Here is a 115,343-nt window from a genome sequence, read left to right on the forward strand (position 1 = left end):
CCCTATTTCTGTACCGGTCAATATATTAATCCTTGACGCCGGTCGTGTCGCCTCGTTAATTTGTATACCGATCGATACAAAAATAAGAGGCTTCCTTGAATACGACGATTTCGCATCGCTCACAGCACGCCGGGCGCTGGCTGGTGCTGGCGGCGGTTTGCATGGCGGGGCTGGTCCTGCCGCTGTCTTTCACCGGTGCGGCGGTGGCCACGCCGGCCATCGGACGCGCGCTGGGCGGCAGTGCCACGGCGCTCAACTGGGTGGTCAACGGCTTCATGCTGGCCTTCGGCAGTTGCCTGATGGTGGCAGGCGCGATGGCTGATTCGTATGGCCGCAAGCGCGTGTTCGCCTGTGGGATCGCGCTGTTCGTGCTGGCATCGATTGGCGTCGCGCTGGCGCCCAGCGTGAACGCCATCGGATGGCTGCGCGCGCTGCAGGGCGTGGCGGCGGCGATGTCGCTGGCGGGTGGCTCGGCTGCGCTGGCTCAGGAGTTTGATGGGCATGCGCGCATTCGCGCCTTCAGCCTGCTGGGGACGACCTTTGGCGTGGGTTTGGCCTTCGGGCCGTTGATTGCGGGCGCGCTGGTGCAGACGCAGGGCTGGCGCGCCATCTTCGTGCTGTGCGCGGTGGTGGGCGCGCTGGCTTTTGTGTTTGGTGTGCCGCGCATGCGGGAAACGCGCGATCCCGATGCGCGCGGCGTGGATTGGGCCGGCGCCGCAAGCTTTACGGCCACGCTTGTCCTGCTCACGTGGGCGCTGATGGAAGTGCCCGAGCGCGGCTGGGGCGACGGCGTGGTGCTGGCGTTGTTCACTGCGTCGGCGCTTGGGCTGGCCGTGTTCGTCGCCATCGAGCAGCGCGTGGTCAGGCCGATGCTGGATCTGTCGCTCTTCCGCTTCCGTCGTTTTGTCGGCGTGCAGTTCTTGCCGCTCGCCACGGCGTGCTACGTGGCGATGCTGGTGCTGCTGCCCGCGCGCCTCATCGGCATCGAGGGGCAGGGCGAAACCGAGGCAGGCATCACGATGATTGCCTTGTCGCTCCCGTTGCTGGTGGTGCCGCTGCTGGCGGTGCAACTCGCGCATCGGTGGTCTGCGGCGGCGCTGACGTGTGGCGGGCTGCTGGTGGCGGCGATGGGCTTCTGGTGGCTGGGCGATGTCGCGCCAGGCCAGCCGGCCGCCGCGTGGTTTTTGCCGATGCTGCTCACGGGTTTCGGCACCGGTTTCGCGTGGGGGCTGATGGATGGTCTGTCGGTGAGCGTGGTGCCCAAGGAGCGCGCGGGTATGGCCACCGGCATCTTCAGCACCACGCGCGTGGCTGGGGAAGCGATTACGCTGGCCGTGGTGGGCGCGGTGCTGACGGCGCTCATCGTTTCGCAGGCCGGCGCGTCGGGCAGCGCGAACGTAGCGACCTGGATGGAGGCCGCACACCGCACCGCCATGGGCAACGTGCCCGCGGCGTTGACGCTGCTGCCGGCCGGATCGGCGCCGACGCTCATCTCGGCCTACGTTGCTGCGTTTGCACAGATTGCGCATGCGCTGGCCGTCGTATCCGTGGTGTCGGCGGCGGTGGTATGGGGCCTGCTCGGCCGCACGCAGGCGGTGCCGGTGGCAGCAGTTTGATGATCAGAGGCGCTACTTGCTCAACTTCGGTGGCACGGCATGGGCGCCCCGCGTCTCGCGAAACCACAGCGCCAGGCTTTCGTCTTCCAGCGCGTAGGCGCCGCGTGACTCCTTCCAGATCAGGTTCTTGTCGCGCAGCGCGTCAAGCGCGGCTTGTACCGTGGCGGTGGAGAACTCGCTGTGGCCAAGCTTGGCCGCATACGCCTTCATCGAGTCTTCAGAGAACGGCGAATAGCCTTGCCCGCGCTCGATCAGCACCGCCAGCACGGCGCGTTGGACTTCGGTCAGCGCGCTGTAATCGCTCTCGATCTCGCCCCAGATACGATCGCGAAAACCCTGCGCGCCGCGCTTGAGCAACTCGCCCAGGCTGGCGGCTTCACCCAGCTCCAGGGCGATCTCGCTGACGATGCCCTTGAGCATCTCGGGCCGGTGGCCGACCAGCTGGAAGGCGGCAAACATGTCGTCTTCCTTGAACTGGTTGTTCGGCGCCAGGTGTTGATTGACCCACGCCGTGTACGCCGACACATACGGCCGCCCCAGCAGCGGGAAGTTCGTCACGCGCGAGCCGAAAAACGGCTGTGTGCGATTGAGCAGCAGATTGGCGAGCTTGTCGCGGTTCGACCCCGTAAAGACGAGGAAGAGACGGGGTTCGTCCACGCCCTGGTTCATCTGGTCCCGCGCGGCCTTGAGCGCGAACATGGCGTTGGTGCCTGCCTCGGTGGACAGCGCGTGCTGCGCCTCATCGATGATCAGCACGACAGGCCGCTGCACCGCCTTGTAGAGCACATCCAGCGCGTCGGCCAGCGTGATGCCCGGCGGCAGCCCAATCTTGCCGAGGTTGAAGGTGAAGGTGCGCAGCACGTCCACCTTTTCCATGCCGGCCTGCTTGGCCAACTTTGCGATCGGCCCGTCGAACTGTGCCAGCTTCGATTTGATGGCATCGGCGATGAGCAAGCCGGGGTCGCGGGCGCGGTCGGCCCATAAATCCACGTAGATGGCGATCCATTTGCGGCGCTCGACCTCGGGCACCAGGTCTTCGCGCAGGAACGTGCTTTTGCCTGTGCGCCGGGGCGCCGCCAGGAACAGCCCGGAACGCGCATCGGCCAGACCCTTGCCTTCCAGGCTGTCGCACAGCGTGTTGGCAAGGTCCTGGCGGTGGAAGTTGAAGCGGCCGGTGTCGCCGGAGTCGATTCGGGAATCCATGGAAAGCCCTGTTTTAGACCTGATTATGGAAGTCGGTATAAATTATAGTCGATTCAATAATTAAGGCTAATTCCAATCCAAGCGCCAGTCGATCTCCGCCGATTTTCCCGATGCGCGGCACTGTGCCGCAGGCAATTCGGGGAACTGTGTGCAGCGCTATACTCCGCACATTCTGACGTTGTCCATCCATGCTCCATCGCCGTTGGCTCTTCCTCGTCTGGCTTGCGATCGTACTGAACGTACTGTCGCCGGTGCTCGCTTCCGCTCGTGCGGCGGCCACGGGCACGCTTGCCGTCGAGCTGTGCAGCGCAACGGCACCGCATGGCAGCACCGTGCAGGTTGCCATCGATCTGCAAGGCGATGGCTCTGCCGACGATTCGGCCGCCCACCACAGCGTGGCGCACTGTCTGTATTGCCCGGGATTTGCCGCCGGGCTGGCGCTGGCCTCGTTGCCAGCGCTGGATGTTCCTTCCACCCATTTCGTCTATCGCGTGCGGCAGCCGGCCAGCCCGGCGCCCGTGTACGCGCGCAGTGCGCTGCGCGTGGCCGAGTCGCGCGCCCCTCCTGTGTCTCCGTCGTTGTCGATCTGACGCGCCTGCGGGGGTGAACTCCGTGGCGCCTTTGCGTCTGGCCCTTGTTGCGGCCAACGCCATCGCAATCCGGAGATCTTTCCGATGTCATTCCACAAGCGCGCCGGGGCCATCGCCCCTAAGCGCACGCTGGTGTGCCGTGCTGCGCTCGCGCTGAGCGCGGCGGCACCGCTGTCTGCTTTCGCTGCTGAAGACGCGGCCTCCGTGCCCGTGCCTGTCATGCAGGAACTCGCGCCCACCGTGGTGCGGGCCAACGCCAATCCCACTCCATTCGCCCGCAATACGCCCGCAGTCGTGCAAAGCGTGACGGCAGATCAACTGGCCGACCGCAATGTCGTCACCACCGAAGACGCGGTCAAATACCAGCCCAACGTGATGGTGCGCCGCCGCTTCATCGGCGACCGCAACTCCATCTTCGCCGGTCGCGATTTCAACGAGATTCAAAGTGCGCGCGGCCTGCTGTATGCCGACGGCATCCTGCTCTCGAACCTGCTGGGTTCCAGCTACAGCTACCCGCCGCGCTGGTCGATGGTCGGGCCGGACGACCTTGCACGCGTAGATATTTTGTATGGGCCGTTTTCGGCGCTGCTGCCGGGCAATTCGATGGGGACGACCATCGCGATGACCTTGCGCCGCCCGGAAAAATTCGAGGCCGCCGCGCAGACGCAGGTGATGAGCCAGCATTACAGCGATGCATATGGCTTTTCGCGCAACGTCACCGGAAACCACGAAAGCGCATCGCTGGGCGACCGCATCGGCAAGTTCTGGTATGCGCTGTCGGTCGACCGGCTGGAGAACGACAGCCAGCCGATGCAATACGCCACGCCCAACTCCAGGTTCACGGCGGGCGGCACGCCGGTGCCGGTCACGGGTGCGCGGCAGGATCTTGGCCCCAACGGCCAGCCGCGCGTGATTCTCGGGCCGCAGATGCTGGAGCGGACCCAGCAACTGCAAGAGACGCTGCGCCTGGGTTACGTCTTCAGCGACAGCCTGGAGGCGTCGCTTACGCTGGGTCACTGGGAAAACCATTTCAACGATCAGGCGCTCAGCTTCCTGCGCGATGCGGCCGGCAACACCGTCACGGGCGGCAATGTGCTGATCAACGGCACGCCGTACACGATCGCCCCGAACACCTTTGCCCCGCAAAACGGCGATCAGGAAAACTGGCTCTACGGCCTGGGCGTGAAAGGCAAGATCGGTGGCTGGAAGATCGACACCAACGCGTCGGCCTACAACGTTTCGCGCGACATTCTGCGCGCGTCGAACACGGCGGCCGGCAATGGACCCGGCACGGTGTTCTACGGCGACGGCACGGGCTGGTCCAACTTCGATATCAAGGCGACGTCGCCCGCGGTGTCCGGCCATACCTTCACGACCGGATACCACTACGACCAATACCACCTGCGTAACCAGACCTTCAACGCGACCAACTGGTCAACGGAAACGCTGTCGACGCTCAAATCCAGCTACCAGGGCGACACGCAAACGCAGGCCGTCTTCTTGCAGGACGCGTGGGCGTTTGCACCGCGCTGGCTCGCCACGCTGGGCCTGCGCTACGAAAGCTGGCGCGCGTACAACGGTCAACTGGGCAACGGCGCGAGCACGTTGGGCTACGCCAGCCGTACTGAAAACGCGTTCTCGCCCAAGGCGGCCATCCAATGGCAGGCCACGCAAGACACGTTGCTGCGCCTGTCGTACGGCCGTGCGGTGCGTTTTCCGACGGTGGCGGAGTTGTTCCAGGGCACGATCAGCGGCAACACGATCGTCAACAACGATCCGAGTCTCAAGCCTGAACGCGCCAATGATTTCGACTTCACCGTCGAACAGGCCGTGCCCTACGGCGTGCTGCGTACCAGCCTGTTCCAGAGCGACGTGCGCGACAGCATCTACACGCAGACCAACATCACGGTCACGCCCAACGTGACGAACGTACAGAACGTGGACCGCGTGCGCACGCGAGGCATTGAACTGGCGTATTCGGGGCAGGACGTTCTGCAGGAAGCGGGTGTGCGCGGCGTTGACTTAGAGGCCAACGTTGCCTTCACACAATCGAAAACGCTGGCCGACGCCGCCAACCCAACCTACGTCGACAAGACCTGGCCGCGCATGCCGCGCGTGCGTGCAAACCTGTTTGCCAGCTGGCACGCCACGCAGGACTGGACGGTGGGCGCAGGCGTGCGCTATTCGGGGCGGCAATACGGCACGCTCGACAACACCGACGTGCTGCCGAACGTCTATGGTGGCACCAGCAGCTTCTTCACCGTGGACCTCAAGGCCAGCTACCGCATCGACAAGCACATCACGCTGGCGCTGGGCATCGACAACCTGACCGACCGGCGGTACTTCGTGTACCACCCGTATCCGTCACGCACCTTCTATGGACAACTGAAATGGCGTCTGTAATGCAGTCGATTCCTCGATTCCTTGCTGGTGCGCTGCTGGCGCTTGCGGCAACGGTGGCGCTCGCGCACGAAGGCCATGACCACGGCGCCATGGCAGGCAAGGCTGCCGCAAAACCGCAGCTTGCGACGACTGCGGCGTTCGACAAGGCAGGGCGCTTGTGGGTGACGTGGGCGGAAGGGCAGCACGTGGTGGTCGCCTCGTCCGACGATCTCGGCAAGACGCTCTCCAAGCCGCAGCGTATCAATCCGCAACCCGAGCCGATCTACACCGACGGCGAGAACCGCCCGAAAATTATCGCCAGCCCGGACGGTGCGTTGTATGTGAGCTGGTCGCGCCCGCTCGATACGCCGTACACGGGCTTCGTGCGTTTCTCGCGCTCGCTTGACGGCGGCAAGACGTGGAGCGCGCCGGTCACTGTCCACCACGACCGCCAGCCGATCACGCACCGCTTCGATTCGATTGCGGTCGACAGCGCTGGCCATATCTTCGTCACGTGGATCGACAAGCGCGACCTGCTGCGCGCGCAGGCAGCCAAACAGTCGTACGACGGCGCGGCGGTGTATTACACCGTTTCGACCGACCGCGGCGCCACCTTCGCGCCCGAGCGCAAGGTCATCGACCAGACCTGCGAATGCTGCCGCATTGCGCTGGCGCCCGATGCCGACGGCCACATGCTCGCGCTGTGGCGCAACGTGTTTGCGGGGCAGATCCGCGACCACGCATTGGCGACATTACCGATCGATAACACGCCGCTTGCCGTCACGCGCGCGACGTTCTCGGAATGGCGCGTCGATGCGTGCCCGCACCACGGCCCCGCATTGGCCGTCACGGCGGATGGCGTGCGGCACATGGCGTGGTTCTCGGTGCTGCAGGGCAAGCCTGGCCTGTTCTACAGCAGGCTCTCGGCCGACGGCAAGCCGATCGGTGGCGCATGGTCCTTTGCCGGTTCGGCACAAGCAGGCGCGCAGGCATCGCACCCCGCGTTGCTCGCGGCGGACGGCGCACTGTGGCTGGTGTGGAAACAGTTTGCCGAAGACCGCATGCAGATCCTGCTGCGTAAATCCGCCGACGGCGGCGCGCACTGGACAGCGCCGGCCAGCGTGGCAAATACCGATGGCGGTAGCGATCACCCGCAACTGCTCACGCGCGATGGCCGTGTCTACCTGTCGTGGCGCACGCAGGCCGAGGGCTACCGGCTGATTGATATCGGCAATGTCGCTCCGTCCAATCCCTCATTGGAGGCATCGGAATGAAGATTCGATGGAAATTGTTTGCGATGGGCATGGCGCTGACCGCCGTCGCTTTTACGGCGCAAGCCGCCGGCGCGCTGCAGTTTCGGCCGCTGCATGCCCGCGATGTGCCGGCGCTGCTGCAGACGCCACACGCGCGCCCGCTTATCGTCGAAATCTGGTCATTGGAATGCAGCTACTGCCGCGAGAACATCGCCCGTATCGCGCAATGGCGGCGCACCGCCAAGCAAGATGTGGATGTGGTGATGGTGTCGATGGACGGCCCCGACCAGGCCGAGATGCTGAACCGCGCGCTGGCGCCGCTGGCCCGCGACAGGAAGATTGGCATTGCCCATGTGCCGCAATACGCTAATGCCGAAGACATGCCGGAGCGCTTGCGCGCCGCGCTCGACCCTGGCTGGCAGGGCGAGATGCCGCGCACGATCATCCTGCGTTCGGACGGCAAGCGCCACGCATCGAGCGGGTTACTGACGCCGCAGGCGCTGGACACAGCGCTCAGGGATTAATCAGAAAACGACGCGGACCCCCCTCGTTGTTGGGGTATGGCGGGGGGCGCGCACTTTTTATAATGGCCTCGCTTTGTGAATTCCGGCGCATTGCTCGTTCACAAAGCACACCCGACCATCTTTCGTCGTCAAAGGCTGAAGATGTTAAGCCCGCCCGCCCCCCGGCCCGCGGGCTTTTTCTTTGCCCGGTCGATACTGGATTTGTATTGAACGGGCCTGTGCTGCGGGGGGCGGATGATAACGCGCCCTCAGCGCGCTGTCGCGTGCGAAGAAGGGGGGTATGGCTCGGACGCGCGCTCTGCATCATTGGATGCCGCACCCAGGCCCACTGCTGCGGCGGCCAGCAAGACAGCAATACCACGCGCGATGTAGAACACCGCTTGCGCACCGGCCATTTCCGGCTTGTCAGTTGGGGTTTCAGCAAGATGGGCGTGCCAGGTATTGCGCGTGGCCCGATCCCGATAAGGAAGCAGATCACGATACGCGCGTGGCGCGTGCGTGCGGTGTGCGGGATGAGGCTGCATGTGGGGCATGGCGGTTCTCCTCATGCTCAAACGTGTGACCAGGCGCGCCAGAACAGCAGCGCTGTCATCGAAAAGCCGAAGGTGGAAATCAGCGCCCGCACAACCGCCACCGGCAAACGCTTGCCGACGTGCGCGCCCAGATAACCGCCCAGCGCGGCAGCCACCAGCATGACCAGCGTCTGTGGCCACCACACCATCTTCGCCAGGGAAAAACAGACCACGGCTACGAGGTTGGTCGCGCCCACGAGCAGCGTGCGCGAGGCGTTCAATGCTTTGATGTCGTCGTGGCCGAACAGTGCCCAGACGGCCATCATCATGATCCCCACCGCGCCGCCAAAATAGCCGCCATAGATGGCCAGCGCACCTTGCGCGACCAGCAATGTTGTCCGCCCGATCTGCATGCGCTGGCGCAGCCATACACCGGCCTGTTTGCCGAAGGTAAATGCGAGCGAGCCGATCAGCAGCAGCCACGGCACGATGAAATCGAACGCGCGGGACGACGTGTTCATCAGCAGCAGCGCGCCAAGCAGGCCGCCCACCAAGCTGATCGCGACCATGGCGCGCATCGAGACGTGTCCGAACTCGCGATAGTCCGCGCGATACGCCCACGCCGAGGTGGCCGCGCCGGGTAGCAGCGCCACCGTGCTCGACGCATTGGCAAAGACTGATGGCACACCCGCGAACATGAGCGCGGGCAGGGTGACAAACGAGCCGCCGCCCGCCAGCGCATTCATCATGCCGGCGAGCAGGCCCGCGCCAAAAAGCAGCGGCGTGGCGGATTCCATTGGGGGCGAATTTGGGGGGGGTCTGTTTTTGGGATGCCTCAGTTTCCGGCACTGGGAATTGCGCGGCAATCTGCGATACATTGACCCTGCCTCAGTGTGAAACTGAGGCTCATGCCAATTTTGAGATGCATCGTGCGCTTTGATCTGACCGACCTGCGACTCTTCCTCCATACCGCCGAAGCCGGCAGCATCACGGCGGGGGCCGAGCGTGCGCACCTGACATTGGCGTCGGCCAGTGCCCGCATCCGCGGCATGGAAGACACGCTCGGCGTGCCGCTGCTCACGCGCAACCGGCGCGGCGTGGAAACGACCGCTGCTGGCCGCACGCTCGTTCACCACGCTCGCGTTGTCCTGCAGCAGATGGATCGCATGCGCGGCGAGCTTGGCGAATACGCGCGTGGCCTCAAGGGCTACGTGCGGCTGCTTTCCAACACGGCGGCCATGACCGAGTTCTTGCCGGAAACGCTCAGCGCGTTCCTGGCCGCACATCCTGAAGTCGATATCGACCTGGAAGAGCTGGTCAGCCACGAGATTGTCGAAGCGATTGCGCAGGGCCGGGCAGACATCGGCATCGTCAACGACGCGGTCGATTTGTCGGGGCTGGAGACCTTTCCGTTTCGCCACGACCGCCTCGTGCTTGTGACCGCCCGCGATCACCCGCTGGCCGAGCGCCGGGAGCTGGCCTTCGTTGAAACCTTGCAGGAAGATTTTGTCGGCCTGACGGGCGACAACGCATTGCAGGCGTATCTGGCGGGGCATGCCGCGCGCGCCGGCCATCGGCTCAAATACCGTGTGCGGCTGCGCAGCTTCGACGCCGTGTGCCGCATGGTGGAACGCAACGTGGGCGTGGGCGTCATTCCCGAGCATGCGGCAATCCGTCTGCAGCGTTCCATGGGCATCCGCCGTGTCCGCCTGACCGACGCCTGGGCGACGCGCCTGCTGCGCATCTGCGTGCGCCATTTCGATGATCTGCCCGTCTTCGCACGCCAGTTGATCGAGCATTTGCGCGAGGCCTGAGGGCGTTGCGCGTCCGTCATTTGGCGGAGGGATGCTGTTTGAACTCGCGCGGGTGAAAACGCGTCGGTACACTGCAAGCAGTTGCGGGCCGCACAGCGCCACAGACGTGCGGCGGCGCACCAACCCTCCGCTCATGGAGCACATCATGGCGTCTGCCGGTGTTCCCCCTGGTGTTCCGCCGATTGGCCTGCTGCACGCGGCGCGTGCGTTGCGCATCTATCGGCGCCACGAGATCAATGCGCTGGCGTGGATCGCGCTGGGCGTGTGCCTGCGCACTCCGGCGCCCATGGCGGCCATCAGCGTTGCGTTGCTCATCGTATGCGCGTGGTTGCTCACGCGGCACATCCAGTATCTGAAGCCCCTGTATGAACTGCCGGTGTTCAGCCGCCTGCTGGCACACAGCGGCATGGCGTTCGCGGCCATCAATGCGGCGCTGCTCGCGGTGGAACTCGCCACGGGTGCCGGACGCGGCGCATGGTTCGACGCCGACGGCTGGCTTGCGCCCGCCTGGCCGCAGATTCTCCCGGACATGGCCGGCACGATTGAGCTGATGCTGGTCAGCGCCCAGTGGATCGTCGTACTGGGTGTCGTGGTTGCCGCAACGGCCTGGGCGTGGCTAAGCCTGGGTGGCGGCCGTTCGCTGCGTTTCCCGCCGCGCTCGCAATGAGCGCACGGCTCGGGAGAATCCGGGCTGGTCTGGCGGAAGAATTCCTCCTATAAGTGGCGATGTCGGTTGCAGGTGCGTTTCCGTAGCGCCCGGACGAGGCGCGTGCAGTTAGAGCGTGCACAACACGCTCCGAACCCCAGGAGACAGGCATGACATCGCTGGACGCTTTCCTGCGGTGCCGCGACTTTCTGCTCGCGCACCGTGAGGATTACGACACCGCCGTGCGCGATTTTGCGTGGCCCGAGTTGGACCGCTTCAACTGGGCGCTCGATTATTTCGACACCATGGCGCGGGGCAACGACGGTATCGCGCTCTGGGTGGTCGACGATCAGGGCAACGAGACGCGGCTGTCGTTCGCGCAGATGGCCGAGCGCTCGGCGCGCGTGGCCAACCACTTGCGGGCGCTTGGTGTGCAGCGCGGCGATCGCATCCTGCTCATGCTCGGCAACGTGCCCGGGCTCTGGGACGTGATGCTCGCCAGCATCAAGATCGGCGCGGTCATCATCCCGGCCACGACACTGCTCACCGCCGAAGACCTGCGTGAACGCATTGCCATGGGCGAGGTGAGCCACGTGGTGGCGGGCGCGGCGGATTGCGCCAAGCTCGACGTCGTATCTGGCACGTTCACTCGTATTGCAGTCGGTGCGGACAAGGCGCCGCCCGGCTGGCACCGCTTTGAAGATGCCTACGATGCATCCGCCGAATTCACGCCCGATGCACCAACGCAAGCCAACGATCCGTTGCTGCTGTATTTCACTTCCGGTACCACGTCCAAACCCAAACTCGTGATGCATACGCATGCGAGCTATCCGGTCGGGCATTTGTCCACGCTGTACTGGATCGGCTTGCGTCCGGGTGATGTGCACTGGAATATCAGTTCGCCGGGCTGGGCCAAGCACGCGTGGAGCTGCTTTTTCGCGCCGTGGAATGCCGGCGCCACCGTTTTTATCTACAACTACGCGCGCTTCGAGCCCAAGGCGGCGCTCGATGTGCTCTGCCGCGCCAAGGTGACGACGCTGTGCGCGCCGCCCACGGTGTGGCGCATGCTGATCCAGGAAGACTTGGCCGCATGGAAGCCCGCGCTGCGCGAACTCGTGGGCGCGGGCGAGCCGCTCAACCCAGAGGTGATCGAACGCGTGCGCGCTGCGTGGGGCATCACCATCCGCGACGGCTACGGCCAGACCGAAACCACCTGCCAGATCGGCAACAGCCCCGGGCAACCGGTCAAGGCGGGCTCGATGGGCCGGCCGCTGCCGGGCTACCGCATCACGCTGCGCGACCCCGACGGGCGCGAGGCGGAAGAGGGCGAGATCTGCATCGAATTGAGTTCACGCCCGACCGGCCTGATGGAGGGTTACGCCGGCAATGCGGACAAAACCGCCGAGGCCATGCGCGGCGGCGTGTATCACACCTCCGACATTGCCGCGCGCGATGCCAGCGGCTACCTGACCTACGTCGGCCGCGCCGATGACGTGTTCAAGGCATCGGATTACCGTGTCAGCCCATTCGAGCTGGAGAGCGTGCTGATCGAACACCCGGCCATCGCCGAAGCCGCCGTCGTGCCAAGCCCCGACCCGTTGCGCCTGGCCGTGCCGAAAGCGTTCCTGGTCCTGCGTGCGGGGCACGAGGCCGGCCCGGAGCTGGCGCGCGACATCCTCCGGTTTTGCCGCAGCCGATTGGCTTCCTACAAGCGCGTGCGTCGCATCGAATTTGCCGATCTGCCCAAAACCATCTCCGGCAAAATCCGGCGCGTCGAATTGCGCATGCGTGAAGCCGCGCGCAGCGAAAGCGCCGCGGGCGTACGCAACCTGCAGGAATATTGGGAAGAGGATTTCCCGGCCGATTAATCCGTGCGTTGTGCTTTGGCACCTGCGGAACGTGCGGCCCCCCGACCGCACGTTCCGCTGCGCCAGCGCGGGCTGATATCAGCGCGACGAGCGAGGGACCAGGCGCAGTTGACGCGCGCGATCCAGATCGTAGGCCGGCACGCCACCGTGCGGCAGCGATGCGCGTGAAGCGGCCAGGTCACGGCCGCGCACGATGACCGGGGCGAGCGAGCCAGCGCGGATCAGGTCCGACGCCGCCAGTTCGATCCAGTCCCGGTAATTGCGATAGACCTCTTCGGCCGTGATCTTCTGATGCGCGCAATCGCAGAGCGATAGCGCTTCAGACGTGACGAAACAACTCACGACCTTGCCGTCGACAATGGCTTGGAAGAACAGGTCGCCTACGGACCTGAAGGTCTTGCCGGTGAATGAAATGTTCATGATGCTCCCCCATTGATCAGGCGTGCCGTTTGAGCGGCGTGCCCCACATGCCGCTTTCGCGGCGCAGTGGCCACATGCAGGAGCGTTATTTCCGAATGGAGGGATGACGATGCTCCAGATGTTGAATCCATCCGGATGCGATTGACCCAGTGAAGCGGGTCGGACTATCCCTCGGTGCCGTTCTACGGTCTGTCAATTCGGTAGTTGACTGCGGGTTCGCTCTCGCGCTGCGACCTTCCCCGTACAAAATTCCGTTATGTTTTTTTGGTTACCACAATTGGTGCATCAGCCCGACACCGACGGTAATCGAAATGGCCAGAACCCAAAGCAAAACGGTGGAGGCGCGCGTCGCCGGAAGGCGTGTTTGAAAAAGGCGCCGACGCGTAGGAATTACCTGCCAATTAGCAGGGTGTCGTTCCCACCCCAGGCGAGCACTCAAGCTCGCTGTTCCCCGTTTGATTGTTCCCATGGCCCGCTCCCGAAAGCTCGCCGCTGCCGCGTATTTAGTTTTATTTAAATCTACTATTCTTCGGTTGCATTCTAGAACACTCTCTGCAGACCGCTAGCGAACCTTGGCATGATTCTTATCCTCCATTTGGCTCATAAACGGGAGGTTTAGGACATATTGGGGGTTCAAATATGAAGCGATTTTCATCACCTGCCAAGATGATTAATCGATGCGCAAACGCTTACGTTTGAAACGCACGCCGATCTTGCCTCGCAACCTGCCTGCAAGGTACCGCCGATACAGTCATGCGCGTCCGGGTCCCATGTTGCAAGACTGCACAGCAACAGGCGCCCCAGCGTAAAACAACGAAATGCCACGCGCGCTGCGGTACAGTGCCGCCGGGCTGGCTAGGCATCGGAAAACGAGCAGGACATCGACATGACGCAAGCAAGACGCGCCCGAAATAGCAGGGCGTTCGCAGGATTCGGGCGAGGGGGGAGCGCCGCTTTGATGGCATTGGCAACGTTGGTGGCAACGGCCGCCGCGCACGCTGCCGCGCCGAGCCTGGCAACGCGCCGTGCTGCCGTGGAATCCACACTCGCGAATGCCGGCAGTTGTCAGCGTCTGGGCGATTACTACTGGGAAATCGGTGACGCCCATGGCGAACTGATGCACGGGCAGCGGGGCCAGCGGATCGGCCCGAACAAGACGGTGCGGCTGGCATCGGCATCCAAATGGGTGTTTGGCGCCTACGTGGTGGAGCGTGCGCAAGGCAAGCCCACACCTGCCGAAATCGACGCCCTCACCATGCGCTCTGGCTACGACGGGCTCAATCCGTTGCTGTGCAATCGCAACGACACCGTGCAAAGCTGCTTTGAGCGAGGGCGCAACGCGACTTTCACGCCTGGGCACGTTGGCCGTTTCAGCTACAACGGCGGCCATGATCAGAAGCTGCTGATGGATCTCGGTCTGGGCCGGGCCGATGCCGAGGCGCTCAACAATGACCTCGACCGCCAGCTTGCCAATGCACCGGGCCTGCGCGATGCCGGTCAGCCGCTCGGCATTCGTTACCTCGCACCCGAACCGGCCGGTGGAATGATCTCCACGCCGGCGGCTTATGGCCAGTTCCTGCGTCGCCTCATTCGCGGCGAATACCAGCTCGGCAAGATGCTCGGCCAGCATGCCGTTTGCACCGAGCCGGGCACGTGCTCGACCGCTGTCAGCACCCCGGCCGCACTGCCGTGGCATTACGCGCTCAACTACTGGATCGAGGACCAGCCCGGCGGCGACGGTGCGTTCAGCTCTGCCGGCGCATTCGGTTTCTATCCGTGGATCACCGCTGACAAGCGCCATTACGGCATGCTCGTGCGCGAGACCCTGGCCCCCCGGGCCTATGTGCGCAGCGCGGCATGCGGCGCACTGATCCGCCGTGCCTTTGCCGAGGGCAAGCCGCAGCATGCAGCAGCAGAAGGTGCCGGCAGCCCCGATTTCACCGACTGACGAACGCTGTAGATCAAGCGGGCAAGCCATCGCCTAACGTGGTTGGAGGTGGCGCCGCATCCTGTCGGCACCCTCCGTACCTCGGCACGCCGGTTGCGACGCACAGGCCACCTACCTACATGGAGATGGCCCATGGTCCGGCACCCCCTGCGCGGCAGCGAGCGCACCATTCCTGAAGACGCGCGCATCCTTGGCGATGCGCATCCGGCAGAGCAGATCCGGGCGCTCGTGCAATTGCGCCGCCCTAACGAGGCTGAGCTCGATGCGCGCCTGTCCGGATTTGTCCACGCGCATGGCGCCGGAACGCCACCGCCCACACCCCTGAGCCGCGAAGAGTGGGCCGCCCAGTTTGGCGCTGCCACGGACGACATTGACGCCGTTCGCACGTTTGCCCGCGAACATGGCCTGCAAGTGGCCGAAGTGAACGTGGCCGCCGCTACCGTCATGCTCGAAGGCTCCGTCGAACAGTTCTGCCGGGCGTTCGATACGCACCTGCACCGCGTGGAACATGGTGGCAGCGAATACCGCGGACGTTCCGGCCCGCTGCGATTGCCGGACGCATTGCAGGACGTGGTAGTCGCCGTGTTGGGGCTCGACTCGCGCCCACAGGCGGCGCCGCACTTTCGCTTTGTGCCGTTGCCCACCGGATCGGTCGAGCCTGGAGGCATCCGGCCCGCCCGTGCGGCGCCCACCGCGTCGTACACGCCGGTGCAACTCGCGCAGCTCTACGGCTTTCCGCAGGGCGACGGCGCAGGCCAGTGCATTGCGTTTGTTGAGCTTGGCGGTGGCTATCGGGAAGACGATCTGCGTGCGTACTTCCAGGAGGTGGGCGTGCCGATGCCGACAGTGACGGCCATACCGGTCGGGCAGGGCGCCAACCGACCAACGGGCGACCCGAGCGGGCCCGACGGCGAAGTCATGCTCGACCTGGAAGTGGCAGGCGCCGCAGCGCCGGGCGCCACGCTGGCCGTGTACTTCACCGTCAATACCGACGCCGGTTTTGTGCAAGCCATCAACGCCGCCATCCATGACACCAAGCTGCGGCCCTCGGTGGTTTCCATCAGTTGGGGCGCGCCCGAAAGTGCCTGGACGCCGCAGGCCATGCAGGCCGTCAACGCCGCGCTGCAGAGCGCCGCAACGATGGGCGTGACGGTGTGTGCGGCCTCGGGCGACAGCGGCTCCAGCGACGGCCAGCCTGATCGTGTGGATCACGTCGATTTTCCCGCCTCTAGCCCGTACGTGCTGGCATGCGGTGGCACCAGCGTGCGCGCCAGCGGAAACCGCATCGCAGAGGAAACCGTCTGGAACGACGGCGCGCGAGGTGGCGCGGGCGGCGGCGGGGTGAGCACGGTTTTCGCGTTGCCGAGTTGGCAGCAGGGCCTGGCCGCGCAGCAAACCGGCGGGGACAGCGTGCCGCTGGCGCGGCGCGGCGTGCCCGATGTCTCCGCCGATGCCGACCCGCTGACCGGCTATGTCGTCCGCGTGGATGGCGAGTCTGGCGTGGTGGGCGGTACCAGCGCCGCAGCGCCGTTGTGGGCCGCGCTCATTGCGCGCATCAACGCTATCAAGGGGCGGCCGGTGGGTTATCTGCATGCGCGGCTGTATCAGAACCCCGCCGCGTTCAACGACATCAAGCAGGGCAACAACGGCACCTTTGCCGCCGCGCCTGGTTGGGACGCCTGCACAGGCCTGGGCAGCCCCAAGGGCGACGCGATCGCGAATCTTTTCTAGCAGCGAGGCACGCATGACCACCACCGACCAGCCGTTCTTCGATCCCACCGCTTACGGCAACGGCCCCGACGACAGCGTGACCGACACCAGCGAGGGCATGGCGATTACGCACCACACCGTGCGCATTGGCGGACGCGATATCGCCTACACCGCGCATGCTGGCCACCTCGTCACGGTAGACCCGAGCAGCTCGCAGCCCGTGGCCAAGATGTTCCACGTGGCCTTTGTGGCGGACACGCCAGCGGGTGGCGCGCAGGCGCGGCCGGTGACGTTCTTCTATAACGGCGGGCCGGGGTCGTCGGCGGTGTTTGTGCTGCTTGGGTCGTTTGCACCGCGCCGCATCGTGACGTCGATGCCGTCGTTTACGCCGCCCGCGCCGTATCGCATGGAAGACAATCCAGACAGCCTGCTTGATCGCTCCGATCTTGTTTTCATCAACCCGGTCGGCACCGGCTATTCGACGGCCATTGCGCCCAAGCGCAACCTCGATTTCTGGGGCGTTGACCAGGACGCACGCAGCATCGCGCAGTTCATCAAGCGCTGGCTGACTGCCAATGATCGATGGAATTCGCCCAAGTTTCTGTTTGGGGAGTCTTACGGCACGGCGCGTTCCTGCGTGCTTTCGTACGTGCTGCATGAAGACGGGGTGGACTTGAACGGCATCACGCTGCAGTCATCCATCCTCGACTACACGCAGGCGGGCAACCCGGTCGGGCTCTTGCCTACATGCGCGGCGGATGCGTGGTTCCATAAGCGTGCAACTTCACCCAAAGGCGGGCCGCTGCCCGCGGACGTGGGCGACTTTGCCGAAGCTGCCGCCGTATTTGCCAGCACCGATTACGAAAAAGCGCTCGCCAAACCCACGCATGCCGATCCGGCCGTGCTGAAAACGTTGTCTGCCTACACCGGCATCGATGCGGCGACGCTGCAGGGCTGGCGGCTGGATGTGGCAGCGTCTGACGGCGCCGGCACGTCGCTGTTCCTGACCACGCTGCTGGCGGACAAGGGCTTGTCGCTGGGTGCGTACGATGGCCGCGTCACGGGCATCCACACCGGCATTGCGGCCAGTGTGGATCCGAACTCCGGCGGCAACGATCCGACCATGACGGCGGTGTCCGGTGTCTACACTGCCATGTGGAATACCTACCTGAACGACGACCTGAAGTTCACCTCCAACTCTGCCTTCACGGACTTGAACGACCAAGCCTTCCGCCATTGGGACTTCCGCCACACCGACCCGACCGGCGCGCAGAAGGGGCTTGATGCCAACGGCAATGTCGCGCTCTACACCGCCGGCGACCTGGCGGCAACGATGAGCTTGAACGTGGATCTGAAAGTGTTCTCCGCCAACGGCTATTACGACTTCGTCACGCCGTTCTACCAGACCATGCTGGACCTGAAGGCGATGCCGTTGCTGGATGCGGGCGTGCGCAAGAACCTCTCAGCGGGGTTCTATCCGTCGGGGCACATGGTGTATCTGGACGGTGGTTCGCGCACGGCATTGAAGGCCGACCTGGCGCGCCTTTACGACGCCGCCACGACCGACCATCAGGCCGTCGCGCGCATCCGCATGCTGCAGGCGCGCAAGGCCTGAGCGGCGAGCATGCAGGCCGTGCCGCGCACTGCGAGGATCAATAGCCGCGGTAGTACGGGCGGTAGTAATGCGGGCGGTCGTAATAGCCGCCTGCCGGCACCACCACGCATGCGCTCAGCGCAGAGGTAGCGGCAGCAGCAAGGATGAGCAGGGCGATGGTGCGTTTCATGGTGAGGCTCCGTGGTGATCGTTGGACTTGGCCTCACTGTATGGAAACGGCCCGCAACCGCGCTTTACCGTTTGTAAGCAAAACTGTGACGCCCAGGCCGGTAATTCACCGTCTGCCCCAGGGTTGGCAACGCTTGCACCGCGGCCGCCGTAATTTGCCGTTACCTTTGCGATCAGACTGTGGAGCAGATCGGGGTGTTCCGGCACTGTCAGCGCAGCGCCACAATGTTCAACGAACTTACCTCCACTCTATTGACAGATCGTCGAGATCGGCGGGAAATACAACAAACGGCAAACGTTGGGCTTCAAGTTTGAACGCACAGCGCCGATAGCCGTCCATATAGATGTCAGGGCGTCTCGGCCCAGTCGAGACAGCAAAGCCCTGCGGGGACTATGCGATGCGCGCCGCCCAACCGTGCGCATCGGCAACACATCGGGGGACGCATCATGACGAATTTTCTGGAATCCACCATCGCCTGGGCAGTACCGTGCCTGATCGCTACCGCGATCGTCGTGCCGGTCATGTGGAACAAGCTGCGTACGCGCCGTCTGCTCGAAGCCATGCACCAGGCACGCGAACACCGCGACGAGTGATTTGCCGATCGGCCATCTGCGCCGATCCAACCTTCTTGCCACGCCAGTAAAAACGAAAACGGGCGCCGCATTGCTGCTGGCGCCCGTTTGGCATTCTGCGAGGCTGAGTGCGGCGCGTCCCGTTGCGCCGCAACCGCGTTCGCTCAGGCTGCCACGGCCTGGCTCACCACGTCGCGCATGGCGGCGTGTGCTGCTTCCAAGGCTTGCGTGCGCGCGTCCGGGCCCATCGCCAGGCGTTCTGCGCGTACGAACTGCACATCGGTGATGCCGAAGAAGCCGAACACCGTCTTCAGATACGCCTCTTGGAAATCCATGGCGGCTGCCGGGCCGGCGGAGTACATGCCCCCGCGCGTCGACGCAACGATCACCTTCTTGCCACCGGCCAAGCCAACCGGGCCGTTTTCCGTGTACTTGAACGTGCGGCCGGCTTGCGCCACGCGGTCGATCCAGGCTTTGAGCTGGCTGGGCACCGAGAAGTTGTACATCGGTGCGCCGACCACGATCACATCGCTGGCGAGCAGTTCGTTCACGAGCGTTTCCGAGCGGGCATGCTCGGCACGGGTGGCGTCGTCAAAATCATCGGCGCCCGTGGCGCGAAAGCCGGCGGCAATGGCGCCGTCCAGGTGCGGAATGGCTTCGACCGACAGGTCACGGTGGACAACGGTGGCGCTGGGGTTTTCGCGGCGCAGCTCTTCAACAATGGCGGCGCTCAGGATGCGCGAGGCCGAGGCGTCACCGAGGATGCTGGAATCAATGTGAAGGACTTGCATGGTGTCTCTCCAAGAAAAGGTGGGTTGCTGGAAAGATAGTGCGATGCAGCAGGTTCCAGTAGTGGGTTGAATCGACACACATCGTTCTACGAGTGGGACAATGCGCCCGTGCTTTGGAGAACGGCCATGGAAGACCTGAACGACCTCGTCCTGTTTGCCAGTGTGGTGACGCACGGCAGTTTTTCCGGCGCCGCGCGGGCGCTGGGGATTCCCAAATCGCGCGTGAGCCGCCGCGTGGCCGATCTCGAAACGCGTCTGGGTGTGCGGCTGCTGCAGCGCTCAACGCGGGCGGTGCATGTGACGGACGTGGGCTCGGCATTCTTTACGCATTGCGAATCGATGACCCAGGCGGCTCGCGCTGCCTTCGAGGTGGCCGAGCACGCCGGCGAAAAACCTTCCGGCCGTCTGCGCGTGAGCTGTCCGGTGGGCGTGGCGCACGTGTTCATCGCGCCGGTGCTGTCGAAATTCCTGCGCGCGCAGCCCGATGTGCGGCTGGAGTTGGACGTGACGAACCGCCGTGTCGACGTGATCGGCGACGGCTACGACGTGGCGCTGCGCGTGCGCTCGACACTGGACGATTCCAACCTTGTCGTGCGCAGCTTTGGCGTGAGCGATCAGGTGCTTGTGGCCAGCCCGTCATTTGTTGCCGAGCATGGCCCGTTCGAGACACCGGAATCGATGCGCGGCGCGATCGGCGTGGGCTTTGACGGTGCGGGCGGCGAGCGTACGCGCTGGCGCCTGACCGCCCCGGAAGGCAGCGCAGTCGACATCGAATACACCCCCGCGCTGGTAACCGACGACTTGTACCTGATGGGGCAGACCGCGCTGGCAGGCATTGGTGTTGCACAACTGCCGTTCAACCTGTGCGCCGAGCCGGTTCGCGATGGCCGGCTGGTCGTGCTGCTGCCGGAATACCGCTTGCCGGTGCACCAGTTTCATGCGGTGTTTCCGTCACGCCGCGGGCTGGTGCCGGCCGTGCGTGCGTTCATCGAATTCCTCGCAGAAGAGTTGCCCGGCATGACGGCAAATGTCAGCCGTTGTTATGAGGACATCGTCCGGCAACCCGATCGTTGACTCTGCAACGAATAGGAATCGGCAGTATCATCAACGGCTTCGCTTCTCCCATTGGCGCGGGTGCCTTGAGCGGCATTCGCGCACATTCCCATGTCCTCCCGCCCGAGCATCGAACCGCCCAAGCCAGACACGCCTACCGCGCCCATCGCGGCGGTATCCAGCCCGCTGGATACCCCACCGGTGGCTGAAATTCCGGTGATGGCAGTGATGGGCGGGCTGATGCTCGCCATCTTGCTGGGCGCGCTGGAGCAAACCATTGTTGCGGTGGCGTTGCCCGTGATCGCAGGCGAATTCAACGGCTTTGCGCTGATGGCGTGGTTGGTGTCGGCGTATCTGGTGGCGTCTACCGTGGTGACGCCCATCTACGGCAAGTTGAGTGATCTCTATGGCCGCCGCGCCATGCTGACGACGGCCATCGTCCTGTTCGTGCTGGCCTCCGTGGCGTGCGCGTTGGCAACCAGCATGCCGATGCTGCTGTTCGCGCGCGTGCTGCAGGGGCTGGGCGGCGGCGGGCTGATTTCGGTATCGCAGGCCACGATTGCCGATGTGGTGCCGCTGCGCGAGCGGGGCCGCTACCAGGGCTACGTGAGCGGCATGTGGGCGATGGCCAGCCTTGCCGGCCCGGTGATCGGCGGCTATCTCACGCATTACCTGTCGTGGCGCTGGATTTTCTGGATCAACCTGCCGCTGGGCATCGTCGCGCTGCTGGTCGTGCGCCGCACGCTGCGGCATCTGCCGGTGGCGCATCAGCGTCGCCCCATCGACGTGCCAGGCGTGGTGCTGTTTGCCGGCGGGCTGACCGCGCTGTTGTTGATGATTACCCGTGTGGGGCAGGGCACGCCGCTCACGCAGCCCGAAAACCTTGGCCTGCTGGCAGGTGCCGTGGTGTTGCTGGGCACGTTTGTCTGGCAAGAGAACCGTGCCGTCGAGCCGATCATTCCGCTGTCGATGTTCCGGGTGCGCACGGTCACGATCTGCTGCCTGGCGCTGTTCCTCTGCTTCTTCCAACTGATTGCCACGTCGGTGCTGATGCCGCTGCGCTTCCAGATGGTGGCGGGCGCCAGCCCCGATGCTGCGGCATTGCGCCTCGTGCCGCTCACCTTGTCAATTCCGCTTGGCGCCTTCATTGCCGGCAAGTGGATGACGCACAGCGGCCGCTACAAGCCGCTCATGCTGGGTGGCGCATGCGTGGTGCCGTTTGCCGTGGCTTCGCTGGGTTTGCTGGACCCGCACAGCGTATTGGCGCTGACCCTGGCGATGATCGTGCTCGGCCTGGCGATTGGCGTGCAGTTTCCGACCGGCTTGGTCGCCACGCAAAATGCGGTGCCGCCGCAGACGGTGGGCCTGGCTACGGCGCTGACGGCCTTCTCGCGCCTGCTGGGTGGCGCGGTGGGCGTAGCGGTGCTGACTTCCGTGCTGATTGCGCTGCTGCGCCAGGCTGCGCCTGAAGCGCATGTGGCGGCCGGCGGCGATGTGTTGATGGACCTTTTCCACGCCGCGCTTGCCAGCAGCGGCGCCGATGCCGAGGCCTTGCAGCGCGCGGGCGAAAGCGCCTTCAGGCATCTGTTCTTCTTTGCGGCTGCCGTGTCGGTGGTCTCGCCGCTGCTGATCATCCGGCTGGAAGAGAAGGCGCTGCGCGGCAAGGTGTCGCTTGCCGAAGCCATCGAGTAACGCGCGGACGCACTATGTCGTTGCGGGCGCCAGTGCGCGGTGTCTGGCCCGGCGCGCCACGCTTCCCTCGTATAGCGCCCAGCGCAGCGTGGGCGCCACGGTGCGCATGGCTGCCGACGCAAACGCTGCCTGCAGCGGCGGCCGTTTGAGATCGAGCATTTGTATCGCCCACGGCGGCAGCAACTGGATGCCCGCATCCAGGAAGAGGCGTACCGCCGGGCGCAACCCCGGGCGCGGCGCCTGCCACGTCGTCAACACCTCCACCACCGTGCGCGTGCGATCGCTGGCCACCAGCTCGGCGCGCATCGCATTCAGATAGGTCTGCACCGCCGCCCGCGATTTCGGCACGTCGCGCGCCCCGAGCATCTCGGCCACCAGCGAGGTCTCTTCAAAATAACGATCCTGCTGGGTGACACTCAGGTTGCCATCCACGTAACGCAGATAGCCTGCCAGGAAGCTCGACATCTCGGCCACATGGACCCAGGTGAGCAGGTCTGGGTCGTTGGCCGAATACGGCCGGCCATCGGGCGCGATGCCTCGCACTCGGTCGTGGATGGTCTTCACGCGCTCGATGAGCGCCAGCGCATCATGCCGGCTGCCGTACGTGGTGCCGGCCACGAACTGGGCGGTGCGGCCCAGGCGCCCTTGCAGGTCTTCACGAAAGTTCGAGTGGTCCCACACGCCGGCCAGCGCACGCGGGTGCAGCGCCTGGAGCAACAGCGCGCTGATGCCACCGGCCATCATCGCCGGAAAATCGGCATGCACCTTCCAGCAGACTGCGTCGGGGCCGAACAGGCCCGGGTCGCCTGGCGGCGAGGCAATGTCGAGAGTGAGGCTGCCGGTGGCGCGCGTAAGGCCGCGGACCTGGTTGGCGATGCGTTCGCGAATGGCGACGAGGGGCGAGGGCATGGTGCCGGAAGTGCTGGGAAGCACGAGGCGAAGAAGCGATCATTTTACCGAGCCGCATCGGAGCACGCCTTGGCTGTCGTGATGACAGAACGCCGCATGGCCGATGTGCCTTCGCAGGACCATTTGTTGCGAGACTGTGGGCGTTAGCGCCTTCTAGAATGAAGACCAATTCCACAAAAACGCCGTTTATGACCTTGCACCGACACTCCGCCTGGCTGCGCCTGATTGCCCTGCTTGCGCTGGTGGCCGGCCTATGCCTGAGCCCCGCCTCGCGCGCGGCAGACAATGCGCAGGGCCTGCGCGACAAATATCAGAGCGTGGCGTCCCAGTTGGCTGACAACCCGTTCCACCGCCCGCTGGCGTTGGAATCCACCGAGACGCCCACCATGCTCCAGGGCGACATTTACAGCGTGGTCGATTACCCGTTCGCTACGGTGAGTGGTGCGTTGAGTGACGCGACGCAAGGCCCCGGCAACTGGTGCGACGTGCTGATCCTGCACCTGAACATCAAGTATTGCCGCGCCGGGTCCGGGCCCCGTGGCACCGTGCTCGACGTGAATTTGGGTCGCAAGGTTGAGCAGAGCTTGTCGGCCAGCTATCGGCTGGAATTCAACTACCGCCCCGTTGCAAGCAGCGCAGATTACTTTCGCGTGGAACTGAATGCCGAGTCCGGCCCGTTCAGCACGAAGGATTACCGCATCATGCTGGAGGCCATTCCGGCCCCGGCCGGCGGCAATCGCACCTTTCTGCATCTGACGTACTCGTACGGTTATGGCACCGCAGGGCGGCTGGCCATGCGCACGTATCTGGGCACGGTCGGCAGCGACAAGGTGGGTTTTACAAAGACGGCAGAATCCTCAGCCACCGCACCTGAATATGTGGGCGGTGTGCGAGGCTTGCTTGAGCGCAACACCATGCGCTACTACCTCGCCATCGATGCCTATCTGAAGGCGTTGTCGGCGCCGCCCGACAAGCGCCTGCAGCAGCGGCTGAACACGTGGTTCAACGCGACCGAGCAATACCCGCGCCAGTTGCATGAAGTCGAGCGCCAGGACTACCTGCAGATGAAGCGCCACGAAGTCGAGCGCCAGCAGACGGCGCAGTAACGCTTCAGGCGGGCCGGTAGACCTTGGCAAAGCGCTGCGCCTGCACGACCCCGTAGTCGCCCGGGGCGTATTGGAGCACCCAGTCACCGGCCTGGCCGTGCAGCACATCGCCGGCTTCGGAGCGTGCCATCGAGAACGCTTCGCTCATCTGCCTGGCAAGCACCACGCTCGGGCGGTTGCGATAAGCGCCGGCCTGCCCATGTGCGAGCGCCGCATCGGCGGGAACGTACTTCGCATCGAAACGTTCGCGCGAGACCACCCAGCGGTCGCCCGTTGAACCGGTGATCAGCGCATCGCCGGGAGCATAGCGGTTGGGGCCTTCGAGGCTCATCAGCTCGCCGGCTTCGGCGGCAAAGTCGACGTGGACGGTCTCGTCCTTGACGAAGGGGCGGGCGGCGGGGTCCGTGCGTAGGTCGACGTGTTGCAGCGTGGGCATGAGGTGACGCAAAGGCGATGAAAGCGAGGTGGGGCGGAAGGCCGTAAGCGTAGCGCAAATGGCACCGCTACAGCGTGGTGGGATTGCCGTTGCGGCTGCTTTACAGCATCTTGTGGCGTGTCGGTAGTCCGATCGTGCGCGATTTTGCCCAGACAGCATTCGCTGAATGACACCGGCTTCTTTCGTCGATGTCTCACACCAAGGATTCCATCGTGAACGCACGTGAACCCCACAAGCCATCCCAACTGACCGATCTCGATATGGCACTGTTGCGCCAGGCGATTGTGGTGGCCGACGACGCACGCAAGCGCGGCCGTCATCCGTTCGGCGCACTGGTGGCCGATGAACACGGCAACGTGATCGCCAGCGCGGGCAACAACTCGATGCCGCCCGAAGGCGACCCCACGCAGCATGCCGAGCTGGCGGCCGCGGCGGCAGCGGCCAGGATCCTGTCGCCCGAGCAGCTTGCGCGTTGCACGCTGTACACCAGTGCCGAGCCTTGCTGCATGTGCTCGGGCGCCATCTACTGGTGCAACATCGGCCGCGTGGTCTATGCGTTGTCGGAGCACCGTCTGCTGACGCTTACGGGCGACCACCCAGAAAACCCGACGTTCTCGCTGCCATGCCGCGAGGTGTTTGTACGCGGCCAGCGCCAAATCGACGTGCACGGCCCGCTCATCGAAGACGAAGCCGCGCAATCGCACATCGGCTTCTGGGGGTGAGCGCCATGAACGTTCAAGATCGTCATGCTTTGTAGGGGCGTGTAAGCAACGGCGATAGAGCGATGGGCCGATCGCGCGCACAAGACCGCAGCTCAATTTTGCGGGGTGCGCATGCTCATCGATCGGTCCGTCATCGCTACGTACAAGCCCGACGCGCTGCAAGACACGATCGTCGACATGGAAGGCTGGGCGATGCCGCTTGACGCTGACCCGTCAGTCGAGACCGGCCAGATTCTGGGCGGCAACTACCGGCGCGTGTTCGAGGCGACGGTGGGTTGACCGGGGCCCGTGCTCTTTCTCACGGGCCAACGCGTGGTACGCAAGCGCTATAGGGCAGAAGCGATGGCGCCCATAGAGTGGTCTCGCCCTCTGCGGTTTGCTGTCTGTCGGGGGCATTTCTTTCACTCTTTGCGGAGCCCACCATGCCCCAAGCATTGCGCATCTATCAACTGGAATTCACCCAGAACAACGTCTCGGCCGGCAGCCTGCATACCAATCTGCAGACGTACGCTGCGCCCATCGCCCTGAGTGATCAGCGTTTCATCGTCGGTATTCGGCTGAACGAGCGCGGACTCCGCGATCTGCTCGGACACTTCTACTCCAATGGCCCCGCCATCATGCGTGTCGAGCACACCGACCGAGATGACTACGACCGCGCCGTCTGGACGCAGATCAACAACATCGTGAACAACGCCACCAATGCCAACATTGAGGTCGATTGGTAGGCTTGGAACCGGGCAGCGGTGCCCGGCCGATGATGGCGCGGACGTAGTAGAAGATCGTGGCGCGTGCATGCGGGTGGGTGAGCGCGCCAGCCTAGACGTCCGCCCGCCGTCCGGTCAATGCCGCATGCGCGCGCGGTAGCGGACATTGGCGGTGTGATTGGCGTGTGGCCCAATACGGCGGATCTTCCCAATCTCGATGCCATGGCGATGGGCATCAAGCGCATGGCCGATGTGGTGGGCGTGGCGCACGTGGGGCTGGGCACCGACATGCTCGGTTTTATCCGACCGCCGGTGTTCACCGGTTACGCGCAGTTGCCGACGCTGGCCCCGGCGCTGCTGAAAGCGGGGCTCACTTCAGTGGAAACGGGCCAGATTCTGGGTGGCAATTACCGGCGCGTGTTCGAGGCGACGGTGGGTTGATCGTGGCCCGCAGGGCGCCAGGCAATGACGCCTTGCGGGCCCGATCACCGCACTTCCCCGTGTGTGCCCTGCGTTGCTGCGTTCCTGCGTATTAGCGGTCGTACTCGACCGACGTGGTGAAGTTCAGATCCAGCGGGTCTGCCCACGACATGTTGGTGAACGACATGTCTTGCGCGCCAGACCAACCCGTCACGGCGGGGAAGGCCACCCCCTGATCACCCGCCACATTCACGGTAAGCGTGGTCCCGGGCGCTGCCGGTGCGGCGCGGCCCACACCGTTCACGAACACCGTCGACTGGCCCGACATCGTGGAACGGATCTGCACGTTGACGCGCTTCACGAATGGCACGCCCGCCTTGGTCGTCCACGTGACGGGCAAGGTGGCGCCGCCAGCAAACGTTGATGCCGTGCCCGGGGTGAGGATGTCGCGCGTGGTCTGCGAGATGTCTTGCCACGTGTATTGACGCAGCGCATCGGGCGAGGGCGACGGCGTGCGCAGCCGCACCGTGTACGTCTTGGACGGCTGGCTCGTAACACCGCCCTGATAGATGGCGATCGTGTAAGCGCTGAACGGCGTGATGGTCGCCAGCTCCGATGCCGTCAGTTGCGGTTTGGCCCAGGCCGTGTTGTTGCGCGGTGCATCGCCGGGCCACGTGAAGCTGCCCTGGTTGGCCGGGTCCTGTGCCACGCCTGCCAGGCGGAAGTTATTGCGGCAGGAGCTTTGCTTGGCAAGCAGAGCGAGTTGCGCCGGGGTCTGGCTCGCGCCAACCTGCGCACGGATATTCAGCGTGTCGCACGTGCCCGAAGACGGCTGCAGGAACACGCCATTGCGCAGGCCGGGCCCCGTAACAATCGCAAAGTCGACCGGCGTGCCGGCCGCATCCGCGATGCCCACCTGCATGTTGATCGAATCGACAAACGCGTTGGTGCCCGTCATTGCGGTGGCGCTGTTCAGCCAGTCCCACTTCTGCGCGTTGGCGTTGACTTTCGTGAACACGGCGCGCTGGTTGCCGACGATGCGCCAGCCGTTGTCGCCGCTGGCGCGTGAGGCAGGTTGTACCGCCACTTGCACGTGCTGCTGCATGCCGTCGCGAAGGCCATCGGCGCGGGTCCAGGCGAGCTTGACCCACAACGTGTCACCGCTGCTGGATGCTATGCGGATGATCTCCGGCAGGCTGAAGCTTGCGTTGTTCATCGCGTCGTCGGCAAACAGGCCCGGATTGCCCCCGCCCGATGCCGGGCCGAACTCCTGGTCAGCCGTCATGCCGTTGTTCAGGTAGGCCGACGGCACGCCGTTGATGAGCGCGCCATTGGCCACGTCATCCACGAAGATCTGGCCGCAAACGGGCACGCTGCCGCCCGTGCGCGCCGCACCCGTCGAACCGGCAAAGCACTGGTTCAGCGCAGTTTGCAGCGCAGCAAGGTCCGAGGCGGTCGGCAGGTTGGCGACGGGGTTGCCATTGATGGTCGCCACGCTGGGCAGGCTCGCCTTGTCGCTAGGCTGGGGCGCTACACCCGGCGCGAGCTGCAATTGCGCTGGCGTATCGCTCGACGCGCCTGCCACGGAGCTGATCTGCACGCTGCCGTCCGGCAGCACGTTTACCTTCAGCTGGTCTAGCAGGCGGTCGAGACCCGGTGCGCCGGCCGTCAACGGGCCGGAGATCAGATCCACCCCGGTGTTGCCGGTGGCGGCCAGCAGGTCGGCCAGGGCGGCGGCATAGGCGGCCACCGTGCTCGAGACGGTTTGCGCAGTCACCTTGCTCTGCAGCAGGCCCGTGTTGCCCAGGAGCTTGCTCGGGTTGTCGCCCACGATGGTGGCGGCAATGGCATTGGTGATGGGCGTGATGTTGATTGTCTGGCTGCCGGCACTGGCGGACAGCGCGATCAGCGTGGCTTGCGAGTCGGCCACGTTGCCGGCCGCCGACAGCACGAACGGCGCGGTAAGGCCCGTGACCGTGCACTGGAAAGCCCCCGTGGTGGCATTGGCCGGGCAGTCGACCGACTTGCCGGCTGCATCCATCAGCGTGACCGTCGCGCCCTGCATGGCCGCGCCCGTGGCGGCAACGCCGCTGACGGTCTGTGCTGCCGGAACGTTGGTGCCGGGCGATGTGCTGGCGCTGCTGCCGGAATCGCTGCCGCCGCAGCCCGACAGGGCAAGCGTGGCCAGTGCGATTGCAATGGGGGTGAGTTTCATGGAGTCCTCCGCTGGATCGTGGGTGCGCCGTGCATGCGACGCCGTTATTCGGCACGGAGATTCTCAAGTCGGCACTATGCGCCCGCATCATTCATTTGGAGGAAAGCGTCGCCAAATGAATGATGTTGAGCACCGCACGCGCGTGCTAAGTTATGTGCCCATAACATCACCGCAGCCACTTGGTTTTCACAGAGTGAGCATGGCGGGCGCCAAGGCCAGACAGCCATCCTTCGGGGGAGGGACGCGTGCTCAAAGACCAGCTTATTGGTGATCTGTACGAAGCTGCGGTAACGCAGGAAGGGTTTCTGGACGTGTTCCAGGGCGTGACCGAATCGCTTGGTGCCGACCTGTTCCACATGTTCAGTTGGGACGCCGTGCGCAATGCACCTCAGCTTTCGGTTTACTCCCCGAAGCAGGGGCTGGACGACACCATCGGGCTGTACGACAGGTACTACGGCGCACTGGACCCCCGGCGCGGTTTTGTCGAACGTGCGAGCGTGCGCGAGTTTGCCTTCTGCCAGGATTACCTGTCCGATGCGTATGTTGAGCGCAGCGAATTCTTCCAGGACTATCAAATCCCTGCGGGTTTCCGTTACCTGATGGGCGTGCGCCTGGAGCGCCCCGGCAGCAGCGACATCCTGCTCGGCATGTTGCGCGCACACGGCCGGACGCCCTTTTCCGACGAGGATCGTTTCAACGCTGCCGGCATGACCGACCACCTGCAGCGCACGATCAACCTCTGGCGGGATACACGCGTGCTGCATCGCGATGCAGCGCTCGGCGCCGAACTGATGGAGCAGCTTGGCCTGGCCGTATTCGCGCTCGGGCGGGACCAGCGCGTGCTGTTTGCCAATGCGCAAGCCGAAGCGTTGCTGCGCGCATCAACTTGCCTGCGGCTGGAGCACGGTCGGCTGATAGCCGCGTTTGCTGCCGACAACGATGGCCTGCAAGCCGCGCTGGCGCGGGTGGCAAAGTCACGCAAGGGCGAGAGCTTTGCTGTGCGGCCGGCGCTTGGGGCGCCACACGAGATCTTTCTCGGCATCTCGCAATTGCCCGCCAATGCCGCGCATGCCGCGTTTGGCGATGCCGCCATGCTGGTCACGGCCCGGCGCAAGGGCGATGCCGCTCCGGTGACAGCCATGCAGCTGCGCCAGGCGTTCGGTCTGTCAGCGGCAGAGGCAGCGGTGGGCGAAGCACTGATCGCCGGCAAGACACCCGACGAATATGCGGCCGACGCCAATGTCGCCATGTCGACCGTGCGCTCGCAACTGCGGGCCATCTTCGAGAAGACCTGCACGCGCTCCCAGGCAGAAGCCGTGGGAACGATGCTTTGGGTGCTGTCGCAGCGCAGGCCGCAAGGCTAGGCGAGCGTCAAGAAAGCACCGGGCGGAAGAAGCTGCGCTCGTAGCTGACGATGCAGCCGGTTTCTTCGGCGTACTGGATGGCCGCCATGCAATCGGGGTCGGCCTTGGCGCGCTCGCGATAGACCTCGTAGGTCGCCAGACTCGGGAACGAGAATAAGGCCAGCGCGACGTTGTTCGCCCCTTCCGATGGGAGAAAGTAGCCGTGGTGCTGGCCGCCGAATTTCTCGACGAGCGGAATCCACATCTTTCCGTAGGCTTCGAATTCGACAAGCCGTGCCGGGTTGATGATGTAGCGGAGGTAGCAGGTGATCATGGCGCGTGTGGTGAGGTCGGGAGCGCGCCAGCCTAAACGCCCGCCCGCGGTCCGGTCAATGCCATATGCGGGCGGCGTGCTCAGTAGTACCGCAGTTCTGTCGCCTTGCCGTGGAACACCTTGTACGAATAGATCGTGTAGCCGACGATGGTTGGCAGCACAATCGCCACGCCCACCAGCATGAACTCCAGCGATTCCGGCGCACTGGCGGCCTGCCAGATGTCGAGCCTGTCCACCACGAGATACGGAAAGAGGCTGTAGGCCAGGCCATTGAAGGCCAGCAGGAAGATGGCGCCGGTGCCGACAAACGGCGCCCAGATCAGGTGTTCGTCACCCTTGGCAATCTGCTGTGGCAGGCGGCGCAGTACCCAGTCGATCAGCAGGAACAGCACGATCGTCACCAGCGGCACGGGCGCCAGCAGGATGATGTTCGGCAGCGCAAACCACTTGTCGAACACGCGTGTGCTGACCCACGGCGTTGCCAGCGACACGGCGGCCACGCCCAGCGCGGTGAACCACAGGCTGCCGCGAGCCCACTGCACCGCGCGCAATTGCAGCGCACCTTCGGTCTTCATGATGAGCCACGTGGCGCCCAGCAGCAGGTAGCCGGCAATCAGGCCGCCCGCCGTGCAGATCGCAAAGATGACGTTGGCTGCGTCGTACTGGAAGCCTGTGATGTACAGCCCGAGCATCAGACCCTGCGCTGCGGTGGCGATGACCGAGCCGGCATAGAACGCGCGGTTCCACCACGGCTTGTGGTGCGCGCGCGCCTTGACGCGAAAGTCGAATGCCACGCCACGCAGGATGAGGCCGAACAGCATCAGTGCCACCGGCAAATACAACGCGCCCAGGATCTCGCCATGTGCAGCCGGAAACGCCACCAGCAGCAGCCCGACCCCGAGCACGAGCCAGGTTTCGTTGGCGTCCCAGAACGGGCCGATGGAGGCGATCATCGTGTCTTTTTCGGCGTCGTCGGCGCGGCGCAGCAGGATGCCGACGCCCAGGTCGTACCCGTCGAGCACAACATAGGCGAGCACGGCAATGCCCATCAGGGCCATGAAGACCATCGGCAGCCAGCCGGCGGGTTGGGTGAGGTCAGGGATGGTGCTCATGCGTGGCTCGCGAGGGGCGAAGAAAGTTGAGAGGTGTGCTTGGCTGGGATATCGGCATCCGTCGGATCGATGGCACCGCCGGCCTTCCGGGCCAGATAGAAGACCACGCCGATGTAGGAGGCGATGAGGAACGCGTACAGCGCGAGATACATCGCCAGCGTGCTGCCGATCATCCGCGCGGGCACGGACGACGCAGCTTGCGCGGTGGTCAGCAAGCCGTAGACGAGCCACGGTTGCCGGCCGATCTCGGTAACGTACCAGCCGGCCACCACGGCCACCCAGCCTGAGAACGTCATGGCGACGAGGGCGCGTGCCAGCCAGTTCGGTAGTTCACCATTGCGGCGGAGGCGCCAGGCGCTGGTCCACGACACCGCCAGCATTAGCAGCCCGACGCCCACCATCAGGCGGAAGGCGAAGAACACCGGCAGCACGGGCGGGTGCTGGTCGAACTGGTCGAGCCCCCGCACCTCGCCGTCGAGCGAATGCGTGAGATACAGCGACGCCAACTTCGGCACCGCAATCTCGTAGCGGTTGCTGTGCGAAGCCGCATCGGGAATGCCGAACAGCACGGCGGGCACGCCACGTTCGGTTTGCCAGATGCCTTCCATCGCGGCCAGCTTGGCCGGTTGATGCTCCAGCGTGTTGAGACCGTGCGCGTCGCCGGCGGCAATCTGCAGCGGGATCAGCATCGCCGCGAGCACCACGCCTGTCTTGAGCGCCGCACGCACATCGCCACCGCGGTCATTGCGCAGCCAGCGGTAGGCCGATACCCCCGCCAGCAGGAATGACACCGTCAGCCCCGAGGCCAGCAGCATGTGCGTGAACCGATACGGGAACGACGGGTTGAAGATGATCGCCAGCCAGCTTTGCGGATGTGCGCGGCCGTCGATCATCACGTAGCCGGCGGGTGTCTGCATCCACGAGTTGAGCGCGATGATCCAGAACACCGAGATGGTCGTGCCCAGCGCAACCAGGAACGTCGCGAATGTATGGATGCGCGGGCTCACGCGGCCTGTGCCGAACAGCATGATCCCGAGAAAGCTGGCCTCCAGAAAGAACGCGGTCAGCACTTCATACGCCAGCAGCGGCCCGGCGATGTTGCCGACGGTATTCATATAGCCGGGCCAGTTTGTGCCGAACTGAAAGCTCATCGTCACGCCGGACACCACGCCCAGCGCGAACGTCAATGCAAAGACCTTTACCCAAAGGCGATATGCGGCCATCCAGGCTTCGTTGCCGGTCTTGCGATAGCGCAGCTTGAAGAACAGCAGCACCCACGCAAGCGCGATGCTGATGGTGGGAAAGAGGATGTGGAACGTGATGTTGGCGCCAAACTGGATGCGCGCAAGGACAACGGGATCGAGCGACATGGTTTTTCTTGATACGGGGCTACTTCGATTTGCCGCCAACGACAACGGCAAGCTTGTTCTTCATCTCCAGCAGCTTGTGCACCTTGGAGCCCATCTTCATGAGTTGCTGCAACGAGTCGGCGTCGAGTTTCTGCACGTCGTCAAACCAGTTGGTCATGAGCGTGATGAGCTGGTACATCTCCTTCATGCGCGCCTGGGCGTGGCGGTCATCCGGATCGGTCGGGGATTCGAGCATCACGTCGCGCAGCAGCGAGAGCGTGGGATCGATCTCGCGCTTGCGGCGCTCCTCGGCCAGCGTGCGGAAGATGGTCCAGATGTCGTCCGGGGCGGAGAAATATTCGCGCCGGTCGCCCGGCTTGTGCGACAGCCGCACGAGCTTCCAAGACTCCAGCTCCTTCAGCCCGATGCTCACGTTCGAGCGAGAGAAGCCCAGCGCCTCGGCGATCTCGTCCGCGTTGATCGGCTCGCGCGCGGCGTAGAGCAGCGCGTAGATCTGCCCGACGGTGCGGTTGATGCCCCAGCGGCTGCCCATCTCGCCGAAATGCAGGACGAAGCGCTGTTTCAAGGGGGAGAGTTGCATTGTTTTGATCTTTCTCAATTTTTAGGAATTTCTGAAAGTTTAGCCCCCGTTGCCGCCCTTGGGATGCGACGCGCTGTCGCGGCGCGCGTGGGACGCTGCCCGCGGCCGAAGGCGCTCCAAGTGTGAGATTGGTTCACAAGAAAACGTGTGGCGCTTCAATATCGTGCTTTGTATCTTATTTTTCCGTCAACATTTAACGCAAATAAGGTATTACCGGACTCGGCGTGCAGAAGTCATCCGTGTCGCCTGCTGGCGGAAGCGAGGAACAAGGCGGGTAAAGCAGATAAGAATCATTTTCAAGAATGCAGTATCTGCTCGGGCAGGTGAATGGGTGTTGGCTGCAAAACTAGGTTATCGGGTCTTAATAAATCCAGTTATGTGCCGATAATCCGTTGCGAAGTAAATCATCAAAGGAGATCCCCCCATGCGTGTCAACGAACCTGTCACCCAGCGCGAATACGAGTTCCCGGACAACGCCACGCTCATGTCGACCACCGACACCCAAAGCTACATCGCCTATGCGAATGCAGCGTTTGTGGAGGTGAGCGGTTTTTCCCGCGAAGAAATTGAAGGCCAGCCACATAACATCGTGCGCCACCCCGATATGCCAACCGAGGCATTTGCCGATATGTGGGCCACGCTCAAAGCGGGGCAGCCATGGACGGCGCTGGTCAAGAACCGCCGCAAAGATGGCGACCATTATTGGGTGCGTGCCAACGCCACGCCCGTGGTGCGTAACGGACGGGCGAGCGGCTATATGTCGGTGCGCACCAAGCCCACGCGCGAGGAAATCGCCGCGGCCGAAGCGCTCTACAAGGATTTCCGCACCGGTCAGGCGGGCAGCCGCAAGTTTCACAAGGGCCTGATCGTGCGAACGGGCTTGATGGCCTGGCGTTCGGTGTTCCAACTGATGCCGGTGCGCTGGCGCATCCGGCTCACCTTCCTCACATTGCTGCCCGCGTTGCTGGCGGCGGCGTGGGCATTTGGTCTCTCCGGCGCGGCGCTCGGCGGTTTTGCCGGCGCGTTGCTCGTGGCGCTGGCGCTGGCCTCATGGTCATTGAAGGTGCAGATCGCCACGCCGCTTGAAAAGCTGCAGGAACTTGCGCTGAGCGTGGCCTCTGGCGAGAGCCGGAAAGTCGCCATCGCAGACCGCGTGGACGAGATCGGCATGACGTTGCGCACGATCAGCCAGCTCGGGCTGATGTTCCGCTGGTTGATCGACGATGTGGCCGAGCAGGTTGTCAACGTGCAGTCGGCCAGCCAGGAGATCGCCAAGGGCAACGGCGACATCAACACCCGCACCGAGCAGGCCGCCGCGAGCCTGGAAGAAACCTCCAGCTCCATGACGCAAATGACCGCCACGGTGGCCAGCAATGCAGAGACGGCGGGGCAGGCGAATACGCTGTCGGGCGCGGCCACGCAGGCGGCGGTCAACGGCGGCCGTGCCATGGAGCAGGTGGTGGCCACCATGGGCGCCATCACGCAGAGTGCCAAGCAGATTGCCGACATCATCGGCGTGATCGACAGCATTGCCTTCCAGACCAACATCCTGGCACTCAATGCCGCCGTGGAGGCCGCGCGTGCTGGCGAACAAGGTCGGGGTTTTGCCGTCGTGGCGGGCGAGGTGCGCGCGCTTGCGCAGCGCAGCGCGGGTGCAGCCAAGGAAATCAAGGAGCTGATCGGCACCAGCGTTGACAAGGTCGAATCGGGCGCGCGGCTGGTGGACGACGCCGGCAAGACCATGGACGACATCGTCGAGCAGGTCAAAAAGGTCTCCGCCATGATCGCCGACATCAGTCTGGCGACGGCGCAGCAGACCGACGGCATCACGCAGGTCAGCCAGGCGGTCAACCATCTGGATCAGGTCACGCAGGAGAACGCCACGCTGGTCGGCCAGAGCGCGGCGGCGGCCGAGGGCTTGCGCATTCAGGCCACGCGCCTGGTGGAGGCGGTGAACGTGTTCCGTTGAGCACGATGCAATTGCAAAAACCGTGTGAGCGCCACATCGCGATTGTGCTGTCTTCGCCTACTATGCCTGTGCGGTAACGTCCCTCAAAACGCACATTCTTTGGAGCGCGAACATGGCCTCACACGGTTTGATTGCCTGGTTGATCATTGGCGCGGTGGCGGGCTGGCTGGCCGGCATCCTGGTCAAGGGTGGCGGTTTCGGCATCTTCGTCGACATCGTGGTCGGCATCGTCGGTGCCTTCATCGGCGGATGGCTGGCTGGGGTGCTGGGCATCTCGCTGGGCGGCGGGTGGATCGGCTCGATCATCACGGCGGTGATCGGTGCGGTGATCCTGCTGTTCATCATTCGGCTGATCAAGCGCGCATAGCGCAAGGAAGCACCAGTCCCAAGAACGGCGGTGGATGGCAGTGTCATCCAACCGCCGGATTTCAACACGCACCCCATCACCTAGACTGGTTGAACCAAGGGCAGCCGCGCCGCGCCACAAGCGCCGGCACGGCCGGTACACGCTAACCCAGCGAGGCCACCATGTCTGACCAGCTCACCACCGCACCGCAAGAACTCTACGAAGGGTTCGAGATTCACGTTGTGCCAAGCCCGACGCGGGCAAACTCCACGCGCTACACCTACACCGGCTACGTGTGCCACCCGGGCGCCGATCCTCAGTTGCCCGGTCACGTCGTGCCCTTTCATGCTGACGGGGACGACACCTTCCGCAGCCCAGAAGAGGCCATGGAGGAAGCCGTGCACGTGGCGCGCAGCATTGTCGACGGCACGCATCCGGATCTGTCGGTGCTGTCGATCGTGACGCACGGCTACTGACGCCGATACCTACCGACATCTGGTCCGGCGGCTCCCTCAAATCGGTCCTGCACGTGATGCACCGGTCGCCATTGGCGGCCGCCGACGCATTTGCTGTGCCGCACCATCCCGAATCGCATCTGCACCGAAACCGTGCGATGCAGTGCTCGCGCATGAGGCACGCACCCCGGCCGATTTCGAGCTCATTTCCTGCAAACCGCGATAGCACAAGGCTTTGCGCGCCTGGCATACCTGTTGCATAGCAACATTGCGCGGGTCAAAGGCGATTCGTGCTCTTCGTGGTGAAGGCCCTGGTGCTCAGGGCTAATTGGACAACGGCGTCCCAGAACTCGGCTCTTGCAGCCCTGTTCTCGGACGCCTTTCTTTTTTTTGGCCCCTGATTGGGATTCAACATGACCGGCAAAGCCACCCGAATCGACCTGTTCAGCCTGCGTACGCCGCAGATGCGCGCCTTCCACCTGACGTGGCTCGCGTTCTTCGTGTGTTTCTACGCATGGTTTGCCTGCGCGCCGCTCATGCCGGTGCTCAAGGGCGAGTTCCACCTCACGCCCGGCCAGATCGCCAACATCAACATCGCCGCAGTGGCGGTGACGATCCTGGTGCGGTTGCTTGTCGGCCCGCTGTGCGATCGCTTTGGCCCGCGCAAGACCTATACCGGTTTGCTGCTGCTGGGGGCCATTCCGGTGCTGGGCGTGGCGCTCGCGCAAAGCTACGAAACCTTCCTCTTCTTCCGCCTGGCGATCGGCGCGATTGGCGCGAGCTTCGTCATCACGCAATACCACACGTCGGTCATGTTCGCGCCCAACGTGGTGGGCACGGCCAACGCGGCGGCGGCAGGTTGGGGCAATGCGGGCGGCGGTGTGGCACAAGGCACGATGCCGCTGCTGCTGACCGCCATCGTGATGATGGGCGTGACGCAGAGCATGGGCTGGCGCCTTGCCATGGTGGTGCCGGGCGTGGCGATGCTGATCGTCGCGGCGCTCTACTGGCGCTATACGCAGGACTGCCCGGAAGGCAACTACAGCGCGCTGCGCGCCGCCGGCAAGACCATCGAAGGCGGCAAGAAGGGCGGCTGGGGCAGCTTCGTGGCAGCCGCTGGCAACTATCGCGTGTGGCTGCTGTTCATCACCTACGGCGCGTGCTTTGGCGTGGAGATCTTCATCCACAACATCGCCGCCACCTATTACGTCGACCACTTTGGCCTGTCGCTGGCGGGCGCAGGCATGGCTGCGGCGAGCTTCGGTCTGCTGGCGCTGTTTGCACGCGCGCTGGGCGGCATCGTGTCGGACCGCGTGGCAGCCAAGCGTGGCCTGGATGCGCGTACTCAACTGCTGTGCTTGCTGATGGTGGGCGAGGGCCTGGGCCTGTTCGGTTTCGCCCATGCAGGAAGCGTGACGGTGGCGGTGCTCGCGATGCTCGGTTTCGGCCTGTTCACGCACATGGCGTGCGGCGCCACGTATGCGCTGGTGCCGTTCATTGACCGCCGCGCGCTGGGTGGCGTGGCCGGCATCATCGGCGCGGGCGGCAACGCCGGCGCGGTGGCGGCGGGCTTCCTGCTCAAGGGTATGGCCGACACGCAAGCCACGTTGTCGGTGCTCGGCGTGTTTGTGGCGCTGTCTGCCATCTGCGCGATTGCCGTGCGCTTCTCGCCGGAGCACAAGGCGCGCGAGCAAGCGCTGTACGACAACACGCTGGCCGCCGCCGCCAACGCCTAACGCAGTCAAGGAGACATCACCATGACCATGAAGATCGTCGTCATTGGCCACGGAATGGTGGGCCATAAGTTTCTGGAAAGCCTTCTGCACACACCGGGCCATCACCTTCAGGTGACGGTGCTGTGCGAAGAGCCGCGCCCCGCATACGACCGCGTGCACTTGTCGGAATTCTTTACGGGCAAGACGGCGGAAGATCTCTCGCTCGTGGCCCCGGGCTTCTTTGACCGCGATGACGTGGTGCTCAAGCTCAACGCTCGCGCCACGGCCATCGACACCATTGCCAAAACGGTAACGGCCTCCACCGGCGAGGTGCTGTCGTATGACAAGCTGGTCATCGCTTCGGGCTCGTCGCCGTTTGTGCCGCCGGTGCCGGGCAAGGACCGCAAGGACTGCTTCGTCTATCGCACCATCGAAGACCTCGAAGCGATGGCCGAATGTGGCCAGCGTGCCAAGACGGGCGTCGTCATTGGTGGCGGCCTGCTGGGGCTCGAATGTGCCAAGGCGCTGCGTGACATGAACCTGCAAACGCACGTGGTCGAGTTTGCCGGCCGCCTGATGGCGATGCAGGTCGACGACGGCGGCGGCCGCATGCTGCGCAGGAAGATCGAAGACCTGGGCGTGACCGTTCACACGCAGAAGAACACCTCGGAGATCATCGACGGCGAAACGGCGACGCATCGCCTGAACTTTGCCGACGGCACGCATCTGGAAGCCGACATGGTCGTCTTCTCGGCCGGCATCCGCCCGCGTGATGAGCTGGCGCGCGCCTGCGGGCTGGAAGTGGGCGAACGCGGCGGCATCGTGATCGACTCCGAGTGCCGTACCTCGGCGCCGGACGTGTACGCGATTGGCGAATGCGCGCTGTGGGGCGGCAAGGTCTACGGCCTGGTCGCGCCGGGCTACGAGATGGCGCGCATCACCGCCAAGCAGATCCTGGCCGCCGACGAGGTGGCAGAGTTCAGCGGCGCCGACATGAGCACCAAGCTCAAGCTGATGGGCGTAGACGTCGCCAGCCTGGGCGATGCGCAAGGCATCACGCCGGGCAGCCGCAGCGTGCAGTTCACCGACGAGCGCAAGCAGATCTACAAGAAGCTGGTGGTGTCGGAAGACGGCAAGTACCTGCTGGGCGGCGTGCTTGTGGGCGATGCGGCTGAATACGGCACGCTGCTGCAGATGATGCTCAACCGCATTGAGCTGCCCGAGGCGCCGGAATTCCTGATCCTGCCGCAGGCCGATGGCAATGCGCGCCCCGCATTGGGCGTGGATGCGTTGCCCGATAGCGCGCAGATCTGCTCGTGCAACGATGTATCGAAGGGCGCGCTGTGCCAGGCGGTGTGCGCCGGCGCCACCACCGTGGGTGCGCTCAAGGACGCGACCAAGGCCGGCACTTCGTGCGGCGGCTGCGTGCCGCTCATGACGCAGGTGATGAAGGCCGAGATGAAGAAGCAAGGTCTGGCCGTCAACAACCACATCTGCGAGCACTTTCCGTATTCGCGCCAGGAGCTGTATCACCTGGTGCGCGTGGGCCGCATCCAGTCGTTCGAAGCATTGCTGGAAGCGCACGGCAGCGGTATGGGATGCGACATCTGCAAGCCGGCCGTCGCGAGCATCCTCGCCTCGTGCTGGAACGACTTCGTGCTCAAGAAAGAGCACGCCGGCCTGCAGGATTCCAACGACTACTTCCTCGCCAACATCCAGAAGGATGGGACGTACTCGGTGGTGCCGCGCATGGCGGGCGGCGAAGTGACGGCAGATGGCCTGATCGCCGTGGGGCAGGTCGCCAAGAAATACGGCCTGTACACCAAGATCACCGGCGGCCAGCGTGTCGACCTGTTCGGCGCGCGTCTGGAGCAGTTGCCGCTGATCTGGGAAGAGCTGATTGCGGCCGGCTTCGAGTCGGGCCATGCCTATGGCAAGTCGCTGCGCACGGTGAAGTCGTGCGTGGGCTCCACATGGTGCCGGTATGGCGTGGGCGATTCGGTTGGCTTTGCGGTGGCGTTGGAGAACCGCTACAAGGGGTTGCGCTCGCCGCACAAGCTGAAGTTTGGCGTGTCGGGCTGCACGCGCGAATGTGCCGAAGCGCAAGGCAAAGACGTCGGCATCATCGCTACCGAAAAAGGCTGGAACCTGTATGTGTGCGGCAACGGCGGCATGAAACCCCGTCATGCCGAACTGCTGGCGGCAGACCTCGACCAGGAAACGCTCATCAAGTATGTCGACCGCTTCCTGATGTTCTACGTGCGCACGGCCGACCGCCTGCAACGCACCAGCACGTGGCGCGACAACCTGGAAGGCGGCCTGGATTACCTCAAGGACGTGGTCATCAACGACAAGCTGGGCATCGTGGCGGAACTCGAAGCCGACATGCAGCACGTGGTCGATACCTATCAGGACGAATGGAAGACGGCCGTGACCAACCCCGAAGTGCGCAAGCGCTTCCGTCACTTCGTCAACAGCGAAGCGAAGGATGCGAATGTCGTCTTTGTCGAGGAGCGCGGCCAGATCCGCCCTGCCACGGTGGAAGAGCGTGCCAAGACGCGGCCCGTGCGCATTCCTGTTGTTGCCGAAGCTGCTTGAGCCTGATAGAGGAAGAGGAGGACGTCATGCAAGCATCCCGTTGGACCCCGATCTGTGCCCTGGACGACATCGTTCCCAACACCGGCGTCTGCGCGTTGGTGGAAGGTGACCAGGTTGCCGTGTTCCGCGTGGGCGGCAACACACCGCAAAGCGTGTACGCCATCGGCAACTACGACCCGAACTCCGCCGCCGCCGTGCTCTCGCGCGGGCTGGTCGGCAACCTGGGCGAGCGCATTGTCGTCGCCTCGCCCATCTACAAGCAGCATTTCGACCTGACCACGGGCGAGTGTCTGGAAGCGCCGGCCAACTCCGTGCATGCCTACGCAACCAAGGTGGAAGACGGCAAGGTCTGGGTAGCGGCATGAGCCGCAAGCCGTAAGCCGCGGCCATGGCCGCCGGCACTGAGTGAATCAAATGACCGACAACCTTCAGGAGAAGGCAGCATGAACGCCAAGACCGTACGCCCCAAGCTGGTCGTCATCGGCAACGGCATGGCCGGCATGCGCACGGTCGAAGAGTTGCTCAAGCTGGCGCCGGACCTGTATGACGTCACCGTGTTCGGCGAAGAGCCGCACGGCAACTACAACCGCATCCTGCTGTCGCCCGTGCTGGCGGGCGAGAAGCAGGTTGACGACATCATGCTCAACACGCGTGAGTGGTACGACGAGAACCACATCACGCTGCACGCGGGCGACCCGGTGGTCGCCATCGACCGCCCGCGCCGCACGCTGCGCTCGCGCGACGGCGTGGAGGTGCGCTACGACCGCCTGCTGATCGCCACCGGCTCGCGGCCGTTCATCCTGCCGGTGCCGGGGCACCTGCTTCCGGGCGTGATCGCCTTCCGCGACATTCAAGACGTGGAGACGATGCTGGAGGCGGCCCGCAACCACCGGCATGCGGTCGTCATCGGCGGTGGCCTGCTTGGGCTGGAAGCCGCCAACGGCCTGATGCGTCAGGGCATGGACGTGACCGTGGTGCACCTGCCCGACAGCCTGATGGAGCGCCAGCTCGACAAGCCGGCCGCCAAGCTGTTGCAGAAGGCGCTGGAGGCCAAGGGCCTGCGCTTCTTGTTGGGTGCGCACACGGCAGAGCTACTTGGCACCGACCGCGTGACTGCCGTCCGCTTCAAGGACGGCACCCAAATTCCCGCCGACCTCGTCGTCATGACTGCCGGCGTACGCCCGAACATTGAACTTGCAAAGGCCGCCGGCCTGCACTGCGAGCGCGCCATCATCGTCGACGACACGCTGCAAACCTACGACCCGCGCATCTACGCCGTCGGCGAATGCGTGCAGCACCGCAGCGCAACGTTCGGTCTGGTTGCACCCATCTGGGACCAGGCCCGTGTGTGTGCCGCGCACCTGGCCGGTGCCGGACACCGCCGCTATATCCAGCAGGCCACGGCGACCAAGCTGAAGGTCACGGGCGTGGACTTGTATTCCGCTGGCGATTTCATTGGCGGCGACGGCACCGAAGACATCGTGCTGCGCGACCCGCGCCGTGGCGTCTACAAGCGCCTTGTGCTGAAGGAAGACCGCATCGTCGGCGCGGTGCTGTACGGCGATGTGGCTGATGGCCCGTGGTATTTCGACATGATCCAGCGCCAGACCCCGATCACACCGATTCGCCAGCGCCTGTTGTTTGGCCGTGCGCTGTGCGAAGCAGAAGCCGCCTGATCTCTGATCTGCCTGACACCCAAGGCCATCTCATGACGATGACGACCATCCCCATCCACCCGGCAGTCGAGACCGCCGCCAACACAGTGCGTACCACCTGCCCGTACTGCGGCGTGGGCTGCGGCGTGCTGGCGACCCCGCAGGCGGATGGCAGCGTCGGCATTGCCGGGGATCCGGCGCATCCGTCCAACGCTGGGCGCCTGTGCGTGAAAGGCTCGGCGCTGGGCGAGACCGTCAGCCTGGACGGCCGGCTGCTATATCCGGCCATGCGCGAGCGCTCGCATGACGCGGACGCTGCGCAGCTCACCAAGCCGGCGCCATTGCAACGCGTCTCGTGGGAGACCGCGCTCGATGCCGTCGCGCAAGGTTTTCGCCGCATCGCTGAAGAGCACGGCCCGGATTCCGTGGCGCTCTACGTCTCAGGCCAGTTGCTGACCGAGGATTACTACGTTGCCAACAAGCTGATGAAGGGCTTCATCGGCACGGCCAACATCGATACCAATTCGCGGCTGTGCATGTCGTCGGCCGTGGCCGGGCACAAGCGCGCGTTTGGCGAAGACCTCGTGCCCGTCTGCTATGACGATCTGGAAACGGCAGACCTCGTCGTGCTGGTGGGCTCCAACACGGCGTGGTGCCACCCGATCCTGTTCCAGCGCATCGTGCGTGCCAAGGAAGCGCGGCCGGAGATGAAGGTGGTGGTGGTTGACCCGCGCCACACGGCCACGTGCGAGCTGGCCGATCTGCATCTGCCCATCAAGCCCGGCACCGATGTGTGGCTGTTCAATGGCCTGCTGTCGTTTCTCTCGCGGCGCGGTGTGGTGGACCGGAACTTCGTCACGCTGCACACCAACGGCCCGGACGCCGCCCTGGAAGCCGCAGGCACCGAGAGCCACGACGTCGAAGCCATCGCCAAGGCCTGCAAGCTCAAGCTCGACGATCTGCTGACGTTCTACAACTGGTTTGCCGAGACTGAACGCACCATCACAGCGTTTTCGATGGGCGTCAACCAATCGACAGCGGGCACGGACAAGGTCAACAGCATCATCAACTGCCACCTGCTCACGGGCCGCATCGGTCGCGCCGGCATGGGGCCGTTTTCGATTACCGGCCAGCCGAATGCGATGGGCGGGCGCGAAGTGGGCGGTCTGGCCAACATGTTGGCGGCGCACATGGAACTGAACGAGCCGTCGCATCGCGATCTCGTGCAGACGTTCTGGGGCGCACCGCGTATGGCCGACAAGGTGGGCCTCAAGGCGGTGGACCTCTTCAACGCCATTGAGGACGGGCGCATCAAGGCCGTGTGGATCATGGGCACCAACCCCGTGGTCAGCTTGCCCGATGCGGACCAGGCGCGCCGTGCGCTGGCCAAGTGCGAGCTCGTCGTTGCTTCCGACATTGTTGAAGCCACCGACACCACCGTTCTGGCCGACATCCTGCTGCCCGCGCTGGGCTGGGGCGAGAAAGACGGCACCGTGACGAACTCCGAGCGCCGCATCTCGCGCCAGCGCGCCTTTCTGCCGGCACCCGGCGAGGCGCGCGCCGACTGGGACATCATCGCCGACGTGGGCCGCCGCATGGGTTACGACGGCTTCGACTTCAAGAGCCCGGGCGATGTGTTTGATGAACACGCACGCCTGTCGGCCTACGCCAACGATGCGAGCGGCACGCGTCGTGCCTTCCATCTGGGCGGCCTGACGGGGCTTGATGCCGACGCATACAACGGTATGTTGCCGGTGCAATGGCCCATCGCAACGTCAGGCAACAGCGAAGCGCGCCTCTTCAACGATGGCCGTTTCGCTCACTCCGATGGCCGCGCGCGTTTCGTGCCGACGCCTGCCCGTGCGCCCGCGCATGCGGCAGATGGCGAATATCCGCTCATCCTCAACACCGGCCGTGTGCGCGACCAGTGGCACACCATGACGCGCACTGGCCGCGCGCCCAAGCTGGCGGACCACGTGCCCGAACCGTTTGTCGATCTGCACCCGCACGATGCGCTGCTGGCCGGCGTGCGCGAAGGCAACCTGGCGCGCGTGTCGTCGCGCTGGGGCAGTGTGGTGGCGCGCGTGCGCATGACGGGCGGCATCGCGCGCGGCAGCGTGTTCGTGCCGATCCACTGGAACGGCCAGTTTGCTTCCGATGCGCGTGTGGGCGCGGTCGTCAATCCGGTGGTCGACCCGGTGTCGGGCGAGCCAGAGTTCAAGCACACGCCGGTGATGGTTGAGCCGTTCGATGTGGCGTGGCACGGCTTCGTCCTCTCGCGCAGCGCACTCGACACCGACGATGCAACCTGGTGGACGCGCATTCAAGGCAAGCAGTTCGTGCGCTATGAGCTGGCCGGCCGGCAACAGCTGGGCTCCGTACACGATTGGGCGCGCACGCTGCTGGGCGTGACCGACCCACATGCCGATTGGCTCGAATATGAAGACACCACCGCGCGTGTCTACCGCGCCGTGCACGTGGTGGATGACCGCATCGAAGCCTGCGTGTTTTTGTCACCCCGTCCGGACCTGCCGTCGCGCAACTGGCTCGCGGGCCTGTTCGCGCAAGAGCGCCTGGAAGACGTCGATCGCGCGGGCGTGCTGCTCGGCCAGCCGATCGAAGCGGGCGTCGATGTGGGGCCAACCGTCTGCTCCTGCTTTGGCGTGGGCCGCAATACCATCTGCGATGCCATCCGCACCAAGGGTCTGCAATCGACCGGCGAGATCACGGCTTGCCTGAAGGCGGGCGGCAATTGCGGGTCGTGCGTGCCGGAACTCAAACGGCTGCTGGTGGAGGCGCGCGTGCAGCAGGCCGCATGACCTCTGCGTCACGTTACGCGCCAGACCGCTTTTATGCCCGGGTAATATTGACATCAAATTAAACCCGGGTAGAATTCGTTCCTGTTGAAACTTCAGCAGGAGCGCTTCTCATGGATGCCGCAGCAATCCCCGCGTGCACGGCGTTTGCCGGCACCCAACGCCTGGCCGGCGGTCCCGTCCGCGATGTCGCACGGGCCGTCAAGACGCACCTCGATGCGCATCCCGATTCGCAGGTGCTGGTGTTCGACAACACCAGCGCACAGCCCGTGGAGTTCGACTTGCGCGGCACGGTTGAAGACGTGGTTGCGCGCATCGATCAACCCGCACCATCTGCCGCTGAACCCGCCGAATCTGAAAGCCGCCCGCGTGGCCCTGGCCGCCCCAAGCTGGGCGTGATTGCCCGCGAGGTGACCTTGCTGCCGCGCCATTGGGATTGGCTGGCCGCGCAGCCGGGCGGGGCGTCGGTTACGCTGCGCAAGCTGGTGGAAGACGCGCGCCGTGCCGCCGAAGGCGCAGACCGTCGCCGCGTTGCGCAAGAGGCGGCGTACCGCTTCATGTCCGCCATGGCCGGCAACGCCGCAGGCTTTGAAGATGCCACACGCGCCTTGTTTGCCGCGGATGCCATGGCGTTCGAATCCCTTACCCAATCCTGGCCCGCCGACGTGCGCGACTTTGCGCGCGAACTGGCGAGTCAGGCATTCAATCCTCAACAGGAGGCTGCATGACAGCGCCTGCTGCTCGCCCGTTGTGGCGAACATTCATTGCATTCCTCGGCCCGCTGATCCTGGCCAACATCCTGCAATCGTTGTCGGGCACGCTCAACAACGTCTATGTCGGACACATGCTGGGCGTGAAGGCGCTTGCCGCGGTGTCGGCATTCTTCCCGATCCTGTTTTTCTTCATCGCCTTCATCATCGGGCTGGGCTCCGGGGCGGCGGTGTTGATCGGGCAGGCTTGGGGCGCCAAGAAGCCCGAGGCGGTCAAGACCGTTGCGGGTACCACGCTGTCGGTGGGCTTTATCGTCGGGCTGGCGGTGGCGCTGCTGGGCGGGCCGTTTGCAAACGCGTTGCTGGGGTGGCTCGGCACGCCGGCCGACATCCTGCAGGACGCCACGCTTTACGCCAGCGTCATGCTCTATGCCATGCCGGGCCTGTTCGTCTACTTGCTTGCCACGGCGATGATGCGTGGCGTGGGCGACACGCGCACGCCGTTGCGCACGCTCGCGCTGTCGACGTCGATCGGACTGGTGCTGACGCCCACCTTCATCCGCGGCTGGTTTGGCTTGCCGCAGCTGGGTGTGGCAAGCGGCGCCGTGGCCACCATCATCTCGTTCACGGTGGCGCTGGTGTGGCTCGCCTTCTTCCTGCGCCGGCGCAATCATCCGCTTGCGCCTGATGCCGTGTTTGCGCGCCACCTGTGGGTCGATTTCGGGGTGCTCAAAACCGTGCTGAAGATCGGCGTGCCGACGGGCGTGCAGCTTGTGGTGATCTCGATTGCCGAGCTGGCGCTGCTGTCATTCGTCAACGGTTTCGGCTCCGACGCGACGGCCGCTTACGGCGCCGGTACGCAGATCATCAGCTACGTGCAGTTTCCTGCCATGTCGATTGCGATTACGGCGTCCATCCTCGGCGCGCAGGCCATCGGCTCGGGCAATACGGAGCGGCTCGACGCCATCATGCGCACCGGGCTGTGGCTCAACGTGGCCATTACCGGCGTGCTGGTGGTGATGGCGTTGCTGTTCTCGCGTGCCGTCATCGGCTGGTTCACCACGAACACGGAAGTGATGAGCCTTGCCCAGAGCCTGCTGCATATCTCACTGTGGAGCTCGGTCATCTTTGGCATGGCGAGCGTCTTCTCGGGCGTGATGCGCTCTAGCGGCACGGTGATGGCGCCCACGGCCATTTCCATCCTGGCCATTGCGGCGGTGGAAGTGCCGGTGGCCTGGGTGCTGAGCCGGCATATCGGCACTGACGGCATCTGGGCTGCATACCCGGCCGCCTTCCTTGCCATGTTCGTGATGCAGGGGCTGTATTACGCGCTCGTGTGGCGCCGCCGCGCGCAGCGGTTCGGCATCCGCCGCATGGTTTGACGCACCGCCGCCGGCTGCCACAGGTGCGGCCGGCGGCGGAGCGCGTGTGGCTTACGCCACGTTCTCGCGCAAGGCCTTCTTGTTGATCTTGCCAACGCTCGTCTTCGGAATCTCCGCCACGAAGGCGATACGGTCCAGTTCCGGCACGGCGTACTTGCTGATGCGTTTGGCTTCAGCGTGTGCCAGCAGGCAGTCGCGGATGGCCTCAGCCTTCAGGCGCCCACCGGGCTTGCCGACGACAAACGCCATCGGCCGTTCGCCCCACTTCGCGTCGCGCACACCGATCACTGCGCTTTCCTGCACGCCCGGCACCTGGGCAATCAGGCTTTCCACCTCAATGGACGACACCCACTCGCCGCCGGTCTTGATCACGTCCTTGATGCGGTCGACGATCTGCACAAATCCATCGGGCGTCATGACGGCGATGTCTTGCGTGTGCAGGTAGCCGCCCGCCCACAGCTCTTCCGATGCGGCCGGCTTGTTGAAGTAACCCTGCGTGAGGTACGGCGTACGCAGCACGATCTCGCCCTGATGCTTGCCGTCGTGCGGTACATCGCGCAGATGCTCGTCGACGATGCGCAGTTCGGCCAGCGGCACCGGGCGCCCTGTGGCGCAGCGCATGCGGATTTCTTCCTGCCGGTCTGCGGGCTTGCGGCCCGGCGGCAGTTGCGCCAGCGCCACCACGGGGCCGGTTTCCGACATGCCATAACCGGCAAACACATCAATGCCTCGCGCGAGCGCCGCCTCGCACAGCGCCGGAGACAACGCCGAGCCGCCAATGAGGACCTTCCATCCCGACAGATCGTGCATGCCGCCTTCCGCCGCCTGCAGCAGCATCTGCAGGAGCGTCGGCACGCAATGCGAGAAGGTGACCCGCTCCGTGTCGTGCAGCTTGAGGAGAAGATCGGCCGCGTAGCGCCCCGGCAGAACGACCTTCAGGCCCAGCATGACGGCGATGTACGGCATGCCCCACGCCAGGACGTGGAACATCGGCGTGATCGGCATGTACACGTCTTCGCGGTGCAGGCGCTGGCCATCGCGCGGTGCGCAGAGCGTCGTGGCAGTGGCCATGGTGTGCAGCACGATATCGCGGTGGCTGTAGCTCACGCCCTTGGGGTCACCGGTCGTGCCCGTCGTGTAGAAGGTTGCGGCCCGCGTGTGTTCGTCGAAATCGGCAAATGCAAAATCGGGCGATGCATGGGCGAGCAGCGCCTCGTACTCGCCTGCCACCGGCAGCGTGGTGTGCGGCATGGGGGCGTTGTCGGCCAGCACCACAACGTGGCGCACGCTCGTCAGTTCGTTCCAGATCTCTTCCATCAGCGGCACGAAGTCGGCGTGTACCAGCACGACCTCGGCCTGTGCATCGTTGAGCGTGTAGAGAATCTGCTGGGCTGAGAGTCGCACGTTCACGGTGAACAGCGTTGCGCCCATCATCGGCACGCCAAAGTAGCACTCGAGGTAGCGGTGGCTGTCCCAGTCCATGACGGCCACGGTCGAACCGTGTTGGACTTCCAGCGCGCTCAGTGCCGATGCGAGCCTACCGATGCGTTCACGAAACGTGCGATAGCTGTAGCGCAGCGCACCGCGATAGGTGATTTCCTGCTCGCCGTAGAGGCATTGCGCATTGGTCAGCAAGTGCTTGACGAGCAGCGGATACGTATACGCCGAAGGTGTCGGGGTGATGAGGTTCGCATGCATGTTGAATGGTCTCGTTCAGTGTGCGGGTTCGTATCGCGCGTGGCGAATCAGCTGGCGTCTTCCAGCTGGATAACGACGTGGCCGTCGGTCTCCTGAACGGGGTAGGTTTTCAGGCACAGGCCGCCGGGCCCAGGCATGCAACCGGTGGCGAGATCGAAGCGCAGGCCGTGTGCTGGACACTGCAATACGCTGCCGTTCAGACGCCCGCCCGCCAGCGATGCGCCGTTGTGCGGGCAACTGTTGTCGATGGCATGAAGCTGGCCTTCAACGTTGAACAGGACGATGCTGCGGCCGTTGACGAAGACGAGCTTGCGTTCTCCGGCGCTCAGTTCGCCGGCCGAGGCCACGGTGACATTGCACGCCATGGTGTTCACTGCGCGTCCTCTTGCGATTGCGGTGGCGATAGCGACAGCGCGTTCTGCATGGCGCGCACCAGCGTGCTTGCCGGATGCGCACCGGAAATCACCACGTCCGAGTTGAAGATGAAATGCGGCACCCCGGAAACGGTCACGCCGCGGCCCACTGGCTTGCAGACGCTGGGTGGGCACGCGCCGGGCGCCATCGCGTGGGCGATGTCATGCTCGAACTCCAGGCGCTGCAGCACGCCTTCGTTGCCGATGTCGGCGCCTTCCAAAAAATAGGCACTGAAGATGCGCTCGATGAGCTGGGCTGGCTTTCCACCCGCGTCGACCCGGCGATATTTCCGAACCACACCGTGCGCGCGCTCGGTATTGGGCAGGACATTGATGCGTGTGAAATCGAAGTCGATGCCGGCCGCTTGCCCGGCGCGCTGCACCTGAGCACGTCGCATCGACACAGCAGTGGGGCTGCCCAGGCGGCTGAGATAGAACGCCTGATAGGGCAATCCCTCAGCCGGCGTGTCCGGTAGCAGCGGATACGGGCGCCACCGCACCTTCGTCTTCACCTCCGGATGCAGCGTCGCTAACGTGCGCAGGGCGCTGGCCAGGTGGCGCGTACCTATCCAGCACCACGGACAGATGAAGTCGAAGAAGACATCGACGGTGAGCTTGGTGCGTGGGTGGATTGCGCCGCGCGGACTTGCCTGCATGGGCCGCTCAATCGAGTTCATGGATCAGGGCTTCCGCCATGGGCCACGGGCCGAAGCCGGCGGCAGGGTTCAAATGACCGACGTCTCCCAGATCGACCAGACGGCTGCCCCAGTCGGCCGCCATGCCGGCCACGCGCCCGAACGATGCCAACGGATCGTTCCGACTGGCGGCGACGATGCTTGGAAACGGCAGCGGACGCCGGGGGCAGGGCAGCCAGCCATTTTTCTGCAGCACGTCCTGCGTGGGGTAGCCCGACGGCAACTGTGTGTCGAGATCGGCCGGGGTGGCCAGCAGGGCGCCGTGAATCTTGCGCGCGTGCCGCTTGGCCCAATGCACGGTGATCATCACGCCTGCGCTATGCGCCACCAGGATCACCGGGCCGTCGATGGCGCTGACGGCTTTGTCCAAGGCCACTATCCGTGCCGCGCAGCTCAATTTGTCGGCTTCCAGCGGCGGGACCGACGAGGCCTTGTGGCCTGCCGCTCGGAGTTTGCCCTCGAGCAACGTCTGCCAGTGTTCGGCCACGTGGTCGCGCAGGCCGGGCACCATGAGGATGGTGGGAGAAGTGTTGGACAACGTCATGATGAAACGCCATGAAGAAAAAACGAGGAGGTCACCCTCCTCGAATGCCGACCGGGGAGACGGCGGAGTCCGCCTCCCGTGGTGTGGGCCGCTCAGAACTTGTGGCGAATACCGACGGCCGCGCCGAGCATGCTGGTCTTGCCGGCACCCAGGCCGTAGCCGGTGGCGTTGAGGTCCACCGTGGCCTGGTCGAGCGCCAGGCCCGCGTTGCGCGCATAGGCCGTGGTCAGGTACAGATCGGTGCGCTTGGAAAGGGTGTAGTCGGCAATGAACGCGACCTGCCACGGGTTGGCCTGCGTGGACGGCGCGCTGTTGATGGTCTTGATCTTCTGGTACGAGTATTCGAGCGAGAGCATCACAGCGTTTGTCGCCTGATAGTTCACGCCGGCCCAGAAGTAGTCGTCGCGCAGCGCCACGCTGCCGTTGGCGTTCTTGTTCTGGCCCCAGCGGTAGCCGCCCATGACCTTGAACACGTCGCCAACGAGGTAGCTGCCCGCCAGCGCCGCCTTGCGCACGGTGCCGGAGCTGAACGCGCCACCGCCCAGCGGGGCGCTGGGGTTGTACTGGTCATATGCGAGCGTGGCACCCAGCGGGCCAGCCGAGTACGCCACCCCGGCGCCATAGCCGCTGTCGCGCCGGGCTTGGCCGGGCACCTCGCCGTTGCCGCCGCCGGCGGGGTTGGCGCTCGGGGCGCCGGTGCCGAACGACCAATGCGCCTGCGCAGTCACCGGGCCGAAGTTGCCCGTGTACATGGCGGTGTTGTCGGACCGGAAATTCACGCCGGTCTGCACGGCGGCCGGTTCGTACTGCGTGGAATACGCCATCGGCTCGAAGTTGGCCAGCAACTGGAAGAGCGTCGTGTACTGGCGGCCGAAAGTGAATTGCCCGATCGTGCTGCTCTTGAGCCCAACGTAGGCCTGGCGCCCGAACAGCCGGCCGCCTTGCTGCGATTGGCCCGTGTCGCTTGCAAATCCGCTTTCGAGCACGAACAGCGCGCTCAGGCCGCCGCCAAGGTCTTCCACGCCACGCAAGCCCCAGCGCGAGCCTGACAGGCCGCCGCTTTGCATCGACACGCGGTTGCCCGAGCTGCCCGGTGTGGCGCCCGCCAGATTGGTCGCATATTCGATGTTGGTATCCACCACGCCGTACAGCGTGACGCCGGATTGTGCGCAGGCCGCGCCGGCGCAGGCCAGCAGTGCAGCGGGGGCGATGTGCTTCGTCTTCATGTTGCAGGGTCTCCTCTTGGTGTTATCGCCGACGGGTCCGATGTGTCCCGACGATCGTTAGAACGGCTTGCCGCCGATGATGCCGGCGCGTTCCATCTTGCGATGGCACGGCGCGTAATCCATGACCGCGTAGTGCTGCGTGGCGGTGTTGTCCCAGATGGCCACGCTGTTGGGTTTCCAGCGCCAGCGCACCTGGTATTCAGGAATGTAGGCCTGGCTGATCAGGTAGCGCAGCAGCTCCGATGCACCTGTCGTGGCGTCCTGCCCGTAGCGCACGCGCCCAGGGGTGTGGTAGTTCGTGAAGTGGGTCGTGAAGCCGTTCACGTACAGCACCTTCTCGTCCGTTTCGGGGTGCGTGCGCACCACGGGGTGTTCCGGATCGGGGTACTGCGCCTTGAGTGCGAGACGCTTTTCGATGGGCATGGCGGCACCAAAGCTGGCCTCGATGCTGTGGCGGGCGCGCAGGTTTGCAATGTCGCGCTTGACGTCTTCCGGCAGCTTCTCGTACGCCAGCGCCATGTTGGCCCACATGGTGTCGCCGCCCACGGGCGGGCATTCCACGCAGCGCAGCACGGCGCCAAACTGCGGCGCCTCGCGCCAGGTGGTGTCGGCGTGCCAACAGTTTTCGTAGCGGTCGTTCGGGTGGTCGGGCGTCTTGTAGATGCGCACCAGGCCCGGGTGTTCCGGGTCGCTACCGGCCACGGGGTGGTCTTCCAGATCGCCAAAGCGGCGGGCAAACGCGACATGCTGCGCGCGGCTTAACTCTTGATCGCGCAGGAAGATCACGCGGTGCTTGAGCAGCGCGGTGCGGATTTCGCTGAACAGGCCTTTGTCTTCGATCGCGTCACTCAGTTGCACGCCGGTCAGTTCGGCACCCAGGGCGTTGGTCAGTTGTTCGATACGCATGGCGGCCCCTCAGATGACGAAGACGGACGAACCCGTCGTCTTGCGCGATTCCAGATCGCGGTGTGCCTGCACGGCGTCTTCCAATGCATAGCGTTGGTGGATCTCGATCTTGATGCGACCGGCGGCCACGTGATCGAACAGCTCGCCGGCAAGCTCGGCTTTCTCGGCCGGATCAGCGATGTAATCGGCCAGGGCCGGGCGGGTGAGGTAAAGCGATCCCTTCATCGCCAGCAGTTGCGGGTTGAACGGTGGGATCGGGCCAGATGCCGTGCCCACGCACACCATCAGGCCGCGTCGCTTGAGCGAATCGAGCGAGGCATCGAAGGTGGCCTTGCCCACGCTGTCGAACACCACGTTCACGCCCACGCCGTCGGTCAGTTCGCGCACGCGTTTTGCAACGTCTTCGTGCGCGTAGTTGATGACGTGGTCGCAGCCGTGCGCGCGGGCGATGTCGGCCTTGGCTTCGCTCGATACCGTGCCGATCACGGTCAGCCCAAGCAGCTTGGCCCACTGCGAAACGATGAGCCCCACGCCGCCGGCGGCCGCATGCAGAAGGATCGTGTTGCCCTTCGCAAACGGGTAGATGCGGCGCAGCAGGTAGGCCGACGTCAGGCCGCGCATGGTCATGGCGGCGGCGGTTTCGCAGGCAATGGCGGCGGGCAGCTTGATGAGTGGTGCGGCCGGAATGAGCCGTTCGGTGCTGTACGCACCCAGCGTGTTGATGAAGCCGGTGTAGGTCACGCGATCGCCCACGGCGACATTGCTCACGCCATCGCCCACGGCTTCAACGATGCCTGCTGCTTCCACGCCCATGCCGGCGGGGCGGGGTACGGGATAGAGGCCCGAGCGGAAGTAGGTGTCGGCAAAGTTCAGGCCAACGGCTTCGTGGCGCAGACGGACCTGCCCCGGGCCCGGTTGGCCCACTTCGACGGTCTCGCAGCGTAAGACCTCGGGGCCGCCGGTTTCATGAAAGCGGACTGCGGTTGCCATGGATGTCTCCTGGATTCTTTTTCAGATGTTTGGGGTGCGCGCCGCCCGCGCGGCTCGCTTGGCGAGACGCGGTCAAGGCGGGAGAGGGGAGATGCCTTGTGGCGGCGCGCGGTTAGCGGAGTCAGGCCGTCATGCGGAAGCCACGGCGGCTGGTGCAGCGGTGGGCGCTGCGTCGATCGACACGTTGGCCACGCGCTTGAGTTCAGCTTCGTAGCTGCGTGCGGCCAGCAAGAAGCAGCCTGCTGCAACCACGCCGAAGATCGGCATCACTGCCAGGGCGGTCTGCAGGCCCCATGCATCGGACATGGCACCGCCCACAAACGGCCCGATGGCCAGGCCGAACAGGTTCTGGAACAGCGAGAGCACCGCAGCTCCGGTTGAGCGCACGCCGGGGTGCACCACGTCGAACACCACGCTGGAAGCCGGGGCCACCGTGCACGTCATCAAGAAGCCGCCGAAGGCGATCAGGAGGAACTGCTGGTTGGCCGGCATGGCGGTACCAAAGGCCGTCATGAACACGAGCAGCGTGACCACCGCCAGCACAGCCACCGCAATCAGCCGGTTGCGCTGGCGGCGCGCTGCAACCACATCGGCCACGACACCCCACACGAAGGCGCCCAGCGCACCGCACAGCACCACCAGTGCGGCTTGCATGGCAGCGCGGTCCGGCGGTGTCCCGTGATAGCGATTCAGGTAGCTCGGCAGCCACGCCCAGATGGTCGACACGACGATCAACTGGAAGGCTGCGCCCAGGCACGTCCACCATAGCGTGCGCGAGCTGGTGAGCGCGCCCGCAACGCGTTGCAGGAGCGTGCCAGCGGGTTGCCGCACTTGCGTGCCACCAGCCGCCATCGCCACCGTTTTGTAGTCCGGCACGAACATATAGAGCAGCGCCAGCACCAGCCCCGGTACGCCCACCACGCCAAATGCCGCCTGCCAGCCCCAGCGCGCTGCAATCACGCCACCGAGCAACACGCCCAATACCGAACCGACAGATGCCGCGGCAAAGAAGGCGCCCATCAACGTGGCGCGCAGGCGCTTGGGAAACAGGCTGGCGATGAGCGCCGCGCCCACCGAGCCGTAGCCGGTCTCACCCACGCCCACGATGGCACGCGCGGTGAAGAGCTGTCCGTAATTGCGCGTGAACATGCACGAGATCGTTGCCAGGCTCCATACGGTGGCCATCACGACGATGCTCTTGACGCGGCTGTAGCGGTCGGCCAACAGCGCCACCGGCAGGCCACCCACCGCCACCACGATCGAGATGACCGAGACGAGCGCGCCAAGTTGCTTGTCGGACAGCGCCCAGGCTGTCTTCAGATGCGGGAAAAGCGACACGATGACTTGCCGGTCGATGTAATCGAACAGCATCAGTGCAAAGGTCATTGCAAACGCAAACCACGCCTGGGGTCGGCCGACGAGGTAGCCGTCGTGGTGGTCTGCGCGCGGGTCGGCGGCATGCAGATTCATGGTTGTCTCCGAGTGGCGGCGCTTGCGTTGAGCGCCGCCTGTGTTGGCCCGGTGATACTGCGGCTTCTAGTTTAGGCCGCGCGCAGCGGCAGGTTTTTCACGTTCGGGGCACGGTTGGGGGACATGCCGTTCCTCGCCAGCGTTTCTTCCACGCTGTCATATTGCACGCCGATGCGGTAGATGGCGCGAGCCTCCTTGCCGCTGGCAATCTCACGGCCCAGTTCATGCGCCACGCGCACGCACTGCTCGATCTGCTGCACGGACGTCATGCGGTTGCCGTGCTGGTCGATGATCGTGTCTTCAATGCCGCAGCGCGGGTGCAGGCCCATTGCCATGGCCATCATGTTGAAGGGCAGCACGTTCTTGAGCAGCGACTCGGCCGTCAGCGTGCAACCATCCGGCGCGCGGTGGATGAAGTTGAAGAAGTTGAACGGGTTGGGGCCGTCGAAGCCGCCGCCAATGCCGATCCACGTCAGGTTGAGCGGGCCCTTGTAGACGCCCTTGCGGACCACGCGCTCCAGCGTTTCCAGCGCGTGGATGCCGGTCAACTGGAAGTGCGGTTGCACACCGGAGGCCTGCAGACGGCGCAGGTGCTCCTCCAGCCAGGCGGGGCCGGCGGGCACGGTCATTTCTGCGTAGGCCGCAGCCAGCGCCGGATTGGCCAGCGATGTGCCTTCCAGATACGCCGGATACAGCAGCTCCATGATGTTCATCTGCGTGGTGTTGACCGCCACGGTCACCTGGTCCGGCGCCGGGGTCAGGTCGGCCAGCATGTGGCGCGTGTCGTCCGACAGCCACTTGGCGGCTTGCCCCTCGTCTTCCGGCGCAAAAGAAATCGAGCCGCCTACCTGGATGATCATGTCGGGCACCGCCGCACGCACGCCGGCAATCAGCTCGTTGAATTTCGAGAGCCGCTTGGAGCCCTTGCCGTCCAGTTCACGCACGTGCAGGTGCAGCACGGTCGCACCAGCGTTGTAGCAATCGACGGCCTTCTGCACCTGTTCTTCCATCGTGACCGGAATATCTTCGGGAAAATCTTCCGGCATCCATTCCGGGCCGTACGGCGCAACGGTAATGACGACTTTGTCCTGGTTTTCCGGGTGCAGCGAATCATCGAGGAATTGCATGTTTGGGGCTCCTGTAGGGGATGTCTCGGCTGGACTTCACTATAGGGAAGCGGTAGCTTTGAATTTCTCAATTGGCGCCAAATTTTTCTCTTTGGGTGCCATTCCGTGTAAACACCAAGACGGCTCGAAGCCCACTGAAACCTATGGAAACGATGGTGCGTGCCCGCTCGCTCAACGGCTACTTCCAGGTCGTGCGGCGGCTCGGTTTCAACCCGCAGGAGGCGCTGCGGCAGGTGGGTCTGGACCCCGCCAGACTGACCGATCCAGAGCAGCTTGTCTCGGTCGTGGCGACGTGCCAGTTGATGGAGATCACCGCCGCCAACGCCCCGTGCCCGACGCTCGGGCTGCAGATGGCCGAGGCGCGCCAGGAACTGGATTTCGGTGTGCTCGGGTTGTTGCTCGCCCACAAGCGCACGCTGCGCGAGGCGCTGCAGGCCATCATCCAGTACCGCCACCTGCTGAACGAGGCGCTGGCGATCTACCTGGAATCCGACGGCGACATGGTCGTCATTCGCGAAGAGGTGATCACCGAGACGCCGGTGCCGCTGCGGCAGGCCAACGAGCTGGCCGTCGGCGTGCTGGCCCGGACGTGCAGCGCGCTGCTCGGGGTTCACTGGAAGCCGCGCAGCGTCCATTTCACCCATGGCGCTCCCACCGACGTCAGCCTGCACCGGCGCGTGTTTGGTTGCCCCATCGTGTTCGGCAGCGACTTCAACGGCATCGTCTGCGCGGCTGCCGATCTGGAGACGCCCAACCCCGCAGCCGACCCGGCACTCGTGCGTTATGCGGAAAGCCTTGCCGAGCCGCTCAATGTGTCGGCGCAAGAGGCGGTGGTGCAGGACGTGCGTCGCGCGATCTACCTGCTGCTGCCGCTGGAGCGTGCGTCTGTCGAGCAGGTGGCAGACCACCTCCACCTGAGCGTGCGGACCTTGCAACGCCAGTTGGAATCGGCCGGCATGACGTTCTCTGACCTGGTGGAGGAGGTCCGGCACAACCTCGCCGTTCGCTACATGGCGAACCCGAGCTACCGGATCGGGCGGGTAGCTGCGTTGCTCGGCTACACGCGGCAGGCGTCGTTCACGCGCTGGTTCATCGCCCACTTTGGCATGACGCCGCGCGCCTGGCGCGATCTGCAGCGCGGCGACCGCGGTGCCGACGCGGCTCAAGCAGGTTCGAGCCCGGCCGATGTATCGTCCGCACGCGGCTGACGCGCCAGCCGCACCGCGGGCGATTGCAGGATGCACAGCAACTGCAGCGCAAAGCCCGCCACCGCCATCAGCAGGCACGCCCCCGCACCGGCGTGTGCGGCGAGCCACGCGGCCATTGCCGCGCCGATCGGCCGAGCGCCATACGACATCACATTCACTGCGGATACACGCGCCAGCAACGCGGGCGGCGTTACCGTTTGCCGCAGCGTGGTGGTGCTCACCACCCACAGAATCGGCCCGCAACCCAGCAGAAAGAAGCCGGCCTGTGCCAGCGCCGGCCACGGCTGCCAAAGGGTGGCCGCAAGCAGAACACCGCCCGCCAGTCCGCACACCGGGCCAGTTGCCACCACATGACCGAAGCGCCAGCGCGCCAGAATGCGCGCGGCCAGCAGCGCGCCAATCACCATGCCCGCACCGTACATGCCTAGCGTCAGCCCAATCGCTTGTGCAGAGAGGTTCAACCGATGCGCCGCGTACGGAACGAAGATGGCAAACACCATGAAGAACGCCATGGTGAAGACGCACTGCGTGATGAACACCGGCCGCAGCAGTGGATGGTGGAACACGAAGCGCGCGCCCTCGGCAATGTCGCGCAGCGGGTGCGCCGCGTGCCGCGCCACGGGCTCCGGAGCCGTCACACCTGCCAGCAGCGCCGCAGCCATGGCGGACAACGCCGCCGCCAGCGCGAATGCTGTCATCGAGCCGGTCCAGCCGATCAACGCACCGCCGATAGCCGGCCCGCACGCAAATGCAATCGTGCGCGCCAGCTCGATGCGGCCGTTTGCGCGCGCAAGCATCGCTGCCGGCACGAGCGAAGGCACCAGCGCTGGCGCCGCCACGCTGAACACCACCGTGCCGCACACCGCAATAAAGCCCAGCACGCCCAGCGTTGCCAGGTTCAGCCGCCCCGCCACCAGCAGGCACGCCACAACAAACAACGCCAGCGCGCGCACCGCCTCTGCGCCGGCCATCAATGCGCGTTTGGGCCAACGGTCCGCCAGCATGCCCACAGGAATGGCAAACAGCACAAACGGCAGCGTGAGGACCACCTGCAGCCAGCTCGCTGTGCTGGCGTCGGCACGCAGGGTAAGCACCGCAACCATTGGCATGGCGGCCAGCGCAATCTGTTCGGCCGACTGCGCGGCCAGGTTCGAGGCCGCCAGCCGGTTGAAGCCCGGCGGCAGGCGGTCGACAGCAGAGTCATGGGGATCGGACATCGCACACTCCTGAAAATGTTCACTTCAGGGTAGGGACAGCGATGCCTGGAAGCGCTCCGCTTCTTGCGGGCGAACTCGGAACTCGGAGCGTGATTACAAGATGGGGGCGAACAGCTTGGCCACGTGCATGATCACGCGGCGCAGCGGGTGTGCACGTTCGTATTCGTCGCGGCCAACGCGAGCGGCTTCGGCGAAATCGACTTCGAGCATCTGTGCGACGTCATTGGCGAAGCGCGGGTCGGCGGTCATGATCATCAGCTCGAAGTTCAGGCGGAACGAGCGGTTGTCGAGGTTGGCGCTACCCACGGCGGCGGCCTCGTCGTCGATCAGCACGACCTTCTGGTGCAGGAAGCCTGGCAGGTAGCGGTAGATTTTCACGCCTGCGCGGATCGCCTGATATGCATACAGCGTGGAGGCCAGGAACACCATGTGATGGTCTGGCCGTGACGGGATCAGGATGCGCACGTCCACCCCGCGCAGCACGGCCAGGCGAAGCGCGGCAAACACAGCTTCGTCTGGTATGAAGTACGGCGACGTAATCCACAGCCGCTTGCGCGCCGATTGAATGGCTTCCATGAAGAACAGCGAGCAGGTTTCCTGCTTGTCTGCCGGGCCGCTAGCCACCACCTGACAGACCATGTCTTCCTCAGGCCGCAGTTCGGGCACGATCAACTGCGGCACTTCGCGGGCGGCCCAATACCAGTCTTCGGCAAAGGTCAGCTGCAAGTCCATCACCGCCGCACCGACGATCTCGATATGCGTGTCGCGCCACGGTGCGAGCGGCGGCTTTTCACCCATGTATTCGTTGCCGACGTTGTGGCCACCAACGTAAGCGCGCTCGCCATCCACCACCACGAGCTTGCGGTGGTTGCGGAAGTTGAGCTGGAAACGGTTGACGAACCCGGCGTGTGTGGAGAACGGCTTGGCCTGCACGCCGCCTTCAATCAGGCGCTGCACATAGCGGCGGGGCAGCGCGTGGCAGCCGATGCTGTCGAAGAGAAAGTACACCCGCACCCCGGCACGTGCGCGCTCGAGCAGCAGTTCGGCCAGGCGGCGGCCGAGCGTGTCGTCATGCACGATGAAGAACTGGACGATCAGCACGCGCCGCGCCTGTGCAATCGCCGCAAAGACGGCATCGAAGGTTTCCGCGCCGTTGACGAGCAGACGCACGCGATTCCGGGCCAGGCACGGTGTGCCGGTCAGGCGCGGCAAGGCCTGCATGCAGGTGTGCTGCGGCGCAACGACGCTGGATTCATGGTCGCGCAGGCGGCGCCAGTCGTCGGAGAGGGTGATTTCGCGCAGGCGGGCGTTGTGAAAGCGTCGCGCATCCACATAGCCGGCAAAGGTGCTTCGCCCGAAGATCAGATAGGGGATCAGCGTGAACTCCGGCAGCGTGACGAGCGAAATGGCCCACGCGATGGCACCCTGTGACGTGCGCACGGTCAGCACGGCATGCATGGCCGCGAGCACGCCCACGCAGTGCACGAAAAAGAGGAACGTGGCAAATGCCGTGGTGTTGGTCAGCATTGAAGGCAACGGGGGGAAACAGCACACCGTTGGTCATTTTGACACGCTCGGGGTGGCGTCGGATAAACACGGATATTGCCCCGGCTGATATCTCGCGTAGTCTGGCCGTGGCGTCGGTTCAGGCACGCCACATGCTGGTGTGAAGTAGACGTCCTCTCGACCTGCCGTACCCAACACAACATCGAACATGCAAGGGCACCCGAGGAACCTCCCGATCGCGTATCTGCGCGCCTGGTTTGCGTGTCTGGCCATCGCGCTGGTGACGGGTTGCGCAAGCTTGCCGGAACACGTCGATCGCCCCGTGACGACGGCGCTGCCCAATGCCGAGTCGGCCACCTCGCTCGGGCGCCTCGCACAGTCGAATGCGCCCTCGGCAGATGTGTCCGGCTTCCGGCTGATCCCGTCGGGCGAAGAAGCCTATGCCACGTTGCTCACGCTGGCCGACCGGGCCGAGCGCACGCTGGACTTGCAGTACTTCATCATTGCGAGCGACAACAGCGTGCGCGAACTGATGCGCCATGTGCGGGCCGCTGCCGACCGCGGGGTACGCGTACGCATGCTGGTCGACGATCTGCACAGCGATGGGCGCGATCTGGCATTTCTCAAATTCTCGTCGCACAAGAACATCGACGTGCGGCTGTTCAACCCGTTTCCGGGCGGGCGGATGTCGAACGTCACACGGTACCTGAGCGGTGCCGCCGAGTTCCGCCGCGTCAATCGGCGCATGCACAACAAGGCGTTCATTGCTGACAACGCCTTGGCCGTGACGGGCGGGCGCAATCTGGGCGCTGAATATTTCACGCAGAACCAGACCACCAACTTCGTCGATCTGGACGTGCTGGCCGCGGGGCCGGCGGTGCGCCAGTTGTCGTCGGCGTTCGATGCGTACTGGAATAGCGAGTTTGCCTATCCGGTGCAGGCACTGGCGCCCGAGCCGAGCAAGGCGCATCCGCCCGAGCCGAGAGAGGGCAACTATCCGCCGCCGGTGACGATGCCCAACCGGCCGGAAGGGCCGCCGCAGCATATCGATGTGCCGACCCGGCCGATCGACATGGGCTCCGGTTCGGCCAAGCCGGCGTCCGATCAGACGATCTCGCAGCTCGAGCAACGCCGCAACCAGACCGATCTCGCCAGCCCCGCGCCGGAGCAGCCCTTGCCGCTCAAGCCCGCCCCGCGCGATTGGTTCCTGGCTGATCAGATCGCCCGTGGCCGCCTGAGCCTGGAATGGGCGCCCGCGCAGGTGATCGTCGATCGTCCAGCCAAGGTGTCGGGTGACGAGGTCGAGCCTGGCGGCGAGCGCCTCGCCCAGACGCTTCTGCGTCTGGTTGACGAGGCCAAGCGCGAGGTGGTGCTGATCTCGCCGTACTTCGTGCCGGGCAAGCGCGGTGTCGAGGTAGCCAAGCGCCTGCAGGATCGGGGCGTGCGGCTGCGTGTGCTGACCAACTCACTGGCAGCGACCGACGCGCCCATCGTGCATGTGGGTTACGCGAAATATCGCGGCGCGCTGATCGACGACGGTGTCGAACTGTACGAACTGCGCCCGACGCTGGGCGATCGCCCGAAGATGTTCGGCACGTTCCGTTCGTCGCAGGCAAGCCTGCATGTGAAATCGATCGTGGTGGACCGCAGCACGCTGTTTGTCGGCTCGATGAACATCGACCCGCGCTCCATCGGGCTGAATACGGAAACGGGGTTGATCATCCGCAGCCCGGTGCTGTCGGATGCGGTAGCCAAGCTGTTTGACGACTCGGTGCGCGACAGCGCCTACCGGGTGACCAAGGACGACGGCCACTTGCGCTGGACCACGCATGAGAACGGCAAGGAGGTCGTCGTCGATCACGAGCCGGAAGTGGGCCTGGGCCGCAGGACGTGGATCCAGATGTTGGCGCCGTTTACCCCGGAAGAGCTCCTGTAGCGGCGCTAAAAAAAAACGCCGCAAACTTGCGGCGTTTCTCATCTCAAGCCAGGGACTCCCCGGCCGTCCTTCATTACATCTTCTGCTTGGTGTTGTCAGCAGCGTTTTCCAGCTTCTGGCCGCCCGTCTGAATGTCCTTGCCCATGCCGGCCATCGTATTGCAGCCTGCCAGGACGACGCAGCCCAGGGCCAGCAGCGCGATCAGTTTCTTCATCTCGATCCCCTAGTGAGCCGTGCGGTATCCCGCACGATGTTTGCGTAATTGCCACCCCAACGGTGGCGCAACCCGCATTTTAGTGCCACCTCGCGCACGCGGGTGCGTCGGCCGCATCTTTTTTACTTCTTGCATATCACTTGCGGCGCATTCCGGACATTCGCGGTGATGCCCTCTATTTCCGCCGTCGCCTGCCGTTAGCACCTTTGGGAGTGAACAGGGTGCCTGGAGAGGGGCGCGGGAAGACGATCTCTGCGCCGCACGGCCCAATCATGCGGGGGAAAACAATATGTGGAAGTGGATGGATACGAGCATTCGCACGCGGCTGACGTTCCTGGTCGCGGTATTTGCAGTCATGATTGCCGTGGTGGGTTTCGCCGGTATCACGACCGGCCGGGCGACCAACGATGATTTGCGCGCGGTGTATCTGGAAGATGCCAAGGGCCTGGACCTGCTGGCAAAAGACACCATCAACCTGCTGTGGGCGCGCATTCACCTGACCAATTTCGATGCAGTCTCGTCGCCTGAAGAGCTCAAGAAGCTGCTGTCCGATGCGCACACGATGGTCAACACAGCCAACGATGCCTGGGCCCAGTTCATGAAGCTGCCGATTGCAGATGCGGATCGCGCCCAACTGCAAGCCGCCGACGCGGCGCGCACCAAGTTCGTCAAGACCGCGCTGGAGCCGGCCATCGCCGCACTGGAACGCAGTGACCTCACCACGTACCGCGAACTGAACACGAACCTGGTGCCGAAGCTGTTTGTGGATTACGACTCGGCGCTCGGGCCCCTGGTCGGGGCGCGCTTCAAGTACGGCCAGCAACGCTTTGACCATTCCCAGTCGCGCTATGCGATGAGCATCTGGATCTCTGGTGGCTTGCTGGCCGCCGCGCTGGTGCTGTCGGTGGTGGCGCGTGGCGTGCTTGGCCGCACTGTGGTGCGTCCGCTTGAGCGCGCCATTCAGGTGTTCGAACGCATGGCAGCGGGCGACCTCGCCGCACGCATGGAAGGCCAGACCGCTGCGGGGCGCCGCGACGAAACCGCACGCCTGATGCATGCGGTGTCGTCCATGCAAACGAGCCTGCAGCAGATCATCGGCCAGGTGCGCACGGGCTCGGATTCGATCGCCAGTGCCACCAAGCAGATCGCCGCGGGCAATGCCGACCTGTCGCAGCGCACGGAGCAGCAGGCATCGTCGCTGGAAGAAACGGCGTCGAGCATGGAAGAGCTGACGAGCATCGTGAAGCAGAACGCCGACAACGCGCGTCAGGCAAGCACGCTGGCCGTCAATGCATCGGATATTGCCGTCAAGGGCGGGGAAGTCGTGGGCCGCGTGGTGGACACGATGGCTGGCATCAACGAAAGCAGCCGAAAGATTGCCGACATCATCGGCGTGATTGAAGGCATTGCGTTCCAGACCAACATCCTCGCGTTGAATGCCGCGGTGGAAGCCGCACGCGCGGGCGAGCAGGGCCGCGGCTTTGCTGTTGTTGCCGGTGAAGTGCGCAGCCTCGCACAGCGCAGCGCCACGGCTGCCAAAGAGATCAAGGAACTGATTGGCGATTCGGTGGGCCGCGTGCAGAACGGTACGACCCTCGTGGCCGAAGCTGGCACGGTGATCGACGAGGTGGTGGTGGCCGTGCGCCGCGTGACCGACATCATGGGCGAGATCAGCGCTGCGTCGGAAGAGCAGAGCAGCGGCATCGAACAGGTCAACCAGGCCGTCACGCAGATGGATCAGGTGACGCAACAGAATGCAGCGCTGGTCGAACAGGCTGCGGCTGCGGCGGAATCGCTGGAAGAGCAGGCGGAGGCGCTGCGTAGCGCCGTGGCGGTCTTCCGCGTCGAGCACGCGTAAGCAGCACGCGCGCAAGCCCCAATGCCCTTCCGCCGTGCAAGCGGGAGGGCATTTTCTTTTACGGCATCAGATCGCGTGCGCGCTCGGCAATCACGTCTTGTGTGTCGTCGATCCAGCGAGCAGGGAAGGGCTGCGAAAGCAGGTAGCCCTGGATCACGTCGCACCGGCAGGCGCGCAATGCGTGGAGCTGCGCGGCGGTTTCCACGCGCGTGGCGGTGACGGGCACGCCCGCGCCATGCGCGGCAGTCACCAGGCGTTGCAGCACCGCATGATCGCTCGCGTTGGTCACCGCGTTGACGATGGCCTGATCGAGCTTGACCTGATCGGGGCGGAACGTTGCCAGGCAATCAAGGCTGTGCGCGGTGGCGCCAAAATCTTCCACTGCCACGCGTGCGCCGCAGGCGTGCAGAGCTTCCACGGCTTTCTGCGCCGAACCGTTGGCACGGTGCAGCGTGTGTTCCGATATTTCGAAGACGAGGCGTGTGGCCGGAACCGCGTGGCGCGCCGCAATCTCGAGCACCACGTCGCTCAATTGCGGATCAAGCAGCTGCGCAACCGACAAATTGACGGCTGCATGCACGCCTGGCTGGTGCCGGCTGTTGCGTCCCGCGCGCTGGGATTCCTCGCGCAGCAGCCCGGCCAGCATCTGGGCGGCGTTGTCGAGCACCCAGTGGCCCACCTCGCGAATGTCGCCCGTCTGCTCCAGGATCGGCAGAAAATCGGCAGGCGCCACGACTCCCAGTTCCGGTGAAATCCAGCGCAGCAAAAATTCGTAGCCGACGATCCGGCCGTCGGTCAGGCTCAGTTGCGGCTGCAGGTTCAGGCTGAACTGACGGCGCGCAAGCGCATGGCGCAGCCGGGCGGCCAGGCGTGGATGCTCGGCGGCGGCGTCGTATCCATCAATGGCGGCGGTGTTCCCGCCCGAGATCGGAGGCATGGCCGCCGGGGCATACAGCGCCGGGCTTTGTTCGGCACCGTGCTGGACCCCGTAGAGCGCCCGGTCGGCCTGTTCAATCAGCCGAGCTGCATCGGAAGGCATGGTTTCAAAAAGCGTCATGCCGATGCTGCACGAGCAGACCAGTTCGTAACCATGCGTGATGAAAGGTCGCGTGAGTGCCGCGGAGATCCGCCGCGCGAGGTCGTGCACGTCTTGTGCCGAGACGAAATCTGCGCAGGCAACGGCAAAGGTTTCAGGGCCGACGCGCCCGACGATGGGTGCGATGCCATTCGCTGGCGGCACGCTCAACGCTTCAAGCCGCGATGCACATTCGACGATGACCTCTCGCGCGGCCAGCGGCCCGAGCGTGTTGGTGGCCTCGGCAAAATGGTCGAAGCCGATCAGCAGCAGTGCGCCGATTGCATCCTGGCGTGCGGGTTGCGGCATGGCAGCCAGCAGCTGGACGAATCGTTCGCGGTCCGGCAATCCGGAGATTGGGTCCAGACTCGCTGGCGCGGCAGACCTTGCGCGGCTCATAAATGGGGATCGTCCTGCAAATGCCTTTAAAACGGAAATACGTGCACTCGGCGCACTTTCAATTGTATAGCTTTGTCACAAGCTCGCCTTCGGCATCATAAGCTGAAAACCGGCCATGGAGGCCGCTTCCGGGCATGTTTTCGGATGCGTCCGGCAGGCGGTTTTAACGTTTAACAGCAATTAAGTCTGATCAAAAAAAATCGAATATCAGGTCTGTCTGCACGTTACACCATACGCTGGCCGCCCCAAAGCAGCTGTTCATAGATAAAGCACTGCAGCAGCATTTTTTGAGCAGCGACCAATTCGATGAATTCCACGCCGTATTGGTAAACGTTGGGCAGGTCGGCCGGCTTCTCACTTCGCACGAGGGCCGCGGCCACCAGTTCGGAGTGGTAGTCGCGCGTCTTCACGCGAAAGCGCAGACGCGCCGGCGCGCCGCTCACTTCCAGCCGATGCGCGGAGCGGAATGACGCGCCCGTGGTGCTGATGTCGGAGATATGGATCATGCGCGGCGGGTCGCCGCTCACCAGCATCTTGCCGACCACGTTGGCACGCACGCGCAGCGATTTGCGCAACATGCGGTTCTTGATCCGCCGCGGTGGTGACAACACGACGTATTCGAACGGGATGCGGCACACCCCCATCACCGTGCATTCGAAACTGGCAATGCCCTCGCCCGAGAAGGCGTGGATTTCCACCAGCTCGTCCTTGACCGGCATGACCGTGCGGCCGTTGTCGGTTGGCATGGTGATGAGCAGATGGCGCTGCGGGCTGTAGCCCATCACGCGCGCGGCTCCCTTGGTCTGGCCGGCGCCTGCGGTCAGGCGCACGGTCAGCATGCCGCCGGGGCGCAAGCCCAGCAGCTCCAAGGCGATCGTGCGTTCGCCGTCAGGGTCGTCGCCCATGTCGGGGAACATCGTGTTCGGGAACTGCGTATTTGCAAACGCGGGTGCAGGCGCGGGCGTGCCGTCCGCCAGACGGTGCGGGCGGTGCAGCGTGCACAGCAAGTCGACCTCCTCCGGAGAGTGGATGACGTCGCCCTTCGGGACGAGCAGCTGCCCGTCGGCGTCAAGCATCGGCCACGGCAGGGGGATCGCAAGCGGAATGTCGAGAGGTTGAAGTTCGAGCATGGCAATAGGGGAGCCAACAGCCGCGCACGGCTCCACCGGTTTTATACGGCCAAATGTTGCATAACTTTAAGCGCACTTATTGTGCGGGGTGCGTGGCACGCCCGTTGCGACCCCGCAGCCATGATCGAGCACAATGTCGGTTCCAAAGTGGATGGGGTGGACACGCGCATGGCGTCTCGGCGGCATTTCTGGGCGGCGGTGGAGCAGTTTGCGCGCTATGTCGTCATCGGCGGGGGCGCGACGCTGGCGCATTATGTGGTGCTGTTCGGGCTGGTGCAGGTGGGCGTCTCGCCCTGGCGGGCGTCGGTGGCGGGCAGCGTGATCGGGGCCACGCTCAACTACTTCATCAGCCGGCAGGCCGTCTTCAACAGCACGCGCGGGCACGTCGGCGCGATGGTGCGGTTCGGCCTGGTGGCCTTTCTTGCGCTCGGTTGTAACGCGACCATCATGGCCATCGGTCTGGGGATTGGCCTGTATTACCTGATCGCGCAGGTGTTCGCCTCGGCCATCACGGCCATCTTCAACTTCCTGGTGCACCGGTACTGGACGTTTCGTGACGCCGACGCAGTCGGCGCGCCAACTGAGCCGCAGCCGACCATCGTGCCGGAGCGGCCCACGCATCACGGGCCCTGAGAGGCCCTGCCCGGATTAATGTCGGCTTGCCACGCTGTGCAGGCCGGCCGTGGTTTCCGTAACAAACGTCACTTCGCCGATGCCGTCAGCAGGCGGCGTGGGGGCATCGTCACGCAGGCGCTCCACCACGAGGTGTACATCGATTACATCGGCCACACCGGATGCCTCCAGCGACACAAGTGCGGCCAGCTGCGCAATCGCAAACGTATCCGCGAGCAGCGGCGTGTCGTCGTGGAGATCGCCGGCAACGCGTGCAGGTGAGGTGTTGCCGGTAGCGCGCGTGCGGTGCTGTGCCGTCTCACGGGCGCGATAGGCGAAGTAGGCGTCGGCAAAGTGCACGCGGTGCGCGTCGAATACGCGCACGGCGGCGGTAAGGGCATCGTCCACCCAGGCTGGATCGACTGGTGCCGTGCCGGGCTCCGTCCCTTCGGGTAGGCCCGCAAGCTTGAGTGCATACCGATGCGTCTGCGTGCCGGGGGCGACAAAACTCAATTCCATACAACCTCCCACAACCGCGTGCGCTTGTGCCGCGGCTCGCCGTGTTTGAATTCGCCCCCCCGAGCGATATTGAAGAATAGTAACGGAGCGGGCCGTTTGCGCGTTTCGTCCTTCCGGATGAGATTGAGCGGCCTTGTCTTAACCTTAAGACATTCACAATGTGGAGATTGGGTGGCACCCACGTGGCAAACGGTTGCGTGCCGGCAGCGTCTGTGCGACCTAACCGAACGGCTAACTGCTTCGCCCAGGGGGCCGGTGTACAGTTATCGGGTGTCTGGCGACGCCGGGCAGCTGTCGACAATCGACGTCGACAAACGCAGACGGGAATGACGCGGGGCGCGTTTCCTTCGCGTCATCTCGCGCACATGGGGACCCAAAGCGGGCACGCGGTCCATGTCCCCTCGCGGGAAGGGATTGCCCCGTTAACTCGCGGCTTCTATAGTCCGCCTCGATTCGTGCGCTTGCAACGCACCTAGGTCTGCCATTACCCGCCGCCAACTGGGCCACGCAGACCACGAGACCGGTTACGGGGATCACGCCAACTGCCGCCGCGCGCCTAACGCAACGATTGCGTCATGGGGCACCGACGGTGCGATGGCCATCATATCAACCACACCCCGGGACTGCCGCATTCGCGAAACAGCATCGCCATGCTTGAGGACCACCACTTGTACAAGGCTGCGATCGAACATTCGCCGATAGGAATCGGCCTGTGCGCGCCGGAGGGTCGCTTCCTCGACGTGAACCGAGCACTGTGCGCGCTGACCGGCCACGAAGCGCAGGCGCTGCGCGCGCGCGATCTGTTTGACCTGTGCCACCCCGACCACACTGAACGCACACGACATGGTGTCGAGTCGCTGCTCGCCGGTCGGCGCGACACGCTGTCGATGGAAACGCGCCTGGTCCGCCAGGACGGCACCACGGTCTGGGTGCAGACCGACGTGGCGGTGGCGCGCGACGACGGCAACGAGCACCTTGTCGTGCAGATGCAGGACGTGACCGCGCGGCGCCTGGCGCTGGAATCGCTGCGCGCGTCGGAGCAACGGCTGGCCTATGTGCTGGACGGCGCGGGGCTGGGTACGTTTGACTGGTCCACGCGTGCACGGCATGTGTCGTTCAACCGTCGGACGGCCGACATGCTCGGCTACGAGCCAACGGATCTGTCCAACGATCCGGATGCCTGGTTCGCCATGGTGCATCCGCAAGACGCGGCCTTGAGCGCGCGACGCATCTATCGCCACATGCGCGGCGATGCCGACAGCTTTGAAGTTGAACAGCGCATGCGCGCGCGCCATGGTCAATGGATCTGGGTGGCGGCGCGCGGCCGCGTGACCGAGCGCGATGCCCGCGGCACGGCCACGCGCGTGAGCGGCACGCTGCTCGACGTGACACAGCGGCGCACGGCGCTGGACCGGGCGCACCACCTCGCGCTGCACGATCCGCTGACGGACTTGCCCAATGCACGTTTGTTGCGCGATCGCCTGTTCGTCGCCATTCAGGCGGCACGTCGCGCGCGCGGCCAGGTTGCGGTCGTGTTGATCGATCTCGATCGCTTCAAGCCCGTCAACGATGAGTACGGCCACGGGGTTGGCGATCTCGTCCTGAAGGCTACGGCCATGCGGTTGCGCAGCGGGCTGCGTGCCTCGGACACGGTGGCGCGCCTGGGCGGCGATGAGTTTGTCGCCGTCCTCACGCACTGCGCCACGCGCGACGATGTGACGCAAACCGTTGAACGCCTGATCGAAGAATTGCAGACGCCGTTCCGTGTGGAAGGCCATGTGCTGTCGATGGGCGTGAGCGCCGGCGTGGCGCTGTATCCGACCGACGGGCATGACGCGCAGACGCTCATCCGCAATGCCGACGCAGCGATGTATGAAGTCAAACGCGCCGGCGGCAACGGCGTGGGCTTCCATGCCTCGCTCAATTACGAGCGGCTGATGGGCATGCGATCGCGTGATCGCGACCTCGACGGCGACGCGCGTTGATTCACCGCCGCACGCAAAAACAAAACGGCCCGCCGCAGGGCAGGCCGTCTTTCTTCAAGCGTTGCAAACGCTCAAATCTTAGAACGTGTAACGCAAGTAAAGCTCGTTCAGGTCCGTGCCCGGATTCGGGCGCTTGATCGACGCGTTCGACAGGTGTTCGAAGCGGTAGCCCATTTGGAATTGTTGCTTGCTGCCAAAGGCCACGCCCACGCCGATCATGTCGGAGAACTGGAAGGCCGTGCTGAAATAGTGCTCGTTGGACGTGCTGACGTGCGACAGCAAGCGCGGGCCGACACCAGCCTCGATGAACGGTACCCACGAGCCGCCGCGCTTTTCAAGCCGGAACAGCGGCGTCACGCCGAATTCGGTGATGTTTTGGCGGTTGGTGCCCTTGGTCGAGCGCCACTGGCCCAGCGCGACTTCCCAATCCAGATTCACGAACCAGCCTTCCGGGTTGCCCCAATGGAAGCCCGAGTCGAAGTCGAGGTCGACGCCGTATTTCTCGATGCCGTGCTTGTTGTCTTTGCCATAGATGACGCGCACGGACGGGTCAGCCTGAGCGGGCAGGGCGGCAAACAGCGTGGCGGCGCCCAGGGCGGCAGCCAGCAGCTTGGCGGAACGGGGAAGCGCGGATCGGATCATCAGAGAGAGCAGAGTCAGTTGAGCGGCGCGCGTGAATCGGGGCAACTGCGTCGGCAACCACGCGCGCGGCGGACATGGTGGCTGGCAAACAGACGGCCTGGATAGGACCGGGGCGGCTTGCAAGGCATCGGGCGACGCAATTTGCGCGCCCGATGCTGCATCAGCCGGCCCGGATGGTCGGGGCGGTCTGAAATAAAGTCCGTCGATTATAGGGGGAACTATCCGACTGCGTGCGGGCTTACGCACAAGGGGACATTGCCGGTGGCGAAATGTTGTCGGCCACCGGCAACAACAGAAGGGTTATTGCGCGGCAGGAGCGGATGCCGGTTGCAGTGCCGCCTGGCCAACCACCGGCACTTCGCCGTGCCACCCGCCGCCCAGCGCCTTGACCAGCAGGACGGCTGCCGAATATTGCTTGCCCTGCAGCGTGAGCAGCGTGCGCTCGGCATTGTAGGCCGTGGCCTGTGCGGTGATGACTTCCAGGAAGCTCACCGTGCCCGCGCGATAGCGGTTCAGATTGAGTTGCGCGGCTTCCTGCGCGGCCTTGACGGCATCGGCCTGCACGCCAAATTCCTGCGTCTGCCAGCGAAGCGCGGCGAGGTTGTCTTCGACATCCTGAAACGCGCCCAGCACCGTCTGGCGATATGTTGCGACCGACGCATCGTAAGCAGCGCCGGCCTTGTCGACGGCGGCTGCACGCGCGCCGCCATCGAACAGCGTGGCGGCCAGCGTCGGGCCGATCGACCAGACGCGGCTCGGCAGCGTTGCCAGGCGCGTGAGCGTGTTGGCTGCCAAACCTGCCGATGCGCCCAGCGTGAGCGTCGGGAAGTATGCAGCCTTGGCCACGCCGATCTGCGCGTTGGCAGCGGCCATGCGGCGCTCGGCGGCGGCGACGTCAGGGCGGCGTTCCAGCACGGCCGATGGCACTTCGAGCGGAATGGCGGGCAGGGCAGGCAAGTCGGCCGCGCTGGCAGCGGTGGCCGGGGCCAGCGAGAATTCCGCCGGCGGTTTGCCGATCAGCACCGCAATGGCGTGCTCAAGCTGCGCACGGGTGACTTCGGTATCCAGCAGCAGCGCCTGCGACTGCTTGAGCTGCGTCTGCGCGGTCAGCACATCCGATCGCTGCGCCACGCCCACCGCATACTGGTTTTGCGTGAGCTTCAGGAAGCGCTCGTAGTCTGCAACCGTGCGTTGCAAGACAGCCTTTTGAGTATCCGTGACACGCAATTGAAAATAGTTCTGCGCAAGCGTTGCCTGCGCGGACAGCAAAGCGGATGACAAATCACCGGCGCTGGCTTGCGCGCTGGCCTTGTTCGACTCCACCGATCGGCGGATGCGGCCCCACAGGTCCAGTTCCCAACTGGCGTTGAGCGAAAGGCTTTGCGAGTTGAGCAGGCTCGGGTTGCCGGTCGACAGGCTGCCGTCCGGGTTGACCGAGGTGCGCACTGAACGGCTGCGTGTGGCCGAGGCATTGGCGCCCAGCGTGGGGAAGAACGAAGCCTGCGCCGATTGCACCAGCGCCTGGGCTTGCCGGTATTGCGCCTCGGCCACCAGGATGTTCTGGTTGGCGGCGGCCACCTGTTCTTCAAGCGCGTTCAGTTGCGGGTCGTTGAAGATCTCCCACCACTTGCCGCGGGCAATGGCGTCGCTCGGGTTGGCGACTTTCCAGTCGCCGGCTTCCTTGTATTGCTGCGGCACTTCGGCGTCGGGGCGCTTGTAATCGGGCCCGACCGCGCAGGCCGAGACGAGCGCGCACGCGGCCAGCGCGAGCAACGAGGTACGAAGGGCTTGAGTGCCTCTTGTCATGTTCAGCTTCCTTGCGAATCCAATGCGGGCAGCGGTGCGTCCTTGCTGCGGCCGGCGCGACGCAGGCGCAGCCGGTCGAGCGCCAGGTAGACCACCGGCGTGGTGTAAAGCGTGAGGATCTGGCTGACCAGCAGCCCGCCAACGATGGAGATGCCCAGCGGCGTGCGCAGCTCCGCGCCGTCGCCATGGCCGAGCGCCAGGGGCAGGGCGCCCAGCAGCGCGGCCATCGTCGTCATCAAGATCGGCCGGAAGCGCAGCACGCACGCGTGGAAGATCGCATCCGCGGGGCTCATGCCCTGGCTGCGCTCGGCCTCCAGCGCGAAGTCAATCATCATGATCGCGTTCTTCTTGACGATGCCGATGAGCAGAATCACGCCGATCAGCGCGATGATCGAAAAGTCCGTGTCTGTAATGATGAGGGCCAGCAGCGCCCCGACACCGGCTGAGGGCAGCGTCGACAGAATCGTGATGGGGTGGACGTAGCTCTCGTACAGCACGCCCAGCACGATGTAGATGGTGATGAGCGCAAACAGGATCAGCACGGGCTGGCTGGAGAGCGAATCCTGGAAAGCCTTGGCGGTGCCCTGGAAGCTGCCATGCACGGAGGACGGTACGCCGATGCGGTTCATCGCGTCCTGGATGTCCTGCGTGGCACCCGACAGCGAAGCCCCTGGCGCCAAGTTGAACGAGATCGTGCTCGCCGCGAATTGCCCCTGGTGGTTGACCGCCAGCGCCGTGTTGGTCGGCTCGTAGTGCGAGAAGGTCGACAGCGGCACCTGCGCACCTGCCGACGTGATGAGGTAAATGTCCCGCAGGCCGTCGGGGTTCTGCCAGTACTGCGGCGCGGCTTCCATCACCACACGGTACTGGTTGAGCGGGTTGTAGATCGTCGACACCTGGCGCTGTCCGAACGCGTTGTTCAGCGCGTTATCGACATCGCTCGGGTTGATGCCCAGCGACTTCGCCTTGTCGCGGTCAATGACGAGGGAGGTCTGCAAGCCCTTGTCCTGCGTATCGGTGTTCACGTCTGTCAGCGATTTCACCTGCGTGAGTGCCTGCTTGATTTTCGGATCCCACGCGCGCAGCTCGTTCAAGTCATCGGCCTGCAACGTGTATTGGTACTGCGCGTTGCTCGCCCGGCCCCCCACGCGGATGTCCTGTACGGATTGCAGGAACAGGCTCGCTCCTGGCTCGCGCGCCAGCTTGCCCCGCAGGCGATTGATCACCTGATCGGCAGAGAGTTTTCGGTCGGCCAATGGCTTGAGCTGGATGAACATGAAGCCGCTGTTACGCTGGCTGCCTCCCGTGAAGCCGACGACGTTTTCAACTGCAGGGTCTTGCTGAATGATGTGGATGAAATCGGTCACCTTCGTGCGCATGGCCTGGAACGAGATGGCCTGGTCTGCCTGGATGTTGCCGATCACCCGGCCGGTGTCCTGCTGCGGGAAGAACCCCTTGGGCACGATGATGTACAGATAGACGTTCAGGCAGATCGTTGCCAACAGGATCAGCAGCGTGAGCCAGCTGTGCCGCAGCGCCCACGCCAGCGAGTTGCGGTAGATGTCGAGCAGGAAGGTGAAGAAGCCTTCGGTCTTGCGGTGGAACCAGCCGTGTTCTTCCTCGGCGGCGGGCTTGAGCAAGCGCGCGCACATCATCGGCGTGGTGGTGAGCGACACCACCAGCGACACCAGGATGGCGACCGACAGCGTCACTGCAAACTCACGGAACAGCCGCCCCACGATGCCGCCCATCATCAGCAGCGGGATGAACACCGCAATCAGCGACAGGCTCATCGACACCACGGTAAAGCCGACCTCGCGCGCGCCCTTGAGCGCCGCCTGCATGGGCCGCATGCCGTTCTCGATGTGCCGCGAGACGTTCTCGAGCACCACGATCGCGTCGTCCACGACAAAGCCTGTCGCCACGGTCAATGCCATCAGCGAAAGGTTGTCGAGGCTGTAGCCGCACAGGTACATCACCCCGAATGTGCCGATGAGCGAGACCGGCACCGCCACGCTCGGAATGAGCGTCGCCCGCACGTTGCGCAGGAACAGGAACACCACCATGATCACCAGCGCAATCGACAGCACCAGCGTGCGCTCCACATCCCTGAGCGAGGCGCGAATGGTGGGCGTGCGGTCCATCATCACATCGAGGTTGATCTGCGCGGGAATGGTGTTACGCAGGTACGGCAGGATGTCGTTGATGCGGTCGACCGTGTCGATGATGTTGGCGCCCGGTTGCCGGCTGATGATGAGCAGCACCGACGGTTTGCCATTGGCCGAGCCATAGTTGCGGATGTCCTGCACGCTGTCACTGACGTCTGCCACGTCAGCCAGCCGCACCGGCGAGCCATTGCGCCACGCGACGATGAGCGACTGGTATTCGGCAGCCTTCTTGGCCTGGTCGTTGGCGTAGATGGTCCAGACGCGTTCGCCGGATTCCATCATGCCCTTGGGCTTGTTGGCGTTAGTGCTGGCGATGACGGTGCGCACGGTCTCCATCGAGATGCCGTACTTGTTCAGTGCCATCGGGTTCAGCTCCACCCGCACCGCCGGCAGCGACGCACCGCCGATGGTGACCTGGCCCACGCCGTTCACTTGCGACAGCTTCTGCGCAAGGATGGTCGAGGCCGCGTCGTACAGCTCGCCGCGCGACTTGGTGTCGGACGTCAGCCCCACGATCATGATGGGCGCATCTGCCGGATTGACCTTCCGATACGTCGGGTTACTGGGCAAGCCCGAAGGCAGCAGGCTGCGCGACGCATTGATGGCCGCCTGCACGTCGCGCGCAGCGCCGTCGATGTCGCGCGACAGGTCAAACTGCAGCGTGATCCGTGACGAACCGAGCGAGCTGGACGAAGTCATCTCGGTAATGCCCGCGATGCGGCCGAGTGATCGCTCCAGTGGAGTCGCCACAGTGGCTGCCATGGTCTCAGGGCTGGCGCCCGGCAGCGACGCGTTGACCGAGATGGTCGGAAAGTCCACCTGCGGCAGCGGCGATACCGGCAGCAGGCGGAACGCCGCGATACCGGCCAACGCCACGCCGATGGTCAGCAGCGCCGTGGCAACAGGCCGGGCGATGAAGGTCGCGGACAGATTCATCGCGGTCCGCCAGACTGATTGGTGCCCGCAGCGCCGTGGCGTCGGGCAGCACGGCGCGCGCGCCAGTCACGCAAGCGTTCGCCCAAGTTGTCGAAGGCCAGATAGATGACTGGCGTGGTGAACAGCGTCAGCACCTGGCTGACCAGCAGGCCGCCCACCATCGTGATCCCCAGCGGCTGACGCAGCTCGGAGCCCACGCCGGTGCCCAGCATCAGCGGCAGGGCACCCAGCAGGGCGGCCATGGTCGTCATCAGAATCGGACGGAAGCGCAGCAGACACGCTTGGTAGATAGCGTCGCGCGGGGTCATGCCCTGCTCGCGCTCGGCTTCCAGCGCGAAGTCGATCATCATGATCGCGTTCTTCTTGACGATACCGATCAGCAGGATGATCCCAATGATCGCGATGATGCCCATGTCCTTGCCGGAGACCAGCAGCGACAGCAGGGCACCCACGCCGGCCGACGGAAGCGTCGACAGGATCGTCACCGGGTGGATCGTGCTTTCGTACAACACGCCCAGCACGATATACATCGTGATGACGGCTGCGAGGATCAGCCACAACTGATTCGACAGCGACGCACGGAACGCCAGCGCCGCACCCTGGAAACTGGTTTGCATGCTGGCCGGCAAGCCGATTTCCTGTTCGACGGCATTGATCGTGTCGACCGCCGCACCTAATGAGGCACGCGGCGCCAGGTTGAACGAAATGGTCGCGGCCGGGAATTGCCCCTGGTGGTTCACCACCAGCGAGCCCGGTTGTTCCACCACCGTGGCAAACGCGCCCAACGGAATCTGTTGGCCACTGCTAGAGGCCACGTGCAGGTCGTACAGCGATTGCGGCCCAAGCTGCATCTTCGGGTCCGTTTCGAGCACTACGCGGTATTGGTTCGATTGGGTGAAGATGGTCGAAATCAGGCGCTGGCCGTAAGCGCTGTACAGCACGCTATCCACCGCTGCCATCGTGATGCCGTACACCGCCGCCTTATCGCGGTCGACCTGCACGTAGGCGCGCAAGCCGTTGTCCTGCAAGTCGCTCGCCACGTCGCGCAGCTCGTTGGTCTGCTGCAGGCGTTCAACGAGTTTCGGCACCCACTTGGAGAGGTTGTTCGGGTCCGGGTCTTCGACAGTGAACTGGTACTGCGTGCGGCTCACGCGGTCTTCAATCGTCAGATCCTGCACCGGCTGCATGTACAGCGAGATACCCGCCACCTTGGCCAATTCGGGTTGCAGGCGCTGAATGATCTCGGTGGCGTCGGCGTCGCGTTTATCTTTCGGCTTGAGGTTGATCAGCATGCGGCCGCTGTTGAGCGTGGTGTTCACGCCATCCACGCCGATGAACGACGACAGGCTCTCGACCGCAGGGTCTTTTAGCACCACCTCGGCCAGCTTCTGCTGCCGCTCGGCCATGGCCGAGAACGAAATCGACTGCGACGCATCCGAAATGCCCTGGATCACGCCGGTGTCCTGCACCGGGAAGAATCCCTTGGGTACCACCACATACAGCAGGCCCGTCAGCACCAGCGTGCCTATGGCCACCAGCAGCGTGGTCTTCTGCCGGTCAAGCACCCATTGCAGCATGCGGCCGTACCGCGCGATGACGTTGTCGAAGAACGCGCCCGCAGCGTGATAGAAGCGCGATTGCTCGGCTTCGGGAATGTGCTTGAGCAAGCGTGCGCACATCATCGGCGTGAGCGTGAGCGACACCACGGCCGAGATCAGGATCGATACCGCCAGCGTGATTGCAAACTCGCGGAACAGCCGCCCGACCACGTCGCCCATGAACAGCAGCGGAATCAGCACGGCGATGAGCGAGAACGTGAGCGAGATGATGGTGAAGCCGATCTGCTTGGAACCCTTGAGTGCGGCTTCCATGGGCGGGTCGCCCTCTTCAATGTAGCGGGCGATGTTTTCGATCATGACGATGGCATCGTCGACCACGAAGCCGGTGGCAATCGTGAGCGCCATCAGCGTGAGGTTGTTGATCGAAAACCCGGCCAGGTACATCACGCCGAACGTACCGACCAGCGACAGCGGCACCGCCACCGCCGGAATGACCGTGGCTGGCACGTTACGCAGGAACAGGAAGATCACCATCACGACCAGCGCCACGGCAAGCATCAGTTCGAACTGCACGTCTGATACCGAAGCGCGGATCGTTGTGGTGCGGTCGGTCAGTAGCGCTACCTCTACGTTGCCGGGCAGTGTTTCTTTCAACTGTGGCAGCAGCGCTTTGGCACGGTTGACCACCTCGATCACGTTGGCGCCAGGCTGGCGCTGCACGTTCAGGATGATGGCGGGGGTGGTGTTGGACCACGCGGCCAGCTTGCTGTTTTCGGCGCCGTCAACGATCTGCGCCACGTCGGTCAGGCGGATGGGCGCGCCGTTCTTGTAGGCGACGATCATCTTGCCGTACTCGGCGGCCGACTTGAGTTGATCGTTGGCGTCGATGGTGGAGGCGCGCATCGGGCCGTCGAAGCTGCCCTTGGCGCCGTTCACGTTGGCGGTGCCGATGGCGGTGCGGATGTCATCGATCGACAGCCCGAGCGCCGCCAGCGCCGACGTGTTCGCCTGGATGCGGACGGCCGGACGCTGCCCGCCGCTGATGCTGACCAGGCCAATGCCCGGCAACTGCGACAGCTTTTGCGCGATGCGCGTGTCGACCAAGTCTTCCAGCTTGGGCAACGGCATCGTGTTGGAGGTGATCGCCAGCGTGAGGATCGGCGCGTCGGCCGGGTTCACCTTGCTGTAGATCGGCGGCATCGGCAGGTCGTTCGGCAGCAGGTTGCCGGCCGCGTTGATGGCCGCCTGCACCTCCTGCTCGGCAATATCGAGCGAAAGCGACAGGTCAAACTGCAGCGTGATGACGGAGGCGCCGCCCGAGCTGGACGACGTCATCTGTTTCAGGCCCGGCATCTGCCCGAACTGCCGCTCCAGCGGTGCGGTGATGGACGACGTCATCACGTCGGGGCTGGCACCCGGGTACAGCGTTGTTACCTGGATGGTCGGGTAATCGACCTCGGGCAGCGCAGAGAGCGGCAGCATCCGGTACGCCACCAGGCCCGAGAGCAGGATGGCGACCATCAACAGCGTGGTCGCCACGGGCCGGAGGATGAAGATTCGGGAGGGATTCATGCCAGCTCGGAACAGAAGACTTCGTCAGGCGAGTGCAAGCAATGCACGACTCAGGGCTTACGGCTTGGCAGCCGGGGCACTCGCGGCGGGTGCCGAAGCGCCGCCCTGGCCACGGCGATGACGCCCGCCCTGGTGGGCTTGGCCGGCGGCGGGTGCGCTTGCGGCGGCGGCACCGGGCTGAATCACCTCCACCGGCGAGCCATCGCGCAGCTTGTCAGCTCCGTCGATCACCACACGATCGCCGGGCTGCAGACCTTGCGCAACCGACACGCGTTCCCCTTCGGTCACGCCCAGCTTGACCACGCGCAGCGCCACCTTGTTGTCTTCGCCGACCACATAGACGAAGGTGCCCTGTGTGCCGCGCTGGATAGCCGCGCCCGGCACGATCACCACGTCGCGTAGCGTATCCACGCGCATGCGCACGTTCACGAACTGATTCGGGAACAGCATGGCGTTCTGGTTCGGAAACTGCGCACGCAGCTTGACCGTACCGGTGGTGTTGTCGATGGTGTTGTCCACCGTCATGAGCACGCCGCGCGCGAGCTGCGTGGTCTGGCCGCGGTCCCAGGCTTCCACCGGCAGTTTGTCGCCGGACTGCAGGCGCGGCATGACCTTGGGCAGGTTGTCTTCAGGAATGGAATAGATGACGGTGATCGGATCAATCTGCGTGATGACCACGATGCCGTTGGTGTCCGAGGCGTGCACGATGTTGCCCGGGTCCACCTGGCGCAGGCCAACCCGGCCAGACACCGGCGCGGTGATGCGCGTATAGGAAAGCTGCACGCGGGCGTTGTCGACGTTGCCCTGGTCCAGCTTGACCGTGCCGTCGTACTGGCGCACCAACGCGGCCTGCGTATCCACCTGTTGCTTGGAGATCGAATCCTGCGAGAGCAGCGTCTGATAGCGCTGCAGGTCGAGCTTCGCGTTTTGCAGCAGCGCCTGATCGCGCGCAAGCTGACCTTCCGCCTGGGCAAGCTGTGCCTGATAGGTGCGCGGGTCAACCTCGGCCAGCAGGTCTCCGGCCTTGACGGTCTGCCCCTCCGTAAACGCCAAGCGCACGAGTTGGCCATCTACACGTGTCTTGACCGTCACGTTGTTGACTGGCGTGACATTGCCCAGCGCCGACAGCACCACGTTGATGTCGCCTTTGACGGCCGTGCCGACCATCACAGGCATCGGCTTGCCGGCCATGGCAGCGCCGCGCCCACCGGGGCCACCTCGCCCACCGGGGCCGCCCGCGTTGCGGTACTTCGCGTGATAGACCGCGTAGCCGATCAGCACCAGGATAATGATCACCACCCAGATGCCCCAGCGGCGGCGCTTGCCACCCTCTCGCGGGGGCGGCAGCAGCGTTGGAGATACCTCGTTGGGCGTCTCCTTCCCGTCGCGCGTACGGCGGCCGGCGTCGTCAAACTGGCCGGGCTTCTGGTCCTTGGGATCGGACATGTTGGCGTTCCTGTTCTTAGCAATATGGGGACGAGCGCACATGATAGCTGGCGCCCATGCCAGTCAGACCGCAGCTTAAAGGCAACGTCTTTGCGAAGAATTAGTCGCGCAGCGGGTTCTATTACGGCAGATTACAAACCCATCGCGGTGTTACCGGGCGAAACAATATGGTGAAAGTGCGCGCGATTCGTGGTGGCCACAATCGCTATCATGAGCACACCTTCCTGCGCATACCAGACACTCCACCAGACAGATGAGCGGCACCAAGATCCTGGTCGTCGATGACGACGTCGAACTGCGCGACCTTCTGCGCGAATACCTGACCCAGCAGGGGTTTGCCGTTTCCGTGCTGCATGACGGCGATGGGCTGGGCGCCCGGCTCGAACGGGAGCGCCCGGCCCTTGTCGTGCTCGACCTGATGATGCCCAAGGTGGACGGCCTGTCGGCCCTGCGCGACCTGCGTGCCCGCAACGACGACGTGCCCGTCATCCTGCTCACGGCCCGCAGCGATGAGATCGATCGCATCATCGGCCTGGAAATCGGTGCCGACGACTATCTCGGCAAGCCGTTCTCGCCTCGCGAGCTGCTCGCCCGTATCAACGCGGTGCTGCGCCGGCGCCTTTCCGTGCCGGCCTCCGCACCAGAAGACCGCGACAGCTTCAGCTTCGGCCCCTTCAAGCTCAACTTCCGCATGCGCACGCTGTTTCGCGGCGACAGCGCACTGTCCATCAGCGATACCGAATTCGCGCTGCTCAAGCTGCTGATCGGGCATGCGATGCAAGTGCTCACGCGTGAGCACATCGTCGAGCTGATGTACGGGCCGGGCAGCGGTGTGTCCGACCGGGGCATCGACGTACAGATCTGGCGCCTGCGCCGCGTGCTGGAAGAAGACGCCCAGCGCCCGCGATACATCCAGACCGTGCGCGGCCGCGGCTACACCTTTGTGCCGGACGAGCGGGAAGAGGCCAATGAAGTTCAAGGCTAGATTCGACACGCTGTTCGGCCGGCTGGCGGTGCTGATCGTGGTGGTGCTCGTGCTGAGCCACTTCTCGTGGCTGGGCGTGCTGCGCGCGGAGCGCCGCGAGCGGCAGTTCCAGGCGTCGGTAGATCAGATGGCGTTCCAGTTGCAGGCCTTCCAGGCGGCGATGGACGGCCATCTGCATGTGAAACTGCCCGATCTCGTGACCGAAACTGATGAGCCGCCCTCGGGCGACGCGTCTTCGGCATCGGACAAGTCTGCGGAGTTGGTGCGACAGCTTGCGCGCCGTTTGCCATCCGACACGCAGTTGCGGCTCGAAGTGGGCCCCACGCCCCGTGTGTTCGTGCGCTTTTCGCAGCGCAACAAGTGGATTGCCATGCCCCTGGTGTGGGTGCATGCGCCGCCCACCATTTCGGCCGTGGTGCCGGGCGTGATGGTGGTGTTGGCGATTGCCATTGCGTTCTCGCTGTTTGCGGCGTGGCAGATCCAGCGCCCCGTGCGCGAGCTGGCCGATGCTGCCGGGGCGTTAGCCCGGCGCCGCTACGTGGCGCCGCTCAAGGAGCGCGGCCCGTACGAACTCCGGCAACTGACTGACCAGTTCAACCATATGGCGACTGACTTGTCGGCCGCTGACGAAGAGCGCAACACCATGCTGGCCGGCATTGCGCACGACCTGAAGACGCCGCTGTCACGCCTGCGCCTGCGCGCCGAAATGCTGGCCGACCAGAAAGCCGGTGCCGGTATCGAACGCGACGTCGAATCCATGTCGGCCATCGTCGAACAGTTTCTCGCCTATGCGCAAAGCGGCGACAGCGAGGCGCGCGAGGTGTCGGTCGATCGCCATCTGCGCGGCCTGGTGCAGCCCTTTGCAGAGCACGGCAAACATGTCGCGCTGGATCTGCATGCGGGAGACCGCTTCCGCCTCAAGCCGACGCATCTGGAGCGCATCGTCGTCAACCTGCTCGACAACGCGTTCGCGTATGGCGCGGAGCCGGTGAACGTGCGCACCGCGGCGGACGAAACCGGGTATACGCTGACGGTGGAAGACCACGGCGCTGGCATCCCCGTTGCCGACTTTGACCGCGTCATGCGGCCCTTTGTGCGCCTGGACCCGGCGCGCGGCGGCAATGCGCATTGCGGGCTTGGGCTGGCAATCGTCGATCGGCTGGTGCGCCACCTGGGCGGGGATCTCGCGGTTGGGCCGGCGGATGCGGACGCGCCGTCGCCGGGGTTTCGCGTCACCATGCGGTTTCCGGCCTCAACAGCGGCGGCTTGATCGCCCGATCGCTCGACTGATTGCCCGACTGACACATGGGCAAGCGATTGCGTGAGCTATCCTAGGCGAGGCAAGCACGCTTGTTGCGTGCGTTCACCAGAACTCCGGGAGGAAAACGCATGAATCGCGCTGTCTGTCTCGTCAAGGATGCCGGCCAAGCCCGCATAACCGCCGCCGTTGCCGCGTGTGTGCTGGCGATGGGCCTGGCGGCCTGCTCGTCGCCGATGCCTCCGTGGCAGCCGCCGCGCATGACCATCCAGCCTGCGCCGCCGCCCGCACCGGCACCTGCGCCGGTGACCACGCTGCCGCCGTCACCGGCCATGCAGCCGGCGCCGTCTCAGCCGCCGGCCTACGCTCCACCGCCTGCCGCAGACACCGAACCCCCGCGCGCAACGCCGGGCATGGCGAATCCGGCATCCACGTATTGCCTGCAGCGCGGCGGTCAACTTGAGTTTTCCACGCGTGCCAACGGCGCTGACGTAGGAACCTGCGTCAGCCCCGGCGGCGATGAATGCGAGGAATGGGCGTTCCTGCGCGGCAGTTGCACGTGGTAAGTCGCGGCAGTTGCCGCAGGCAATAAGAAAGGGCCGCAGATATTGCGGCCCTTTTTGTTTGGAGGAGGCGAATGGTTTGGAGATGCGCTTACCGCCGCGCCACCACCACCTTGTCTGCAGATTCGGCCACCAGGCGCATCGGCACACCGGCGTCTTGGAGTTTCTGCCACGTGGTGCGGCGCATGAATGCGTAGGCGGGCGGCCCGTCGGTCCAGCGCTTGATCCATTCGTCTGTGGTGGCGACAACCTTGCTCGGCTCCAGGCCAGCGCCCATTTCCAGTTCGTCAAAGCCCGAGACCAGCGTCATCGGGCGACCGAGGTAGTAGATGGCGGTCTGGTCCAGCCATTCGACCGAGTAGAACGGCGTCTCGGCCGGAATCGGGCCCGTCGCGCTCAGCGTCTTTTCGATGACGTCGCGGGCAGACAGTGCGTTGCGGAAGATCTCGCTGGCATTGAGGACGCGGTCCCAGCAGACCAGGGCGGAGATGGATAGCACGATCACGGCCACGGTGCGCTTCTGCCAGCGCAGCGCCAAGAGTGCGGCCAGCGTACCGACGGCCAGCATGGCCATCACCTGACGCAACGCAGGCATGGCCAGCGCAACCTGTTCGGCGGGCATCTTGGCGCCGGCCTTGGCGCCGATCATCGGCACCGCAAACCACAAGCCGATGGCGATCAGCAGATTGACGCCCAGCGACCACGCAACGGCGCGCGTGGGCATCTTCTCCAGCGCCAGCGCCAGCGCAATCGCCAGTGCAGGGAAGGCCGGCACGATGTAGCCCGGCAGCTTCGAGTTGGATATCGAGAAGAACAGGAAAATCATCCCCGCCCACGCAATCGACCAGCGCATCAGGTCAAACTGTCGCGTGCCAACGAAGAGATCGGCCACGCGACCCATGCGCCGGCCGATGGCCGCAAACAGCAGCGGCGTCCACGGCAGCAGCCCAGCCAGGCCCACCGCGATGAAGTACCACCACTTGCCGCTGCGATGGTGCTCGTTGGTCAGGAAGCGCTCGAAATGCTCGTGGATGAAGAAGAAATGGAAGAACTCGGGGTTGCGCTCCTGCACCATGACGAACCACGGCACCGTGGCGATCAGGTAGAGCGCAAGGCCAGGTAGCCAATGCATGCGGCGGATCAGTGCCCAGTCGCGCGTCATCAGCAGGTAGGCCATGCCGATCAAGCCCGGGACGACCAGCCCGATCAAGCCCTTGGTGAGCGTCGCGCCCGCCAGCGCCAGCCAGACCACCAGCATCCACGCGAGCTGCCCGCGACGCGATGCACCGCGCCGCTGGGCCAGCGCGAAGCCGCACGCGCCGACCGTCAGGAAAAAACCCACGCCCATGTCCAGCGTGATGACCTGCCCGAACAGCAGATACAGCAGCGACGAGGCGAGAATCGCCGCGCCGGTTGCCGCCGTGCGCCCACCGCGATAGACCGCCAGCGTCCAGGCTGTCATCAGGATCCCGCCCAGGCCGAACAGCACTGGCCACAGGCGCGCACCCCAGGCATTGACGCCGAATGCCTGGAACGTGGCGGCCGTCGTCCAGTACTGCAGGGGCGGCTTCTCGAAATATTTGAGATCGTTCAGGCGTGGCGTCACCCAGTCACCGGAAGCCACCATCTCGCGCGGGATCTCCGCATAGCGGCCTTCATCTGGTCGGAAGAGGGTGGAACGCTGGAACAGGTCGTCCGTCCACAGCGCGAGGAACACGGCGATGAGCGCGACGACAAGCAACGCCATCCATGGCGAGCGGCGGGAGGAGACTGGGCGGGATTCCATGCTGGGGTGAACTTCGCGGGCACGGTCGGAAAGGGTAGGATTCTAGTCGATGCCGGATTAGCGGATGGTTAGCCTGGCCAAATGTCTTTGACCTCACCTGTAAGACGCATGAGCAAGGCCAAGCTCGACACCTACCTCAACGACCGCCTCGACTGGAACCTGCTCCGCACGTTTCTCGCCATTGCGCGGGAACGCAGCATCAGCCGCGCCGCCACGCGCCTGCACCTGACGCAGCCGGCGGTGAGCCAGGCGCTCAAGCGTCTTGAAGACCAGCTCGGCCTGCAATTGATCGACCGCCAGGCCAATCCGATTGAGATCACGCGCGCGGGCGAAGAGGTTCGCCTGATTGCCGAGGAGGTCTACGGCACCATTTCGCGCCTGTCGCAGGCCAGCGGCGAAGGCGGGCACGAGATTGCCGGCATGGTGCGCGTGGCCATCGTCAGCGGGCTGGATTTTCCAGAGTACGACGCGTTTCTCGGCCGTTTCCATCGCGATTACCCGCGCATCGAACTCGAATGCCAGGAAATGCGCAGCGCCGACGTGGTGCGCAGTCTGGAATTGCGCACGGCCACGCTCGGCCTATCACCCAAACGGGCGCTGCCCAGGAAGATCGAGCACCGTTTGTTCCTGCGCCAGCGCTACGCCCTGTTCTGTGGGCAATATCACCCGCTCTTCGGCAACGCCGATGTGCAGATCGCCGACCTAGCGGGCGAAAAGTTTGTCTCGTTCACCGGCGACAAGATCGGCGATCCGCTCTCGATGCTCACGTTCTTTCGCGATGAGATGGGCCTGACCGGGCCGGTGGTAGGCTCGTCGTCGAGCATGTGGGAAGTGCGGCGGCTGATCGTGGCGGGCTTTGGCATCGGTTGCCTGCCCGAGCATGTGGCGCAGGACGACGTGGAGCAGGGCCGTTTGCAGCGCCTGCCGCCCGAAGGCGGCGTGGCCGATGTCGACATGCACCTGCTGTGGATGGCCGACCGCAAGTTCAGCGCGGCGGAAGCGGCGTTTCTGGAAGCGCTGCACCGTTTTATTGATGTGCGCTATCCCGAAACCGCTTTGCGGGCGATGGGCGGTCAGTAACCCCGCTTGATATCCACCACATTTGCGAGCGCCTCGCCATTGAGCAGGCGCCGCACGTTCTGCGCGACTTGCAAGCCGATGGTATCGGGGCTGGCGACCGATGCCATGTGCGGTGTAACGATCAGGTTGGGTGCTCGCCAAAGCGGGTCGCTTGCGGGCAGCGGCTCGTGGGGGAATACATCGATGATTGCGCCTCCGAGCTGTCCATCTTCCAGTGCTTCGAGCAGATCGGGCGCGACGAGGTGTTCGCCGCGCCCGACGTGAATCAGCTTGGCGCCGGGCTTGAGCTGCGCGAACGTGCCTGCGTTGAGCAAGCCGCGTGTGGCTTCGGTCAGCGGCAACAGGCAGATCAGGATATCGGTGCCGTCAAGGAACATCGGCAAGCCTGCCTGGCCGCAGTACACGCCGATGCCGGGCAGGTCGCGCGATTGGCGCGCCCAGCCGCGTACGGTGAAGCCGAGTCGATGCAGTTCTTCGGCCACGTGCGAACCGATTTCTCCCAGGCCCATCACGCCCACGGTGCAGGTCGACGGATGTTGCTGTGCCGGCCGCAACCATGTTGCGTAGCGCTGGTTTGCCAGCACACGGTCCAGCTGCCGATGGAAATGCAGCACGCCCCAGGTGACGAATTCCGCCATGCCGCGTGCATGCTGCGGGTCGACCACGCGGCACAGTGGGACGGCAGGCAGCGTGGGGTCGACGAGGATGTTGTCGACGCCGGCCGCGATGCTGTGCACAAGGCGCACGCGCGGCATTGCGGCGATGGCGCCTTCAGGCGGATTCCAGCAAACAGCGATTTCCGCGTCCTGCGCGGCAGGTTCCCCGTACATGCGTACATCGAACTCTGGCGCCGCGCGCAAGATGGACGGCACCAGGTGCGACATGTCGTAGTCGCGACTGACGAGGGCAAGGGTCGTCATGCGCGTCAGCTCCGGTAATCGGAGCGGGAGGTGTCGATCAAGCGCAGCGCCGCAAGCCATGCACGGCGCGCAATGACGGGGGACTCTTCCCGATTGAACTGGGCAGCCGTGCGCTGACGCACTTCTTCAGGTGGAAAGCGCAGCTGCGTGCCGCCGGCCAGCGCCTGCACCTGTGCCTGGCAAGCGCGTTCAAGAAAGTAGATCTCGTGGAACGCGTCCGCTGCCGTGGTGCCGCCGGCCAGCAAGCCGTGGTTGCGCAGGATCATCGCCTTGTGCTGGCCGAAGTCGTGCAGGAGGCGTTCGCGCTCGCCCAGGTCCAGCGCGATGCCTTCGTAGTCGTGATACGCGAGCTTGCCGTAGAACTTGAGCGCATGTTGGCTGATCGGCAGCAGACCATGCTCTTGGGCCGATACCGCAATGCCCGCGGCCGTATGCGTGTGTACCACGAAGTGCAAGTCGTCGCGCGCTGCGTGAATGGCCGAGTGGATCGTGAAACCGGCTGCGTTGACGGCGTAGTGCTCCGGGTCCGCATCGGCGCGTTCGTCGATGACATTGCCGTCCAGATCGATCTTGACGAGGTCCGACGCGCGCATCTCGCCGAACAGCACGCCGTAGCGGTTGATGAGGAACGTCGGGCTGCCGTTCTCATCCGGCAGGCGCGCGGTGATGTGTGTGTCGATCATGTCCGTCATGCGGAAATGGTCGACGAGCCGGTACAGCGCGGCCAGATCGGTACGGACCTGCCATTCGATTTCAGAGAACGCCGCAGGGCGTGGCGTGTGCAGCGAAACGTGTTGAGCTTCCATGGGAATGCGGATGGAGGTGGACATCAATTCGTGGCGAGCGCCGCCGATTCTTCAGGCTGCCTGCCGTCGCGATACCGACCCAGGCCGATGATGCCGATGAGCGAGATCGCGGAGAGCCCCGTAAAGAACAGCGCCAGCGGCAGCCATTCGCCCTTGTAGCGTTCAGCCAGCATCGTGCCGATGAGCGGGGTGGTGCCGCCCGCGATCATGGTGCAGACCTGATAGGCGATCGAGATGCCGGAGTAGCGCACGCGCGTGGGGAAAGCAGGCGTCATGAACCCGGCGATGACGGCATACACGGCAGACAGCGTGACCACCGCCAGCGTGATGCCTGCCACCATCGCCACGGGGTTTTGCGTGCTCACCAGCAGGAACATCGGATATGGCGTGAACATCGAGATGAACGCGGCCCAGGTCAGGAAACGTGTGTCGCCGTAGCGTTGCGCCAGCAATGCCGACACCGGCTGCGACGCCAACTGCAGGATCGTCACGATGAACAGGCAATCGAGAATCAGCGCCTTCGACATGCTCAGGTACGTCGTGACGTACGAAATCATGAACGTGTTGGTGAAGAAGAACCCTGCGGAGCCGATGGTGGTGGCCATGGCTGCCAGCACGATGGGGCGCCACGCCGTGCGCAGCACTTCGCCCACCGGGTTCTTGAGCACTTCGTTGTTCTTCTTCATACGCTCGAACTCGGGCGATTCCTTCACCCCCATGCGGATCGCCACGCCCACGAGCAGCAGCACGAAACTCGCCAGGAACGGCAGGCGCCAGCCCCACGTGATGAAGCTCTCATGATCGAGCGACGACACCAGGCGGAACGACAGCAACGAGAGGATCAACCCAACGGGGCTACCCATCTGCGGGAACGACGCGAAGAACACACGCTTGGCTTTCGGTGCGTGCTCGCTTGCCATCAGCACCGCGCCGCCCCATTCGCCGCCCACCGCAATGCCTTGAAGCACGCGCAGCAGCACCAGCAGGATCGGCGCCCAGACGCCGATGGTCACGTAGCCGGGCAGCAAGCCGATGCCGGTGGTGGCAATGCCCATCAGGAACATCGTCACGAGCAGCATCTTCTTGCGGCCGATGCGGTCACCCAGGTGGCCGAACACGGCGCCCGAGAGCGGTCGCGCGATAAAGCCCACGAAGAACGTCGCGAACGACGCCATCGTGCTCAGGAAATGGTTGCTGCTCGGAAAGAACACCTCACCCAGGACGAGCGCGGCGGCCGTGGCGTAGGTGTAGTAGTCATAGAACTCGACGGCGGTGCCGATGAAGGCGGCGGTGGCCGCACGCACGGGTTGGTGCGTCGCGGTGGATGGTTGCGGCGTTGACATGGGGCGTCCTCCTCTTTTGGGCGTGGTCCCGCTGCCGCGCCGCCGATGTTCGAACATCGGTCTGTGCCGTGGAAGCGGGATGTCGGTCGTCAGCCGACGCCGCCATTTATGCGCATCGATGTGGGCGGCGGCAAATTCGCATTTTTGATTCCCCGTATTAGCCGGGCTTATGCCCACGGATGGGGCGTTCACGGCGCGCTCTTGCGTCATCGAGGTGCGGAGGCGCTATCGGGTCATCACTGCATGCACGCTTCGCGCCAGTGGTATTTGCTGGATTTATAGCCCGAATAAAGATTCGCAATTTGACGCGCATTTTGCGATTGCCAGATAAAGACGGCTGAATGCGCCGAGCTGGTCGGCGTGCATGCAAAGGAATGGAGACATGTTGAAGGTCAACGGGGCGCGGCTGTGGTCGAGCCTGATGGAAATGGCAGCGGTTGGCGGCACGTCCAAGGGCGGCGTGCGGCGCTTGGCGTTGACAGAAGAGGACGCCGCTGGCCGCGCGCTGTTCACGCGCTGGTGCAAGGACGCGGGCATGACGCTCAGCACCGACCGCGTCGGCAATCTGTTCGCACACCGCGCCGGCAAGTCCGCCGAAGCTCGCCCTGTGGCGAGCGGCAGCCATCTCGACACGCAGCCCGAAGGCGGGCGCTTTGACGGCGTCTACGGCGTGCTGGCCGCGCTGGAAGTCGTGCGCACGCTCAACGACGCGGGTATCGAAACCGATAAACCCATCGAGATTGTTGTGTGGACCAACGAGGAGGGCGCGCGCTTCACGCCCGCCATGTTGGGTTCTGCTGCATTTGCGGGCGTGATGCCGCTGGAACAGGCACTGGCCTCGCGCGATGCGCAGGGCGTCTCGGTGGCCGATGCGCTGGCGGCGACGGGCTACGCGGGCGAACGTGCCGTCCCCGGGGCACCGTTCGACGCGTATTTCGAGGCGCATATCGAGCAAGGCCCGATCCTGGAAGAGAACGGCGTGCCGATTGGCGTCGTCACGGGCGGGCAGGCGATCCGCTGGCTCGATGTGCGTGTGCGGGGCCAGGCGGCACATGCGGGCACCACGCCAATGCGCTTTCGGCGCGATGCGATGTTCGCAGCCGCCGAGATGGCTGCCTCGCTGGAAACGCTGGTCGAGATGTTTGCCCCGTACGGCCTCGTGACCATTGGCGAGATCGGTATCCGCAATGCCTCACGCAACACCATCGCCGCCGATCTGACCTTCACGGTGGACTTGCGCCACCACGAAGACGCTCGCATCGCCGAGATGGAAACCGCGCTGCGAGAGCGCTTTGCCGACATTGCCGAGCGCCGTGGCCTGGCTGTGCAGATCGACCAGCACTGGGTGAGCCCGGCCACGCCATTTGACGCGACCTGCGTGAATGCGGTGGCCGATGCTGTGGAAGCACTCGACTACCCGCACCAGCGCATCGTGAGCGGCGCGGGACACGACGCCATCCACATTGCCAAGCGTTGCCCGACGGCGATGATCTTCATCCCGTGCGTCAACGGCCTGAGCCACAACGCAGCCGAAGATGCGCTACCCGAAGATGTGACGCGCGGCGCCGATGTGCTGCTGCACGCCATGTTGGCCCGGGCGCAGTGAACGAGATAGCGGGATAGCACTTTGCCCGACCCGTCAGTAGGGTCGAATCGTTGCAACTTGTTGCGGTAGCATGACGCCTGCCGGCAATCCTGCCGGTTCAGTACGTCTTCAGGGCGGGGTGGAATTCCCCACCGGCGGTATGCGGACCTTGCGTCCGTGAGCCCGCGAGCGCCTTGCATGCGCCTGCATGCAAGGGTCAGCAGATCCGGTGAGAGGCCGGGGCCGACGGTCAGAGTCCGGATGGAAGAAGATGTGCGGAACAACACGCTCGGGCTACAGGAGCGCGCCTGGCTTTGCGCCGGGCTGCGCCGCTGCATGGCTCGCGCGTGTTTGTCTGCTTGCCCTGGAACGTCTTGTCGCCAATCTTGCGAGGAGCGTTTCCATGTTGTCCACTCAGCAATCCCCTGCAGTTCACCCGCCCGCATTGCCTGCCAGCAATGTGATGCTTGACGCCATCGAGGCCCGCTTCGACCCGGCCGACATGCCCGCGCGCATGGCCGCCGCGCTCGATGCGGTGCGGCTGGGCGTGCCCGTTGTCGTGCTCGACGATGCCGACCGCGAGAACGAGGCCGACCTCATCGTCGCTGCAGACAAGCTCACGCAGGCCAGCATGGCCATGCTCATTCGCGAGTGCAGCGGCATCGTCTGCCTGTGCCTGACGGCCGAGAAGAGCGCATCGCTCGGCTTGCGGCCGATGGTGGAAGACAACCGCAGCCAGTACGGCACGGCGTTCACGGTGTCGATCGAGGCACGCACGGGCGTGAGCACCGGCGTATCTGCGGCGGACCGCATCACGACCATCCGCGCAGCCATCGCGGCAGATGCCGATACGCAATCGGTCGTCAGCCCCGGGCACGTGTTTCCGCTGGTGGCAAAGGAGGGTGGGGTGCTGGCGCGGCGCGGTCATACCGAGGGCTCGGTCGACCTGGCACGTCTGGCGGGCTTGCCGCCGGCTGCCGTGCTATGCGAACTGATGCTGCCCGATGGCACCATGGCGCGGCGGGACGACGCGGTGCGTTTCGCTGATCAGCACAACCTGCCGGTGCTGACCATTGAAGACATCGTTCAATATCGGGAGCAGATGGAGCGCGCGGTCAGCTTCGTCTAAAGCCGAAGCCGGCCGCGCGAAAGAGGTAACGCCGATTTACCGCTTGAGCGCGGCCGCTTCCTTGGCGAGCGCCGTGATGCCTGCCCAGTCGCCGGCAGCGACCTTGTCCTTGGGCACCATCCACGAGCCACCTACGCACACCACGTTGGGCAGCGCGAGGTAGTCGGGCGCGCTCTGCGGCGTGATGCCGCCGGTCGGGCAGAAACGCACGTCGCCGAACGGTCCATAGATCGACTTGAGCATCGGGATGCCGCCCGCCGCTTCAGCCGGGAAGAACTTGAGCGTGTTCAGGCCGAACTCCAGCGCCAGGATCAGCTCGGACGGAGTGGCGATGCCCGGCAGCCAGTCGAGTTCTGTCTTGGCCTGCGCCACGGCCAGCATGGGCGTAATGCCCGGCGACACCGCAAACACCGCGCCGGCATCCTTCGCCTGCTGGAAATGCTCTGGCCGCGTGAGCGTGCCGGCACCGACGATGGCATCGCTGCCCAGGTCATTCACCACCGCACGGATCACATCCAGCGCCACCGGCGTGCGCATCGTGATCTCGAACGTGCGGATACCGCCCTCGTACAGCGCGCGGCACACCTTGACGCCTTCATCGACAGATTGGAACTGCAGCACGGGGATGACCGGGCCGGCCTTGACGACGGAATCGATACCCACAACGTTCTCCTAGATCAACTTCAACAGAACAAGCTTAAACGACGGTCGCCAGCGCAAGCGTGAGCAGCAGCGCGACGATCGAGATGATGGTTTCCAGCACCGTCCACGTCTTGAAGGTCTGGGGCACGGTCAGGTTGAAGTACTCCTTCACCAGCCAGAAGCCGCCATCGTTCACGTGCGACAGGATCAGCGAACCGGCGCCGGTGGCCAGAACCATCAGCTCCGGCTTGACGGCGGCGCCCGATGCTGCGGCGATCGGGGCGACGATGCCGCAGGCGGTCGTCATGGCCACCGTGGCCGAACCCGTGGCGATACGGATCAGCACGGCCACCACCCAGCCCAGCAGTAGCGGCGACAGATGTGCATCGGTGGCGACAGCCACGATGGCCTTCGACACGCCCGAATCACGCAGGATCTGGCCGAAGCCGCCGCCTGCGCCCACCACCAGCGTGATCGTGGCGATCGGTGCCAGGCACTCGTTGGTGAACTTGAGGATGGTCTCGCGGTTGAAGCCGCGCGCCTTGCCAAACGTGTAGAAGCTCACGATGGCGGCAATCAGCAGGGCCATCACCGAGTTGCCGGCCAGCTTGAGAATGTCGTTCGCCAGTGTCTTGGGCGCGGCGATCAGGTCGGCCCAGCTGCCGATCAGCATCAGCACCACCGGCAGCAGGATCGTGAACAGCGTCACGCCAAAGCCCGGCAGTTCGCGCTTCTGGTCGGCTTCAACAAATTGCGCGGCCAGCGGGTTGTTCTCGTCCGGCTTGACGTAGCGCGAGACCAGCATTGCCCACAGCGGACCGGCCAGGATGGCCGTCGGCAGGCCGACGATCAGCGCATACATGATGGTCTTGCCGATGTCGGCCTGGTAAGCCGTCACCGCCAGCAGCGCGGCCGGGTGCGGGGGGATCAGACCATGCACCACCGACAGGCCGGCCACCATCGGCAGGCCGACCATCAGGATCGGCGTGCCCGTGCGTTTGGCCACGTTGAAGGCAATCGGGATCAACAGCACGAAACCGACTTCAAAGAACACCGGCAAACCGATGATGAACGCCACGACCATCATGGCCCAGTGCGCGTTCTTCTCGCCAAAGGCGCTGATGAGCGTTTTGGCGATGCGCTCGGCACCCCCGGATTCCGCCATCATCTTGCCGAGCATCGTCCCCAGGCCCACCACCAGCGCAATGTGGCCGAGCGTGCCGCCCACACCGGTTTCGAATGCCTTGACGATATTGCCCATCGGCATGCCGACCACCACGCCCAGCGCAAGCGAGACGACGATCAACGTGACGAACGGGTTCAGTTTCTGGACAGCAATCAGGTAGATTAGCGCGACCACCGCCAGCGCGGCGGTCAGCAATAGCGAGTTGCCTTGCATCGGGACCATCGGGTTTCCTCCTCAGGGATATTCACGGCTCTTGTTGTCGTGAGCGCTCCGTCGTGCGGGGCGCCCGTTTTGAATTGCACTTGTATTGCGCGTTACGGCTTCTTGTAGGCCACGCAATCGACTTCAACCTTGCAGTCGATCACCATGCTCGACACCACGCAGGCGCGCGCGGGCGGGTTGGCGCCGAAGTACTCCTTGAACACCTTGTTGAACGACTGGAAGTCGCGCGGATCATCCAGCCACACGCCGCATCGCACGACGTGTTCGGGGCCGTAGCCCGCTTCAGCCAGGATGGCGAGCAGGTTCTTGATGGTCTGGTGCGATTGCTCGACGATGCCGTTGCCGACCACCTCGCCGTTCACCATGGGCGTCTGGCCCGAGACAAACAGCCAGCCGTCTGCGCCGGCCGCGCGGGCAAAGGGCAGGTGCTGGCCACCGGTGCCGGTGCCGCCTTCAACGCCAATTCGGGTAATCGTCATCGCTACGTTCCTTCTTTCAAAACTCTCAAACAAACTTGGATTTCAGTGGACTTCCGCGGCCGCAACGGCTTGCGCACGTGGCCCGCGCTTAAGGAAGCGCCCGGCACGATGCGGCTGCACGGCGCCATCCTGATACGACAGACGGCCGTTGACCCACACCGCCGCAATCCCCGCAGCGGGTTGCTGCGGATCGGTAAAGGTGGCGACATCGCGCACCGTTTCGGGGTCGAACAGCACGAGATCGGCCCAGTAGCCTTCGCGCACCAGGCCGCGTTCGGTCAGGCCGAAGCGCTCGGCGGACTGGCCCGTCATCTTGCGGATGGCGGCCGAAAGCGAGAGCAACTTGCGCTCGCGGCTGTAATACCCGAGCACGCGCGGGAAGGCGCCCCACAGGCGCGGATGCGGTTTCGGGTCGTTGGGCAGGCCGTCGGAGCCGATTACCGTGGCAGGGTGGGTGATGATGCGGTCCAGATCCTGCGCCGACATGTTGTGGTACACGGCGCCGGCCGGCTGCAGGCGGCGCGCGGCGTCCGTCAGGTCGGTGCCCCACGCGGCGGCGATCTCCTTGAGCGTCTGCCCGGCCATGCCCGGCTCCGGCTCCGACCAGGTAATGAAGATGTCGAACTCGTCCGTCACCTGCTTGAGGTCCAGCGTGGACGAGCTTGCGGTGTACGGATAGCAGTCGCACCCCACCGGCTGATAGCGCTGCGCACCTTCGATGGATTCCAGCACTTCGCCCGCGCGGCCCCAGTTGGCCGCACCTGCGCACTTCAGGTGCGAGATCACGATGGGCACGCGCGCATGCTTGCCGATGCGATAAGCCTCGGCCATCGCATCCAGAATGGCGGCAAATTCGGTACGCAGATGCGTCGTGTAGATGGCGCCGGCCTCGGCCAGCGGCTCGGCCAGGCCCATCACTTCCTCGGTGGTCGACGCAAAGGCATTGGCGTAAGCCAGTCCGGTCGACAGGCCCAGCGCGCCGTGATCGAGCGCCTCGCGCAACTGTGCGCGCATGCCTTCGACTTCATCGGCGGTGGCAGGGCGGTCGAGGCGGTCCAGGTGGTTGTTGCGCAGCGCCGTGTGGCCGACCAGCGCCGCCACATTGACGGCCGGCTTGGCGAGCTCCACCGCATCGACATAGGCGGCGAAGGTCGGGTATGCAAACGCGCTGGCTGGCCCGAGCAGGTTCATCGGGTCGGGCGGTTCACCCTTGAGCGAGGCGGGCGAGGCGCTGATGCCGCAGTTCCCGACGATCACCGTCGTAATGCCCTGCGACACCTTGCACAGCATGTCGGGCGTGCGGATCACGTTGGTGTCGTCGTGCGTGTGCACGTCGATGAAGCCCGGGGCGAGGACGCGGCCCTCGCCGGCGATTTCCTCATCCCCCAGCCAAGCGGTGGAGTCCGATGTGGCGATAGCGGCGATGCGGCCGTCGGTGATGGCCACGTCGAACAGCGTGGCCTCGGGTTCGTGGCCGCTACCGTCCACAATGCGGACCTGACGGATGACGGTGTCGTACTGCTGCATGTGCTGCTCCTGCTCAATCTCCGAGCGGCTGACGATTGCCGCCGCCGCGATGCGCATCGAGCACGTACTTGATGCGCCGTAAGAGCTCCTTGCTGCGATCGGCCTGCTGCAGTGCGACCTCGGTGGCCAGCAGGTCGATCATCATCATCATGGCGTAGCGCGATGACGACGGCTTGAAGATGAAATCGGTTTCCATGGCCTGGATCGGCAGCAAGACATCGGCCAGCGCCGCCAGCGGCGAGCCGATGGCCGTGATGGCGACGATCTTGGCGCCGTATTCGCGCGCGATGGTCACGCTGTCGATCACCTCCGGCACGTGCCCGGTGACGGAGAACACGACCACCACGTCGTCCGGGCTGAGCGTGGCTGCGACCATCCGCTGCAGCATCGAATCATGATAGGTGGTGACCGGCCGTCCCAAGCGGGCAAGGCGGTAGCGCATTTCGTCGGCCATGGTGGTCGAGCCGCCACCCATGCCGAATACGGCAATCATGCGCGCCGCCACCAGCGCCACTGCCGCGGCGCGGAACGCCTCGGGCTGCACCAGCGCGCGGTTGGCTTCCAGCACATTGCTGATGTCGGCCAGGATGCCGTCGGCGCTCGAAGGTGGGCGGTCTGCGCCGCCATCCAGAAAGCGCTGGCCGACTGCGGCTGCCTGCGCTAGCTTGAGCTTGAGTTCACGCACGTCGCGGCAGCCCATCGCTTTGGCAAAACGGGTGACGCTGGCCTCACTCACACCAGCGCGCTCGGCCAGCGTCTGGATGCTGCCGGCGGCGGCCTCGGCAATGTCGCTCAAGACCGTCTGCGCGACCTTCTGCTCGGCGGGGCGCAGTTCAGCGGCACGCTGGGAGAGTCGGGTCACGATGTCCATCGGTTCACGCATGAGGTCGGGCTTAGGGTCTCGCATTCTGGCCCCGGTAGTCGTCCGGATAGCGGCTTGGAGAGTGCTTTGGTACTTTGTAACAGGCTGGCCGGGAGAATAATTTCGCCGCTATTATTGTGTCAACCCGATGTTTACCCCCAAAGGAACGCGAGTCGATTCCCATGAGTGATACAAAGTACCAAGGAGACGCCAACGCCGTCGTCAACCCGCTCGACAAGGGCTTGGGTGCGTTGGAAACCGCATGCACACCGGAACAGATTGCTGCCCAGCGCTGGAATGTGTTGAACGAAGACCTGAACCTGCCCGCGGCGGTGCTCTCGCAATCGCGTGTGGAGCACAACCTGGCGTGGATGCAGCGCTTCGTGAGCGAATACGGTGCCAAGCTCGCGCCGCACGGCAAGACGACGATGGCCCCGCGCCTGTTCCAGCGCCAACTGGCAGGCGGTGCATGGGGCATTACGTTGGCCACGGCGCACCAGACGCGCGTTGCCTATGCCCACGGCGTGCGTCGCGTGCTGATGGCCAACCAATTGGTCGGCAAGCGCAACATGGCCATCCTGGCTGAGTTGCTGGCCGACCCGACGTTCGAGTTCTTCTGCCTGGTGGATGCGGCGGATCAGGTTGATCAGCTTGCAGCCTTCTTCGGCAAGGTCGGCCGTCCGATCCAGGTTCTGATCGAACTGGGCGTGCAGGGCGGCCGCACCGGCGTGCGCGACGACGCGCAATTGCAATCGGTGCTCGACGCGCTCACGCGTGCCAATGGCGCGGTCAAGCTGGCGGGCGTTGAAGTCTATGAGGGCGTGATCAAGGAAGAGGCGGATATCCGCGCGTTCCTGCAGCGCGCCGTGAAGGTGATGGAGGATCTGGCCAAGGCGGGTCGCCTGCAGCGCACGCCGGCCGTGCTGACCGGCGCCGGGTCGGCCTGGTACGACGTGGTGGCGGAAGAGTTCGCCAAGGCCAATATCGGCCAGCCGCTGGATGTCGTGCTGCGCCCGGGCTGCTACCTGACGCACGACGTGGGCATCTACCGCGCGGCGCAGGCCCGTATCGACGCCAACAACCCGATCGCGCACAAGATGCGTTCGAGCCTGCTGCCGGCGCTCCAGCTTTGGGCCTATGTGCAATCGGTGCCTGAGGCTGAGCGCGCCATCATCGCAATGGGCAAGCGTGATGCCGCATTCGACGCCGGCCTGCCGCTGCCGGTGCTGCATTTCCGCCCGGGCGACAAGACGCCCTCAGCCACGCCCGCGCACTGGGAAGTCACCGGCATGATGGATCAGCATGCCTACCTGAAGATCGCCCCCGGCGACGACATCAAGGTTGGCGACATGATCGCCTTTGATATCTCCCACCCGTGCCTGACGTTCGACAAGTGGCGCCAGATTTCGGTGGTTGACGATGCGTACAACGTGGTCGACGTTGTGCAGACCTACTTCTGAGCGAGAGCGCCCATGGCAGACATCCTCGCCTATGGCGAAGCGCTGATCGAGTTCAACCAGGCGGATCCCGGCAGCACGTCGTGGAATTTCGGCTTCGGCGGTGATACGTCGAACTTCTGCATTGCCGCGGCACGGCAGGGCGCACGCACCGGCTATATCAGCGCGGTGGGCGCCGATCGATTCGGTCAGGCGCTGCGCGCGCTATGGCAGGACGAAGGCGTCGATCACACCTATGTGCATACCGATACGCAGGCGCCCACAGGCCTGTACTTCGTTTCGCACGATGCGCGTGGCCACCACTTCGACTACCTGCGCGCGGGCTCGGCAGCCAGCCGCTTTCAGACGACGCAACTGCCGTTGCAGGCGATTGCGGCGGCCAAGGCGTTTCACCTGTCGGGCATCAGCCTGGCGATCAGCGATACCGCGTGCGACGCGGGTTTGGCGGCGATGGCGCATGCGCGGGCGTCGGGTGTGCTCGTCTCGTTCGACACCAACCTGCGCTTGCGCCTGTGGCCGCTCGCGCGTGCCCGAGCCGTGATGCAGGAAGCGATGCGCACGTGCGATCTGTGCCTGCCGAGCTGGGACGATGTGACGGTGCTGCTCGACTGCCATGACCGTGATGGCATTGTCGATACGCTGCTCGGATGGGGCGTGAAGCTGGTGGCGCTCAAGATGGGCGCGGAAGGCTGCTATGTGGCGACACCGGAGTCCCGTACGCTGGTGCCGCGTCACACCGTCAATGCGATTGACGCGACGGGCGCGGGCGATTGCTTTGGTGGGTCGTTCGTGGCGCGGATCGTGGCGGGGGATTCGCCGGTAGAGGCGGCGCGGTATGCCAATGTGGCGGCTGCGATTTCGACGACGGGGTATAGCGCTGTGGCGCCGATTCCTCGGGCTGAGGTTGTGCGGGCGGCGTTGGCCTCGGCTCAGGCTGCTTGAATGGGCGTTGCGGGTGGGCTTCGTGTTTCATCCCCTGCCGGGGCTGACTCACTTTCTTTGTCTTGCCAAAGAAAGTAAGCAAAGAAAGGCGCGCCCGATGCGGCGAGCCCCTCCTTGAATTTATGTGACCGTGCGGGGAAGGAGGCAAACTCGCTTCGCTCAGACAGGCCTCCTTCCTTTTTCCGCACGCTCACAGAAATTCAAGGCGCCGCATAGGGCAAGGTACGGCCAAACCCTCGTGTGCCTGTGTTCATGCCAGAGTGGGTGCTTATTGGTTAAAAAAAACGCCACCGCATTGTTTGCGGTGGCGTTTCTCTTTTGCGCATCGTGTGCTTACTTCCCCGGCACCAGATGCACGCGCGACTCGGTCGCCGCCTCCACCGCCTTGCGCGAATACAGCAGCGGGAAGTATTCGCCCTTGAGCCACAGCGGTGCCAGGTCGCGGTAGTGCGGACTGTCAGGGTCGCCCGACTGGCCGGGCAGGTTGACGGCGCGCGAGTTGTCCCAGTTGCCGACGTCCACCACCGTGCGGAACGACGGGCCGTTGGTCTGCAGGAAATCGTTCGCGCGATACGTGGATTGGTTTGGCGCGTACGGGCTGCCGCCTTCGGGCGTGGGGCCGACGTTGAGCTTGGCGCGCGTCGCCTCGTCGACGATGGCAGCAAATGGATGGGCGTTCAGGTTGTGGTGCAACTGGCCCCAGTTCCACGCCTGCGGGTTCGGGCCCTGGCGCCTGACCATGTCGCTCCACGCCAGTTTCAGGCTGTTGAGCAACACGGCATCGCGCTTGGCCGCGGCCTGTTGCGGGTCTTCGCCAAACTTGCGGTTGCTGCCTTGCGGGTGTTCCAGCGTGTCGAGCATGACAGCGGTATCGGGCGCGGTCATCGCCTCGGCGCCGGCCTTGGAAAGCACGGCATTCTTGAACGCGCGGCCAAGATGATGCGTGAACCAGACCTCATGCAGCGCGGCCTGCGGAGAATCCGCCAGCATGGTTGCGTTCCAGCCCTTGAACAGATTGAGCGCGGCCTGTGTGTCGGCGTCGTTGGACGATAGCGGCGACAGCAGTGCCATTAGCCTGCGCGCCGGCATCGACACCATGTCGTTCTGCAAGCGCATCGAATCTTCGATCGACACCTTGTCGAGCTTGGCCAGCACTTCGTCGATGCGCGCATGGCGCGAGCCGTTGGTCCACTCAAAGCCCAGTTTCCGCTCGCGGTACGGGTAATCCGGCGGCAGGTTCATCTCGTTGGACGAGGTGAAGTAGCCAGACTTCGGGTTGTAGGCGCTGGGCAGTTGATCGCCGCGCCAGAAGCCGGCCCATTCGTAGCGGCCGTCACCGGGAACGGGCAGCAGGCCGTCCCAGTTCGGGCGGATCGGGGCGAGGCCGCCCGGCACCCAGCCGATGTTGCCCTTTGTGTCCGCATAGACCTGGTTTTCGGTGGGCGCGCCCCAGTTCATCATGGATTGCTTGAACTGCGCGAACGTGCGCGCGCGCATGTAGCCGACCGACCCGAAATACGGCGACATGCCCGGCGACAGCCACGCGGAGCGCACGGCATACGCCCGGTGCTTCTCGGCATCGATGTAGATGACGGGGCCGTGGCGCGTGAAGGTCAGGTCGACGGGGCGGGGCTCACCGCCGCGCACCTTCACGGCTTCGTGCAGCACGGTGAAAGGCTCCCAGCCGCCGTTGTAGCGGTATTCGCTGTTGTTGGCCGGGTTCAGCTCGTAGACGTAGAGGTCTTCCTGATCAATGTTGAAGATGGTCAGTCCGAACGCGACGTGCCCGTTATGCCCGATCGACACGGCCGGCAGCGATGGCTCTCCGGCGCCAATGATGTCGAGCGTGGGTGTGCTGACGTGGGCGATGTAGCGCAGGCTCGGTGCCGAATACGCGCGGTGCGGGTCGTTGGCCATCACGGCGCGGCCGGTGGTGGATTTGCCCGGCGCGATGACCCAGTTGTTGCTGCCCTCCATGGTCTCTTCAAGGTTGGCAGCGGCGGCCACGCGCGTGCTGTCGACATCTACGCCCTTGAGCGATTCAGGCGTGAGGCGCACGCCCTGCGTGGCGAGCGTGATGACCTTCAGCAGATCCTTTGGCAGGCACGGGTCCAGGCCTTCGGGCAACTGGGTTTGCCAGGCAGGCTGCAGGCCGAAGCGGATGGTGTCGTCGGCAAGGCTGGCCTTGCATGCCACGTTGGCGCGCGCAACTTCCGATTGCAGATTGCGCGTCAGCCCGTGGCTGCGGATGCGCACCACGTCTTCCGGCGCCCAGTGCGCGGGCGTGTAGTTCAGCTTGCGGAACTCGAACGGCATCTGCTCCGGATGCTTGGCCAGCCAGTCGACATACGCGTTGATGCCGGCAACGAAGCGCGTGGCAATGCGCTGCGCATCGGGGCTGTAATGATTCCATTCGACCTGCATGTCACCGCGATAGAGGAACAGCCGCGTCGCGCGATCCTGCTCGACATAGGCCGGTCCGAATACTTCTGAGAGTTGCCCCAGGCCTCGGCGACGCCACAAGTCGATCTGGAACAGGCGGTCTCGCGCCGCGTTGAAGCCTTGGGCGAAGAAGCCGTCGTCTTCGCTCTTGGCGTAGATGTGCGGCACGCCCCAGCGGTCGATCAGGATGTCGGCGGGTTTTGACAGGCCGGGTACGGCGATGGTCTGGGTGGCCGCCTTGGGCGCGTCTTTGGCAACGGCCTGCGCAGAAATGCCGAGCGCAACGGCAGACAACAGCATGGGAAGCGAACGGGTAAGCATGGCGATGCAGTCTCCTCTCTGAGCCCGGAATGCCAGCGCAGCCCAGACGGGCAGGGAGGATTCAGGCGTTCTTATGGATACGGCAGACAACCGCGAACGCGGTTCATGGGAAGGGCAAGCTGGCCGATCGAGTGAGCCGGTGCTGGCAACTGCTAGGGGAGAGATGCCCACCGATCGGCACAGACCGATGAGTATGCGGATGCGCCGCCACTTGCGCCAATGACTTTTGTTCGGTCAACCATTCCGTCAAGGCATGGTTGCCGATGTGTCACACCAGCGTCTCAGGCCCGGTCTTGCGATGCACATTGGCGGCCAGAACGTGGCCCAGCTCGCCCGGGAAGATCGGCTTGGTGATGACGGATTGGTAACCGGCTTCCTTCGCTGCCTTCAGGCGGATCGGGTCGGCAAACGCCGTCACGGCGATGGCGGGCATGTCGGTCAAACCGCGTTCGCGCACGGCCCGGACCAGCTGCATGCCGTCCATGCCCGGCATGGCGAGGTCGCTGACCAGCGCATCGAACGGGTAGGCGTTGGCGGCTGCTTGTTCCAGCGCATCGAGCGCGGCAGCCCCACTGGATACGGTGACAACCTCTGCGCCGTAGCGCTCCAGCATCAGCGCGATCACGCCGAGCGATTCTGGGTTGTCATCCACCGCCAGCACGCGAATGCCGTCCAGCGTCGGCATGCCCGTCCCCGCCACCAAGCCCGGCGTTCGGTTGGCCTGTTCGCCCGGTTGCGCGGCATGCAGCGGTAGCGACACGGCCATGGTGGTGCCACGGTCCGCACCGCTGCTGGCCGCGGTGATGCGGCCGTGGTGCAGCTCGACGAGTTGTTTGGCAATCGCCAGCCCCAGGCCGAGTCCGCCGTGTCGGCGCGTGCTCGACAGATCCGCCTGCTGGAAGCGGTCAAAAATATGCGGCAGGAAGGCCGGCTCGATGCCGATGCCGGTATCGCGCACGGTGGCGACCACGCCTTCGGGCGACGGGTGCACCGAGAGCCGGATGTGCCCACCCTCGGGCGTGAACTTGACGGCGTTGGCCAGCAGGTTCCAGAAAACCTGCTTCAGGCGTCCGGCATCGCCTTGCAGCATTGGCACGGGCAGGAATTCGGTATCGATGGTGATGTTCTTCTGGCGCGCCATGGGCTCGATGGTCTCGCGCGCGCGTTCCAGCACGTCGGCCAGGTCCACGGGGCCGACCTCCAGGGGCACCTTGCCCGAGAGGATGGCCGACATGTCGAGCAGATCGTCGATCAGGTGGACTTGCGTACGGGCGCTGCGCTCGATGGCTTCAATGCCGCGCTTGAACATCGCTTCATCGTAGGCGCGCATGTTCAGCAATTGCGCCCAGCCCAGCACCGCGTTGAGCGGCGTGCGCAGCTCGTGGCTGACTGTCGCCAGGAAATCGTCTTTCAGGCGGCTGGCGCGCTCGGCTTCTTCGCGGGCGCGGGATTCGGCTTCGAGCAGCTGCGTGCGGCGGGCCTCGGCCTGGCGGCGCTCGCTGATGTCGATCACGGCGTTGGTCAGACCGATGATCTCGCCCGTGTCGTCTCGCAGCGGCATGACCACCACGTCGTAGACCACGCGCTGCGTATGGCGCCGACGGAACGCGAACTCCACGCGCGTAGGGGTGCCGGTTTCGATGACGTGCTGGCCGGCTTCGGTCAGGCGCGACGCGGCGCGGCGGCCGAACACTTCGCGTACCGTCCGCCCGAGGAGTTGCTCGGGCTGCAGGCCGAACACGGGGTTGTGGACCCACGTGAAGTGCATCGTGTTGTCGACGTCGTAGAGCGAAATGGGCGAGGCCTGCAGTGCGGCCAGCAGGCGCTGCTGCGATAGGCGTTGCTGGGTTTCGGCCCGCGCGCGCCGTTCAGCCCCGGCGCGGGCCCGGCGCAACTGCTCACACAGCGCGCAGATGAGCAGCGCACCCACCCCAAACACCATCATCTGGATTGGCGTGAGCGGAATAGCGGCAGGCCAGCTTTGCAGCGCGGCCAGCCCGATGAAGAGCCCCGCATAACAGACGATGGCCAGCATCCCCGGCCAGAAGCCGCCATACCACGCGGCAATCGTCACCACCGGAAAGGCAAGATAGAACGGCAAATGGATGCCCATCGCCGATTCGAGCAGCACCCGGCCAATCGTGCCGACTGCGGCCGCACCGATCGCCACCAGCCACGCCGATGGACGAATGGCCGGTGCACCGTTGAACCCGCTGGTGCTGAAAGGCCCAGGATCCGGCAGCCGGGCAGCGCCGGCAGCGCGCGCGTCCGACGGGCGGGACGAAGAGGGCAGGATGGACGTCACAGTCAGGCGCAATACCGAGCGTGGAACAAGGCAGCCAAAGGTGACTCAGGATACGAATTGGCCACCGTCGATGCCATCGGGGTTTCGCTGACACGCTTGCAAGACACTGCCCCATTCTTGCTCAAGCCACCAGCGGCGCGGGTCTGCGGGTTTATCCCCCTGAAGAGGGGTGTCCGGTGTGCTTGTGATGCGGATCGCGCATGCGGTCGCGGTGCGTCAGGGCAGGGAACAGCCGCATCCAGGCTGCCACCACCAAGAGCGTGCCCAGGCCACCAATCACCACCGAGGCCACGGGCCCCAGCAGCCCGGCCAACATACCCGATTCGAATTCGCCCAACTGGTTGGACGCGCCTACGAACACTGAATTGACTGCGCTCACGCGCCCGCGCATGGCATCGGGCGTGTCGAGCTGCACCAGCGACGTCCGGATCACCACACTGATCATGTCCGACGCGCCCAGCAACACCAGCGCCAGCATCGACACCGGCAGCCAGCGCGACATCCCGAACACCAGCGTTGCCAGCCCAAACACCGCCACGGCGGCAAACATGACCCGGCCAACGTGCCGATCCAGCGGGCGGTGCGCCAGGAAGAGCGCCATGCCCAGCGCCCCCACCGCCGGCGCCGAGCGCAGCAGCCCCAGACCCCATGCGCCTGTGCCCAGGATGTCGCGCGCGTAGATCGGCAGCAGCGCTGTCGCCCCGCCCAGCAGCACGGCAAACAGGTCTAGCGAGATGGCGCCCAGCACCACCGGCCGCCCCTTGATGAACGCGATACCCGCGAACAGCGATTCGAGGCTCACCGGCGTGCTGACGGGCACCGCGCGCTCCATCCGCACCAGCGCCAGCAGCACGTGCGCCAACATGAACAGCCCGGCTGCCGTGGCATACACCACCGGCGCGCCGGCCACGTACAGAAAGCCACCCAGCGCCGGCCCCAGGATGACGCCGGTCTGCCCGGCCGAGCTGGACAGCGCCACCGCGCGCGGCAATGCCTGCAGTGGCACCAGCGTCGGCAATAGCGCTTGCAGCGTCGGCGTCTCGAACGCGCGCATCGCGCCAATCACCACCACGCACAAGAAGATCGGTTGCACACCGGCGTGCCCGTTGGCCGCCAAGACGGCCAGCGTGAGCGCAACCAGTGCTTCGACGGCCTGGCAGGCGCGTACGACGTATCGCCGGTCGTAGCGGTCCGCAATATGGCCGGAGGCCAGTACCAGCACCACCGACGGCAGGAACTGCGCCAGCCCCACCAGCCCCAGCACATAGGCGCTGCGCGTCAGGTCGTAGATCTGCCAGCCGACGGCCACCCCGAACATCTGATACGCGAAGGTGGTGGACAGCCGGGCGAACCAGAACAGCCTGAAGGCAGGGTAGGAGAACGGCGCATCTGACAGCGTTTGCGCGGATGCAGAAGAGGGGGCGGGAGAAAGACCGGCGTCGCCAGACACGTTGGATGTGCGCCGGAACCCGGCGATCAATGAAGGAGGCGGAAAAGAGGCGTGAAGCGTCCGTCATCGTAACGGAAGTCGCCCCTTTGTAGCCGCCCGCGCGGGTATGCGGCTTGCGGAACTGTCGGTACCTCATTACAGGAGATTTCATCATGGCCATGCACCACGCCCGGTCCAAGCCGGCGCCTGCCAAATCGAAGGCCACACCGAAGCCCCAGCGCTGGTCGCACCATGTGATGGAAACCAGTGACGCGCTGGACATCGAACCAGACATCTTCAAGTCGCGCAGCCCCGCGCGGATTGCCGCGTCGCTCAAGGCTTCGGCCGAGCACAGCCGGCGGCGCAAGGGGACGGCATTCCAGTCGGCCATGTCAATGCTGACGTTCTATATCAATCGGGCTGGGCACAACCTCAGCGCCGGGCGGCGCCAGATTCTCGAGCGTGCCAAGGATGCGCTGCGCGCCGAATTTGGCCGCCCAGCACACAGCGCGGCCAAGGGCCGGCACTGATGAAGGTTTGGAGCCGCTCAGATGGTCAGCATGACGCTGAGCAGTTGACGGGCGACCGCCTTGTAGTCGGCTTCGGCACCCTGCGGCGAATACGTGGACAGTGTCTTGCCCCGGTATTTGACCGTCACGATGCCGTTGCGGGTCGAATAGGTGGCTTCGATGCTCCGGCCGTTGCGCTCGAGATTGAAGGGGATGGTCTCTGCAACCAGTCGCGCGGTTTCCTGTGTCGCCCGCGGCGTGGGCGGCACGGCCGACAACGGCGAGTATGAGGCGGGGGCTTGTTGTTCTGGGTGGCGCATGGCGCCTCCTCTTCGGGGAAACGGGTGTGCACTCCAACGCAGGTTCCGTACCAGCCCCGTCCGGCAAGGACATGCCGTGCGACCGCCCGAAAAATGGCACCTCAACCGCCATCAGGCGTTCGTCATGCGCGCGGGTTTGACGCCACGCGTCGGTCCGCTGACGATATTTGTCAGATTTGTAAACGCAATTAACCGCCAGGATTTTTTGGCCCCGTGCAAATCCGGGCTATCAAGGCGGAGGGACAGGTGCCATTCTGGTAAGTGCAATGGCGCGCGCATCGCATGCCAGCCGCATGCATATCGCGCCTTGCAGACACCCTGCCGACGTTCCAACCATGCCAACAAGGAGGCGATATGGGTTCCCATACCTACAAGATGATCGAGCTGGTCGGTTCTTCACCCGACTCCAGCGATGCAGCCGTCCGCAACGCCATCGCGCGCGCGGGCGAGACCCTCAAGCATCTGGACTGGTTTGAGGTGCTGGAAACACGTGGCCACTTGGTCGACGGCAAAATCGCCCACTGGCAGGTGACGATCAAGGTGGGGATGCGGCTTGAAATGCTGGAGAGCGAAAAGCCCGCTGGCAAGAAGAAGGGCAAATAGCGGTTAAAGAAAAAGGCGGCCAGGATTGCTCCGGGCCGCCTTTTTTCGTGAGGACTGCGCTGCAGCGTTATTGCGCTTGCGTGAAGTCCAGCGCGTTGGTCAGGTCGCCCATCGGCTTGTTGCCGTTGGAGACGAGCGCCGCGTCACGTTGCTTGATACCCGGCAGCGTCGGCAGGTCGAAGCGGTGCGTGATCAGGCGCAGGACCGAAGCCGTGTCGTACTGGGTGTGGTCAACGAAGCCCTTCTTGGCGAACGGCGAGACGATGATCGCCGGGATACGGGTGCCCGGGCCCCAGCGGTCAGCCTTCGGCACCGTGGCGTGGTCGTAGAAGCCGCCGTTTTCGTCATACGTCACGACGATCACCATGTTCTTCCACTGCGGGCTCTTCTGCAGTTGAGCGATCACGTTGGCGATGTGCGCGTCGCCGTCAGCCACGTTGGCATAGCCCGGGTGCTGGTTCAGGTTGCCTTGCGGCTTGTAGAACGTGACAGCGGGCAGCTTGCCAGCGGCTGCGTCTTGCAGGAAGGCGGCGTCGTAGTCGCGCAGGTGGGCCGCACGCTCAGCAGCGCCGGTGGCCGTGGCCGGGTCGAAGCGGCTGAAGTAGTTGAACGGCTGGTGGTGCGGCTGGAACTGGATCGAGCCGCTGTAGATCACGCTGCGCGTGGTGTTCGGGGCGTCAGCAAGGGCTGAGTTCCAGGCACCGGCGTACCAGGCCCAGTCCACGCCACGGGCGGTCAGCAGGTCACCGATGTTGGTGCTCGACTGCTTCGGCAGGGTGGTGGCCTTGGTCGGATCGGCGTAGGCCGCGTTGCCGCTGGCCACGGCATTGCCCGACGGCTGGTACGGCGGCTGCATCGTGTTGACGGCGTACGCGTTGCCGTCCTTGTCGACCGGCGTCAGGTTGCCGTCCTTGGTCGCGTTGCCATCATCGGCGGCGCCGGCGTACGACGTCGGTGCGCCCGCCATCACGGAGCTCGCTGCGGGAATCAGCGTCGGGCTGCCATCTGCATTCGTCTTGACGTTGGCAATGCTGTTGGCCGCCGGCGACGCCTTTGCGTTCGGATAGATCGGTGCGCACGCGCAGATCAGGTATTGGTGGTTCAGGAACGAACCGCCGAAAGCGCCCATGAAGAAGTTGTCGGCCAGCGTGTATTGCTTGGCGATGTTCCACATGGCCATCTTGCTGCCGTCGTAGTAGCCCATGGTCAGGCCGCCGGCATCGGCAAAGGCGGCGAACTTGTCATTCTTGCCGCCGTTGATCTGCATCTGGTTCTGGTAGAAGCGGTGCCAGAGGTCGCGCGTGATGACGTTCTGGCCGACCACCGTGCCCGTGCTGCCGAAGCCCGACGGGCTGTCGATCTGGAACATCTGGTTGGGCATGTTGGCCGTGGAGGCCTGCGTGATCTGCACGCTTTGACCGGCTGCGGTCACGCCACCCCAGGTGGGCGGCAGCGTCGGCAGCACGGAGCCGTCGAAGTCCTTCTGCGCAACGGCAGTGCCCGTCGAACTCTGGTTCACACCGGGAATGCCATTGGCGCCGGGGAACAGGCCGTACAGGTTATCGAAGCCGCGGTTTTCTGCGTAGATCACCACGATCGTCTTGACGTTGCTGGCCAGCGCCATGCGCTTGGCAACGCCGTCGCGCAGGCTCTTGCCGATGTCGCCGCCATTGGCAACGGCGTCGGCAATCAGGGCGATGGCCTGGTCGATTTCAGCCTGCAGCGCAGCCTTGGTGCCAGCGTCGGTTTCCTTGTTGTGGTCTTCCAGCAGCTTGTCGATCGTCACGCCAAGGCGGGCGGCGAGCGCGGTCTTGGCGGCATTGATGTCGCCGCCGTTGCTGTCCATCAGCACTGCCAGTTCGGTCGAGATGGCGCTGACAACGGCATTGGCGCCAGCCGGTGCGCGAAACACCAGCGGCTGCGTGATAGCTGTGTGCGCGCCGGTGTCCGGATCGTTGCGGAAGGCGTCCGTACCGATTTCAACGGTGATGGGGCCCGTGCCCGACAGCGTGTAGGCACCGTTCTTGTCGGTGCGCGTGCTGGTTTCACCGGCATCGCACTTGCCATTGTTGTTGGCGTCGATACAGACCTTGGCATTCTCGAAGTAGCTGCCCGTCACGACGCCCGACGTGGACGCGGAGGCATTGCTGCTCGAATCACTGCCACCACAGGCAGACATGCTGGCCGCAACCAACGCGGTCAGCGGCAAAAGACGAAGCGCTCGGCTCATGATTTCCCTGGATTGTTGTGTGGGGGACGAAAGCGAGCGGGAGTCTGTGCTTCGTGTGTGACAAGTTGATGATGAAAACGCAGGCGTAGCGCCGATTTCGCCCCAGTTCAGCGTGATGACCATCATCAGGATGAGCAGGGGCGCCACCGAACGTTTGAAGACATTTGCCACCATGGGACCTCTCCAAGGGCTGACGTGACACACGTTTGACGACATCAAAGTGTCATGGGAGCCATGCTAACTTGCAAGGCTCCCAAAATTTCGCCTATCGCCAATGCGCCGCCTTCTGCCTGTTGCAACTCATCGCGTGATCGCCGTTTCTGCGCTTGTGCTTGTTGGACTGGCTGCCGGATTGGGCGGTTGCGGCCGCGGCGAAGCAGCGGTGGCCCATGCCGCAACCGTGGGAGCTTCGGCACCGGCAGCGGCGGCTGCTGCGGCAACACCCGCCAAGCCCGCAGCGGCGCCGGCGTATGAAAAAGCCTTCTACACAATGATGGCCACGCGCCGCCCGTCGGTACCCGCAATGACGGCGCTGGGCAAGGCGCTGTTTTTTGATCCTGCCCTGTCTGCTTCGGGCAAGCAGTCCTGCGCAAGCTGCCATAGCCCGACGCATGCTTATGGCCCGTCGAACGATCTGTCAGTGCAACTGGGTGGCGCAGACATGCACAAGACCGGCGTACGTGCCGCGCCGTCATTGCGCTATATCCAGAACGTGCCTGCGTTCACCGAGCATTTCTACGAGAGCGACGGCAACGACTCAGAAGATCAAGGCCCGACCGGCGGCTACACCTGGGACGGCCGCGTGTCTTCCACGCACGATCAGGCACGCATCCCGCTGTTGTCTGCGCACGAGATGGCCAACGGCACGCAGGCCGCCGTGGTGGCCAAGCTGCGCAATGGCCGTCATGCGCAGGCCTTCCGCCAAGTGTTTGGCAACGACATCCTGGACAACGAAGACACAGCCTTCCGTGCGGCGCTGATGGTGCTGGAGGTCTTCCAGCAGACGCCGTCCGAGTTCTATCCGTATGACAGCAAGTACGACGCGTTTTTGCGCAAGCAGGTGAAGCTGTCGCCGCAGGAAATGCGTGGCCTGCAGGCCTTTGCCGATCCGGCCAAGGGTAACTGCGCCTCGTGCCACGTGAGCGCCATCAAGCAGGACGGGGCGTTCCCGGCCTTCACCGATTTCGGCCACATTGCCGTGGGCGTTCCGCGCAACCGCACGCTGGCGGCCAATGCTGACCCGAAGTTCTTCGATCTGGGCCTGTGCGGGCCCGATCGGATCGACCTGAAAGACCGCGCGGACTACTGCGGCCGCTTCCGCACGCCCTCGCTGCGCAACGTGGCACTACGCAAGACGTTCTTCCACAACGGCGCGATCCATTCGCTGGAAGACGCGGTGCGCTTCTACGCCCAGCGCGACACGCAACCGCAGAAGTGGTATCCGCGCAAGGCAGACGGCACGGTCGACAAGTTCGACGACCTGCCGCCCCAATACCGTGCCAATGTCAACATGGAGCCGCCGTTTGGCGGCAAGCCCGGAGGCAAGCCCGTGCTGTCCGAGGCCGATGTGCGCGACATCGTTGCCTTCCTCAAGACGCTCACCGACGGCTACCGCCCCGTGCGGACGACGCAGTCCAGCGCCCAAGGCGGCAGCCGGGTTGCGCAGCGCTGAACTGCCGGCTTCAAGCCCCGCGGCCCGTTTGTTGCAACACCCAACGCGGGATTCGCGCAAGGCCGTGCGTGCGCTGCGGTTATCATCGGCGGATCGTCTTTTTGCAGTCTTCCATTTCCCGCTATGACCTGGCTTGCTGACCCGTCCATCTGGATCGGCCTGTTCACCCTGGTGGTGCTCGAGATTGTTCTCGGCATCGACAACCTCGTTTTCATCGCCATCCTGGTCAACAAGCTGCCGCCAGCGCTGCGCGACCGTGCCCGGGTGATCGGGCTAGGCCTCGCCCTGCTGATGCGCATGGTGCTGCTGGCCGCTATGTCGTGGCTGATCGGGCTCACCAAGCCCCTGCTCACGCTTGGGCCGGTCGATCTGTCGGGCCGGTCAATCATCCTGCTGCTGGGCGGTTTCTTCCTGCTGTTCAAGGCCACGTCCGAGCTGCATGAGCGTCTGGACGGCGAGCCGCAGGACGAAAGCCATGGCACCGGTCACGGCAAGTTCTGGAATGTGATCGCGCAGGTGGTGATTCTCGATGCGGTGTTCTCCATCGACTCCGTCATCACCGCCGTGGGCATGGTCAACGATTTGCCGGTGATGATGACGGCCGTGGTGATTGCCATGGGCGCCATGCTGTTTGCCTCGCGCCCGCTGACGGAGTTCGTCAACGCGCATCGCACGGTGGTGGTGTTGTGCCTGAGCTTCCTGCTGATGATCGGCTTCTCGCTCGTTGCCGAGGGCCTGGGCTTTCATATTCCGAAGGGCTATCTGTATGCGGCGATCGGCTTCTCGATCCTGATCGAGTTCTTCAACCAGGTAGCCCAGCACAATACCGTGCGCTACGATCGCCGCCGCCCGCTGCGCGAGCGCACTGCCGATGCGGTGCTGAGCCTGCTGGGCGACCGCCGTGGCGCGCCGGCAGAGTCCGAATCGCACGAGGCCGCCTCGCACGACGCTGGCCAGCCCGTGCCCGAGACCGTGTTCCGCCCCGAAGAGCGCAGCATGGTCAGCGGCGTGCTGGACCTGGCCGAGCGCTCGGTGCGCTCGATCATGACGCCGCGCCACGATATTTCGTGGGTGGATCTCGATGCCGACGTGTCCATCACGCGCAAGCTGTTGCTGGCTGTGCCGCATAACCAGTTTCCGGTGTGCCGCGGCGGGTTGGATGACCTGGTTGGCGTGGCGCGCGCCAAAGACTTGATGGGCGACCTCGACACGCGCGGTGCCATCGACGTGGAGCGCAGCGTCAAGCCTGCGCTCAAGGTGTCGGACAACGTCGGCATCCTGCGCCTGATGGACAAGCTCAAGCGCGCACGCGGCCGCATGATGTTGGTGACGGATTCGCTGGATGTCGTGCAGGGCGTGGTGACGCCCATTGACGTGCTCGAAGCCATTGCCGGTGAATTCCCCGATGAAGACGAACGGCCGGGCGTGGTGGAAGTCAGCGATGGCTGCTGGGAAGTCGCCGGCGAGGCTGACCTGCGCCGTCTCGAAGATGTGCTGCATGTCGACTGGCTGCTCGACGAAGGCGGCAGCGCCACGAGTCTGGGCGGCTACCTCTTCAATCAATGGGACCGCCTGCCCGAAGTGGGCGACACACTGGTACGCCACGACCTGCGTTTCGTGATCCTTGAAGCCGGCAGCCGCCGCATCGTGCGCGTGCGCATCGAGCGTATGGAAGATGTGACGGCACCCGAGGCGGAAGCCTAAGACGTCGTCGATATTGCTGGCCGTGGCGCACGCGCCAAGCCAAGGCTGAGCACCGCTGCCAGCACGCAAGCAATGCCACCCACCTGGCGCGTGCTGACGGCCTCGCCGAGCAGCGTTGCTGCAAATACCATGGCTGCCACAGGTGCCAGCGCAGTAAACAACGATGCCTCCGCACCGCTCATGCGCGCGGCCCCGGCATACCAGAGCACAAAACCACCCACGGTCGGAGCGATGGCGTAATACGCCACGGCCATCAGCGCGTGCGTTGCCTGCGCCGATGCGTGCAACTGCCACGGCGCTTCCCACAGCGCGGGCAGCAGCGCAGTCAGCAAACCGAATGCACTCATCAATGCCGACAGCGCAAGCGGTGGCACCGGCGTGCGCAACCGCTTGTTGAGCAGGATGAAGAGCCCTTCGCACACCACTGCGCCCATCACCAGCAGATTGCCCAGCAGCGGATGGGTCGCGTCGCCGCGCGGCTGCAGGGCGATGGCCAGCACGCCGGCGGTGGCCAGCCCAATCGCCCCCAGCACCGCGCGCCCGGGCCGTTCGCCCAGCAGCACGATGGCGATCAGCGCCGACATCACTGGCAGCGTGCCGATGATGACCCCCGCATCTGCCGCTGACGTGTGCCGTAGCCCCGAAATGAGCAGCGTCGTATAGCCCACGCTGCCGGCAGCCGCCTGCACGAAAAGCAGGGCCCAATCCCGGCGTGCGAGCACGGGCCAGCGTGTGCGCGTCATGCGCATGATGAACAGGAACAGCGGCAGCGCCATCGCAAAGCGCAACGCTGTCGCCGTAAATGGCGGCAGGCCCGCCGCGATGATCTTGCTGGCCGCAACGGTGCTGCCCACCAGCACCATTGCCAGGGCGAGGTAAAGACAACCTTGGAGTCGTTTGGACATATCGCATCCTGCGTGTGTGGAAGCCGCAGGATGGGCCCGCGCGATGTGCGCGTCTTGAACGAAATTGCAGCGGGGGGAGGGTGGGGGGAGGATGCCGCTAGCGCGCCGCCGCCACCATGCCCGGCGACACGCCGTACTTGCGCACGAACTGCCGCGTCATGTGGCTTTGATCGGCAAAGCCACAAGCGGCGGCCACTTCCGCCAAGGGCTGGCCTTGGGCGATGAGCCGGCGTGCCAGGGCCACGCGACGCTGCACTTGATAGGCGTGGGGCGTGAGACCGGTCACGCGAGTAAAACCGCGCAATACCTGGAAGCGGCTCAGGCCTGTTTCCTGTGCGAGGTCGAGCAGGGAGATGGCCGCCGCGGGGTCGTCATCGATGCGGGTGCGGGCAAGCCGGATGGCGTCCGGGGCGGCGTCGGCGTAGTTGCTGGCGCGGTCGTTGGCGGCGTGCAGCGCGTCTGCCAATACGGACAGCAGCAGCTGTTCGCGCAGCAATGCATCACTTTGTGCGGCGGGCACCGTCATCTGCGCAAACAGCAGGCGCATGCGGGGAGCGAGGTCTGCGTCGTGGATGACCGGGCGGTCAAATTCAGCGTCGCCGCAGTGGCCGGGGTGCAGGTCCGTCGCCAACTCTGCGACCACGCCGGGGTCGAGGTAAAGCATGCGCCATGCGCGGCCGGCATCGCCGATGGGTGTTCCATCGTGCACTTCAAACGGATTGACCGTGATGACGTCGCCTGCGCCGGCTTCTACCGTGCCGCGTCCGCTGAAGGATCTCTGGGCCCCGCGGTCAACGATGCCGATGCCGAACTGGCCATGCGTGTGGCGCGGGAAGGTGTGGCCGGAGTCTGCGGCGACGGCTTCCACGCCGCGCATGGCGCAGCGATGCATCGAAAACGCGAGGTTGGCCGACCGGCTGGGCAAGGGCGGTTCCTTGTGAGGGGACGCGAATCTACGGGTGTGCAGCGTGGCAGCAGCATACGCTTTCTTCGCATTTCGCTCATTTTTTGCCCACAGGCGGTTGGTATGCTGGGGCTTTCTGCGGCAGCGCGCCCGGTAAGATGAGGCCGTGCCTGCTGCCGGGCAGCGCGGCAACCGCTCCCGCCGGCGGCGTCCGGCAGCCCCTGACTGATCCATGCGCCCGTCTTTCGGTATTACCTCGAAGCTGTTCGTTGCGTTGTTCACGCTGAGCATCGTTGTTGCGCTCGCCATGGGCGCGGCGGTGCGCTGGCGCTTTGATGCCAACTTTCTCGACTACGTGAACGCGCGCGAGTCCGAGCGCATGGCCGTGCTCGCGCAGGGCGTGGAAGCCGCCTACACGCAGCACGGCAACTGGGATTTCCTGCGCAACGATCGCATGGCGTGGTTCCGCCTGCTGCGCCGCGAAGGCGCCCGGGCCCGAGCCAATGGCATGGGCGGCGACCGCTTCGACCTCCCGCCGGGCCACCGCTTCGATCCGCTCCCGCCCGGACCGGACCGCGGCATCGACAGAGACATGCCGCCTGGCCCGCCTCCCGCAGGGAGCCTGCCGCCGCACCCACCCGGCGAGCCGCCGATCCCGCACTCACCGATCTGGCTGCTTGATGCGCAGCGCAACGTCATCATTGGCGACGGGCCGCCGCTCGGGCCGAACGCCCGATGGCAGGAGCTGCGCCACAACGGCCAGACCGTTGGTTGGCTGGCCATGCCGCCGCGCGTGCGGGTGCCCGAAGGCGCCGACCAGGCCTTCCAAGCGCAGCAGTTGCGTGCCACGTGGATCATCGCGGGCCTGTCTGTCCTGCTGGCGGCGTTGGTGGCGGTGCTGCTCGCACGCGGCTTGCTGGCCCCGATGCGCCGGCTCACGGATGCCGCACGCCGCATGGCCGATGGGGACTACGCTACCCGTGTCGACGTGCATTCGCGCGATGAACTCGGCGGGCTCGCGGCGGATTTCAACCACCTTGCCGCGTCGCTGGAGGCCAACCAGAAGATGCGGCGTCAGCTCACGGCCGACATCTC

96 protein-coding genes, 1 pseudogene and 1 riboswitch (1 of these 98 running past the window's edge) are annotated in these 115,343 nt (G+C 64.7%); of the genes and pseudogenes, 48 read left to right on the top strand and 49 right to left on the bottom strand.

What is annotated here, in order from left to right; genetic code table 11:
• Positions 1-161 precede the first annotated feature (161 nt).
• Positions 162-1,616 carry an MFS transporter gene (locus tag ACCD03_RS06025; protein WP_413411168.1) on the top strand — a complete coding sequence of 485 codons (1,455 nt, stop codon included), beginning with the start codon at positions 162-164 and terminating at the stop codon, positions 1,614-1,616.
• Between the two features lie 12 nt (positions 1,617-1,628).
• On the opposite strand, the gene ACCD03_RS06030 is transcribed toward ACCD03_RS06025, so the two are convergent.
• Entirely contained in the window at positions 1,629-2,807 is a 1,179-nt protein-coding gene (locus tag ACCD03_RS06030; RefSeq protein WP_394373633.1) for a hypothetical protein, read from the bottom strand.
• Between the two features lie 200 nt (positions 2,808-3,007).
• On the opposite strand from ACCD03_RS06030, the gene ACCD03_RS06035 reads away from it, so the two are divergent.
• The 4 genes from ACCD03_RS06035 (at position 3,008) to ACCD03_RS06050 (ending at position 7,568) form a co-directional block, all read left to right on the top strand.
• Positions 3,008-3,409: a DUF2946 domain-containing protein gene (locus tag ACCD03_RS06035; protein WP_413411087.1), complete on the top strand. Its 402-nt coding sequence runs from the start codon at positions 3,008-3,010 to the stop codon at positions 3,407-3,409.
• A gap of 84 nt (positions 3,410-3,493) precedes the next feature.
• A complete protein-coding gene (locus ACCD03_RS06040; RefSeq protein WP_413411088.1) occupies positions 3,494-5,812 on the top strand; it encodes a TonB-dependent receptor in 2,319 nt (772 codons plus the stop codon).
• Positions 5,812-7,065: a sialidase family protein gene (locus tag ACCD03_RS06045; RefSeq protein ID WP_413411169.1), complete on the top strand. Its 1,254-nt coding sequence runs from the start codon at positions 5,812-5,814 to the stop codon at positions 7,063-7,065. Before ACCD03_RS06040 ends, ACCD03_RS06045 begins: the two co-directional genes overlap by 1 nt.
• Positions 7,062-7,568, top strand: coding sequence for a TlpA family protein disulfide reductase (locus ACCD03_RS06050; RefSeq protein WP_413411089.1), 507 nt, complete (start codon positions 7,062-7,064; stop codon positions 7,566-7,568). Before ACCD03_RS06045 ends, ACCD03_RS06050 begins: the two co-directional genes overlap by 4 nt.
• 248 nt (positions 7,569-7,816) lie before the next feature.
• Here the strand turns inward: ACCD03_RS06050 and ACCD03_RS06055 are convergent, their stop codons facing one another.
• Together ACCD03_RS06055 and ACCD03_RS06060 are read right to left on the bottom strand one after the other, a co-directional pair.
• On the bottom strand, positions 7,817-8,101 hold the full coding sequence (locus ACCD03_RS06055; protein ID WP_413411090.1) for a hypothetical protein: 285 nt from the start codon (positions 8,099-8,101) through the stop codon (positions 7,817-7,819).
• 17 nt (positions 8,102-8,118) lie between these two features.
• A complete protein-coding gene (locus ACCD03_RS06060; RefSeq protein WP_413411092.1) occupies positions 8,119-8,877 on the bottom strand; it encodes a sulfite exporter TauE/SafE family protein in 759 nt (252 codons plus the stop codon).
• A 132-nt stretch (positions 8,878-9,009) separates the two neighbouring features.
• On the opposite strand from ACCD03_RS06060, the gene ACCD03_RS06065 reads away from it, so the two are divergent.
• The 3 genes from ACCD03_RS06065 to ACCD03_RS06075 all read left to right on the top strand — a co-directional run bounded on the left by ACCD03_RS06065 (position 9,010) and on the right by ACCD03_RS06075 (position 12,408).
• Positions 9,010-9,894: a LysR substrate-binding domain-containing protein gene (locus tag ACCD03_RS06065; protein WP_039375943.1), complete on the top strand. Its 885-nt coding sequence runs from the start codon at positions 9,010-9,012 to the stop codon at positions 9,892-9,894.
• 145 nt (positions 9,895-10,039) lie between these two features.
• Positions 10,040-10,561 (top strand): hypothetical protein, encoded by a 522-nt coding sequence (locus tag ACCD03_RS06070; RefSeq protein WP_413411093.1) that lies wholly within the window; start codon positions 10,040-10,042, stop codon positions 10,559-10,561.
• A 149-nt stretch (positions 10,562-10,710) separates the two neighbouring features.
• Positions 10,711-12,408, top strand: a complete 1,698-nt coding sequence (locus ACCD03_RS06075) for an AMP-binding protein (RefSeq protein ID WP_413411094.1) — start codon at positions 10,711-10,713, stop codon at positions 12,406-12,408.
• Positions 12,409-12,486: 78 nt separating this feature from the next.
• On the opposite strand, the gene ACCD03_RS06080 is transcribed toward ACCD03_RS06075, so the two are convergent.
• Positions 12,487-12,828 (bottom strand): DUF1488 family protein, encoded by a 342-nt coding sequence (locus tag ACCD03_RS06080; RefSeq protein ID WP_004627574.1) that lies wholly within the window; start codon positions 12,826-12,828, stop codon positions 12,487-12,489.
• Positions 12,829-13,714: 886 nt separating this feature from the next.
• On the opposite strand from ACCD03_RS06080, the gene ACCD03_RS06085 reads away from it, so the two are divergent.
• The 3 genes and pseudogenes from ACCD03_RS06085 (at position 13,715) to ACCD03_RS06095 (ending at position 18,101) form a co-directional block, all read left to right on the top strand.
• Positions 13,715-14,776, top strand: coding sequence for a hypothetical protein (locus tag ACCD03_RS06085; RefSeq protein ID WP_413411095.1), 1,062 nt, complete (start codon positions 13,715-13,717; stop codon positions 14,774-14,776).
• 132 nt (positions 14,777-14,908) lie between these two features.
• Positions 14,909-16,321, top strand: a pseudogene (locus tag ACCD03_RS06090) (protease pro-enzyme activation domain-containing protein); the annotation flags it as partial.
• Positions 16,322-16,367: 46 nt separating this feature from the next.
• Positions 16,368-18,101, top strand: a complete 1,734-nt coding sequence (locus tag ACCD03_RS06095) for a S10 family peptidase (RefSeq protein WP_413411096.1) — start codon at positions 16,368-16,370, stop codon at positions 18,099-18,101.
• Between the two features lie 37 nt (positions 18,102-18,138).
• Here ACCD03_RS06095 and ACCD03_RS06100 read toward each other — a convergent pair whose 3' ends face one another.
• A complete protein-coding gene (locus tag ACCD03_RS06100) occupies positions 18,139-18,270 on the bottom strand; it encodes a hypothetical protein (RefSeq protein WP_260801500.1) in 132 nt (43 codons plus the stop codon).
• A 446-nt stretch (positions 18,271-18,716) separates the two neighbouring features.
• On the opposite strand from ACCD03_RS06100, the gene ACCD03_RS06105 reads away from it, so the two are divergent.
• Positions 18,717-18,863, top strand: a complete 147-nt coding sequence (locus ACCD03_RS06105; RefSeq protein ID WP_045202226.1) for a hypothetical protein — start codon at positions 18,717-18,719, stop codon at positions 18,861-18,863.
• Between the two features lie 143 nt (positions 18,864-19,006).
• Here the strand turns inward: ACCD03_RS06105 and ACCD03_RS06110 are convergent, their stop codons facing one another.
• Entirely contained in the window at positions 19,007-19,633 is a 627-nt protein-coding gene (locus ACCD03_RS06110; RefSeq protein WP_325652262.1) for an FMN-dependent NADH-azoreductase, read from the bottom strand.
• Between the two features lie 126 nt (positions 19,634-19,759).
• On the opposite strand from ACCD03_RS06110, the gene ACCD03_RS06115 reads away from it, so the two are divergent.
• Positions 19,760-20,707 (top strand): LysR family transcriptional regulator, encoded by a 948-nt coding sequence (locus tag ACCD03_RS06115; protein ID WP_413411097.1) that lies wholly within the window; start codon positions 19,760-19,762, stop codon positions 20,705-20,707.
• Between the two features lie 90 nt (positions 20,708-20,797).
• Positions 20,798-22,378, top strand: coding sequence for an MDR family MFS transporter (locus ACCD03_RS06120; protein ID WP_413411098.1), 1,581 nt, complete (start codon positions 20,798-20,800; stop codon positions 22,376-22,378).
• Between the two features lie 12 nt (positions 22,379-22,390).
• Here the strand turns inward: ACCD03_RS06120 and ACCD03_RS06125 are convergent, their stop codons facing one another.
• Positions 22,391-23,287 (bottom strand): oxygenase MpaB family protein, encoded by an 897-nt coding sequence (locus ACCD03_RS06125; RefSeq protein WP_413411099.1) that lies wholly within the window; start codon positions 23,285-23,287, stop codon positions 22,391-22,393.
• A gap of 188 nt (positions 23,288-23,475) precedes the next feature.
• Here ACCD03_RS06125 and ACCD03_RS06130 point away from each other — a divergent pair, with 188 nt between their 5' ends.
• Complete coding sequence (locus ACCD03_RS06130; protein ID WP_316674801.1) at positions 23,476-24,393, top strand: hypothetical protein; 918 nt, start codon at positions 23,476-23,478, stop codon at positions 24,391-24,393.
• 4 nt (positions 24,394-24,397) lie between these two features.
• On the opposite strand, the gene ACCD03_RS06135 is transcribed toward ACCD03_RS06130, so the two are convergent.
• Entirely contained in the window at positions 24,398-24,829 is a 432-nt protein-coding gene (locus ACCD03_RS06135) for a PGDYG domain-containing protein (protein WP_413411100.1), read from the bottom strand.
• A 260-nt stretch (positions 24,830-25,089) separates the two neighbouring features.
• Here ACCD03_RS06135 and ACCD03_RS06140 point away from each other — a divergent pair, with 260 nt between their 5' ends.
• From ACCD03_RS06140 to ACCD03_RS06155, 4 genes are all read left to right on the top strand, one after another.
• The gene (locus ACCD03_RS06140) at positions 25,090-25,551 is read left to right on the top strand and encodes a deaminase (RefSeq protein WP_413411170.1); all 462 of its coding nucleotides are present in this window, start codon (positions 25,090-25,092) and stop codon (positions 25,549-25,551) included.
• Between the two features lie 111 nt (positions 25,552-25,662).
• On the top strand, positions 25,663-25,830 hold the full coding sequence (locus tag ACCD03_RS06145; RefSeq protein WP_156158324.1) for a hypothetical protein: 168 nt from the start codon (positions 25,663-25,665) through the stop codon (positions 25,828-25,830).
• A 143-nt stretch (positions 25,831-25,973) separates the two neighbouring features.
• A complete protein-coding gene (locus ACCD03_RS06150) occupies positions 25,974-26,276 on the top strand; it encodes a hypothetical protein (RefSeq protein WP_024978550.1) in 303 nt (100 codons plus the stop codon).
• A 117-nt stretch (positions 26,277-26,393) separates the two neighbouring features.
• Positions 26,394-26,696, top strand: a complete 303-nt coding sequence (locus ACCD03_RS06155; RefSeq protein ID WP_316674795.1) for a membrane dipeptidase — start codon at positions 26,394-26,396, stop codon at positions 26,694-26,696.
• 91 nt (positions 26,697-26,787) lie between these two features.
• On the opposite strand, the gene ACCD03_RS06160 is transcribed toward ACCD03_RS06155, so the two are convergent.
• Positions 26,788-28,890 carry a hypothetical protein gene (locus ACCD03_RS06160; RefSeq protein ID WP_413411101.1) on the bottom strand — a complete coding sequence of 701 codons (2,103 nt, stop codon included), beginning with the start codon at positions 28,888-28,890 and terminating at the stop codon, positions 26,788-26,790.
• A gap of 245 nt (positions 28,891-29,135) precedes the next feature.
• On the opposite strand from ACCD03_RS06160, the gene ACCD03_RS06165 reads away from it, so the two are divergent.
• Complete coding sequence (locus tag ACCD03_RS06165; protein WP_413411102.1) at positions 29,136-30,254, top strand: helix-turn-helix transcriptional regulator; 1,119 nt, start codon at positions 29,136-29,138, stop codon at positions 30,252-30,254.
• Positions 30,255-30,261: 7 nt separating this feature from the next.
• On the opposite strand, the gene ACCD03_RS06170 is transcribed toward ACCD03_RS06165, so the two are convergent.
• The 4 genes from ACCD03_RS06170 to ACCD03_RS06185 all read right to left on the bottom strand — a co-directional run bounded on the left by ACCD03_RS06170 (position 30,262) and on the right by ACCD03_RS06185 (position 33,629).
• Complete coding sequence (locus ACCD03_RS06170) at positions 30,262-30,567, bottom strand: NIPSNAP family protein (protein WP_413411103.1); 306 nt, start codon at positions 30,565-30,567, stop codon at positions 30,262-30,264.
• Positions 30,568-30,647: 80 nt separating this feature from the next.
• Positions 30,648-31,679 (bottom strand): cytochrome d ubiquinol oxidase subunit II, encoded by a 1,032-nt coding sequence (locus ACCD03_RS06175; protein ID WP_413411104.1) that lies wholly within the window; start codon positions 31,677-31,679, stop codon positions 30,648-30,650.
• Positions 31,676-33,049, bottom strand: coding sequence for a cytochrome ubiquinol oxidase subunit I (locus ACCD03_RS06180; protein ID WP_413411105.1), 1,374 nt, complete (start codon positions 33,047-33,049; stop codon positions 31,676-31,678). Before ACCD03_RS06180 ends, ACCD03_RS06175 begins: the two co-directional genes overlap by 4 nt.
• A gap of 19 nt (positions 33,050-33,068) precedes the next feature.
• Positions 33,069-33,629: a GbsR/MarR family transcriptional regulator gene (locus ACCD03_RS06185; protein ID WP_253534765.1), complete on the bottom strand. Its 561-nt coding sequence runs from the start codon at positions 33,627-33,629 to the stop codon at positions 33,069-33,071.
• Positions 33,630-34,053: 424 nt separating this feature from the next.
• Between ACCD03_RS06185 and ACCD03_RS06190 the strand changes: the two genes are divergently transcribed.
• From ACCD03_RS06190 to ACCD03_RS06235, 10 genes are all read left to right on the top strand, one after another.
• Positions 34,054-35,598: a methyl-accepting chemotaxis protein gene (locus ACCD03_RS06190; RefSeq protein ID WP_413411106.1), complete on the top strand. Its 1,545-nt coding sequence runs from the start codon at positions 34,054-34,056 to the stop codon at positions 35,596-35,598.
• A 112-nt stretch (positions 35,599-35,710) separates the two neighbouring features.
• Positions 35,711-35,965, top strand: coding sequence for a GlsB/YeaQ/YmgE family stress response membrane protein (locus ACCD03_RS06195; RefSeq protein WP_004627540.1), 255 nt, complete (start codon positions 35,711-35,713; stop codon positions 35,963-35,965).
• Positions 35,966-36,126: 161 nt separating this feature from the next.
• The gene (locus ACCD03_RS06200) at positions 36,127-36,420 is read left to right on the top strand and encodes a hypothetical protein (protein WP_252694309.1); all 294 of its coding nucleotides are present in this window, start codon (positions 36,127-36,129) and stop codon (positions 36,418-36,420) included.
• Between the two features lie 392 nt (positions 36,421-36,812).
• A complete protein-coding gene (locus ACCD03_RS06205) occupies positions 36,813-38,135 on the top strand; it encodes an MFS transporter (protein ID WP_413411107.1) in 1,323 nt (440 codons plus the stop codon).
• 21 nt (positions 38,136-38,156) lie between these two features.
• Entirely contained in the window at positions 38,157-40,712 is a 2,556-nt protein-coding gene (gene nirB, locus ACCD03_RS06210) for a nitrite reductase large subunit NirB (protein ID WP_325652296.1), read from the top strand.
• A 26-nt stretch (positions 40,713-40,738) separates the two neighbouring features.
• Positions 40,739-41,077, top strand: coding sequence for a nitrite reductase small subunit NirD (gene nirD, locus ACCD03_RS06215; RefSeq protein ID WP_413411108.1), 339 nt, complete (start codon positions 40,739-40,741; stop codon positions 41,075-41,077).
• Between the two features lie 78 nt (positions 41,078-41,155).
• Positions 41,156-42,388, top strand: coding sequence for an NAD(P)/FAD-dependent oxidoreductase (locus ACCD03_RS06220; RefSeq protein WP_316674779.1), 1,233 nt, complete (start codon positions 41,156-41,158; stop codon positions 42,386-42,388).
• Positions 42,389-42,420: 32 nt separating this feature from the next.
• The gene (locus tag ACCD03_RS06225; protein ID WP_413411109.1) at positions 42,421-45,186 is read left to right on the top strand and encodes a molybdopterin-dependent oxidoreductase; all 2,766 of its coding nucleotides are present in this window, start codon (positions 42,421-42,423) and stop codon (positions 45,184-45,186) included.
• A gap of 110 nt (positions 45,187-45,296) precedes the next feature.
• The gene (locus tag ACCD03_RS06230) at positions 45,297-45,911 is read left to right on the top strand and encodes a DUF2239 family protein (protein ID WP_413411110.1); all 615 of its coding nucleotides are present in this window, start codon (positions 45,297-45,299) and stop codon (positions 45,909-45,911) included.
• The gene (locus tag ACCD03_RS06235; protein WP_413411111.1) at positions 45,908-47,275 is read left to right on the top strand and encodes an MATE family efflux transporter; all 1,368 of its coding nucleotides are present in this window, start codon (positions 45,908-45,910) and stop codon (positions 47,273-47,275) included. Before ACCD03_RS06230 ends, ACCD03_RS06235 begins: the two co-directional genes overlap by 4 nt.
• A gap of 51 nt (positions 47,276-47,326) precedes the next feature.
• Here the strand turns inward: ACCD03_RS06235 and ACCD03_RS06240 are convergent, their stop codons facing one another.
• The 9 genes from ACCD03_RS06240 to ACCD03_RS06280 form a co-directional block, all read right to left on the bottom strand.
• The gene (locus tag ACCD03_RS06240) at positions 47,327-48,973 is read right to left on the bottom strand and encodes a fatty acid--CoA ligase (protein WP_413411112.1); all 1,647 of its coding nucleotides are present in this window, start codon (positions 48,971-48,973) and stop codon (positions 47,327-47,329) included.
• Positions 48,974-49,020: 47 nt separating this feature from the next.
• Positions 49,021-49,338, bottom strand: coding sequence for a Rieske (2Fe-2S) protein (locus ACCD03_RS06245; RefSeq protein ID WP_413411113.1), 318 nt, complete (start codon positions 49,336-49,338; stop codon positions 49,021-49,023).
• Positions 49,339-49,343: 5 nt separating this feature from the next.
• Positions 49,344-50,042, bottom strand: a complete 699-nt coding sequence (locus tag ACCD03_RS06250; protein WP_413411114.1) for a DsbA family oxidoreductase — start codon at positions 50,040-50,042, stop codon at positions 49,344-49,346.
• Positions 50,043-50,049: 7 nt separating this feature from the next.
• The gene (locus ACCD03_RS06255; RefSeq protein ID WP_413411115.1) at positions 50,050-50,625 is read right to left on the bottom strand and encodes an RBBP9/YdeN family alpha/beta hydrolase; all 576 of its coding nucleotides are present in this window, start codon (positions 50,623-50,625) and stop codon (positions 50,050-50,052) included.
• A 92-nt stretch (positions 50,626-50,717) separates the two neighbouring features.
• Complete coding sequence (locus tag ACCD03_RS06260; RefSeq protein WP_253534742.1) at positions 50,718-51,851, bottom strand: porin; 1,134 nt, start codon at positions 51,849-51,851, stop codon at positions 50,718-50,720.
• A 57-nt stretch (positions 51,852-51,908) separates the two neighbouring features.
• A complete protein-coding gene (locus ACCD03_RS06265; protein ID WP_413411116.1) occupies positions 51,909-52,757 on the bottom strand; it encodes a TauD/TfdA dioxygenase family protein in 849 nt (282 codons plus the stop codon).
• Positions 52,758-52,766: 9 nt separating this feature from the next.
• A complete protein-coding gene (locus ACCD03_RS06270; RefSeq protein WP_253534738.1) occupies positions 52,767-53,747 on the bottom strand; it encodes a quinone oxidoreductase family protein in 981 nt (326 codons plus the stop codon).
• Between the two features lie 129 nt (positions 53,748-53,876).
• On the bottom strand, positions 53,877-55,217 hold the full coding sequence (locus tag ACCD03_RS06275; protein WP_413411117.1) for an MFS transporter: 1,341 nt from the start codon (positions 55,215-55,217) through the stop codon (positions 53,877-53,879).
• Between the two features lie 71 nt (positions 55,218-55,288).
• On the bottom strand, positions 55,289-56,344 hold the full coding sequence (locus tag ACCD03_RS06280) for a 3-keto-5-aminohexanoate cleavage protein (RefSeq protein ID WP_413411118.1): 1,056 nt from the start codon (positions 56,342-56,344) through the stop codon (positions 55,289-55,291).
• Positions 56,345-56,487: 143 nt separating this feature from the next.
• Here ACCD03_RS06280 and ACCD03_RS06285 point away from each other — a divergent pair, with 143 nt between their 5' ends.
• Complete coding sequence (locus tag ACCD03_RS06285) at positions 56,488-57,552, top strand: AraC family transcriptional regulator (protein ID WP_413411120.1); 1,065 nt, start codon at positions 56,488-56,490, stop codon at positions 57,550-57,552.
• On the opposite strand, the gene ACCD03_RS06290 is transcribed toward ACCD03_RS06285, so the two are convergent.
• Both ACCD03_RS06290 and cls read right to left on the bottom strand, forming a co-directional pair.
• Complete coding sequence (locus ACCD03_RS06290; RefSeq protein WP_413411121.1) at positions 57,507-58,769, bottom strand: MFS transporter; 1,263 nt, start codon at positions 58,767-58,769, stop codon at positions 57,507-57,509. The two genes, ACCD03_RS06285 and ACCD03_RS06290, sit on opposite strands and share 46 nt — an antisense overlap.
• 93 nt (positions 58,770-58,862) lie before the next feature.
• Positions 58,863-60,296: a cardiolipin synthase gene (gene cls / locus ACCD03_RS06295; RefSeq protein ID WP_413411123.1), complete on the bottom strand. Its 1,434-nt coding sequence runs from the start codon at positions 60,294-60,296 to the stop codon at positions 58,863-58,865.
• Between the two features lie 187 nt (positions 60,297-60,483).
• Between cls and ACCD03_RS06300 the strand changes: the two genes are divergently transcribed.
• The gene (locus ACCD03_RS06300) at positions 60,484-62,211 is read left to right on the top strand and encodes a phospholipase D-like domain-containing protein (RefSeq protein WP_413411124.1); all 1,728 of its coding nucleotides are present in this window, start codon (positions 60,484-60,486) and stop codon (positions 62,209-62,211) included.
• Between the two features lie 73 nt (positions 62,212-62,284).
• Here ACCD03_RS06300 and ACCD03_RS06305 read toward each other — a convergent pair whose 3' ends face one another.
• Positions 62,285-62,425: an entericidin A/B family lipoprotein gene (locus ACCD03_RS06305; RefSeq protein ID WP_024978581.1), complete on the bottom strand. Its 141-nt coding sequence runs from the start codon at positions 62,423-62,425 to the stop codon at positions 62,285-62,287.
• Between the two features lie 289 nt (positions 62,426-62,714).
• On the opposite strand from ACCD03_RS06305, the gene ACCD03_RS06310 reads away from it, so the two are divergent.
• Positions 62,715-64,283: a methyl-accepting chemotaxis protein gene (locus tag ACCD03_RS06310; RefSeq protein ID WP_413411125.1), complete on the top strand. Its 1,569-nt coding sequence runs from the start codon at positions 62,715-62,717 to the stop codon at positions 64,281-64,283.
• Between the two features lie 58 nt (positions 64,284-64,341).
• Here the strand turns inward: ACCD03_RS06310 and ACCD03_RS06315 are convergent, their stop codons facing one another.
• Together ACCD03_RS06315 and ACCD03_RS06320 are read right to left on the bottom strand one after the other, a co-directional pair.
• Positions 64,342-65,757 carry an EAL domain-containing protein gene (locus ACCD03_RS06315; RefSeq protein WP_413411126.1) on the bottom strand — a complete coding sequence of 472 codons (1,416 nt, stop codon included), beginning with the start codon at positions 65,755-65,757 and terminating at the stop codon, positions 64,342-64,344.
• A gap of 224 nt (positions 65,758-65,981) precedes the next feature.
• Positions 65,982-66,887 carry a flagellar brake protein gene (locus tag ACCD03_RS06320; RefSeq protein ID WP_413411127.1) on the bottom strand — a complete coding sequence of 302 codons (906 nt, stop codon included), beginning with the start codon at positions 66,885-66,887 and terminating at the stop codon, positions 65,982-65,984.
• A 120-nt stretch (positions 66,888-67,007) separates the two neighbouring features.
• Between ACCD03_RS06320 and ACCD03_RS06325 the strand changes: the two genes are divergently transcribed.
• Positions 67,008-67,520, top strand: a complete 513-nt coding sequence (locus tag ACCD03_RS06325; protein ID WP_413411128.1) for a GtrA family protein — start codon at positions 67,008-67,010, stop codon at positions 67,518-67,520.
• A gap of 15 nt (positions 67,521-67,535) precedes the next feature.
• On the opposite strand, the gene ACCD03_RS06330 is transcribed toward ACCD03_RS06325, so the two are convergent.
• Positions 67,536-68,018, bottom strand: a complete 483-nt coding sequence (locus ACCD03_RS06330) for a hypothetical protein (protein WP_413411129.1) — start codon at positions 68,016-68,018, stop codon at positions 67,536-67,538.
• A 650-nt stretch (positions 68,019-68,668) separates the two neighbouring features.
• Between ACCD03_RS06330 and ACCD03_RS06335 the strand changes: the two genes are divergently transcribed.
• A complete protein-coding gene (locus ACCD03_RS06335; protein WP_413411130.1) occupies positions 68,669-70,003 on the top strand; it encodes a diguanylate cyclase domain-containing protein in 1,335 nt (444 codons plus the stop codon).
• A 78-nt stretch (positions 70,004-70,081) separates the two neighbouring features.
• Here ACCD03_RS06335 and ACCD03_RS06340 read toward each other — a convergent pair whose 3' ends face one another.
• The 5 genes from ACCD03_RS06340 to ACCD03_RS06360 all read right to left on the bottom strand — a co-directional run bounded on the left by ACCD03_RS06340 (position 70,082) and on the right by ACCD03_RS06360 (position 80,132).
• A complete protein-coding gene (locus ACCD03_RS06340; protein WP_024978588.1) occupies positions 70,082-70,645 on the bottom strand; it encodes an acyloxyacyl hydrolase in 564 nt (187 codons plus the stop codon).
• 300 nt (positions 70,646-70,945) lie between these two features.
• Complete coding sequence (locus ACCD03_RS06345; protein ID WP_413411131.1) at positions 70,946-72,451, bottom strand: efflux transporter outer membrane subunit; 1,506 nt, start codon at positions 72,449-72,451, stop codon at positions 70,946-70,948.
• A gap of 2 nt (positions 72,452-72,453) precedes the next feature.
• Complete coding sequence (locus tag ACCD03_RS06350; protein WP_413411132.1) at positions 72,454-75,555, bottom strand: multidrug efflux RND transporter permease subunit; 3,102 nt, start codon at positions 75,553-75,555, stop codon at positions 72,454-72,456.
• Positions 75,552-78,686, bottom strand: a complete 3,135-nt coding sequence (locus ACCD03_RS06355) for an MdtB/MuxB family multidrug efflux RND transporter permease subunit (RefSeq protein ID WP_413411133.1) — start codon at positions 78,684-78,686, stop codon at positions 75,552-75,554. The genes ACCD03_RS06350 and ACCD03_RS06355 overlap by 4 nt, the downstream gene beginning before the upstream one ends.
• Positions 78,687-78,743: 57 nt before the next feature.
• Positions 78,744-80,132 carry an MdtA/MuxA family multidrug efflux RND transporter periplasmic adaptor subunit gene (locus tag ACCD03_RS06360; RefSeq protein ID WP_413411134.1) on the bottom strand — a complete coding sequence of 463 codons (1,389 nt, stop codon included), beginning with the start codon at positions 80,130-80,132 and terminating at the stop codon, positions 78,744-78,746.
• A 253-nt stretch (positions 80,133-80,385) separates the two neighbouring features.
• Between ACCD03_RS06360 and ACCD03_RS06365 the strand changes: the two genes are divergently transcribed.
• The 3 genes from ACCD03_RS06365 to ACCD03_RS06375 all read left to right on the top strand — a co-directional run bounded on the left by ACCD03_RS06365 (position 80,386) and on the right by ACCD03_RS06375 (position 82,941).
• Complete coding sequence (locus tag ACCD03_RS06365; RefSeq protein ID WP_253534710.1) at positions 80,386-81,117, top strand: response regulator; 732 nt, start codon at positions 80,386-80,388, stop codon at positions 81,115-81,117.
• The gene (locus ACCD03_RS06370) at positions 81,101-82,387 is read left to right on the top strand and encodes an ATP-binding protein (protein WP_413411135.1); all 1,287 of its coding nucleotides are present in this window, start codon (positions 81,101-81,103) and stop codon (positions 82,385-82,387) included. Before ACCD03_RS06365 ends, ACCD03_RS06370 begins: the two co-directional genes overlap by 17 nt.
• Before the next feature lie 119 nt (positions 82,388-82,506).
• Positions 82,507-82,941: a DUF333 domain-containing protein gene (locus ACCD03_RS06375; RefSeq protein ID WP_413411136.1), complete on the top strand. Its 435-nt coding sequence runs from the start codon at positions 82,507-82,509 to the stop codon at positions 82,939-82,941.
• 88 nt (positions 82,942-83,029) lie between these two features.
• Here the strand turns inward: ACCD03_RS06375 and ACCD03_RS06380 are convergent, their stop codons facing one another.
• Complete coding sequence (locus ACCD03_RS06380; protein WP_413411137.1) at positions 83,030-84,724, bottom strand: glycosyltransferase family 39 protein; 1,695 nt, start codon at positions 84,722-84,724, stop codon at positions 83,030-83,032.
• A gap of 108 nt (positions 84,725-84,832) precedes the next feature.
• Here ACCD03_RS06380 and ACCD03_RS06385 point away from each other — a divergent pair, with 108 nt between their 5' ends.
• Positions 84,833-85,804 (top strand): LysR family transcriptional regulator, encoded by a 972-nt coding sequence (locus ACCD03_RS06385; RefSeq protein WP_253534702.1) that lies wholly within the window; start codon positions 84,833-84,835, stop codon positions 85,802-85,804.
• Here the strand turns inward: ACCD03_RS06385 and ACCD03_RS06390 are convergent.
• From ACCD03_RS06390 to ACCD03_RS06400, 3 genes are read right to left on the bottom strand one after another with little or no spacing between them, the layout of a single operon-like run.
• Positions 85,798-86,724 (bottom strand): 2-hydroxyacid dehydrogenase, encoded by a 927-nt coding sequence (locus tag ACCD03_RS06390; protein WP_413411138.1) that lies wholly within the window; start codon positions 86,722-86,724, stop codon positions 85,798-85,800. The two genes, ACCD03_RS06385 and ACCD03_RS06390, sit on opposite strands and share 7 nt — an antisense overlap.
• A gap of 5 nt (positions 86,725-86,729) precedes the next feature.
• Positions 86,730-87,530: a class II aldolase/adducin family protein gene (locus tag ACCD03_RS06395; protein WP_325648467.1), complete on the bottom strand. Its 801-nt coding sequence runs from the start codon at positions 87,528-87,530 to the stop codon at positions 86,730-86,732.
• A 23-nt stretch (positions 87,531-87,553) separates the two neighbouring features.
• Entirely contained in the window at positions 87,554-88,873 is a 1,320-nt protein-coding gene (locus ACCD03_RS06400; protein WP_413411139.1) for an MFS transporter, read from the bottom strand.
• Between the two features lie 382 nt (positions 88,874-89,255).
• Here ACCD03_RS06400 and ACCD03_RS06405 point away from each other — a divergent pair, with 382 nt between their 5' ends.
• Together ACCD03_RS06405 and ribB are read left to right on the top strand one after the other, a co-directional pair.
• Positions 89,256-90,479, top strand: a complete 1,224-nt coding sequence (locus ACCD03_RS06405) for a Zn-dependent hydrolase (protein WP_413411140.1) — start codon at positions 89,256-89,258, stop codon at positions 90,477-90,479.
• Positions 90,480-90,579: 100 nt separating this feature from the next.
• Positions 90,580-90,735, top strand: a riboswitch (FMN riboswitch).
• 126 nt (positions 90,736-90,861) lie between these two features.
• Positions 90,862-91,587 (top strand): 3,4-dihydroxy-2-butanone-4-phosphate synthase, encoded by a 726-nt coding sequence (ribB, locus tag ACCD03_RS06410; RefSeq protein WP_413411141.1) that lies wholly within the window; start codon positions 90,862-90,864, stop codon positions 91,585-91,587.
• A 36-nt stretch (positions 91,588-91,623) separates the two neighbouring features.
• Here the strand turns inward: ribB and ACCD03_RS06415 are convergent, their stop codons facing one another.
• The 5 genes from ACCD03_RS06415 to ACCD03_RS06435 form a co-directional block, all read right to left on the bottom strand.
• Positions 91,624-92,250 carry a bifunctional 4-hydroxy-2-oxoglutarate aldolase/2-dehydro-3-deoxy-phosphogluconate aldolase gene (locus ACCD03_RS06415; protein WP_024978599.1) on the bottom strand — a complete coding sequence of 209 codons (627 nt, stop codon included), beginning with the start codon at positions 92,248-92,250 and terminating at the stop codon, positions 91,624-91,626.
• A 34-nt stretch (positions 92,251-92,284) separates the two neighbouring features.
• Complete coding sequence (locus tag ACCD03_RS06420; protein ID WP_024978600.1) at positions 92,285-93,637, bottom strand: gluconate:H+ symporter; 1,353 nt, start codon at positions 93,635-93,637, stop codon at positions 92,285-92,287.
• A 92-nt stretch (positions 93,638-93,729) separates the two neighbouring features.
• Positions 93,730-94,116, bottom strand: a complete 387-nt coding sequence (locus tag ACCD03_RS06425; protein WP_065854532.1) for a RidA family protein — start codon at positions 94,114-94,116, stop codon at positions 93,730-93,732.
• A 42-nt stretch (positions 94,117-94,158) separates the two neighbouring features.
• Positions 94,159-95,643, bottom strand: coding sequence for a D-aminoacylase (locus ACCD03_RS06430; protein ID WP_413411142.1), 1,485 nt, complete (start codon positions 95,641-95,643; stop codon positions 94,159-94,161).
• A 13-nt stretch (positions 95,644-95,656) separates the two neighbouring features.
• On the bottom strand, positions 95,657-96,526 hold the full coding sequence (locus ACCD03_RS06435) for a MurR/RpiR family transcriptional regulator (protein WP_024978603.1): 870 nt from the start codon (positions 96,524-96,526) through the stop codon (positions 95,657-95,659).
• A 161-nt stretch (positions 96,527-96,687) separates the two neighbouring features.
• Between ACCD03_RS06435 and ACCD03_RS06440 the strand changes: the two genes are divergently transcribed.
• On the top strand, positions 96,688-97,965 hold the full coding sequence (locus ACCD03_RS06440; RefSeq protein WP_413411143.1) for an amino acid deaminase: 1,278 nt from the start codon (positions 96,688-96,690) through the stop codon (positions 97,963-97,965).
• A 12-nt stretch (positions 97,966-97,977) separates the two neighbouring features.
• Entirely contained in the window at positions 97,978-98,904 is a 927-nt protein-coding gene (locus ACCD03_RS06445) for a sugar kinase (RefSeq protein ID WP_413411144.1), read from the top strand.
• Between the two features lie 333 nt (positions 98,905-99,237).
• Here the strand turns inward: ACCD03_RS06445 and ACCD03_RS06450 are convergent, their stop codons facing one another.
• The 3 genes from ACCD03_RS06450 to ACCD03_RS06460 form a co-directional block, all read right to left on the bottom strand.
• On the bottom strand, positions 99,238-101,667 hold the full coding sequence (locus tag ACCD03_RS06450; protein ID WP_413411145.1) for a penicillin acylase family protein: 2,430 nt from the start codon (positions 101,665-101,667) through the stop codon (positions 99,238-99,240).
• A 268-nt stretch (positions 101,668-101,935) separates the two neighbouring features.
• Complete coding sequence (locus ACCD03_RS06455; protein ID WP_413411146.1) at positions 101,936-103,972, bottom strand: ATP-binding protein; 2,037 nt, start codon at positions 103,970-103,972, stop codon at positions 101,936-101,938.
• A gap of 151 nt (positions 103,973-104,123) precedes the next feature.
• On the bottom strand, positions 104,124-105,422 hold the full coding sequence (locus ACCD03_RS06460) for an MFS transporter (RefSeq protein WP_413411147.1): 1,299 nt from the start codon (positions 105,420-105,422) through the stop codon (positions 104,124-104,126).
• A gap of 152 nt (positions 105,423-105,574) precedes the next feature.
• Between ACCD03_RS06460 and ACCD03_RS06465 the strand changes: the two genes are divergently transcribed.
• Positions 105,575-105,931 carry a DUF3175 domain-containing protein gene (locus ACCD03_RS06465; RefSeq protein ID WP_413411148.1) on the top strand — a complete coding sequence of 119 codons (357 nt, stop codon included), beginning with the start codon at positions 105,575-105,577 and terminating at the stop codon, positions 105,929-105,931.
• A 17-nt stretch (positions 105,932-105,948) separates the two neighbouring features.
• Here the strand turns inward: ACCD03_RS06465 and ACCD03_RS06470 are convergent, their stop codons facing one another.
• Positions 105,949-106,230: a hypothetical protein gene (locus ACCD03_RS06470; RefSeq protein WP_045201637.1), complete on the bottom strand. Its 282-nt coding sequence runs from the start codon at positions 106,228-106,230 to the stop codon at positions 105,949-105,951.
• Between the two features lie 354 nt (positions 106,231-106,584).
• Between ACCD03_RS06470 and ACCD03_RS06475 the strand changes: the two genes are divergently transcribed.
• A complete protein-coding gene (locus ACCD03_RS06475) occupies positions 106,585-106,833 on the top strand; it encodes a dodecin (RefSeq protein WP_045201635.1) in 249 nt (82 codons plus the stop codon).
• Between the two features lie 67 nt (positions 106,834-106,900).
• On the opposite strand, the gene acpA is transcribed toward ACCD03_RS06475, so the two are convergent.
• Positions 106,901-109,063 carry an acid phosphatase gene (acpA, locus tag ACCD03_RS06480; protein WP_413411149.1) on the bottom strand — a complete coding sequence of 721 codons (2,163 nt, stop codon included), beginning with the start codon at positions 109,061-109,063 and terminating at the stop codon, positions 106,901-106,903.
• Between the two features lie 274 nt (positions 109,064-109,337).
• On the opposite strand from acpA, the gene ACCD03_RS06485 reads away from it, so the two are divergent.
• Together ACCD03_RS06485 and ACCD03_RS06490 are read left to right on the top strand one after the other, a co-directional pair.
• Positions 109,338-110,735 (top strand): cytochrome-c peroxidase, encoded by a 1,398-nt coding sequence (locus ACCD03_RS06485; protein ID WP_413411150.1) that lies wholly within the window; start codon positions 109,338-109,340, stop codon positions 110,733-110,735.
• Between the two features lie 123 nt (positions 110,736-110,858).
• Positions 110,859-112,439, top strand: a complete 1,581-nt coding sequence (locus tag ACCD03_RS06490; RefSeq protein WP_413411151.1) for a TerC family protein — start codon at positions 110,859-110,861, stop codon at positions 112,437-112,439.
• Here ACCD03_RS06490 and ACCD03_RS06495 read toward each other — a convergent pair.
• Together ACCD03_RS06495 and ACCD03_RS06500 are read right to left on the bottom strand one after the other, a co-directional pair.
• Positions 112,436-113,344 (bottom strand): DMT family transporter, encoded by a 909-nt coding sequence (locus ACCD03_RS06495; RefSeq protein ID WP_413411152.1) that lies wholly within the window; start codon positions 113,342-113,344, stop codon positions 112,436-112,438. The genes ACCD03_RS06490 and ACCD03_RS06495 overlap by 4 nt on opposite strands.
• 97 nt (positions 113,345-113,441) lie before the next feature.
• Positions 113,442-114,221, bottom strand: coding sequence for an AraC family transcriptional regulator (locus ACCD03_RS06500; RefSeq protein WP_413411171.1), 780 nt, complete (start codon positions 114,219-114,221; stop codon positions 113,442-113,444).
• Positions 114,222-114,480: 259 nt separating this feature from the next.
• Here ACCD03_RS06500 and ACCD03_RS06505 point away from each other — a divergent pair, with 259 nt between their 5' ends.
• A protein-coding gene (locus ACCD03_RS06505; RefSeq protein ID WP_413411153.1) for an ATP-binding protein crosses the window boundary here: on the top strand, positions 114,481-115,343 show its 5' portion. The gene runs 688 nt beyond the window's last position; 863 of the gene's 1,551 nt are visible here — the first part of the coding sequence; the start codon lies at positions 114,481-114,483; its stop codon lies off the right edge, out of view.

Source organism: Ralstonia sp. Ralssp135 (assembly GCF_047304345.1).
GTDB lineage: Bacteria > Pseudomonadota > Gammaproteobacteria > Burkholderiales > Burkholderiaceae > Ralstonia > Ralstonia chuxiongensis.

Coding starts and splice junctions, on each gene's coding strand:
- ACCD03_RS06025 (WP_413411168.1), top strand. CDS start 162: ATGGCGGGGCTGGTCCTGCCGCTGTCTTTCACCGGTGCGGCGGTGGCC.
- ACCD03_RS06035 (WP_413411087.1), top strand. CDS start 3,008: ATGCTCCATCGCCGTTGGCTCTTCCTCGTCTGGCTTGCGATCGTACTG.
- ACCD03_RS06040 (WP_413411088.1), top strand. CDS start 3,494: ATGTCATTCCACAAGCGCGCCGGGGCCATCGCCCCTAAGCGCACGCTG.
- ACCD03_RS06045 (WP_413411169.1), top strand. CDS start 5,812: ATGCAGTCGATTCCTCGATTCCTTGCTGGTGCGCTGCTGGCGCTTGCG.
- ACCD03_RS06050 (WP_413411089.1), top strand. CDS start 7,062: ATGAAGATTCGATGGAAATTGTTTGCGATGGGCATGGCGCTGACCGCC.
- ACCD03_RS06055 (WP_413411090.1), bottom strand. CDS start 8,101: ATGCCCCACATGCAGCCTCATCCCGCACACCGCACGCACGCGCCACGC.
- ACCD03_RS06060 (WP_413411092.1), bottom strand. CDS start 8,877: ATGGAATCCGCCACGCCGCTGCTTTTTGGCGCGGGCCTGCTCGCCGGC.
- ACCD03_RS06070 (WP_413411093.1), top strand. CDS start 10,040: ATGGCGTCTGCCGGTGTTCCCCCTGGTGTTCCGCCGATTGGCCTGCTG.
- ACCD03_RS06075 (WP_413411094.1), top strand. CDS start 10,711: ATGACATCGCTGGACGCTTTCCTGCGGTGCCGCGACTTTCTGCTCGCG.
- ACCD03_RS06080 (WP_004627574.1), bottom strand. CDS start 12,828: ATGAACATTTCATTCACCGGCAAGACCTTCAGGTCCGTAGGCGACCTG.
- ACCD03_RS06085 (WP_413411095.1), top strand. CDS start 13,715: ATGACGCAAGCAAGACGCGCCCGAAATAGCAGGGCGTTCGCAGGATTC.
- ACCD03_RS06095 (WP_413411096.1), top strand. CDS start 16,368: ATGCGCGGCTGTATCAGAACCCCGCCGCGTTCAACGACATCAAGCAGG.
- ACCD03_RS06100 (WP_260801500.1), bottom strand. CDS start 18,270: ATGAAACGCACCATCGCCCTGCTCATCCTTGCTGCTGCCGCTACCTCT.
- ACCD03_RS06105 (WP_045202226.1), top strand. CDS start 18,717: ATGACGAATTTTCTGGAATCCACCATCGCCTGGGCAGTACCGTGCCTG.
- ACCD03_RS06110 (WP_325652262.1), bottom strand. CDS start 19,633: ATGCAAGTCCTTCACATTGATTCCAGCATCCTCGGTGACGCCTCGGCC.
- ACCD03_RS06115 (WP_413411097.1), top strand. CDS start 19,760: ATGGAAGACCTGAACGACCTCGTCCTGTTTGCCAGTGTGGTGACGCAC.
- ACCD03_RS06120 (WP_413411098.1), top strand. CDS start 20,798: ATGTCCTCCCGCCCGAGCATCGAACCGCCCAAGCCAGACACGCCTACC.
- ACCD03_RS06125 (WP_413411099.1), bottom strand. CDS start 23,287: ATGCCCTCGCCCCTCGTCGCCATTCGCGAACGCATCGCCAACCAGGTC.
- ACCD03_RS06130 (WP_316674801.1), top strand. CDS start 23,476: ATGACCTTGCACCGACACTCCGCCTGGCTGCGCCTGATTGCCCTGCTT.
- ACCD03_RS06135 (WP_413411100.1), bottom strand. CDS start 24,829: ATGCCCACGCTGCAACACGTCGACCTACGCACGGACCCCGCCGCCCGC.
- ACCD03_RS06140 (WP_413411170.1), top strand. CDS start 25,090: ATGGCACTGTTGCGCCAGGCGATTGTGGTGGCCGACGACGCACGCAAG.
- ACCD03_RS06145 (WP_156158324.1), top strand. CDS start 25,663: ATGCTCATCGATCGGTCCGTCATCGCTACGTACAAGCCCGACGCGCTG.
- ACCD03_RS06150 (WP_024978550.1), top strand. CDS start 25,974: ATGCCCCAAGCATTGCGCATCTATCAACTGGAATTCACCCAGAACAAC.
- ACCD03_RS06155 (WP_316674795.1), top strand. CDS start 26,394: ATGCCGCATGCGCGCGCGGTAGCGGACATTGGCGGTGTGATTGGCGTG.
- ACCD03_RS06160 (WP_413411101.1), bottom strand. CDS start 28,890: ATGAAACTCACCCCCATTGCAATCGCACTGGCCACGCTTGCCCTGTCG.
- ACCD03_RS06170 (WP_413411103.1), bottom strand. CDS start 30,567: ATGATCACCTGCTACCTCCGCTACATCATCAACCCGGCACGGCTTGTC.
- ACCD03_RS06175 (WP_413411104.1), bottom strand. CDS start 31,679: ATGAGCACCATCCCTGACCTCACCCAACCCGCCGGCTGGCTGCCGATG.
- ACCD03_RS06180 (WP_413411105.1), bottom strand. CDS start 33,049: ATGTCGCTCGATCCCGTTGTCCTTGCGCGCATCCAGTTTGGCGCCAAC.
- ACCD03_RS06185 (WP_253534765.1), bottom strand. CDS start 33,629: ATGCAACTCTCCCCCTTGAAACAGCGCTTCGTCCTGCATTTCGGCGAG.
- ACCD03_RS06190 (WP_413411106.1), top strand. CDS start 34,054: ATGCGTGTCAACGAACCTGTCACCCAGCGCGAATACGAGTTCCCGGAC.
- ACCD03_RS06195 (WP_004627540.1), top strand. CDS start 35,711: ATGGCCTCACACGGTTTGATTGCCTGGTTGATCATTGGCGCGGTGGCG.
- ACCD03_RS06200 (WP_252694309.1), top strand. CDS start 36,127: ATGTCTGACCAGCTCACCACCGCACCGCAAGAACTCTACGAAGGGTTC.
- ACCD03_RS06205 (WP_413411107.1), top strand. CDS start 36,813: ATGACCGGCAAAGCCACCCGAATCGACCTGTTCAGCCTGCGTACGCCG.
- nirB (WP_325652296.1), top strand. CDS start 38,157: ATGACCATGAAGATCGTCGTCATTGGCCACGGAATGGTGGGCCATAAG.
- nirD (WP_413411108.1), top strand. CDS start 40,739: ATGCAAGCATCCCGTTGGACCCCGATCTGTGCCCTGGACGACATCGTT.
- ACCD03_RS06220 (WP_316674779.1), top strand. CDS start 41,156: ATGAACGCCAAGACCGTACGCCCCAAGCTGGTCGTCATCGGCAACGGC.
- ACCD03_RS06225 (WP_413411109.1), top strand. CDS start 42,421: ATGACGATGACGACCATCCCCATCCACCCGGCAGTCGAGACCGCCGCC.
- ACCD03_RS06230 (WP_413411110.1), top strand. CDS start 45,297: ATGGATGCCGCAGCAATCCCCGCGTGCACGGCGTTTGCCGGCACCCAA.
- ACCD03_RS06235 (WP_413411111.1), top strand. CDS start 45,908: ATGACAGCGCCTGCTGCTCGCCCGTTGTGGCGAACATTCATTGCATTC.
- ACCD03_RS06240 (WP_413411112.1), bottom strand. CDS start 48,973: ATGCATGCGAACCTCATCACCCCGACACCTTCGGCGTATACGTATCCG.
- ACCD03_RS06245 (WP_413411113.1), bottom strand. CDS start 49,338: ATGGCGTGCAATGTCACCGTGGCCTCGGCCGGCGAACTGAGCGCCGGA.
- ACCD03_RS06250 (WP_413411114.1), bottom strand. CDS start 50,042: ATGCAGGCAAGTCCGCGCGGCGCAATCCACCCACGCACCAAGCTCACC.
- ACCD03_RS06255 (WP_413411115.1), bottom strand. CDS start 50,625: ATGACGTTGTCCAACACTTCTCCCACCATCCTCATGGTGCCCGGCCTG.
- ACCD03_RS06260 (WP_253534742.1), bottom strand. CDS start 51,851: ATGAAGACGAAGCACATCGCCCCCGCTGCACTGCTGGCCTGCGCCGGC.
- ACCD03_RS06265 (WP_413411116.1), bottom strand. CDS start 52,757: ATGCGTATCGAACAACTGACCAACGCCCTGGGTGCCGAACTGACCGGC.
- ACCD03_RS06270 (WP_253534738.1), bottom strand. CDS start 53,747: ATGGCAACCGCAGTCCGCTTTCATGAAACCGGCGGCCCCGAGGTCTTA.
- ACCD03_RS06275 (WP_413411117.1), bottom strand. CDS start 55,217: ATGAATCTGCATGCCGCCGACCCGCGCGCAGACCACCACGACGGCTAC.
- ACCD03_RS06280 (WP_413411118.1), bottom strand. CDS start 56,344: ATGCAATTCCTCGATGATTCGCTGCACCCGGAAAACCAGGACAAAGTC.
- ACCD03_RS06285 (WP_413411120.1), top strand. CDS start 56,488: ATGGAAACGATGGTGCGTGCCCGCTCGCTCAACGGCTACTTCCAGGTC.
- ACCD03_RS06290 (WP_413411121.1), bottom strand. CDS start 58,769: ATGTCCGATCCCCATGACTCTGCTGTCGACCGCCTGCCGCCGGGCTTC.
- cls (WP_413411123.1), bottom strand. CDS start 60,296: ATGCTGACCAACACCACGGCATTTGCCACGTTCCTCTTTTTCGTGCAC.
- ACCD03_RS06300 (WP_413411124.1), top strand. CDS start 60,484: ATGCAAGGGCACCCGAGGAACCTCCCGATCGCGTATCTGCGCGCCTGG.
- ACCD03_RS06305 (WP_024978581.1), bottom strand. CDS start 62,425: ATGAAGAAACTGATCGCGCTGCTGGCCCTGGGCTGCGTCGTCCTGGCA.
- ACCD03_RS06310 (WP_413411125.1), top strand. CDS start 62,715: ATGTGGAAGTGGATGGATACGAGCATTCGCACGCGGCTGACGTTCCTG.
- ACCD03_RS06315 (WP_413411126.1), bottom strand. CDS start 65,757: ATGAGCCGCGCAAGGTCTGCCGCGCCAGCGAGTCTGGACCCAATCTCC.
- ACCD03_RS06320 (WP_413411127.1), bottom strand. CDS start 66,887: ATGCTCGAACTTCAACCTCTCGACATTCCGCTTGCGATCCCCCTGCCG.
- ACCD03_RS06325 (WP_413411128.1), top strand. CDS start 67,008: ATGATCGAGCACAATGTCGGTTCCAAAGTGGATGGGGTGGACACGCGC.
- ACCD03_RS06330 (WP_413411129.1), bottom strand. CDS start 68,018: ATGGAATTGAGTTTTGTCGCCCCCGGCACGCAGACGCATCGGTATGCA.
- ACCD03_RS06335 (WP_413411130.1), top strand. CDS start 68,669: ATGCTTGAGGACCACCACTTGTACAAGGCTGCGATCGAACATTCGCCG.
- ACCD03_RS06340 (WP_024978588.1), bottom strand. CDS start 70,645: ATGATCCGATCCGCGCTTCCCCGTTCCGCCAAGCTGCTGGCTGCCGCC.
- ACCD03_RS06345 (WP_413411131.1), bottom strand. CDS start 72,451: ATGACAAGAGGCACTCAAGCCCTTCGTACCTCGTTGCTCGCGCTGGCC.
- ACCD03_RS06350 (WP_413411132.1), bottom strand. CDS start 75,555: ATGAATCTGTCCGCGACCTTCATCGCCCGGCCTGTTGCCACGGCGCTG.
- ACCD03_RS06355 (WP_413411133.1), bottom strand. CDS start 78,686: ATGAATCCCTCCCGAATCTTCATCCTCCGGCCCGTGGCGACCACGCTG.
- ACCD03_RS06360 (WP_413411134.1), bottom strand. CDS start 80,132: ATGTCCGATCCCAAGGACCAGAAGCCCGGCCAGTTTGACGACGCCGGC.
- ACCD03_RS06365 (WP_253534710.1), top strand. CDS start 80,386: ATGAGCGGCACCAAGATCCTGGTCGTCGATGACGACGTCGAACTGCGC.
- ACCD03_RS06370 (WP_413411135.1), top strand. CDS start 81,101: ATGAAGTTCAAGGCTAGATTCGACACGCTGTTCGGCCGGCTGGCGGTG.
- ACCD03_RS06375 (WP_413411136.1), top strand. CDS start 82,507: ATGAATCGCGCTGTCTGTCTCGTCAAGGATGCCGGCCAAGCCCGCATA.
- ACCD03_RS06380 (WP_413411137.1), bottom strand. CDS start 84,724: ATGGAATCCCGCCCAGTCTCCTCCCGCCGCTCGCCATGGATGGCGTTG.
- ACCD03_RS06385 (WP_253534702.1), top strand. CDS start 84,833: ATGAGCAAGGCCAAGCTCGACACCTACCTCAACGACCGCCTCGACTGG.
- ACCD03_RS06390 (WP_413411138.1), bottom strand. CDS start 86,724: ATGACGACCCTTGCCCTCGTCAGTCGCGACTACGACATGTCGCACCTG.
- ACCD03_RS06395 (WP_325648467.1), bottom strand. CDS start 87,530: ATGGAAGCTCAACACGTTTCGCTGCACACGCCACGCCCTGCGGCGTTC.
- ACCD03_RS06400 (WP_413411139.1), bottom strand. CDS start 88,873: ATGTCAACGCCGCAACCATCCACCGCGACGCACCAACCCGTGCGTGCG.
- ACCD03_RS06405 (WP_413411140.1), top strand. CDS start 89,256: ATGTTGAAGGTCAACGGGGCGCGGCTGTGGTCGAGCCTGATGGAAATG.
- ribB (WP_413411141.1), top strand. CDS start 90,862: ATGTTGTCCACTCAGCAATCCCCTGCAGTTCACCCGCCCGCATTGCCT.
- ACCD03_RS06420 (WP_024978600.1), bottom strand. CDS start 93,637: ATGGTCCCGATGCAAGGCAACTCGCTATTGCTGACCGCCGCGCTGGCG.
- ACCD03_RS06425 (WP_065854532.1), bottom strand. CDS start 94,116: ATGACGATTACCCGAATTGGCGTTGAAGGCGGCACCGGCACCGGTGGC.
- ACCD03_RS06430 (WP_413411142.1), bottom strand. CDS start 95,643: ATGCAGCAGTACGACACCGTCATCCGTCAGGTCCGCATTGTGGACGGT.
- ACCD03_RS06435 (WP_024978603.1), bottom strand. CDS start 96,526: ATGCGTGAACCGATGGACATCGTGACCCGACTCTCCCAGCGTGCCGCT.
- ACCD03_RS06440 (WP_413411143.1), top strand. CDS start 96,688: ATGAGTGATACAAAGTACCAAGGAGACGCCAACGCCGTCGTCAACCCG.
- ACCD03_RS06445 (WP_413411144.1), top strand. CDS start 97,978: ATGGCAGACATCCTCGCCTATGGCGAAGCGCTGATCGAGTTCAACCAG.
- ACCD03_RS06450 (WP_413411145.1), bottom strand. CDS start 101,667: ATGCTTACCCGTTCGCTTCCCATGCTGTTGTCTGCCGTTGCGCTCGGC.
- ACCD03_RS06465 (WP_413411148.1), top strand. CDS start 105,575: ATGGCCATGCACCACGCCCGGTCCAAGCCGGCGCCTGCCAAATCGAAG.
- ACCD03_RS06470 (WP_045201637.1), bottom strand. CDS start 106,230: ATGCGCCACCCAGAACAACAAGCCCCCGCCTCATACTCGCCGTTGTCG.
- ACCD03_RS06475 (WP_045201635.1), top strand. CDS start 106,585: ATGGGTTCCCATACCTACAAGATGATCGAGCTGGTCGGTTCTTCACCC.
- acpA (WP_413411149.1), bottom strand. CDS start 109,063: ATGAGCCGAGCGCTTCGTCTTTTGCCGCTGACCGCGTTGGTTGCGGCC.
- ACCD03_RS06485 (WP_413411150.1), top strand. CDS start 109,338: ATGCGCCGCCTTCTGCCTGTTGCAACTCATCGCGTGATCGCCGTTTCT.
- ACCD03_RS06490 (WP_413411151.1), top strand. CDS start 110,859: ATGACCTGGCTTGCTGACCCGTCCATCTGGATCGGCCTGTTCACCCTG.
- ACCD03_RS06495 (WP_413411152.1), bottom strand. CDS start 113,344: ATGTCCAAACGACTCCAAGGTTGTCTTTACCTCGCCCTGGCAATGGTG.
- ACCD03_RS06500 (WP_413411171.1), bottom strand. CDS start 114,221: ATGCGCGGCGTGGAAGCCGTCGCCGCAGACTCCGGCCACACCTTCCCG.